General features: G+C 64.3%; 92 protein-coding genes and 2 pseudogenes. 45 read left to right on the top strand and 49 right to left on the bottom strand.

Going from position 1 to position 90,659, the window contains the following annotated elements:
- The 3 genes and pseudogenes from AB0305_RS06275 to AB0305_RS06265 form a co-directional block, all read right to left on the bottom strand.
- Positions 1-979 (bottom strand): annotated as a pseudogene (locus AB0305_RS06275) (hypothetical protein); the annotation flags it as partial.
- 30 nt (positions 980-1,009) lie between these two features.
- Positions 1,010-1,348 carry a P-II family nitrogen regulator gene (locus AB0305_RS06270; RefSeq protein WP_021196337.1) on the bottom strand — a complete coding sequence of 113 codons (339 nt, stop codon included), beginning with the start codon at positions 1,346-1,348 and terminating at the stop codon, positions 1,010-1,012.
- Between the two features lie 66 nt (positions 1,349-1,414).
- Entirely contained in the window at positions 1,415-2,224 is an 810-nt protein-coding gene (locus tag AB0305_RS06265) for a TorF family putative porin (protein ID WP_366172196.1), read from the bottom strand.
- Positions 2,225-2,755: 531 nt separating this feature from the next.
- Here AB0305_RS06265 and AB0305_RS06260 point away from each other — a divergent pair.
- The 3 genes from AB0305_RS06260 (at position 2,756) to AB0305_RS06250 (ending at position 5,442) form a co-directional block, all read left to right on the top strand.
- Entirely contained in the window at positions 2,756-3,013 is a 258-nt protein-coding gene (locus AB0305_RS06260; protein WP_366172194.1) for an accessory factor UbiK family protein, read from the top strand.
- 180 nt (positions 3,014-3,193) lie between these two features.
- The gene (locus AB0305_RS06255) at positions 3,194-3,706 is read left to right on the top strand and encodes a hypothetical protein (RefSeq protein ID WP_366172192.1); all 513 of its coding nucleotides are present in this window, start codon (positions 3,194-3,196) and stop codon (positions 3,704-3,706) included.
- 203 nt (positions 3,707-3,909) lie between these two features.
- Positions 3,910-5,442 carry a YifB family Mg chelatase-like AAA ATPase gene (locus AB0305_RS06250; RefSeq protein ID WP_366172190.1) on the top strand — a complete coding sequence of 511 codons (1,533 nt, stop codon included), beginning with the start codon at positions 3,910-3,912 and terminating at the stop codon, positions 5,440-5,442.
- Positions 5,443-5,466: 24 nt separating this feature from the next.
- Here AB0305_RS06250 and AB0305_RS06245 read toward each other — a convergent pair whose 3' ends face one another.
- Positions 5,467-6,108: a LysE family transporter gene (locus tag AB0305_RS06245; protein ID WP_366172188.1), complete on the bottom strand. Its 642-nt coding sequence runs from the start codon at positions 6,106-6,108 to the stop codon at positions 5,467-5,469.
- Between the two features lie 269 nt (positions 6,109-6,377).
- Positions 6,378-7,316 (bottom strand): LysR family transcriptional regulator, encoded by a 939-nt coding sequence (locus tag AB0305_RS06240; RefSeq protein WP_366172186.1) that lies wholly within the window; start codon positions 7,314-7,316, stop codon positions 6,378-6,380.
- A 134-nt stretch (positions 7,317-7,450) separates the two neighbouring features.
- Here AB0305_RS06240 and AB0305_RS06235 point away from each other — a divergent pair, with 134 nt between their 5' ends.
- Positions 7,451-8,689 (top strand): MFS transporter, encoded by a 1,239-nt coding sequence (locus AB0305_RS06235; protein WP_366172184.1) that lies wholly within the window; start codon positions 7,451-7,453, stop codon positions 8,687-8,689.
- Positions 8,686-9,015 (top strand): hypothetical protein, encoded by a 330-nt coding sequence (locus AB0305_RS06230; RefSeq protein ID WP_366172182.1) that lies wholly within the window; start codon positions 8,686-8,688, stop codon positions 9,013-9,015. Before AB0305_RS06235 ends, AB0305_RS06230 begins: the two co-directional genes overlap by 4 nt.
- A 187-nt stretch (positions 9,016-9,202) precedes the next feature.
- On the opposite strand, the gene AB0305_RS06225 is transcribed toward AB0305_RS06230, so the two are convergent.
- Positions 9,203-9,577, bottom strand: coding sequence for a heavy metal-responsive transcriptional regulator (locus AB0305_RS06225; RefSeq protein WP_366172180.1), 375 nt, complete (start codon positions 9,575-9,577; stop codon positions 9,203-9,205).
- A 99-nt stretch (positions 9,578-9,676) separates the two neighbouring features.
- Between AB0305_RS06225 and AB0305_RS06220 the strand changes: the two genes are divergently transcribed.
- Positions 9,677-10,504 (top strand): SDR family oxidoreductase, encoded by an 828-nt coding sequence (locus tag AB0305_RS06220; RefSeq protein WP_366172178.1) that lies wholly within the window; start codon positions 9,677-9,679, stop codon positions 10,502-10,504.
- A gap of 44 nt (positions 10,505-10,548) precedes the next feature.
- On the opposite strand, the gene AB0305_RS06215 is transcribed toward AB0305_RS06220, so the two are convergent.
- Complete coding sequence (locus AB0305_RS06215; RefSeq protein WP_366172177.1) at positions 10,549-11,112, bottom strand: hypothetical protein; 564 nt, start codon at positions 11,110-11,112, stop codon at positions 10,549-10,551.
- Between the two features lie 90 nt (positions 11,113-11,202).
- Between AB0305_RS06215 and AB0305_RS06210 the strand changes: the two genes are divergently transcribed.
- Together AB0305_RS06210 and AB0305_RS06205 are read left to right on the top strand one after the other, a co-directional pair.
- Entirely contained in the window at positions 11,203-11,718 is a 516-nt protein-coding gene (locus tag AB0305_RS06210) for an O-acetyl-ADP-ribose deacetylase (protein WP_366172176.1), read from the top strand.
- Between the two features lie 111 nt (positions 11,719-11,829).
- The gene (locus tag AB0305_RS06205) at positions 11,830-12,372 is read left to right on the top strand and encodes a TlpA disulfide reductase family protein (RefSeq protein ID WP_366172174.1); all 543 of its coding nucleotides are present in this window, start codon (positions 11,830-11,832) and stop codon (positions 12,370-12,372) included.
- A gap of 69 nt (positions 12,373-12,441) precedes the next feature.
- Here AB0305_RS06205 and AB0305_RS06200 read toward each other — a convergent pair whose 3' ends face one another.
- From AB0305_RS06200 to AB0305_RS06190, 3 genes are all read right to left on the bottom strand, one after another.
- Entirely contained in the window at positions 12,442-13,758 is a 1,317-nt protein-coding gene (locus tag AB0305_RS06200) for a sigma-54 dependent transcriptional regulator (protein ID WP_366172172.1), read from the bottom strand.
- 22 nt (positions 13,759-13,780) lie between these two features.
- The gene (locus AB0305_RS06195) at positions 13,781-15,700 is read right to left on the bottom strand and encodes a sensor histidine kinase (RefSeq protein ID WP_366172170.1); all 1,920 of its coding nucleotides are present in this window, start codon (positions 15,698-15,700) and stop codon (positions 13,781-13,783) included.
- A gap of 310 nt (positions 15,701-16,010) precedes the next feature.
- On the bottom strand, positions 16,011-17,300 hold the full coding sequence (locus AB0305_RS06190; protein ID WP_366172168.1) for a dicarboxylate/amino acid:cation symporter: 1,290 nt from the start codon (positions 17,298-17,300) through the stop codon (positions 16,011-16,013).
- A gap of 450 nt (positions 17,301-17,750) precedes the next feature.
- On the opposite strand from AB0305_RS06190, the gene AB0305_RS06185 reads away from it, so the two are divergent.
- The 4 genes from AB0305_RS06185 (at position 17,751) to AB0305_RS06170 (ending at position 20,370) form a co-directional block, all read left to right on the top strand.
- Positions 17,751-18,074, top strand: coding sequence for a ferredoxin (locus AB0305_RS06185; RefSeq protein WP_366172166.1), 324 nt, complete (start codon positions 17,751-17,753; stop codon positions 18,072-18,074).
- A gap of 32 nt (positions 18,075-18,106) precedes the next feature.
- On the top strand, positions 18,107-18,754 hold the full coding sequence (locus tag AB0305_RS06180; protein WP_366172164.1) for an alpha/beta hydrolase: 648 nt from the start codon (positions 18,107-18,109) through the stop codon (positions 18,752-18,754).
- A 93-nt stretch (positions 18,755-18,847) separates the two neighbouring features.
- On the top strand, positions 18,848-20,050 hold the full coding sequence (locus tag AB0305_RS06175) for a D-alanyl-D-alanine carboxypeptidase family protein (protein ID WP_366172162.1): 1,203 nt from the start codon (positions 18,848-18,850) through the stop codon (positions 20,048-20,050).
- 20 nt (positions 20,051-20,070) lie between these two features.
- Positions 20,071-20,370, top strand: a complete 300-nt coding sequence (locus tag AB0305_RS06170; RefSeq protein WP_366172160.1) for a YbeD family protein — start codon at positions 20,071-20,073, stop codon at positions 20,368-20,370.
- A 69-nt stretch (positions 20,371-20,439) separates the two neighbouring features.
- On the opposite strand, the gene AB0305_RS06165 is transcribed toward AB0305_RS06170, so the two are convergent.
- Positions 20,440-21,402, bottom strand: coding sequence for a transcriptional regulator GcvA (locus AB0305_RS06165; protein ID WP_366172158.1), 963 nt, complete (start codon positions 21,400-21,402; stop codon positions 20,440-20,442).
- 141 nt (positions 21,403-21,543) lie between these two features.
- Here AB0305_RS06165 and AB0305_RS06160 point away from each other — a divergent pair, with 141 nt between their 5' ends.
- The 3 genes from AB0305_RS06160 to lipA all read left to right on the top strand — a co-directional run bounded on the left by AB0305_RS06160 (position 21,544) and on the right by lipA (position 23,837).
- On the top strand, positions 21,544-21,903 hold the full coding sequence (locus AB0305_RS06160; protein WP_366172156.1) for a DUF2917 domain-containing protein: 360 nt from the start codon (positions 21,544-21,546) through the stop codon (positions 21,901-21,903).
- Between the two features lie 185 nt (positions 21,904-22,088).
- Entirely contained in the window at positions 22,089-22,790 is a 702-nt protein-coding gene (lipB, locus tag AB0305_RS06155) for a lipoyl(octanoyl) transferase LipB (RefSeq protein WP_366172154.1), read from the top strand.
- Between the two features lie 54 nt (positions 22,791-22,844).
- Positions 22,845-23,837 (top strand): lipoyl synthase, encoded by a 993-nt coding sequence (gene lipA / locus AB0305_RS06150; RefSeq protein WP_366172152.1) that lies wholly within the window; start codon positions 22,845-22,847, stop codon positions 23,835-23,837.
- Between the two features lie 75 nt (positions 23,838-23,912).
- Here lipA and AB0305_RS06145 read toward each other — a convergent pair whose 3' ends face one another.
- From AB0305_RS06145 to AB0305_RS06125, 5 genes are all read right to left on the bottom strand, one after another.
- Positions 23,913-24,314, bottom strand: a complete 402-nt coding sequence (locus tag AB0305_RS06145; RefSeq protein ID WP_366172150.1) for a hypothetical protein — start codon at positions 24,312-24,314, stop codon at positions 23,913-23,915.
- A gap of 256 nt (positions 24,315-24,570) precedes the next feature.
- Positions 24,571-24,873, bottom strand: coding sequence for a hypothetical protein (locus AB0305_RS06140; protein WP_366172148.1), 303 nt, complete (start codon positions 24,871-24,873; stop codon positions 24,571-24,573).
- A 67-nt stretch (positions 24,874-24,940) separates the two neighbouring features.
- A complete protein-coding gene (locus AB0305_RS06135) occupies positions 24,941-25,750 on the bottom strand; it encodes a TorF family putative porin (protein WP_366172146.1) in 810 nt (269 codons plus the stop codon).
- Complete coding sequence (gene betA / locus AB0305_RS06130) at positions 25,750-27,471, bottom strand: choline dehydrogenase (RefSeq protein WP_366172144.1); 1,722 nt, start codon at positions 27,469-27,471, stop codon at positions 25,750-25,752. The genes AB0305_RS06135 and betA overlap by 1 nt, the downstream gene beginning before the upstream one ends.
- Positions 27,472-27,488: 17 nt before the next feature.
- On the bottom strand, positions 27,489-29,012 hold the full coding sequence (locus AB0305_RS06125) for an aldehyde dehydrogenase family protein (protein WP_366172142.1): 1,524 nt from the start codon (positions 29,010-29,012) through the stop codon (positions 27,489-27,491).
- A 268-nt stretch (positions 29,013-29,280) separates the two neighbouring features.
- Here AB0305_RS06125 and AB0305_RS06120 point away from each other — a divergent pair, with 268 nt between their 5' ends.
- The 3 genes from AB0305_RS06120 (at position 29,281) to AB0305_RS06110 (ending at position 32,255) form a co-directional block, all read left to right on the top strand.
- Positions 29,281-30,726, top strand: a complete 1,446-nt coding sequence (locus AB0305_RS06120; RefSeq protein WP_366172140.1) for a PAS domain-containing protein — start codon at positions 29,281-29,283, stop codon at positions 30,724-30,726.
- Between the two features lie 183 nt (positions 30,727-30,909).
- Positions 30,910-31,983 carry a DMT family transporter gene (locus AB0305_RS06115; RefSeq protein ID WP_366172138.1) on the top strand — a complete coding sequence of 358 codons (1,074 nt, stop codon included), beginning with the start codon at positions 30,910-30,912 and terminating at the stop codon, positions 31,981-31,983.
- The gene (locus tag AB0305_RS06110; protein WP_366172136.1) at positions 31,980-32,255 is read left to right on the top strand and encodes a hypothetical protein; all 276 of its coding nucleotides are present in this window, start codon (positions 31,980-31,982) and stop codon (positions 32,253-32,255) included. Before AB0305_RS06115 ends, AB0305_RS06110 begins: the two co-directional genes overlap by 4 nt.
- Positions 32,256-32,479: 224 nt before the next feature.
- Here the strand turns inward: AB0305_RS06110 and AB0305_RS06105 are convergent, their stop codons facing one another.
- Positions 32,480-34,582, bottom strand: a complete 2,103-nt coding sequence (locus AB0305_RS06105) for a phosphocholine-specific phospholipase C (RefSeq protein WP_366172134.1) — start codon at positions 34,580-34,582, stop codon at positions 32,480-32,482.
- A gap of 322 nt (positions 34,583-34,904) precedes the next feature.
- On the opposite strand from AB0305_RS06105, the gene AB0305_RS06100 reads away from it, so the two are divergent.
- Complete coding sequence (locus tag AB0305_RS06100; protein ID WP_366172132.1) at positions 34,905-36,863, top strand: NRPS-independent rhizoferrin synthetase; 1,959 nt, start codon at positions 34,905-34,907, stop codon at positions 36,861-36,863.
- A complete protein-coding gene (locus tag AB0305_RS06095) occupies positions 36,860-38,104 on the top strand; it encodes a rhizoferrin export MFS transporter (RefSeq protein WP_366172130.1) in 1,245 nt (414 codons plus the stop codon). The genes AB0305_RS06100 and AB0305_RS06095 overlap by 4 nt, the downstream gene beginning before the upstream one ends.
- Here the strand turns inward: AB0305_RS06095 and AB0305_RS06090 are convergent.
- From AB0305_RS06090 to AB0305_RS06070, 5 genes are all read right to left on the bottom strand, one after another.
- On the bottom strand, positions 38,092-39,201 hold the full coding sequence (locus AB0305_RS06090) for a VanZ family protein (protein ID WP_366172128.1): 1,110 nt from the start codon (positions 39,199-39,201) through the stop codon (positions 38,092-38,094). The two genes, AB0305_RS06095 and AB0305_RS06090, sit on opposite strands and share 13 nt — an antisense overlap.
- 195 nt (positions 39,202-39,396) lie before the next feature.
- The gene (locus AB0305_RS06085) at positions 39,397-40,047 is read right to left on the bottom strand and encodes an ABC-type transport auxiliary lipoprotein family protein (protein ID WP_366172126.1); all 651 of its coding nucleotides are present in this window, start codon (positions 40,045-40,047) and stop codon (positions 39,397-39,399) included.
- Between the two features lie 9 nt (positions 40,048-40,056).
- Positions 40,057-41,037, bottom strand: coding sequence for an MlaD family protein (locus AB0305_RS06080; RefSeq protein ID WP_366172124.1), 981 nt, complete (start codon positions 41,035-41,037; stop codon positions 40,057-40,059).
- Positions 41,037-41,915 (bottom strand): ABC transporter ATP-binding protein, encoded by an 879-nt coding sequence (locus tag AB0305_RS06075; RefSeq protein WP_366172122.1) that lies wholly within the window; start codon positions 41,913-41,915, stop codon positions 41,037-41,039. Before AB0305_RS06075 ends, AB0305_RS06080 begins: the two co-directional genes overlap by 1 nt.
- Positions 41,912-43,036 (bottom strand): ABC transporter permease, encoded by a 1,125-nt coding sequence (locus tag AB0305_RS06070; RefSeq protein WP_366172120.1) that lies wholly within the window; start codon positions 43,034-43,036, stop codon positions 41,912-41,914. Before AB0305_RS06070 ends, AB0305_RS06075 begins: the two co-directional genes overlap by 4 nt.
- A 175-nt stretch (positions 43,037-43,211) precedes the next feature.
- Between AB0305_RS06070 and AB0305_RS06065 the strand changes: the two genes are divergently transcribed.
- The 3 genes from AB0305_RS06065 to AB0305_RS06055 are packed head-to-tail and all read left to right on the top strand — an operon-like array spanning position 43,212 to position 45,799.
- Positions 43,212-44,084, top strand: a complete 873-nt coding sequence (locus AB0305_RS06065; RefSeq protein ID WP_366172118.1) for a biotin--[acetyl-CoA-carboxylase] ligase — start codon at positions 43,212-43,214, stop codon at positions 44,082-44,084.
- Positions 44,081-44,944 (top strand): type III pantothenate kinase, encoded by an 864-nt coding sequence (locus tag AB0305_RS06060; RefSeq protein ID WP_366172116.1) that lies wholly within the window; start codon positions 44,081-44,083, stop codon positions 44,942-44,944. The genes AB0305_RS06065 and AB0305_RS06060 overlap by 4 nt, the downstream gene beginning before the upstream one ends.
- A 48-nt stretch (positions 44,945-44,992) precedes the next feature.
- Entirely contained in the window at positions 44,993-45,799 is an 807-nt protein-coding gene (locus tag AB0305_RS06055; protein ID WP_366172114.1) for an SPOR domain-containing protein, read from the top strand.
- A 31-nt stretch (positions 45,800-45,830) separates the two neighbouring features.
- Here the strand turns inward: AB0305_RS06055 and rfaE2 are convergent, their stop codons facing one another.
- Together rfaE2 and AB0305_RS06045 are read right to left on the bottom strand one after the other, a co-directional pair.
- Positions 45,831-46,388, bottom strand: coding sequence for a D-glycero-beta-D-manno-heptose 1-phosphate adenylyltransferase (gene rfaE2, locus AB0305_RS06050; protein WP_366172112.1), 558 nt, complete (start codon positions 46,386-46,388; stop codon positions 45,831-45,833).
- 23 nt (positions 46,389-46,411) lie between these two features.
- Complete coding sequence (locus AB0305_RS06045) at positions 46,412-47,272, bottom strand: hypothetical protein (RefSeq protein WP_366172110.1); 861 nt, start codon at positions 47,270-47,272, stop codon at positions 46,412-46,414.
- Between the two features lie 398 nt (positions 47,273-47,670).
- Here AB0305_RS06045 and AB0305_RS06040 point away from each other — a divergent pair, with 398 nt between their 5' ends.
- Positions 47,671-48,351 carry a glutathione peroxidase gene (locus tag AB0305_RS06040; protein WP_366172108.1) on the top strand — a complete coding sequence of 227 codons (681 nt, stop codon included), beginning with the start codon at positions 47,671-47,673 and terminating at the stop codon, positions 48,349-48,351.
- 12 nt (positions 48,352-48,363) lie between these two features.
- Here the strand turns inward: AB0305_RS06040 and AB0305_RS06035 are convergent, their stop codons facing one another.
- The 4 genes from AB0305_RS06035 to AB0305_RS06020 form a co-directional block, all read right to left on the bottom strand.
- On the bottom strand, positions 48,364-49,548 hold the full coding sequence (locus tag AB0305_RS06035; protein ID WP_366172106.1) for a patatin-like phospholipase family protein: 1,185 nt from the start codon (positions 49,546-49,548) through the stop codon (positions 48,364-48,366).
- 3 nt (positions 49,549-49,551) lie between these two features.
- Positions 49,552-50,445, bottom strand: coding sequence for a PhaM family polyhydroxyalkanoate granule multifunctional regulatory protein (locus AB0305_RS06030; RefSeq protein WP_366172104.1), 894 nt, complete (start codon positions 50,443-50,445; stop codon positions 49,552-49,554).
- A gap of 37 nt (positions 50,446-50,482) precedes the next feature.
- Positions 50,483-51,301 (bottom strand): enoyl-CoA hydratase/isomerase family protein, encoded by an 819-nt coding sequence (locus AB0305_RS06025; RefSeq protein ID WP_366172102.1) that lies wholly within the window; start codon positions 51,299-51,301, stop codon positions 50,483-50,485.
- Between the two features lie 191 nt (positions 51,302-51,492).
- Complete coding sequence (locus tag AB0305_RS06020) at positions 51,493-52,155, bottom strand: hypothetical protein (protein WP_366172100.1); 663 nt, start codon at positions 52,153-52,155, stop codon at positions 51,493-51,495.
- 103 nt (positions 52,156-52,258) lie between these two features.
- Here AB0305_RS06020 and AB0305_RS06015 point away from each other — a divergent pair, with 103 nt between their 5' ends.
- A complete protein-coding gene (locus tag AB0305_RS06015) occupies positions 52,259-53,155 on the top strand; it encodes an IclR family transcriptional regulator (protein ID WP_366172098.1) in 897 nt (298 codons plus the stop codon).
- A gap of 16 nt (positions 53,156-53,171) precedes the next feature.
- Here AB0305_RS06015 and AB0305_RS06010 read toward each other — a convergent pair whose 3' ends face one another.
- Positions 53,172-54,164 carry a fumarylacetoacetate hydrolase family protein gene (locus AB0305_RS06010; protein ID WP_366172096.1) on the bottom strand — a complete coding sequence of 331 codons (993 nt, stop codon included), beginning with the start codon at positions 54,162-54,164 and terminating at the stop codon, positions 53,172-53,174.
- Between the two features lie 106 nt (positions 54,165-54,270).
- Between AB0305_RS06010 and AB0305_RS06005 the strand changes: the two genes are divergently transcribed.
- From AB0305_RS06005 to AB0305_RS05990, 4 genes are all read left to right on the top strand, one after another.
- Positions 54,271-55,143: an IclR family transcriptional regulator gene (locus AB0305_RS06005; protein WP_366172094.1), complete on the top strand. Its 873-nt coding sequence runs from the start codon at positions 54,271-54,273 to the stop codon at positions 55,141-55,143.
- 4 nt (positions 55,144-55,147) lie between these two features.
- Positions 55,148-56,245: a DUF3108 domain-containing protein gene (locus tag AB0305_RS06000; RefSeq protein WP_366172092.1), complete on the top strand. Its 1,098-nt coding sequence runs from the start codon at positions 55,148-55,150 to the stop codon at positions 56,243-56,245.
- A gap of 2 nt (positions 56,246-56,247) precedes the next feature.
- Positions 56,248-57,087: an alpha/beta fold hydrolase gene (locus tag AB0305_RS05995; protein ID WP_366172090.1), complete on the top strand. Its 840-nt coding sequence runs from the start codon at positions 56,248-56,250 to the stop codon at positions 57,085-57,087.
- A gap of 319 nt (positions 57,088-57,406) precedes the next feature.
- Positions 57,407-57,664 carry a DUF3567 domain-containing protein gene (locus AB0305_RS05990; protein WP_012760982.1) on the top strand — a complete coding sequence of 86 codons (258 nt, stop codon included), beginning with the start codon at positions 57,407-57,409 and terminating at the stop codon, positions 57,662-57,664.
- A gap of 109 nt (positions 57,665-57,773) precedes the next feature.
- Here the strand turns inward: AB0305_RS05990 and AB0305_RS05985 are convergent, their stop codons facing one another.
- Positions 57,774-58,166: a rhodanese-like domain-containing protein gene (locus tag AB0305_RS05985; protein ID WP_366172087.1), complete on the bottom strand. Its 393-nt coding sequence runs from the start codon at positions 58,164-58,166 to the stop codon at positions 57,774-57,776.
- A gap of 8 nt (positions 58,167-58,174) precedes the next feature.
- Complete coding sequence (locus tag AB0305_RS05980; RefSeq protein ID WP_366172085.1) at positions 58,175-58,318, bottom strand: hypothetical protein; 144 nt, start codon at positions 58,316-58,318, stop codon at positions 58,175-58,177.
- On the opposite strand from AB0305_RS05980, the pseudogene metH reads away from it, so the two are divergent.
- The 5 genes and pseudogenes from metH (at position 58,317) to AB0305_RS05955 (ending at position 64,487) form a co-directional block, all read left to right on the top strand.
- A pseudogene (gene metH / locus AB0305_RS05975) lies at positions 58,317-62,125 on the top strand (methionine synthase). The gene AB0305_RS05980 and the pseudogene metH overlap by 2 nt on opposite strands.
- Before the next feature lie 239 nt (positions 62,126-62,364).
- The gene (locus AB0305_RS05970; RefSeq protein ID WP_366172083.1) at positions 62,365-62,793 is read left to right on the top strand and encodes a hypothetical protein; all 429 of its coding nucleotides are present in this window, start codon (positions 62,365-62,367) and stop codon (positions 62,791-62,793) included.
- A gap of 293 nt (positions 62,794-63,086) precedes the next feature.
- Positions 63,087-63,719 (top strand): response regulator transcription factor, encoded by a 633-nt coding sequence (locus AB0305_RS05965; RefSeq protein ID WP_366172081.1) that lies wholly within the window; start codon positions 63,087-63,089, stop codon positions 63,717-63,719.
- A 111-nt stretch (positions 63,720-63,830) separates the two neighbouring features.
- Positions 63,831-64,271: a response regulator gene (locus tag AB0305_RS05960; RefSeq protein ID WP_366172079.1), complete on the top strand. Its 441-nt coding sequence runs from the start codon at positions 63,831-63,833 to the stop codon at positions 64,269-64,271.
- 75 nt (positions 64,272-64,346) lie between these two features.
- Positions 64,347-64,487: an entericidin A/B family lipoprotein gene (locus AB0305_RS05955; RefSeq protein ID WP_366172077.1), complete on the top strand. Its 141-nt coding sequence runs from the start codon at positions 64,347-64,349 to the stop codon at positions 64,485-64,487.
- A 93-nt stretch (positions 64,488-64,580) separates the two neighbouring features.
- Here the strand turns inward: AB0305_RS05955 and AB0305_RS05950 are convergent, their stop codons facing one another.
- Positions 64,581-66,020: a CHASE3 domain-containing protein gene (locus AB0305_RS05950; protein ID WP_366172075.1), complete on the bottom strand. Its 1,440-nt coding sequence runs from the start codon at positions 66,018-66,020 to the stop codon at positions 64,581-64,583.
- Between the two features lie 217 nt (positions 66,021-66,237).
- Between AB0305_RS05950 and AB0305_RS05945 the strand changes: the two genes are divergently transcribed.
- From AB0305_RS05945 to AB0305_RS05935, 3 genes are all read left to right on the top strand, one after another.
- Positions 66,238-66,411, top strand: a complete 174-nt coding sequence (locus AB0305_RS05945) for a DUF1328 domain-containing protein (protein ID WP_366172073.1) — start codon at positions 66,238-66,240, stop codon at positions 66,409-66,411.
- Between the two features lie 143 nt (positions 66,412-66,554).
- On the top strand, positions 66,555-66,980 hold the full coding sequence (locus AB0305_RS05940; RefSeq protein ID WP_366172071.1) for a hypothetical protein: 426 nt from the start codon (positions 66,555-66,557) through the stop codon (positions 66,978-66,980).
- Positions 66,981-67,018: 38 nt separating this feature from the next.
- A complete protein-coding gene (locus tag AB0305_RS05935; protein ID WP_366172069.1) occupies positions 67,019-67,570 on the top strand; it encodes a ferritin-like domain-containing protein in 552 nt (183 codons plus the stop codon).
- Between the two features lie 131 nt (positions 67,571-67,701).
- Here the strand turns inward: AB0305_RS05935 and AB0305_RS05930 are convergent, their stop codons facing one another.
- Positions 67,702-68,022, bottom strand: coding sequence for a DUF1840 domain-containing protein (locus AB0305_RS05930; protein WP_366172067.1), 321 nt, complete (start codon positions 68,020-68,022; stop codon positions 67,702-67,704).
- Positions 68,023-68,194: 172 nt separating this feature from the next.
- On the opposite strand from AB0305_RS05930, the gene argS reads away from it, so the two are divergent.
- The 5 genes from argS (at position 68,195) to AB0305_RS05905 (ending at position 73,320) form a co-directional block, all read left to right on the top strand.
- Positions 68,195-69,985: an arginine--tRNA ligase gene (gene argS / locus AB0305_RS05925; RefSeq protein WP_366172065.1), complete on the top strand. Its 1,791-nt coding sequence runs from the start codon at positions 68,195-68,197 to the stop codon at positions 69,983-69,985.
- Between the two features lie 60 nt (positions 69,986-70,045).
- Positions 70,046-70,753, top strand: a complete 708-nt coding sequence (locus AB0305_RS05920; protein ID WP_366172063.1) for an SPOR domain-containing protein — start codon at positions 70,046-70,048, stop codon at positions 70,751-70,753.
- A gap of 98 nt (positions 70,754-70,851) precedes the next feature.
- The gene (locus AB0305_RS05915) at positions 70,852-71,538 is read left to right on the top strand and encodes a thiol:disulfide interchange protein DsbA/DsbL (RefSeq protein ID WP_366172061.1); all 687 of its coding nucleotides are present in this window, start codon (positions 70,852-70,854) and stop codon (positions 71,536-71,538) included.
- Between the two features lie 82 nt (positions 71,539-71,620).
- Positions 71,621-72,478, top strand: a complete 858-nt coding sequence (locus AB0305_RS05910; protein ID WP_366172059.1) for an SDR family oxidoreductase — start codon at positions 71,621-71,623, stop codon at positions 72,476-72,478.
- Complete coding sequence (locus AB0305_RS05905; RefSeq protein WP_366172057.1) at positions 72,475-73,320, top strand: helical backbone metal receptor; 846 nt, start codon at positions 72,475-72,477, stop codon at positions 73,318-73,320. Before AB0305_RS05910 ends, AB0305_RS05905 begins: the two co-directional genes overlap by 4 nt.
- A 64-nt stretch (positions 73,321-73,384) precedes the next feature.
- Here AB0305_RS05905 and AB0305_RS05900 read toward each other — a convergent pair whose 3' ends face one another.
- The 16 genes from AB0305_RS05900 to AB0305_RS05825 all read right to left on the bottom strand — a co-directional run bounded on the left by AB0305_RS05900 (position 73,385) and on the right by AB0305_RS05825 (position 87,454).
- On the bottom strand, positions 73,385-74,080 hold the full coding sequence (locus AB0305_RS05900; RefSeq protein ID WP_366172055.1) for a DUF1120 domain-containing protein: 696 nt from the start codon (positions 74,078-74,080) through the stop codon (positions 73,385-73,387).
- Between the two features lie 43 nt (positions 74,081-74,123).
- Positions 74,124-74,831 (bottom strand): DUF1120 domain-containing protein, encoded by a 708-nt coding sequence (locus AB0305_RS05895; protein WP_366172053.1) that lies wholly within the window; start codon positions 74,829-74,831, stop codon positions 74,124-74,126.
- A 40-nt stretch (positions 74,832-74,871) separates the two neighbouring features.
- Positions 74,872-75,570 (bottom strand): DUF1120 domain-containing protein, encoded by a 699-nt coding sequence (locus tag AB0305_RS05890; protein WP_366172051.1) that lies wholly within the window; start codon positions 75,568-75,570, stop codon positions 74,872-74,874.
- 31 nt (positions 75,571-75,601) lie between these two features.
- Positions 75,602-76,309 carry a DUF1120 domain-containing protein gene (locus AB0305_RS05885; RefSeq protein WP_366172049.1) on the bottom strand — a complete coding sequence of 236 codons (708 nt, stop codon included), beginning with the start codon at positions 76,307-76,309 and terminating at the stop codon, positions 75,602-75,604.
- A gap of 41 nt (positions 76,310-76,350) precedes the next feature.
- Positions 76,351-77,076 carry a DUF1120 domain-containing protein gene (locus AB0305_RS05880; RefSeq protein ID WP_366172047.1) on the bottom strand — a complete coding sequence of 242 codons (726 nt, stop codon included), beginning with the start codon at positions 77,074-77,076 and terminating at the stop codon, positions 76,351-76,353.
- 18 nt (positions 77,077-77,094) lie between these two features.
- A complete protein-coding gene (locus tag AB0305_RS05875; protein ID WP_366172045.1) occupies positions 77,095-77,796 on the bottom strand; it encodes a DUF1120 domain-containing protein in 702 nt (233 codons plus the stop codon).
- Positions 77,797-77,826: 30 nt separating this feature from the next.
- Positions 77,827-78,519 (bottom strand): DUF1120 domain-containing protein, encoded by a 693-nt coding sequence (locus tag AB0305_RS05870; RefSeq protein WP_366172043.1) that lies wholly within the window; start codon positions 78,517-78,519, stop codon positions 77,827-77,829.
- Between the two features lie 27 nt (positions 78,520-78,546).
- Positions 78,547-79,320 carry a DUF1120 domain-containing protein gene (locus tag AB0305_RS05865; protein WP_366172041.1) on the bottom strand — a complete coding sequence of 258 codons (774 nt, stop codon included), beginning with the start codon at positions 79,318-79,320 and terminating at the stop codon, positions 78,547-78,549.
- The gene (locus AB0305_RS05860; protein ID WP_366172039.1) at positions 79,286-79,990 is read right to left on the bottom strand and encodes a DUF1120 domain-containing protein; all 705 of its coding nucleotides are present in this window, start codon (positions 79,988-79,990) and stop codon (positions 79,286-79,288) included. The genes AB0305_RS05865 and AB0305_RS05860 overlap by 35 nt, the downstream gene beginning before the upstream one ends.
- A 175-nt stretch (positions 79,991-80,165) precedes the next feature.
- Positions 80,166-80,882 carry a DUF1120 domain-containing protein gene (locus AB0305_RS05855; protein WP_366172037.1) on the bottom strand — a complete coding sequence of 239 codons (717 nt, stop codon included), beginning with the start codon at positions 80,880-80,882 and terminating at the stop codon, positions 80,166-80,168.
- 40 nt (positions 80,883-80,922) lie between these two features.
- Entirely contained in the window at positions 80,923-81,720 is a 798-nt protein-coding gene (locus AB0305_RS05850) for a DUF1120 domain-containing protein (RefSeq protein ID WP_366172035.1), read from the bottom strand.
- 171 nt (positions 81,721-81,891) lie between these two features.
- Entirely contained in the window at positions 81,892-82,629 is a 738-nt protein-coding gene (locus tag AB0305_RS05845) for a fimbria/pilus chaperone family protein (RefSeq protein ID WP_366172033.1), read from the bottom strand.
- Between the two features lie 144 nt (positions 82,630-82,773).
- Positions 82,774-83,334, bottom strand: a complete 561-nt coding sequence (locus AB0305_RS05840; RefSeq protein ID WP_366172031.1) for a hypothetical protein — start codon at positions 83,332-83,334, stop codon at positions 82,774-82,776.
- A 15-nt stretch (positions 83,335-83,349) separates the two neighbouring features.
- Positions 83,350-85,860 (bottom strand): fimbria/pilus outer membrane usher protein, encoded by a 2,511-nt coding sequence (locus AB0305_RS05835; RefSeq protein WP_366172029.1) that lies wholly within the window; start codon positions 85,858-85,860, stop codon positions 83,350-83,352.
- Between the two features lie 107 nt (positions 85,861-85,967).
- Positions 85,968-86,354 (bottom strand): antibiotic biosynthesis monooxygenase, encoded by a 387-nt coding sequence (locus AB0305_RS05830; RefSeq protein ID WP_366172027.1) that lies wholly within the window; start codon positions 86,352-86,354, stop codon positions 85,968-85,970.
- A gap of 20 nt (positions 86,355-86,374) precedes the next feature.
- Positions 86,375-87,454, bottom strand: a complete 1,080-nt coding sequence (locus tag AB0305_RS05825) for an MBL fold metallo-hydrolase (RefSeq protein ID WP_366172025.1) — start codon at positions 87,452-87,454, stop codon at positions 86,375-86,377.
- A gap of 160 nt (positions 87,455-87,614) precedes the next feature.
- Between AB0305_RS05825 and AB0305_RS05820 the strand changes: the two genes are divergently transcribed.
- From AB0305_RS05820 to AB0305_RS05810, 3 genes are all read left to right on the top strand, one after another.
- Positions 87,615-88,109 carry a MerR family DNA-binding transcriptional regulator gene (locus AB0305_RS05820; protein ID WP_366172023.1) on the top strand — a complete coding sequence of 165 codons (495 nt, stop codon included), beginning with the start codon at positions 87,615-87,617 and terminating at the stop codon, positions 88,107-88,109.
- Positions 88,110-88,288: 179 nt separating this feature from the next.
- Positions 88,289-89,467 carry an isovaleryl-CoA dehydrogenase gene (locus AB0305_RS05815; protein WP_366172198.1) on the top strand — a complete coding sequence of 393 codons (1,179 nt, stop codon included), beginning with the start codon at positions 88,289-88,291 and terminating at the stop codon, positions 89,465-89,467.
- A 155-nt stretch (positions 89,468-89,622) separates the two neighbouring features.
- Positions 89,623-90,609: an isocitrate dehydrogenase kinase/phosphatase AceK regulatory subunit gene (locus tag AB0305_RS05810; RefSeq protein ID WP_366172021.1), complete on the top strand. Its 987-nt coding sequence runs from the start codon at positions 89,623-89,625 to the stop codon at positions 90,607-90,609.
- Positions 90,610-90,659 lie beyond the last annotated feature (50 nt).

Here is a 90,659-nt window from a genome sequence, read left to right as displayed (position 1 = left end):
GCGCGGCGGAGCCGTTGGCTTCCAGGGCCGAACCGGCGTTGAAGCCGAACCAGCCGAACCACAGCAGCGAGGCACCGACCATCGTCAGCGTCAGGCTATGCGGCTTGAGCGCTTCGCGACCGAAGCCGATGCGCTTGCCGAACAGGAAGGCGCCCACCAAACCTGCCACGGCGGCGTTGATGTGCACCACGGTGCCGCCCGCGAAGTCCAGCGCGCCCTTCTGGAACAGCCAACCCGACTTGGACGTCATCACCTCAGCCGCCTTGGCGTCGGTAAAGCCATCCGGACCCGGCCAGAACCAGACCATGTGGGCGATCGGCAGGTAGCTGAAGGTGAACCACAGCACCACGAACAGCAACACGGCCGAGAACTTCGCGCGCTCCGCAAAGGCGCCGATGATCAGCGCGCAGGTGATCGCCGCAAACGCGCCCTGGAAGGCGAAGTACGCGTATTCCGGCACCACCACGCCCTTGCTGAAGGTGGCGGCCACCGAATCCGGCGTCAGGCCCTTCAGGAACAGGCGATCAAGCCCGCCGAAGAAGGCGTTGCCTTCGGTGAACGCGAAGCTGTAGCCGTAGATGGCCCACAGGATGATGATGAGCGAGAAGATGCCGGTACATTGCATCAGCACCGACAGCATGTTCTTCTTGCGCACCAGGCCGCCGTAGAACAGCGCGAGGCCCGGCAGCGTCATCAGAATGACGAAGGCGGTTGAGACCAGCAGCCATGCCGTATCGCCCTTATTGGGGACGGGGGCTGCAGCGGCGGGTGCCGAGGCGGCCGCCGGCGCAGCAGCAGCGGCTGCCGCCGGTGCGGCTGCGGCATCGGATGCCGGCGCCGCTGCAGCGGTGGCAGCAGCGGGTGCCGAAGCCTCGGCGGCGGGCTTGTCCTGTGCGACGGCGGGTGCCGACATCACGGCGCCCGCAAGCACCGCAACAACGGCCCCTGCGGTCAGGAATCGTGTGAACCAGGTTTTCATGTTTTGACCTCTTCCTTGGCAGATTGGGGCTTATAGAGCGTCGCCGCCGGTCTCGCCGGTGCGGATGCGGATGACTTGTTCAACGTCGGCCACGAAGATCTTGCCGTCGCCGATCTTGCCGGTGCGCGCAGACTTTTCGATGGCCTCGACAGCGCGCTCGAGCACGTCGTCGGGCACGGCCACCTCGATCTTCACTTTAGGCAGGAAGTCGACGATGTACTCGGCGCCGCGATACAGCTCGGTGTGGCCCTTCTGGCGACCAAAGCCCTTGACCTCGGTCACGGTAATGCCCGACACGCCCACCTCAGACAACGCCTCGCGGACCTCGTCGAGCTTGAACGGCTTGATGACAGCCATGATGAGTTTCATGCTGGATTCCTCCTCGATTGACGGCGCCCGACTCGTCAATGGGCGCCGCTTCGCCTCGTTAGCTGGTTAGAAAGTCTTGGTGACCGACAGTAGCGCCGTCGCCTTGCCCATGTAGCTGTTGCGCGTGTTGGTGTAGAACGCGCGCGAAGCATTGGTGTCGATGTACGCCAGCGATGCCGTCCAGCCGCTGCCGAAGTCCTTCGTCACGCCGACCTTCCAATCGGCATACGAGGCACGCACGGCTTGGTGCGGGATCTGCTGATAGCCGACGTGCAGGTTCAGCGTCAGGCCCCAGAAGCCGGTGTCGAAGTTGCCCGACAGGTCAAAGTACTGGCTGTGGTGCGAATCGGGCGTGCCGAACAGATTCGAGAACGCGTGCGAATACTTGAACGTAACCGGGCCGTAGCCGATCTGCGCGTAGCCTTCCGTGGTGTGCGGACGCGTGAAGCCGTCGGGGTAGCTACCCGGGTAGTAGTACTGCAGCACGCCCACGTCGATGGGCACGTCCTTGATGATTTCCGTCTTGTAGCCGCCGTAGAAGTCCATCTCGATCGGCGCGGAGACGTTCGAGTTCGAATCGCTCAGCCAGCTGATCGACGAGTTCCAGTTGCCGATGTAGAAGCCTTCGGGCAGCACGCCGCCCGGGATTGCGTAGTCAAACCCGCCCTGGATAGCCGGCTTGTTGTTGGTCTGCATAATGCCGCGATAGCGGTACTGGCTGGCCAGCGTGACGTTGGCTGTGAGTGCCGGTGCCGGTGCCGGCGCAGCGGCCGGTGCATCGGCAGCAGGCGCGGTCTGGGCGACAGCGGATTGGCACACACCGGCAACGGCACCGGTCAGCAGCAGCGCCGTGGCTGCGTACGCAAACTTCTTCATAACGGCTCCCCCCTTTAGAAGACGTGCAGAACGTGAGAAAAAAGTCGCATCGGTTCTGCAACTGTCATGCCATGTTGCGGCGACAGGATTGGAGGGGTGCCTCGGCTTGTGGACGACGATTGGGTGGTGGCACATCAATCTGGAAATTGGGGACGGATCCACTGACACGGCCTTTGCAGCCCGGAATGGGTTGCAACAGGCGGGGCTACCGATGGTCAAGACACGCCGCCCTCGCGCGATAAAAACCATGTGATAGAGTGAATTCAGCACTGAGCTGCAGCGTGTGGACGGCCCGTTTGCCCGCGTCGGCGCTTGATCTGTCCCCGTTTGATCGACGACGGCAATGCCGCATCGCAGCGAGAACTGCCGCATTTTGTGCCGTTGCAAGCGCTCAGCCGGTACCATCCAGCCCTGCGGCACCGAAACCACGCGCCCGGCGCTATGCCGCGCACCATGGCACAGCAGATTTCGCGCACAGATTCGGTGCATGCACCGGCTTGGCGCACCTCGTAAGACCCACGGAGCATTCCCATGAAACCCACCGATCTCTTTTCCGACTTTCAGAACCGCGTGTCCGAAGCGCTCCGCAACTCCCCCGCTGCGGACATCGAAAAGAACGTCCGCGCGATGATGACGCAGGGCTTTTCCAAGCTCGACTTGGTTACGCGTGAGGAATTCGACGTGCAGTCGCAGGTGCTGGCCCGCACGCGTGCAAGGCTCGAAGAGCTGGAAACGCGCGTGGCCGCGCTGGAAGCACAACTGAAGTCTGCCGTCCCGACCGACCAGTAACTTGGCCGCCCGGTGTTACGCCGGGCGCGCATCCGCGCTGCCCTCTGTGCTGGCCGCCGCACCCTTGCTGCGGCGCACAGCGAAAAAGATCAATTCGCCGCCTTGTTGCGGTTGACGAACTGATCTAGAACGTCCTTATGGCCTGTTGACCGATAAGGCGCACGCTTGAGGAGAGAGATCATGCAGCATCGCCTCTACTTTCTATTGCCGGACGTGGCCAGCGCCCGGCGCGTGATGAATGACCTGCTGCTGGCGCGCATCACCGAGCGCCACATCCACTTCGTCGCCCGCGAAGGCGCCGACCTCACCGGCCTGCACGAGGCCAACCTGCTGCAAACCTCCGACATCGTCCACGCCACCCAGAACGGGCTGGTGATTGGCGGTGGCGCGGGTGTGCTGGCAGGCGTGGTGGCGGCGCTGTTCCCGATCATTGGCGAAGGGCCGCAGTGGGGCATGGTCGGCATCACGACCGTGGTCGGCGCGCTATTTGGCGCGTGGGCCTCTAGCATGATCGGCAGTTCCGTGCCGAACAGCCGCCTCAAACCGTTCAGGCAGGCGGTGGAGGATGGGCAGATCCTGCTGATGGTGGACGTGCCGCGCTCGCGCATGGCTGAAGTGCGTGCGCTGCTGCAGAAGACGCATCCCGAAGGCCGCTTCAGCGGCGAAGATACGGCGATGCCCGCATTCCCCTGATCGATCTGCCGACAACGAAGCCGGAGTCGCGTGCTCCGGTTTTTTTTTGGACTCAGACAGCGCGTCAAATTTGAATGCAAGCGGAGTAGGCAGCACGGCGTCGCTGGCACAGTGGCGGGTTCCTCATCCGTTGCCCACTGACCTGCCATGTCCCCGTGTCTCGCCCGCCTCCCTGCCCGTCACGTCAATCGGAGGACGGCGCGATGAGCCTCGCCGTTCTGCGTTCACGCGCGCTGTCGGGCATCGATGCGCCTGCCGTATCGGTGGAGGTGCATCTGGCGAATGGCTTGCCGTCGTTCACCATCGTGGGGTTGCCCGACACGGAGGTGAAGGAAAGCAAGGACCGCGTACGCGCGGCCATCCAGAACAGTCACTTTGAGTTTCCCGCGCGGCGTATCACCGTCAACCTGGCACCGGCCGATCTGCCGAAGGAGTCGGGCCGCTTCGATTTGCCGATTGCGGTGGGCATTCTTGCTGCCAGCCGGCAAATCCCGCACACGCACCTGGATGCACACGAGTTTGCGGGCGAACTGTCGCTGTCCGGGGACTTGCGGCCAATTCGCGGCGCGCTGGCGATGGCGTATGCGCTATCGCGCAACCCGGCGCCTACGGATGGCGAGGCACCGCTCGCCCGCGCCTTCGTGCTGCCCGCAGAGAATGCGGCTGAAGCCGCGCTGGTCAGCGGCACCAAGGTCCTGCCTGCGCGCACGCTCATCGAGGTGTGCGATCACCTGAGTGCCCCGGACCGCAAACTATCGCCCGTGCGGCCGGCGCCCGTCGATACCGAGATCCGCTATCCGGACTTGGCCGACGTACGCGGCCAGCCGCAGGCGCGGCGGGCGTTGGAGGTGGCTGCCGCCGGCGGCCATTCGATGTTGATGATCGGCCCGCCCGGCACCGGCAAGTCGATGCTCGCACAGCGCTTTCCCGGTCTGCTCCCGGACATGAGCGACGACGAAGCGCTCTCCGCCGCGGCTGTCATGAGCCTGACCACGCGCGGCTTCGATGCGAAACGCTGGAAGGTGCGGCCGTTCCGCGCGCCGCATCACACCGCATCTGCCGTGGCGATGGTCGGTGGCGGCAACACGCCGCGTCCGGGTGAGATTTCGCTCGCGCACCAAGGGGTCTTGTTCCTCGATGAGCTCCCCGAGTTCGAACGCCGCGTACTCGAAGTCCTGCGCGAGCCGCTGGAGACTGGCCACATCACCATCTCGCGCGCCGCACATCAGACGGACTTCCCCGCCAGCTTCCAGCTCATCGCGGCGATGAACCCGTGCCCGTGCGGCTATCGGGGCCACCCGTTGCGCGCGTGCCGCTGCACGCCGGATCAGGTGGAGCGCTACCAATCGCGCATTTCCGGCCCGTTGCTCGATCGCATTGATGTGCAGATCGAGGTGCCCACGCCATCGCAGGAAGAACTGCTCGACGGGCCACCCGGCGAACCGACACTCAACGTGGCCGAGCGCGTATCCGCCGCGCACGAACGACAACTCGTGCGCCAAGGCAAACGCAACGCGCTGCTGGCCGGCCACGAGATCGACCTGTACTGCGCCCGCACCGATGCGGCCGACGGTCTGCTGCGCCATGCGATGACGCGCTTTTCATGGTCTGCTCGCGCCTATGCCCGGGTGCTCAAGCTCGCTCGCACCATTGCCGATCTGGCGGGCGACGAGCAGATCGACGCGGTGCACGTGGGCGAGGCGATCCAGTATCGGCGTGGGGTGAAGGCGGATTAGCGTCCACCCGCGCAAGCCGCTGGCTCACGCCGTCTGCCGCTTCACGAAGAACAACGCCGCGCCGATGCTCATCAGCATGCCGCCGAAAAACCGGCTCTGCCAGCGCAGTGCGCGCGGATTGCGGAACAGGCGTTGTGCGCGCGAGGCGAGCAGCGCGTAACCGTGCATCACGATCAGGTCCACAACCACCATCGTCACCGCCAGGATGGCCAACTGCGAAAGCAGCGGCTTGGCCGGATCGATGAATTGCGGCAGCACCGCCACCATGAAGAGGATGCCCTTGGGGTTCGTCAGGTTGGTCAGCAGCCCGACCAGGAAGCGACGGCGCGCACCGCTGCCCGACGCCTTGACGGCGTCACCCTCCGCTGGCTTGCTGATCTGAATCGGTGTGCGCCACTGCACGATGCCCAAGTAAATCAGGTACAGCGCGCCGACGATCTTGATGGCGGTAAAGGCATGCTCGGACGCAATCAGCAGCGCGCCCAGCCCGGCACCGGCAATGAACAGAACCACCACAATGCCCAGCTCCAGCCCAGCAATCGTGACCGACGTACGGCGCACGCCATGCGTCAGGCCGTGGCTCATGCAGAGGATGGCGCCCGACCCCGGCGAGATGGCGATGACCCAGGCGGCCAGAAAGAAGGCCAGCCAGACTTGCAACGTCATGATGGTTTCTCCGTGATGAGATGCGTTGAGGCAAAGCGGAAGACGACGATTGTGCACTGGCTGCCACCAAGGCGCTTGGGCAACCCATTGAGCGTCGGCCAACCCATCGAAGTCTGGGCCCGCGCCACTGACCTAGACTGGCGCGCTAAGGGGACCGACGTGATGTATCGCATCGGCACCCGCGGACCAGCCTCCCCCATCAGGTCATTTCCTTCTCGCCAACGCTGTTTGCCGGGATACACCCAAATCGCTGTCGACGGCGTCAAAGTTCAGCACCGTGCCTCGACAGAATCCTCAACGGCTCTCGGATTCATCATCGCTGGGATATGGGCGACGAGTGCGTCGATGGCAACCCGGGTCTTGCAACGCAGATGGCGCACCTGCGGCCACACTGCGTGGATTTCCTGAGAGCAGACACTGTAGTTCTCCAAGACGGGAACCAATTCTCCGCTTTGTACGTATCTGGCCAGCAACCAGCTCGGTAGCCAAGCCAGACCATAGCCGTCAACGGCGGCGGCGGCGATGGCCTGAACGTCATCCATACTGATCTGTGCCCGTATGCCCAGTCGCTGGATTTGGTCGCCGGCAGCCTGCGCACACCACGGCGCGAGGATACCTGTGCGAGACGGCGCTATCCCAGCGTGCCCATCCAGTTCTTCCAGACTGCTTGGTGTGCCGTTTTGCGATAGATAGGCGGGAGACGCGCCGATGCTGACGTGCTGTGTGCTCAAGTATCGGGCCGCCAGTGTGCCGCTGTCGCGCAGCGTACCGATCCGGACGGCAAGGTCAAAGCCTTCTTCGATCAAGTCCACATACCGATCACTGAACGACAGATCAACGTGCAGTTGCGGATAGCGACGCGTCAGTCCAAGCAGGATCGGCGCGACGCATCGATGCCCGAAGGCCTCGGGTACGCTCACCCGCAGTCGGCCACTGGGCGCCACGCGGCCGTTGTCCAGGTCGGCTTCCGCTGCGTCCAGTTCCGTCAGCGCACGCACGCAGCGCTCGTAGTATCCCTGCCCCTCTGCGGTCAGGACCTGCTTGCGTGTGTTGCGCTGGAGTAGTCGGACACCGAGCCGCGCCTCCAAACGGGCAATCGCCTTACCGACTGCCGAGCGCGTTAGACCAAGCCGCTGCGCAGCGAGCGCAAATCCGCCGGCTTCGACGACCTGCACGAACGTTGCCACCCCATCCAGTTTGTCTTGCATGACCACCTCGATTGGTTCTACTAGTGACCACTATATGGGAGTTTTTTACGCCAATACGGGAATTTCATTCCTCCTAAACTGTGCTGCGGTGTAGCAGGCCAGACACCGTCCCTAAATCCCGGAGTAAAACAACCATGCAGGTGCATGACATCGAGCAGCCGCCCCGGCCGCAGACAGACCATCTCTTTGCCGAGCGAAACACTGTGGCGCTACTGGCTGTGTGCCTGGCCGCCTTGATGTTCGGATTGGAAATTTCCAGCGTGCCGGTGATCCTGCCCACGTTGGAGGTGGCGCTGCACGGCGATTTCAGCGGCATCCAGTGGATCATGAATGCCTACACCATCGCCTGCACCGCGGTCTTGATGGCCACAGGAACGCTGGCGGACCGCTACGGCCGCAAGCGCGTCTTCCTCTACACAATCGCAACGTTTGGCGTCGCCTCGCTGCTGTGCGGCCTGGCGTGGAATACGCCCATCCTGATCGCCAGCCGTTTCTTGCAGGGCGCGAGCGGCGGCGCGATGCTCATTTGTCTCGTGGCGATACTCTCTCACCAGTTTCCCGAGGGCGCCGAGCGCGGCAGGGCGTTCGGCATCTGGGGCATCGTCTTCGGTATCGGGCTCGGGTTCGGACCGCTGATCGGGGGCCTGATCGTCGCCATGTCGAGTTGGAAGTGGGTCTTCTGGGTGCATGTCTTCATCGCAGCCTTGACGCTCGGCCTGGCTATCGTTGGTGTGCGCGAATCGCGTAACCCGCATGCAAGGTGCTTGGATTTGGCCGGCATCGTCACCCTATCCCTTGCGGTGCTCGGGCTGGCTTACTTTGTGACGCAAGGCGCCGACAAGGGGTTCGGCAGCGCTTCCGCCCTGAGCGTCATCGCTGCGAGTGCCGCCAGCTTCGCGCTGTTCCTCGTCGTGGAAACGCGTGCTGCGCATCCGATGTTCGACTTCTCGGTATTCCGGGTGCGCAATTTCTCGGGCGCGTTGCTCGGCTCAGTGGGTATGAACTTCAGCTTCTGGCCGTTCATCATCTATCTGCCGATTTACTTCCAGAGCGGACTGGGGCAAGGTGCGGCGGCCGCAGGCGTGTCGCTGCTGGCCTATACCTTGCCCACGCTGGTGTTCCCGCCCATCGGCGAGCGGCTGGCGCTACGCTACCGGCCCGGCATCGTCATTCCGGCCGGCTTGTTCACCATCGGGCTAGGGTTCTTTTTGATGCTCATCGGCAGCAGCATCGATCAGGCGAGTTGGTTGACCGTACTGCCAGGCTGCCTGCTGGCTGGCGCGGGCTTAGGCATCACCAATACGCCTGTGACCAACACCACCACGGGCTCGGTATCGCGCGAACGCGCCGGTATGGCGTCGGCATCGACATGAGCGCCCGCATGATCTCCCTGGCCATCAACATTGCCTTGATGGGATTTCTGCTGGTGCAAGGGGTGTTACAACATCTACAAATCGCGCTGGCCAAATCGGCCGACGAAGCATCCTGGCGCGCGCTGGCCAATCGTATTGCGTCCGGAAATTTGCATGCCGCTAACGCCGACGCATGGGTCCCCGTGCCCCCCGAGACGCTCGAGACGATCGGCCGCGCAGCGCTGGTGCACGGCTTCGGCTGGATCATGCTCTATAGCGGCATCGCTGCCTGGGTGCTCGCCGTTGCCAGCTTCCTGATCTTCTCCGGCAGAAAAACGCAGCGATGATCGGCTGCCACGCGGCGTCCTGCGAGGGCCGCCGTGGTTGCCAGCGGCGGCACCTTCGGGCTAGCCGCCTCTGACTGCGATGTGCCGGCAGTGCCCACAATAGCTTCTACGGCGCGGTGTCAGAGCCCGTGCTCGTCGCTGATATCCCTTGGGCCCTGCCTGGTGGCGTTCACCAACAGCGCCCTCACTACGCGCTTTGGCCATCGACACAACCGCCCTCGACCTTGGCCAGCGCATTCAGCAGCCCCGCGCGCAACGTGGTCAGTGCCTGGCTCTTTTCTTCCAGTTCTGCGAGCTTCGCTTCGAGACACGCCACCTTCTGCGCAACAGCAAACGTCGAGCTGTCCCAGACATGGATGACGTCGTTGATTTCCGCGAGCGTGAACCCCAGCGCCTTCGCGTGAACGATCAGCCGAATCCGCTGCAACGAGACCTCGGAATAGCGCTTGTACGTGTTGGTCGCGTGCGGCTGTGCTGCCTTGTCCAGCAGCCCCATGCGCTCGTAGTAACGCACGGTATCTCGCGAAACGCCCGCTCGCTTGCTCAGTTCGCCGATGCGCATGCTGCCTCTACCGAATGTGGTGGACCGTTATTAGGGCTTGACCGTGGTCTTTAGTCAACGGTTTACAGTCCGCCCCACTTTCCACTTCATCAGCAGGCCATGAAGCATTCCTTCGATTTTCGCGGAAAAACGGCACTCATCACGGGGGCATCGTCGGGTATCGGGCTGGAGTTCGCCTATGCGCTAGCCAAGCGTGGCGCAAAACTTCTGCTCGTCGCTCGCTCGCGTGACAAGCTGCGCGACCTGACCGCCAAATTGCGACACGACTACGCCTGCGACGCAGACTTCCTGACGGTTGACCTGAGCACACCGGACGCCGTCCCGACGTTGGCGGATCATCTGAAAGCGACCGGCACGGTGGTCGATGTCTTGATCAACAACGCGGGCTTTGCGGCTTACGGGCGCTTCGAAACGATTCCGTGGACCTGCCAACGCGATGAAGTGCTGGTCAACTGCATGGCCGCGGTCGAGCTGACGCATCTTCTGTTGCCGGGAATGCAGGCGCGATCCGGCGGCGCCGTCATCAACGTCGCATCAACAGCCGCATTCCAGCCTGACCCTTATATGGCGATCTACGGCGCAACCAAGGCCTTTCTGCTGTCATTTTCAGAAGCCGTTTGGGCCGAGAACCGGCGTCGCGGCATTCGGGTCCTGGCGCTATGTCCCGGCGCGACGCAAACCGGCTTTTTTGATGTCGTTGGCGCCGAAGAAGCGGCGGTCGGTACCCCGATGCCCGTCTCGCGCGTGGTGCAAGACGCGTTGGGGGCGCTCGATCGCAATCGGAGCTATCGGATTGTCGGGACGCAGAATCGGCTGCTTGCCAATTTGCAAAGGCTATTGAGCCGCGAAATGTCGGCGCGCCTGGTTGAGAAAATCCTTCGGCCGAGAAACGCTGGGATGCCGGCAACGGGAGACGCCAACGCGTAGGCTGCGGATGCGTGGCCGGCCCTCTCAATCTCTGAGACGCAACGCTAGTCGGGGTGGAAGCTGGTGAGGAACTGGTCGACCTGCTCTTGCTGGCGCCCATCGCGCGCGGCATCGCCCGATTCGAGCACAACGGCCTGGTAGGCGCGTTTGCCGACGGCAACTACGCGGGCGGTCAAGCGGCGCGGCGTGGGGTCGTTGCCGCCCGTGCCCTGCGCAATCAACTCCACGGCCGGCACAGATCGCGGCGGCTGGGCGGCGGTTTTCACGGCGATGTCCTTGGCGAGCACCTGCCCCTTCAGGTTGGCGGACAGGCCCGTACGCAACGCCGCCACGGCTTGCTCACGCCAGACTGGGTCGTCGGCCGGCAATTCCACCACGCCGATGGCGAACAGCGTGCCGTCGATGCTGGCGGCCTGCATGGTCATTGGCAGGCGCTGGCCATTGATGGTGATGGGGCGCGCATCGGCGGTGGGCTTGGCGGGGTATTCCACGACGTACGCACCTTCGTTGGACCGGACGGTGCGCCAGTCGTACTTGGGCGAGCAGGCCATCAACAGCGCACATACCGCCGCGCCCACGCTCCACTGCCAGCCCCCTGCTTTTGCCATGCGTGCCACGTCGTCTCCTGAGTTGTTCTGCCGGTTTCGCGCCGCCTATTATCGAGCAGAGCCACCCGCGAGACCCTCAAGGACTGCGCCATGCCGAGCCCGAGCCTCCTCCTGCGTGCCCTGCACGCCGACATCACCACGTTGGACTGCGACGCCATCGTCAACGCTGCCAACAGCTCGCTGCTGGGCGGGGGCGGCGTGGACGGCGCCATCCACCGCGCTGCCGGGCCTGCGCTGCGGGAAGCCTGTCGCGCCCTCAATGGCTGCCGCACTGGCGAGGCCAAGCTCACACCGGGCTTCCGACTGCCGGCGCGCTACGTCATCCACACCGTTGGGCCCATCTGGCGTGGGGGCAGGCAAGATGAAGCGACCCTGCTGGCTGCCTGCTACCGCAACAGCCTGGAACTTGCCCGGCAGCACGACCTGCGCACCCTCGCCTTTCCGTGCATCAGCACCGGCGTCTATGGCTTTCCGGCGCACCTGGCCACGCCGATCGCGCTGCGCACGGTCCGGGAGCACGGCGCGGGCTTCGATGAAATTACCTTCTGCTGCTTTTCCACCGCCGACCTGAGGCTCTATGAAGCCGCGCTTGCCGGCACAAAGTGATGCGCGCATCGCAATAGACAGAATGTCGCAGTCGACCGGCGGGCTCGCTCGGGCGGGCCTACAATAGGCGTTTCGTTACCCCTCCAGACCGTTGCCGCCATGGCCTCGACCGTGACCCCTTCCGCTGCCGCCACACCCGCCAAATCCAGCGGCCGCCGCTGGCTGTTGCCCATGATCGTGCTGGCGCTGGCTGTGGCGGGCTGGTTTGGCTGGCGCGCATTCTCGCCATCGCAACAGGTACCCGCCGCCACCTTCACGTTGCTCGATGGGCAGAAACTGTCCACGCAAGACCTGAAGGGCAAGGTCTACCTGGTCAACTTCTGGGCGACGAGCTGCACTACCTGCATCAAGGAAATGCCCAACATGGTCCAGACGTACAACAAGTACAAGGGCGAGGGCCTTGAGTACGTGGCCGTGGCGATGAGCTACGACGCGCCGATGTACGTCATGAACTTCAGCCAGACGCGCCAATTGCCTTTCAAAGTGGCGATGGATGCCGACGGTTCTGCCGCCAAGGCCTTCGGCGATGTGCAACTCACGCCCACCACCTTCCTGGTCGACCGCGATGGGCGCATCCTCAAGCGCTACGTGGGCGAGCCGGAGTGGTCGTCGTTCGACGCGCTGCTCAAGCAGACGCTGGGCAAGCAGGCCTGAGCTGCCAGTTCCCCATCCACGCGAAACGCCCGGTCGATGCCGGGCGTTTTTGTGTGCACGAGCGATGCGTCAAAGGCCGTAGCGCTTGATCTTGTCGTACAGCGTTGCACGGCCGACTTGCAGGATATCCGCCGCCTGGTGCACCGAGCCGCCCGTGCGCGCCAGCGTCTCGGCAATCACCGTGCGCTCGTAGCGTTCGACACGCTCCTTGAGCGGCATACCGTCTTCCGACGCATCCGGCACGACCGGCGTGCGGCCAACACCGAGTACCAGACGGTCCGCCGCGTTGCGTAGTTCGCGCACATTGCCGGGCCAGTTGGATTGCATCAGCTCATGGCGCTGGCGCTCGGCCAGCATCGGCAGCGGGCGCTGGTAGCGCACGGCGGCTTCCAGCAGGAAGTGCTCGAACAGCGGGATGATGTCTTCGCGGCGCTCGCGCAGTGGCGGCAGATCGATGGCGACCACGTTCAGGCGGTAGTACAGATCGCGCCGGAAACCGCCCGCGTCGATCAGCGCTTCCATGTCGCCCTTGGCGGCCGCAACGATGCGCACGTCGATGCGTACCGACGCGTTGGAGCCCAGGCGCTCCAGCGCGCCTTCCTGCAGCACTCGCAGCAGCTTCACCTGCAGCGCGATCGGCATGCTCTCGATCTCGTCGAGGAACAGCGTGCCGCCCGAGGCGTGCTCCAGCTTGCCGATGCGCCGCTTGCCTGCGCCCGTGAAGGCGCCCGCCTCGTGGCCGAACATCTCGCTCTCGAAAATCGCCTCGGGCACCGCGCCGCAATTCAGCGCGATGAACGGCTTATCGTGACGCGGCGACAGCATATGGAGGCTGCGTGCGACCAGTTCCTTGCCCGTGCCCGTCTCGCCGTTAATCAGCACTGGCGCATCGGTGGTCGCCACGTTCTCGATCAGCGCACGGACAGCGCCCATGGCCGGCGAGCGGCCGATGATGCGTGTGCCCGCAGCCGGCCCGGCCAGTTCACGGCGCAGCGCGCGGTTTTCCAGCTCCAGCGCGCGCCGCTCCATGGCGCGGCGTACGGTTTCGGTCAGGCGCTCGGCAGGAAACGGCTTTTCGATGAAGTCGAACGCGCCTTCGCGCATCGCCTGTACGGCCATGGTGATGTCGCCGTGGCCGGTAACGAGCACCACGGGAATCCCCGTGCCGAACGACTGGCAGTGCGTGAGCACATCCAGGCCGCTCGCGCCCGGCAGGCGCAGATCGCTCACCACCACACCGGGGAAGTTCGCGTCGATCTTGCCGACGGCTTCCTCGGCGCTGCCGAATGCCTGCACGTTGAAGCCGGCCAGCTCCAGGCTCTGCGCGGTGGCCTGGCGCACAGGCGGGTCGTCTTCGATAAAGAGAACGGTCAAGCCTTCGGACATGGGTGGTCTGCGTAAAAAAGAATCAGGTGGATGCCGCGGAGGTGACCTCGGCGCGTACCAGTGTCAGCGTAAATTGCGCCCCGCCGCCCGGCACGTTCGCGGCGGACAGCGATCCGCCGAAGTCGCGCGCGATACTGGTGGAGATCGCCAACCCAAGGCCCAGCCCCTGGCCGATCTCCTTGGTGGTGAAAAACGGCTCGAACAGGTGCGGCATGGCGTCGGGCGGAATGCCGGGGCCGTTGTCGCGTACGGCAATGCTCAGTTGCAACGGCACGCCCTCTGCCGGACCAATGTCGATGTCGATGCGCCCCTCGCGGGCGGGTTCATTGGTGTTGAGGGCATCGAGCGCATTGCCAACCAGGTTGATCAGCACCTGCTCCAGCTTCAGCTCATCCGCGCGGACGACGGCTTCGGCTTCGGGAATGCGCCAGTGCAATTCGAGTTGCACGTCGCCCAGGCGGGGGCGTAGCAGTGCCAGCGTGTGGTCGAGGGCCACGCGCACCTGCACGTCGCTGTGCTTGCGGCGCGAGCGGCCCGCGAACAGCTTGAGCTGCGCGGTGATCTTGCCCATGCGTTCGGTCAGATCGGCGATCGCCTGCAGGTTGTCGGTGGCGGCGCCGTGCTGGCCGCGCTCGAGCAGGATGCGCGTGTTGTCGGAGAAGGTGCGCAACGCGGCCAGCGGCTGGTTCAGCTCGTGCGTGATACCGGCGGCCATCTGCCCCAGCGCGGCGAGCTTGCTGGCCTGCACGAGTTCATCCTGCGTGGCGCGCAACTCGGCTTCAGCGCGGGTGCGATCGACGATCTCATGCTGAAGCTGTTCGTTGGTGGCCATCAGGTCCGCGGTGCGGTCTTCGACGCGGCGTTCCAATTGGTCATAGGCAGCTTCGAGCAGGCGTCGGCTGCGCAGCATTTCCATCATGCGAAGCCTGCGCTGACGCCAATAGAAGAGCAGCAGGCACGCAAACGCAAAGGCAAACGCGGCGGCCACGGTGGCGCTGCGCGCGGCGCTCATCACGGGGTCCACGGGCGTGAGGTACATCAGCGTCCAATCGGGTTCGACCAGGTCGCGCGAGACCTGCAGGTAGCGCGTGGCATTCGCCCGTTCGCCGACGCGGATGAGTTCAGCCCCTTCTGGCAAGCGCCCCGTCAATCGCAAAAAGCCCGGCGCCTCGGGCTGCAACGGCAGCGGCTTGATCTCTTTGCGGTAGTACTGGCGCGTGGCTTCAAATTGCGCCTGCAGCGTGGGCGTGAGCGGTTCAACGGTGTGGTACTGCCACGCCGGCACGGACGACAGGAAGATCACGCCGTTCTCGTCAGCCACCATCACCGGTTCGGACGCATCGTGGCTGGCACGGCCGAACCATTCGAGGTTGAGCTTGACCACCGTCACGCCGATCACGCGGCCGTCCTGCATGACGGGCTGCGAGATGTAATAGCCAGGCTCTTCACGCGTGATGCCGATGCCGTAAAAACGCCCGACATGGCCCGCCGCCGCCTGCTGGAAATATGGCCGGAACCGGTATTCCGCGCCGACAAAGCTATCGGGCTGACTGTAGTTGGATGCCGCCAGCGCCAGCCCGCTGGGGGCGATCACGTAGGTGGCGGTAGCGTGCGCGCGGTCGTTGACCTCTCGCAGGTAGCGGTTGGCACGCTCGACGTTGGCGGGCGTCGGGTTAGCCAGCAGATCGTGGATGAACGGATGCAGCGCCACCAGCGCCGGCAGGTATTCGTAGCGGTCGAGCGTGCTTTTGAGGTTGGCGGCATAGCGGTCGACACGGCCACCGGCAGCCAGCTGCGCCTGGGTCAAGCCGCGGTTCCACGTCACCACGAAGGTGGCGGTGCACACCAGCGTCATCAGCGCCACGAGCCCCGCCGCAACCAGCCACCAGAACCCGCGGCGCGAGCCGGAAGCACTGGTAAAAGAGAAATCGGGATCGGACATCGGTGGGACTTGGGCAGCGGCGAAGTTTGCCGTGCCTTCCTGGTCCGTGCTGGCTGTCGGCACGTTTGAGCCGAGACGCTTCACGAGAGGGGATTCCCGAAGAAGAACCTGTTCATGATCCGTAGCGAGCGGCCCGAGGTTGGTCCGAGAAGCGCAACCGTACTCATGTACGGTGAGCATCGCAGGGCCAAGATCGGGCCGCGCAGTAGGATCGTGAGCAGGTTCTAAGCGGGGCCGTCTGGAAGGACAGGCCCCGCAATCATACGCTGTCAGCCGGTGGCGCCTGCAGGCGCCTGCCAAGGCTGGTGAATCAGGCTGCCGGGGTGGCCGGCACGCCTTCGTCGCTGCGGTTGCCCGACAGCACGCGGGTCAGCTTGGCGCGATCCAGCTCGCGTTCCCACGCCGAGATCACCACGCAGGCCACACCGTTGCCGGTGATGTTGGTCAGCGCACGGCACTCGCTCATGAAGCGGTCGATCCCCAGGATCAGCACCATGCCCGCCACGGGAATGTCCGGCACCACGGCCAGCGTTGCGGCAAGCGTGATGAAGCCCGCACCAGTGATGCCCGATGCGCCCTTCGAGGTCAGCATCGCAACCGCCAGGATGGTCAGTTGCTGTGTCCAGGTCAGCTCAATGTTCAGCGCCTGCGAGATGAAGATCACCGCCATCGTCATGTAGATGTTGGTGCCGTCCAGGTTGAACGAGTAACCGGTCGGAACCACCAGGCCCACCACAGACTTCGAGCAGCCCAGCTTCTCCATCTTTTCCATCAGGTGCGGCAGCGCGGATTCCGACGAGCTCGTGCCCAGCACGATCAGCAACTCTTCCTTGATGTACGCGACAAAGCGGAAGATGTTGAAGCCCGTCAGCTTGGCAATCGTGCCCAGCACCACCACCACAAAGATGATGGCCGTCAGGTAGAACGTGCCGATCAGCTTGAGCAGCGGCACCAGCGACACCACGCCGTACTTGCCGATGGTGAAGGCCATGGCGCCGAACGCGCCGAGCGGTGCCACGCGCGTGATGACGTGCACGATGCGGAAGAACACGTGCGCGATCTGGTCGATGAAGTCCGTCACCATCTGCGCGCGCTCGCCCATTGCGGAGAGCGCACCGCCAAACAGCAGCGCGATCAGCAGGATCTGCAGGATGTCGCCCTTGGCGAAGGCATCCACCACCGTGCTCGGGATGATGTTCAGCAGGAAGTCGACCGTGCTGGCCGATTGCGCCTTGGCGGCGTACTGCGCCACGGCCTTGGCATCGATGGTGTGCACATCGACGTTGAAGCCCGCACCCGGGTTGAAGATATGGCCGGCAGCCAGACCAATCACCAGCGCGAAGGTCGAGACAATCTCAAAGTAGATCAGCGCCTTGCCGCCCACACGGCCCACCTTCTTCATGTCGCGCATGCCGGCAATGCCGGAAACGACCGTACAGAAGATGATCGGCCCGATCACCATCTTGATCAGTTGGATGAAGCCATCGCCCAGCGGCTTCATCTTGACCGCCAGTTCGGGCGAGTAATGGCCCAGCAGAACGCCGATGACGATAGCCGCCAGCACCTGTACGTACAGGATTTTGTAGAACGGTTTTTTCATGTCTTCCTCGAGTGTCACAGACCGGCCGTGCGCTCGATTGCTCGCCCGGTCCGACCCGCCCTGATGTGGTCTCTCTCCTGCCTCGATACGCCGGCTTGTACCGACTCTTCCAGCGTTTCCCGCAGCAGGTCGCCCTATATTGCAAGGGGCATGCCAATGTGAAATTTCCGTGTCAGCGTCCCGCCAGCCCTTGTGCCAGCTTGGTGTGACTACGATGGCACCCGCTCCACCCGTCGTCAATCCCGGAATCCGCTCACAGACCCCGTCCGGACATCCGGAATACGTGTTGCAGCGCAGCAGCGCGCGGCTTGGTCGCGGAGGACGCCCACGTTTAGGGCCGTATAATGCCGGCTCGTTACGCAAATCCACATGTGCGCGCGACGCCAGGAAGCCCTTCACGTCCTGCACCGCCCGCCGCCCTCGCCCTCCCAGTTTTCTCTCGGTCCGCCCATGAGCAGCCATTACCAGCACCACGTTTTCTTCTGCCTGAACGAACGCGAGGACGGCTCGCGCTGCTGTGCCGACTTTGGCGCCAAGGCCATGCAGGAATACGCCAAGAAGCGCTGCAAGGAACTCGGCATCAACGGCGAAGGCCGCGTGCGCATCAACAAGGCCGGATGCCTGGACCGCTGCGAACTCGGTCCGGTGCTGGTGGTCTACCCCGAGGCCGTCTGGTACACCTTCGTCGACCAGGAAGACATCGACGAAATCATCCAGAGCCATCTGATTGAGGGCAAACCGGTCGAACGGCTGATGGTCGATCGCCCCGCCTGAGCCCGCTTGAGTTTTTCCCGACTCGCTTTTCCATGAATGTGCATACGCAAGAACGCCTGATCGCTGGCCCGGTCGGGCAGATCGATCTGTCCATCGACCAACCGGATGGCGCACCGCGCGGCTTGGCGCTGATCGGCCATCCGCACCCGCTGTTTGGCGGCACCAAGGACAACAAGGTCGCGCAGACCTTGGCACGCACCTTCGTCGGCCTCGGCTACGTGACGGTGCGCCTGAACTTCCGCGGCGTGGGCAAGACCGAAGGCACGCACGACAACGGCATCGGCGAGCAGGACGACATGCTGGCCGTGCTCGACTGGATGCGCGCGCAAACCGAATGGTCGGCCGACGTGGCCACGCTGCCGCTGGCACTCGGCGGTTTCTCGTTTGGCAGCTTTGTCGTCTCGCAGGTGGCACGCCGCCTGGCGGAAGCCGGCACGCCGGCAGAGCGTCTGGCGCTGGTCGGCACCGCCACTTCGCGCTGGGATGTCGCGCCGGTGCCGGCGGACACCATCATCATCCACGGCGAGCAGGACGACACCGTGCCGCTCATCGACGTATTGAACTGGGCGCGCCCCCAGGAGTTGCCGGTCATCGTCATTCCGGGCGCCGATCATTTCTTCCATCGCAAGCTGCATTTGATCCGGCAGCTCATTACCGGCGCCTGGGCGCCACGCCCGTAACCTTCACCCGTTGATTTCCCGTGCGCCGCGCCTTCCCCCTTTTTTTCCTGGCAGGCGACGTTATTGAACTCCAAGCAGACCGCAGGACCCGACATGCAGAACCGCTTTGCCCATTTCACGCCTTCCGCCCTCCATTCCGTCGCCGCTGCCGCTGTGGCGGCTGCCGTGCTGGTCACCGCGCTGCCTGCCGCGGCACAGCCCGTGCCCGCACCGCAAGTCGCGGCCCGCTCGTGGATGCTGACCGACGTCACCAGCGGCCAGGTGCTGGGCGGCGCCAACATGGACGAGCGCATCGAGCCGGCCTCGCTCACCAAGCTGATGACGGCCTACTTGGTGTTTGAAGCCGTGCGCGACGGCAAGCTCAAGTACGACCAGATGATCACGCCCACCGAGACCGTGCGCACCGTCAAGACGGATGAATCGCGCATGTTCCTGCAGCCGGGCAAACCCGCCTCGGTGCGTGAGCTGACGCAGGGTCTGATCATCCAGTCCGGCAACGATGCAGCGCTCGTGCTGGCCGAGGCCGTGGGCGGCACCGAGACCAACTTCGTGATGCTGATGAACCGCGAAGCCGAACGCCTAGGCATGAAGAACACGCACTTCGCCAATGCCGCCGGCCTGCCCGACCCGAACCACTACAGCACGGCACGTGATCTTTCGATCCTGACGTCGGCGCTGATCAAGAACTTCCCGCAGGACTACAAGTTCTACTCGCAGAAGGATTTCACCTATAACAACATCAAGCAGCCCAACCGCAACCGCCTGCTATGGCTGGACCCGACCGTTGATGGCGGCAAGACGGGCCACACCAAGTCGGCCGGTTACTGTCTCGTCACGTCGGCCAACCGTCCGCTGGCGGAGGTGCCGGGCGCCAGCCGCCGTCTGCTGTCGGTCATCATCGGCACCAAGAGCGACCAAGTCCGCACACAGGAAAGCCTGAAGGTCCTGAACTACGGTTACCAGTTCTTCGACACGGTGCGCCTGTACCAAGCCAAGGAAGCGCTGCAGACGCTCGACGTGTACAAGGGCCAGGCCAAGACCGTGAAGCTGGGCGTGGCCGAAGACAAGTGGATCACCGTGCCCAAGGGCGCGGGCGCGCGCCTCAAGCCGTTGTTGGAGCACAAGGACCCGCTGCTCGCCCCGATCACGCAAGGCCAGCAGCTGGGCACCGTCAAGGTGATGGACGGCTCGACCGTGGTGTCGGAGTTCCCGGTGGTGGCGCTCGAGGCCGTGCCTGAGGCCGGCTTCATCGGCCGCACGATCGACGCGGTCAAGTTGTGGTTTAAAAAGAAGTAATCGACCCCACTTACTTCGACATGACCGCCTCTCACACACCCCCGCCGGGCCATATCCCGCCCGAACAGTCGCTCATCGAGTATCCGAGCGATTTTCCCATCAAGGTGATGGGACCGATGCACGACGACTTTGCCAAGACCATCGTCGAGGTGGTCCGCCAGCACGACCCCGAGTTCCACGAGGGGCGCCTGGAAAAGCGCCCGTCTTCCAGTGGCAACTATCTGGGCCTGACGGTGATCGTGCGTGCGACCAGCCGCGAGCAGCTCGATGCGCTGTACCAGGCGCTGACGAGCCATCCGATGGTCAAGATCGTGCTGTAACGCATCGCGCACGCAACGCAAAACGCCCCGGCATATCCGGGGCGTTTTCTTGGGTACGCAGAGACGGCATCACCCCTTGGCGACATGCCCCAGGCAGACCGTGTTGTCGCGCATCAAGCGCTCCAGCTTGAGCTTGAACGCCGCGATCTCCGGCAGCAGCCACGCGCGAAACGCCTGCATCTTGGGCGTCTGCAGCGCGCTATGGGGGCAGACGAAGTAGTAATTCCACGGGCACGGGATCGTCGTCTCGAACAGGCGCACCACGCGGCCGGTCATCAGATCGTTGAAGGCCAGGGTCGGGCGGATCAGCGCAATGCCTTGCCCAGCCGCCGCCGCCTGCAACAGCAGCGACGAATCCTGGAACATCAACCCGCCGCGCTGTTCTACAAACCCAGGGAGGCCGGCCGCCTCGAACCAGGGCGTCCAATCCTCGCCCTCGCTGCGCAGCAGGGTCATGGTCGCCATCTCGGCCACCGTGCGCGGCAGGCGCCCACCGTTGAACGACGGGCTGCAAATCGGAAAGAACACGTCGTCGAGCAGCTTTTCCACATACAGGCCCGGATAGTTGCCCGACCCCATGCGCAGCGCCACGTCCACCTCTTCACGCGCGAAGTCGACCAGCGCGGGGCTGGAGAACAGCTCCACCTCCAGCTCCGGATGGCGCTCGATAAAGGTGCCGATATGCGGCGTCAGCCAGCGCGCGGCAAACGACGGCATCGTGCTGATGGCCAAGCGGTTGTCGCGATTACCGGCGCGCAGTTGGTGCGTGGCCTGAGCGATCTGGTCGAGCGCCTCGCGCACGCGTTCGGCATAGGTGCGGCCCGCGTGCGTCAGCACGACACGCTTACCGCGCCGCTCGAACAGCGGCACGCCCAGCTCCTCTTCCAGGGTGCGCATCTGATGGCTGACGGCGCCGTGCGTGACAAACAACTCCGTCGCCGCGCGCGAAAAACTCTCATAGCGGGCCGCCGCCTCGAAGACCCGCAGTGCGCCAAGTGAAGGCAGGCGCATCGGTTCGCGGATTTCCGTCATGTTTCCCTCCGTGTTTTCGTAGTGCCTTATGTGAGCAGCACTATCAAGAACACCAATATATATCGTTTGGTACTAGGCAACCAAGCGCCTAGACTTCCTTCAACGGCAAGGCCCCATCCCACTGCCGTGAAGGAGCCGATCATGAAAGCTGTACTAACAAAAATTGTATTCACTCTTCAGCCCGGCGAAGTGGTGGCATTGCGCATGCCGGCCAACCAGAATCTGCGCGTCGAAGAAGCCCACGGGCGCGACGTCTGGGTCACCCACGAGAACAAGGCCGGCGATGAATGGCTGCACGCGGGCGGCAGCGTTGCCGTGAAGCGCGGCGAGGAAATCGTCGTCTCGGTCGACCCGAAAGCGATGGGCCCGGTCGCCCTGGCCGTGGAAGCCACCGATGGCCACATGCCGCGCAAGCCGTGGCACGTGGCCGACGGCTGGCGCCATACGCTCGCCGCGCTCGGCTGGAACGAACATGCCGAGACGCCCATCGTGGCCGCCTGAATTGGCGACCTGAGCGCTCAACCTGTTCCGGCCTCCTTTTGCGGCGCCGGATGACGGCGCGCGCAAAAGCCCGCTGCCGGCGCGATGCCTTCCATCGTGCCGGCATCGTTTTTTGCGCAACCCTGCGAGCGAAGCGGGCAAAGGCGCCGAGGCGATGTCGGCAGCCCTGCGCTACACTCGCGGGCATGATTCCGATTGACATCGTCGAACGCGGTTTGCAGGACTACGCCGCGTGCTTCGACGAAATGCAGACCTTCACCGCCAACCGCAACAAACCCGGCGGTCCCGACACCCCCGACACGATCTGGCTGGTCGAACACCCGCCGGTGTTCACGCTTGGGTTGGCGGGCGATCCGGCACATCTGTTGGCCCCCGGCAACATCCCGTTGGTGAAAGTCGACCGTGGCGGGCAGATCACTTACCACGGCCCCGGCCAAGTCGTCGCGTACCTTTTGCTGGATCTGCGCCGCCGTGGGCTGTTCGTGAAGGCGCTGGTCGACGCGATCGAAGCGGCCGTCATCGAGACACTCGCCACGTATAATGTCGCCTCCGAACGCAAGGCTGGTGCCCCCGGCATCTACCTGTCGAACGGGCCGCACCAAGGCGCCAAGATTGCCGCGCTGGGGCTGAAGATCCGCAACGGCTGCAGCTACCACGGCGTGAGCCTGAACCTGGCGATGGACCTCTCGCCCTTCACGCAGATCAACCCGTGTGGCTATGCCGGCCTGGAAACCGTCGATATGGTGACCGCGGGTGCCCACGATGCGTCCGGGCGCGCGGTCGATGCATCCGACTGGCAACCCGTTTCCCGCGTACTGGCCAATGCGCTGGTCGCCCAATTGCAGCAACGCGCGCAAGCGCAAGCCGCCGAGACCGCTACCGCCTAGTGTCCGGCAAGCAGCAGACCCAAGCGTGTGTCACAAGCGCACGCGGAGAACACGATGACCGATTCCGCCACCGGCGCCACTGTGACCGCCACTCCGTCGAACGAACCGTACGACGCCACCCGCAAGCAGAAGTCGCTCGACAAGACGGCACGCATCCCCATCAAGATCGTGCCGGCCGAGAAGCTGAAGAAGCCGGATTGGATTCGCGTGCGCGCCGCCACCGGCAACTCGCGCTTCTACGAGATCAAAGACATCCTGCGCGCCAACAACCTCGTGACGGTGTGTGAAGAGGCCAGCTGCCCGAACATCGGCGAGTGCTTCGGCAAGGGCACGGCCACGTTCATGATCATGGGCGACAAGTGCACGCGCCGCTGCCCGTTCTGCGATGTCGGCCACGGCCGCCCGGACCCGCTCGATGTGAACGAGCCGGAAAACCTGGCCAAGACCATTGCCGAGCTCAAGCTCAATTACGTCGTCATCACCAGCGTCGACCGCGACGACTTGCGTGATGGCGGCGCGCAGCATTACGTCGATTGCATCTCGCGTACGCGCGCGCTGTCGCCTGCCACGCGTATCGAAGTGCTGGTGCCCGACTTCCGCGGCCGCCTGGAAAAGGCGCTGGACATCCTCCAGGCATGCCCGCCGGACGTGATGAACCACAATCTCGAAACGGTGCCGCGCCTGTACAAGCAGGCCCGCCCGGGTGCGGACTACGCGCACTCGCTCAAGCTGCTGAAGGACTTCAAGGCCCGCAACCCGAACGTGCCGACCAAGTCCGGCCTGATGGTCGGCCTGGGCGAAACCGATGAGGAAATCCTGGAAGTCATGCGCGACATGCGCGAGCACGACATCGACATGCTGACCATCGGCCAATACCTGGCGCCGTCGGGCCATCACCTGCCGGTGCTGCGCTACGTGCACCCGGATACCTTCAAGATGTTCGAAGAGAAAGCCTACGAGATGGGCTTCACGCACGCCGCCGTGGGCGCGATGGTGCGCAGCTCGTATCACGCCGATCAGCAGGCACACGAAGCCGGCGTGGTCTGATCGCGGCAAAGCTCGGTACAAACAAAAAGGGCCTTGGGTTGAACCCCAAGGCCCTTTTGCTTTGGTGCGCCTCGATCAGGCGCGCGAAGCTGCGTCCTTCGGATACGAGGTGTCGCCGCTCCACGACAGGTAACCGTAGGTATCGGCCTGGCGGTCAGCGCCTTGGGTGTACGGGTCACGCGGGTAGGTCTTGTCACCGTTCCACGACAGGTAGCCATAGGTGTCGGCTTGGCGGTCGGCGCCCTGGGTGTACGGGTCGAACTTGGCTGCGGCGCCGTCCGTGTACGGGTCAGCCTTGGCTGCGCCATCGGTATAAGGGTCGGCCTTGGCGACAGCACCTTGCGTGTACGGATCGGCGTTGCCTTGCACGGCAGCCATTGCAGGGTGGGCCGACAGCAGTGCAGCGGAGGCGGAAACCATGGCCACCAAGGCCAGCAGGCTGCGACGGGAGAAAGCGGATGCGAGACGGGTGTTCATGATGGGCTCCTTGTGGCCTAGATGTTCGGTTGCGCTCAGTTCGTTGCGCTTGAGATCAGAATAGATCGTTGCATTACATGGATAAATGACCATTACACGAAAAAACTGTTCCCAAATTATCAACAATTGACCGCCAGACGATCTTTTCCCCTTGGAATGTGCGACAACCACCACGCAAAGCCTTTGCGAGGCAGCACGGTCGTGCAAAAAAAAAACCGCGCTCATAGGCGCGGTCTTGAGTTGGCAAACCCCAAGGTTAGGGTTGCACCGGCTGCCCCGGACGCGGCGCACTGGCAGGTTCCGCCACCGGACGCCCTGCCTGCTTGTTCCGCCACCAGCCCATCAGCGTCAGTGCCAGCCAAAAGAATTGCGTGAGGAACGACGCAAGGTTGAACGAGCCCATCAGCGAAATCAGGATGCAGGCAGGTCCAAGCAGGTTGAGGCGAACGGCAAATGCGCCGGTCGGCGGCTTGTGCAGGACCTGCACACCAAAGTGTGCTGAGACGTATGCGGCGACGCCGACCAGACCGACAACGTCGGTAAAACCCAGGGAGGCCATGGTGTGTTGCTCTCGGAGCGAAGGTTGTGGAGAAAGGGGTTGCAGGAAGGACGCTGTCGTTTGCCGCTCAGTACGTCGCCGTCAGCTTGAGCGCGATCGTGCGCCGACCGAGCGTCATGCGATCGGTGCCGTTGCGCGCCGAAAGCTGATGCGCATAGGCTGGCGCATCCGCACCCGTGAAGGCGGCGGACAGTGTCAGAAATTTGTTGATGGGCCGCGAGACTTCGATGCGGTAGTCGGTGAAGCCGAACGCGCTGTGGTTGCGCACGTGTTCGTGCCCGACGTGCAGGCCGAGCGTGAAATCGTTGGGCAATGGCACGGCCCAGTTGGCCTCGGCATACGTCGACCCACGGCTGCCTTTGTCGATACCGTCGGCCAGCGCATTGCCGTCAAAGCCGAAATAGTTCGACAGCGTGGTCCACAGCCTGACTGAGACGCCGCGCCAGCCGGCACCGACCATCCATTCCGTGTAGTCATAACCGGTGGCGGGGCCGCCGCCGACGGCCTTGTCGTAGCGCGCGCCGGGATACCAGTAGCGGTAGAGCCCTGTGGTCAACTCGATGTCATGCACGACGGTGGTGGCATAGCCGAGGTAGGTGTCGATCTCGGCATGACCGCCTGCAATGACGTGGTCGCTCACCTGCGAACCCCACACGCCGGCGTAGAAGCCGCTCGGCGCCGTGTAATCCGCGCCGGCTTGCAACGCAGGCTTGCCCCATGTCTGGCGCAAGCCGCGCGACACGTATTGCGAGACGACGGAGGCGTTGGCCGACCAGCGCTTCTCATCGCCGGCCGCTGCCTCGTCGGCATGCACAGGCAGCGCGGCAGCGCACGCCGCCGCCCCGCCCAGCATCGTCGCGACCTTGCGCCAGCGCATTACACCGTCACCAGTTCGCTGGCGACCAACGGCTTGGCCGGCGCCTGCAGCGGCGATTTGCCATGCACATAGAACGCTGCATCCGAACGCGCGAGCGGTGCCACGCCGCGAATCCGGTCGGCGATCTTCTCGGCCATCATGATGGTCGGCGCGTTCAGGTTGCCAGTGACGATGCGCGGCATGATCGACGCATCCACCACGCGCAAGCCGTCGAGCCCGTGCACGCGGCCTTCGTTATCGACCACAGCCATCGGGTCATCGGCCGTGCCCATCTTGCAGGTGCAGGACGGGTGCAGCGCGGTTTCGGCGTGATGGCGCACGAAAGCATCGATCTCGGCATCCGTCTGCACGCTCGGGCCGGGGCTGATCTCGCGACCGCGGTACTGATCGAACGCACGTTGCGCGATGATGTCACGCGTGATGCGCACGCCAGCACGGAACTCGCGCCAGTCCACATCGTGTGCCATGTAGTTGAACAGGATGCGCGGCTTGTCACGCGGGTCGCGCGAGGCAAGCTTCACGTACCCCGTGGACGGCGAACGCATCGAACCCACGTGGCATTGGAAGCCATGCATCTTCACCGGGTTGCTGCCGTCGTAATTCACGGCCAGCGGCAGGAAGTGGTACTGGATGTTCGGCCACTCGAAGCTGTCGTCGCTGCGGATGAAGCCGCCCGCCTCGAAGTGGTTGCTGGCGCCGGGGCCGGTGCCGTTCATGTACCACTCCAGGCCAACCTTCGGCTTGTTGTACCAGAGCGTCGATTCATAGATCGACACCGGGCGCAGGCATTCATACTGGATGTACATCTCCAGATGGTCCTGCAGGTTCTCGCCCACGCCGGGCAGATGCGCGACCGAGTGGATGCCCATCGCGCGCAGCTCGTCCGCATTGCCCACACCCGAGCGTTGCAGCAACTGCGGCGAGGCGATGGCGCCACTGGTGACGATCACCTCACGGCGTGCGCGCCACGTTTCGCGGTGGCCATCCATCAGCGCTTCCACGCCCACGGCACGCTTGCCTTCGAAGATCACGCGATCGGCCAGCACGCGCGGCAGCACCGTCAGCGTGGAACGCTTGCGCGCGGTATCCAGATAGCAGAGCGACGTGCTGGCGCGGCGGCCCTTGGCTGTCACGGTGCGGTCCATCGGTCCCAAGCCTTCCTGGCGATAGCCGTTCAGGTCATCGGTGGCCGGAATGCCGGCCTGCTCACCGGCTTCGATGAAGGCGTGGAACAGCAGGCTGTTGTCCTGCTTGGGCGTGGTGACCTGCAACGGGCCGGAATCGCCGTGCCAGTCGTTGGCACCCTTGTCGTACGTTTCCGATTTGCGGAAGTACGGCAGGCAGTCGGCGTAGGTCCAGTCCTCGAGCTGGAAGTCGCTCGCCCAACGCTCATAGTCCATTGCGTTGCCGCGAATGAAACACATGCCGTTGATGAGCGACGAGCCACCCAGCCCCTTGCCGCGCCCCTGCGCCATGCGGCGGTTGTTCATGTGCGGCTCGGGCTCGGTTTCGTAGGCCCAGTTGTACGTCGTGCCCTGCAGCGGATAGGCCAGTGCGGCCGGCATCTGCGTGCGGAAGTCCCAGCGGTGGTCTGGGCCGCCGGCTTCGAGCAGCAGCACGGTCACATCGGGGTCTTCGGTCAGGCGCGCGGCCAGCACACAGCCAGCCGAGCCCGCGCCCACGATGATGTAGTCGTATTCCTGTACGGTGTTCGTCGTCAAAACATGCCCTCCCGTTCTTACTTAGCGTCGGCGCCAAACCAGTTCAGCGGGGCCGGTGCGAGGTTGATGTAGCTGTGCTTGAGTTCGGTGTACTCGTCCAGGCCGCCGCGGCCGAGTTCGCGGCCGATGCCGCTGGCCTTGTAGCCGCCCCACGGTGCCTCGGGGAAGTATGGGTGATAGTCGTTGGCCCACACCGTGCCAAAGCGCAGTGCGCGCGAAACGCGGTTGGCGCGGTCCAGATCGCGCGTCCACACAGCGCCGGCCAGGCCGAACGGCGTGTTGTTGGCGCGGCGCACGGCTTCTTCTTCGGTGGAGAAGCGCTCAATGGTGAGTGCCGGGCCGAAGATTTCTTCGGTGGCGATCTTCATGTCGTCGCGCACGTTGGCCAGCACGGTTGGCTCCAGCCAGAAGCCGCGCTCGAATTGCTTGCCTTCCGGCGCCTTGCCGCCACAGCGCAGCACCGCGCCTTCGGCCACACCGGCTTGCACCATGTTGATGATCTTCTGGCGCTGGAAAGCCGATTGCACGGGGCCCATCTGCGTGCCCTCTTCAAACCCGTTGCCCAAGCGGATGCGCTTCACACGCTCGACCAGCGCATCGACAAAGCGGTCGTGGATGCCGTCTTGCAGCATCAGGCGCGAACCCGCCGAGCACACCTGCCCGGCGTGGAAAAACGCAGCGTTCACTGCTTGATCGACAGCGGCGTCGAAATCCGCATCGTCGAAGATGATGTTCGGGTTCTTGCCGCCCAGTTCCAGGCCGATCTTCTTGAAGTTGCCGATGGCCGCGTTCATGACGGCCGCGCCGGCAACGGCACCGCCCGTGAACGAGACGAGATCCACATCCAGATTGCGCGACAGCTCGGCACCGGCTTCGCCCGCGCCCATGACGAGGTTGAACACGCCCGGCGGCACGCCGACTTCAATCAGCAGCTCGGTAAAGCGGTGCGTGGTCAGCGGCGTCAGGTTGCTCGGCTTGATGATGACGGTGTTGCCCGCGCCCAGCGCCGGCGCGATCTTCCACGCGGCTTGCAGCAGCGGGTAGTTCCACGGCGTGATCAGGCCGCACACGCCCACCGGCTCGCGCAGCGTGCGGCTGATGACATGCGACGGCGCCTCGTTGACGAGGCCAGACTCAGTGGCAACCAGCCCTGCAAAGTAACGGAACGTGGCGGCAATGCCGTCCATGTCCCAGCGGCTTTCAATGATGGTCTTGCCGGTGTTCAGCGATTCGAGCGTGGCGAGGTTCTCGGCGTCGGCGTCGATCGCGTCGGCAATGCGGTTGAGCAGGCGGGCGCGCTCGCGCGTGCCGGTCTGGCGCCACGGGCCGTCTTCAAATGCGCGGCGGGCAGCGGCAATGGCGCGCTGCGCATCGGCCACGGAGGCGTCGGCGGCCTGCGTCAGGACGTTTTCGGTGGCGGGATCGACGATGTCGCGGTACACGCCGCCTTCGGGCTGCACCCACTGGCCGTCGATATAGAGATCAAGACGGGGAGCCAGCGTGGTGGAACGGAAATCGGTGGAAAGGGAAGCTTGCGTCATATCCAGTACCCCTGTGGATGGCTGGCGCTCAAAGAAGACGGCGCCCGAAATACCGACACCGTAGCGCCTTGGCAGGCGTCATTCGGTGCGGCGACCCATAAATTCACTGTTGGTGTTTTTATTTACCTTTAGAGAATTATGGACTAGTCTAGGAAAAATTAGTTGCCTCAGGCCAATCGTTAAGACCTAACAATCAGAGTATTCGATAAATTTTTGCTATTTTTGGCGCGCTATACTGTCGCGAATCACTTCCAGTCAATTCCGCTCCATGACCGCTGCAGCACTTCCGCCGCCCGACGGCGCGCTCGATGACGACAGCTTTGCCGGCCGCCTCAAGAGCGTGCTGACGCGCGGCCGCATCCAGCTCAAGCAGGTGGCAGCGGCGCTGGGCGTGTCGCCCTCGGCGGTGCATAAGTGGACGCGCGGCGGCGAGATCGAGTACGCCAATCTGCTTGCGTTGGCGCGCTTTCTGAACGTGAACTGGCTCTGGCTACGCTATGGCGACCGCGCCCTGGCCGACCTGGAAGCCAACCTGAGCACCGACACTCGCGCCCGCGAAGGCCGCCAGAAGCACCTGGCCGCCATCATGGAAAGCGAGGCGCGCATGACCTTCGCGCAGGAGATCTCCGGCGTGGTCACGTGGGAGTGGAACCTGCTGACCGATGCAGTGGCGTATTCGCCGAATGCCGCGCGCCTGTTCGGCCGGCCGATCCGTACCCTGGAAGATTTCTGGCAGTGCGTGCTGCCCGAAGACGTGCCCGGCGTGCAGGCAGCCATTGCGCAAAACCTGGCGACAGGCGGCGTCTACGCGCATGAATTTCGCATTGCGGTGGCGCCGGATGCGGTGCGCTGGATCGTCTCGCGCGCCACGCTCGTGCGCGACGCGCAAGATCGGCCGGTCAAGATGATCGGCCTGAGCCTGGATACCACCGAGCGCCACACGGCCGAAGCCGCGCTGCGCGATTCGGAGGCGCTGCTTGCCAAGGCGCAGCAGATCGCCCACCTGGGCAGTTGGATCTGGGAACCCGGTAGCGATGCCTGCCGCTGGACGGACGAGGCCTACCGCATCTTCGGCTGGGCGCCGCAGTCCACGCCGGTGACGATGGCGCGCTATCTCGACGCCATCGTGCCCGCCGATCGCGCCCGCGTGCAGGCCGTACTGGACCAGGCCGTCGCCACGCGCCAACCGTATCGCATGGAATACACCATCACCCTGCCTGACGGCACGCGTCGCCATCTTCGTGAGGAAGGCGAGGTGCAGGACCCGACAGCGGCCACGCCCACAATGATTGGCGCGGCGCAGGACATCACCGCCGAGGTGGAAGCGCAAGCCGCTTTCCGCGACAGCGAAGCCAAGCTGCGCACGTTGTTCGAACAGGCGCCGGTCGGCATCGCGCAGGTCAGCCTGGAGGGTCGCTGCCTGCGCGCCAACCCGTGGCTCTGCCGACTGCTGGGGCAGCCGGAAACAGCGCTGCAGCAACGCACGCTGCTCGACCTCACGCACCGCGATGACCTCGCCCGCCACCTGCGCCAATACGGCGAATTGCTCGCTGGAACGATGCCCGCGTATGCGCTCACGCTGCAATTGGTACGCGGCGATGGATCGGCGGTGCCGGTGCGCGTCACCACCTCCTTGGCGCGCGATCCTGCCACCGAAGCGCCGCTGCATCTGATTACCGTGGTCGACACGGTGCCCGAAACGGGCGCGTCCTAGTCGCCACCGTTACCTGACGTCACAGACGTCAACTTCTGACAATCCCGTCAATCGTTGCGACTTTTTCCGGCACGTCTGGAGGGCCGGCATAGACTCCGAAGAACTGTTAGTTAATTTATACACCTCCAGTAACTTAAACGTCACCAGGCTTTCGCCTGCGGCGCACAGAACAAGGAGATCGGTTTGGCTTCATCCTCCGCCGCTCGCGCGGCACATCACAAACACACACTCCAGTGGGGCTACCGCTGGGCACTGTGGGCGGCCATCCTGTGGGGCGCCTGGTACGTGCCGGGCACCGCCGTCTGGCACGAGTCGCCATTCGCCTCGCTCGATCTGTCCGATCCGCATGTGTTCCTGGTTTGTGCAGCCGTCATTACGGCGTTCAACAGCGCGCTGGTGATGCTGTTCCAGTGGGTATGGCTGGCTGCGCTCGGCAAACTGGGCGACTACTTCCGCACCATGGGGCAGTTCCGCAAGATTTCGCGCTGGTACTTCATTGCCGCGATTGCCGGCGGGCTGATGGCCAACTTCGGCTCGTATCTGGCCATGGGCTACGTGGGCGCGGTGTTCGCGGCAGTCGCGGGCCTGCTGTATCCGGTGGTGGGCGCCACGGTGGCCAAGCTTTGGTACAACGAGCGCATCAGTGCGCGGGCGGCGGTAGGCATTCTCATCATCATTGGCGGCGGCGTGGCGATCTACGCACCGGCACTGATGACGGAATCGCACACCAGCAGCCACCAGTGGATCGGCTACCTGGGCGGCGCCATGGCGGCCATCGGCTGGGGGCTGGAAGGCGCCATCGTCGGCCGCGCCATGGACGTGACCGACCCCGATTGCGGTGTGTCGATCCGCTATACGGCCGAGGCCATCTTCTGGGTCATCTTCGTGCTGCCGGCCATCGCGCTGTTTGCGCACGTGCCGGTGCCGGTGATGGACATCGTCTCCGGCATCGCGCACAGCAAGGCGCTGCTGTGGCTGGCAGCAGGCGGCCTCACCTTCGCGTTCTGCGCGGTGGCCTGGTACAAGTCGTTCCCGCTGATCGGCGTGGGGCGCGGACAGGCGCTGGGCGCGTTCTATGCGATGTTCGCCACCCTCTTCACGGCCCTCTTCACGTTGCAGTTTCCGCAGTGGTACTTCCTCATCGGGCTGGCGCTGGTGATCTTTGGCGGCTTCGTGATGGTGTCGGAAAGCTCGGAAAACATGGAAGTGATTCGCGGTGCAGCACCTGCTGCCACAACCACGGAGACCCCCGCATGAACCTGCACATGAAGGGCTTCATCCTGCAACTGCTCGCCAACGGCGATGCCCTGTGGGACAGCGAGATCGCCCACCGCACCTGCATCGCTTACAACAAACCCGAAAGCGATTACTGGATGGGCAGCATCCGCGCCACCCTTGCCGACCTGTACTCAGGCGGCCTCGTGCAAGCGCCCGAAGACACGCTCGACGACGCCACCGGCAAGGTGCACTTCCGCTACGTCCTCACCGATTTCGGCCGTCAGCGGATGGCTGAAACCGGGTTGATCTAACCCACCACCGAAGGAGAGCAAGCAATGAGCAGCTTCTGGGGCTATCCGTATGCAGACGTGCTGGCGACGGTGATGATCGTTGCATTGAGCGCGCTGGCGTTGTATCAGGCGCGCACCTACGTGCGGCACATCTGACGCCGCATCGGCATCATCGATAAAAAACGGCCCGCTGACGTTGCAGTCAGCGGGCCGTTCTGCTTGGTGCCGCGTCGGGGGTCTGTCGTTTACGCGCCGAGCGCCGGGTCGGACGCGCTGGCGCGGCCGGTCTCCACATGGCCGGCCAAGCGACGCTCGAAACCGGCATCGGTGCTGGCCGTGACGGTCAGGTCGTACCAGGCGTGCTGGGCACGCAGGTCCAGGTACACCGAGGCATCGTCACCGCCGCGCACTTCGCGCTGCACGCTCTCGCCGGTGTAGGCGCTCTTGATGGTGAAGACAGTGGACGCGCGGCCGTGGTTGATCAGGCGCAGTTGCAGGTTGCCGTTGGCGACGTCATAGCCCTCCTTCACCTCCAGCGCGCGGCCATGCGGACGCAGCAGGCCCGACAGCGTGAGCTTGCCGACAAAGCGGCGCAGGAAGCCGTTCGGGCCGTGCACGGTAAAGTCGTACGCGCCACCGGCGTTCACGGCCAGCTTGTCCGACAGGCGCTTGCCCGCCTCCACCGTGTAGGTGCGCGGTGCATCCGTGCTGCCAGCCGTGTAGACGATAAAGGCAGCGCCCACATCCCCGGTGTTCACAAAGTCGAGCTGGAACTTGCCGGCGGCTTCGTCCTGGCGACCGCGCACGAACAGTTCGTACGGCAGCGCGCGCGACGGGCGCACGCCGGCTTCCTGCTTCGGTACCGCCTGCACCAGCGGGGGCAACGGCACGTAGTCGGCGTGGCGAAGCTTGTCTTTCGGCACGTAGGCGGCGGTGCTCGGCAGCGTGGGCACCACCTCGTTGGGCGTGACGAAGTTGAACGCGGATGTCAGATCACCACACACCGCGCGGCGCCACTTCGAAATGTTCGGCGACTTGACGTGATGCGTGCGCTTAAAGCGCTGCTCGATAAAGCGGATGATCGACGTGTGGTCGAACGTTTCCGAGCACACGAAGCCGCCCTTGGACCACGGCGACACCACCAGCATCGGCACGCGCTGGCCTAGGCCGTAGCTACCGGCGCCGTACTTGCTGTTGCCCGGAAAATATTCGCCCGTGGTGTCCACCGTCGACAGGCCATTGCTGCCCGACGAAGCAAACGGCGGCACGAGGTGGTCGAAGAAGCCGTCGTTCTCGTCGTAGGTGATGAACACCGCCGTCTTGCTCCACACCTCGGGGTTGGAGGTGAGGATCTGCAGGACCTGGTCGATGTACCAGGCGCCGTAGTTGGCCGGCCAGTTCGGGTGCTCGGAGAAGGCTTCCGGCGCGGCAATCCACGAGACCTGCGGCAGCGTGCCGTTCTGCACGTCGCGCTTGAGGACATCGAAGTAACCGTCGCCGGCCGACACGTTGGTACCGGTGCGCGCCTTGTCGTACAGCGGAGTGCCGGGCTGTGCGTTCTGATATTGCTTGAAGTACAGCAGCGCGTTGTCGCCGTAGTTGCCGATGTAGGCGTCGCTCGTCCAGCCCCAGGAGCCGGCGGCGTCCAGGCCGGTGCCGATGTCCTGGTAGATCTTCCACGAGATGCCGGCGGCTTCGAGCACTTCCGGATACGTCGACCAGCCGTAGCCGGCTTCCGCGTTGTCGATCACCGGGCCGCCGCCGACGTTGTCGTTGCCGACGTAGCCCGTCCACATGTAGTAGCGGTTCGGATCGGTGGAGGTGGGCGTGGAGCAATGGTAGGCGTCGCAGATGGTGAAAGCGTCGGCCAGCGCGTAGTGGAACGGGATGTCCTGGCGCGTCAGGTAGGCCATCGTCGTAGTGCCCTTGTGCGGGACCCAGCCGTCGTAGCGGCCATCGTTGACGGCGAGGTGCGTATCGTTCCAGCCGTGCGGCAGGTCTTGCAGGAACTGGAGGCCAAGATCCGGTGCGCTTGGACGGAACGGCAGCACCTCGCCCACGCCACCGGCCAGCGGCTGGTGCCACACGCTCTTGCCGGTGGGCAGCGTGACGGTGCGCGTATCGCCATACCCGCGCACGCCCTTGAGCGTGCCGAAGTAGTGGTCGAACGAGCGGTTCTCTTGCATGAGGATGACGATGTGCTGCACGTCTTCGATACTGCGGTGCGCGTTATGGGCGGGAATCGCCAGCGCCTGGCGAATGCCTTCGGGCACCGCGCCCATGGCCGCAGACGCGGCAGCCAGTTGGGCGGCGGAACGGAGAAAACCACGGCGGCTCTTGGAGGTCATCTTCTCTACCTGTTGAGGGTGTTGGGGGGCGGGGTCAGGCGCTAAGGTAGAAAGGATTCATGTCGGTTGCGTGAAGACGGCGCCTGTCGGCCGTGTCACGCAACCCCTCCCGTTTGATGGAGTATTGTTGCAAATGAGAGGAATTCTCATCTACACTGCATCGCAACAAATCGCGGATAGCCGCCGGCATGGCGTGCTCCACCGCATCCGTGCCTAGCACATCGCCCGACTGCCCTGTCGAGCGGCCCCTACATCAGATCCCTGTGCCGCAGGAGCGAGCCCCCGCTCGCCTGCCCATGCTGATCCCCGTAGGAGCCCTCTCATGCAACGTCAAGCTGACCCCGTCGCTCATCCGCCCATCGCCGCCGCGGCCGGCAACCCTGTTTTTGAATCGATTCCGGCCCTGCAGAGCGCTGGCGTACGCGCGACCCACTGGTCTGCCGCGCAGCAGTTGGCACGGCGCCGCGTGCTGTCGCGCTTGCTGCAAGCCTTGTTTCGTGAAGCACTGCTCAGCCCCGGCCAGTTGATCCCCGATACCCGCGCCGATGTCACGCTATTGCCCATCTGGCAGCAGCGCGTGCTCTTGCGCTTTACGGGCTTGCGTGCGGGTGCACTCGGCAGCTGGACGCTGACAGGCGACGTGGCGGTGCTCGCGCACGATCGGCCACCGGCGTCCATCGATCGGCCTTCCACCTTGCTCCATTGGCTGTCGCCAATGCTGGAGACCGGCGACGCGACAGACGTCTCGCGCCTGACCGCCATTGCGCGGTTGTCGGCCGAGTTGGACAACAGCCAGGACAACGACACGCTATGCCAGGCCTATCGACTGGCCTGGGGTGAGCAACTGGCCGCAGAACATGGCGCGTCGGTGGCGCAAGACGCGCTGGCCCTGCTCACCGGCGATGGCACACCACACGCCCTGGCCCGCACCGAGCAATGGGGCACCGGCGGCCACCCCTGGCACCCGGCCTACAAGACACGGATGGGACTGTCACCCGATCAGGTGATTGCGCTGTCGCCGGAGTTTGAGGCGCAGGTGCCCATCGGACTGGTGGCCGTGGCTGCGCATCGCCTGCAAGTGACCACGATGGCGGGCGTGCAACCCTACGCTGCCTGGTTTGCATCCACCTTCCCCGACGCCATGCGGGCGTTCCGCAAGGCCTTGCTGGCACGTCAGCTGGCGCCCGAAGCGTGGCTGCCGCTGCCCGTCCACCCGTGGCAGCGCGACACGACACTGGGCGAGACCTTCGCCGATGAATTGAAGGCAGGCGAACTGATTCTGCTGCCCGAGATCACCATCCCCGCACGGCCGACCATGTCGTTCCGCACCGTGGCGGCGACCGACGCGCCGGGCGGCCCAATGCTGAAGTTGCCTGTGAGCATGCGGCTCACCAGCGTGGAGCGCACCGTGTCGCCCAAATCCGCTGTGATGGGCCCACGCGTGAGCGCGCTGCTTGAGGGCATCCTCGCGGCCGACACTGCGCTGGCGGCGGTGCTGTCGATCGTGCCGGAGCGCCACGGCATCCACTTGGCGGGCACTGAAGACGAGCGAGCGCGCCACCTGTCGATGATCGTGCGCGACAACCCCACCACCCGCATCGCCGGCAAGCAGCGGTTGCTGCCCGTGGGTGCGCTGTTCACGCCGGATTTCACCACCGACATGACGCAACCTGCCGCGCCCATGCTGCTCGACACCGTGCTTGCGCGCCAGGCTGGCGGCACCCGCGCGGAACGTGCCTCGCGCTTCTTTGCAGCGTACCTGCGCGTTGCCATTCCGGCCGTCGTCGGGTTGTATCTGCGCTATGGCATTGCGTTGGAGGCGCATCAGCAGAACACCTTCGTCGTCATCGATGAAGCCGGCATGCCGGTGCGGCTGGTGGTGCGCGACTTTGGCGACGTGAAGATCGCCTTGCCGGCGTTGCAAGCGCAAGGCTTCTCCATCGACCCATTCCGCGCCGGACACACCACGTACCCGGACCGCGACATCCCGCGCAAGAAGCTGATTCACGCGTTCCTGCTGTGCCATATCGGCGAGCTGGCGTTGGCACTCTTCCCGGACCACGGCAGCACAGCGGGCCTGCGCCAGTGGCATGACGCCATGCACGCTGCGTTCGACGCCAGCCGCACCGTCATGGATGCCGACACGTGGGCGCACGAGCGTCACGCGCTGCTCGAAGCGCCGTGGACGTTCAAGACCTTCGTGCGCATGCGCCTGCGCGACCAGTCCGACGACATGCATGCCGCGTTGCCGAATCCATTGGCTGCGGTGGCCACGGCATGAGCTCAGCCACGCGTGCCGACTCGTGGCGTAGCGCCATTCGCTGGCTGCTCATCATTCAGGCACTGTCGATGGGCGCAATGGAGATGACCGGCCCGTTCTGGCCGCTCTTCCTGCGCGAATTGACGCCGGTGCCGCATGTGCCGTTCGCGTGGGTGGCCAGCGCGGCCTACTTTGCGCCGATGGCCGCCACACTGCTGACGGCGCCCTGGTGGGGACGACTGGCTGACCGCGTGGGCGCCAAGCCGATGATCCTGCGGGCGTTGGTGGCGTTGGCGGCGTCCCAGTTGTGGTCGGTCTATGCGGATTCCGCCGCCAGCGTGCTGCTGGCGCGCACGGTGCAAGGCGGGCTGGCCGGCTTCCTGGCCGCCGCGCAGATCTATGCCATGCGCGTGGCGCCGGCCGACATGCGCCGACGCGTCTTCGCCGACCTGCAAACCGTCACGGCCTGCGGCAGCTTCATGGCACCGCCGGTGGGTGCGTGGCTCGTTGCGTGGATGGGCTTTCGGATGGCCAACACGGCGGGTGCCGTCCTCATCCTGGCGTGCATTCCGCTGGCGATGCTGTGTTTGCCTTCGGTGCCACCCCGCCCACGAGAGACACCCGACCCGACGGCGGACGCATCCGTCACGCAGCACGCGCCGCTGGGCGGGCTCGTCATCGGCCTGCTGCTGGGCACCGTGGCCGTGCAGGCGGCGCGCGTCATGCCGCAGGGTTTTCTCGCGCCATACATCACCGAGACGCTCCATGGCTCGGTCATGCTGGCAGGCCTCGCCTATAGCGCCACGGCGGCCACGCTGGCGTTGTCGGCGCGCTGGTGGGCGAAGCGCTTCGCGGGGTTGCCGGTGCATGCCACGCTCGGCCGTGTGGGCATGCTGACGGCCGTGTGCGGGGTGACCGCACTGTGGCAAGGTTTTGCGCAGGGCGAGGTCGGCTTCATTGCGGCACGCCTGGCTTGGGGCGTCTGCCTGGGCGGCTTGCTGCCGGTCATGAACAGCCTTGTCGCCGAAACCAGCCCCCCAGAACGCCAAGGTTTCGCCCTGGGGCTGTGCAGCAGTGCAGCCAAGGGCGGCGCGCTCATTGGGCTGGGCGTGGCAGCTGCCTCCACCGGGCTCTTCGGCTGGCGCTCGGGTTTTTTCGCCATGGCGGCGATGTACATTGCAGCACTGGCCGCCGTGCTGATCGTGCGCCGCGTGGCGTCACCGCAAGCGGTGCCTCCGGTGGTACAGACTCAGCGCGCCTGACGTCCGGCGCGCCGCTGCAGATGCGTCTGCTCGGCGCGCCAGACAAGGTAGCCCAGACCCAGGAACGGCCACAGCCAGCCGATCCACTGCGACAGGCTGTTGAAATGCACGAAGCGCCCCAGCCGCCAGGCTTGCGCCGACACCCAAGAATACGGGCTCGGCGGCAGCACGTTAGAGAGCACGATCAGCGCGATCAGCAGCGTCATCGCCAGCCCGCCTCGCAGCCAGCGCGGCAGGCGCACCAGCAACACCAGGACGAGCGAGCCGACCACGAGCCCAAAGCGCGCGCCGGACGAGAGCCAATCCCACGCCCCCGCCAACGGAAACTGCAGCAGCGTCGCGCCGGCCTTCAGCAGCAGCGTGCTGGTCAATAGCGCGGCCAGCAGCGGCAACATAGGCGCCCCACGGCGCATGGTCACCGTGGCCAGCAGTGCCGTGCCGACCCAGCTGCAGGCGGTGATGAGGGCTTCCAGCAACTCCTGCCGCTGCAGCGCCTCGGGGTGCGCTTGCAACTGATCGTGCCAGTCGAACAGATCGGGAAACCAGTTGTGGATCACGCCGGTCAGGAACGCATCCGGCGACGGATCCAGCAGCATGCTGCGCACCACCCCGCCCATGCTGAAGAGGAACTCCTGCGGAAACGTCTGCGCGAACGGCCACAGCAGCAGCAACAGAATCGCAAACGTGGCATGCGGCTCGAACCAGTGCTTGCGTACACGCCGCAGGCCACCGCGATCGATCAGCCGCCCGGCAAACGGCGCCATGACAATCCCGCCCAACAGCGCACCGATCGTGTTCGTCGCGAGATCCACGTTGGAAGAAATACGTGTGGGCAGGTAGGTCTGAATCGCTTCCATGGCGCCCGAGAGCAGCAACCCGGCGAGCAGCGCCAGCAGCACCGCGCGCCAGCCCGTGATGCGCGGATGCACCGCCAGCACCGTCAGCATGCCCAGCGGCATGTAGCCCCACACGTTGGTCATCAGGTCGAAGCCGGTGTTGTAGCGGGGCAGCGGCGCGGTCAGGAAGGCAAATGGCGACACGCCTGTGTCCGTCCACCCGGCAAACGGATACAGGCTGGCGTAGATGACCAGCAGCACGAACCACCCCAGCCCGACGCGAGCAAGCGGCGAGTGGCGATGCGGGGCAGGTACGGCGGGTTGCGAGTGGAGGTCCGTCACCGGAGGGCGCTGCGAGTCGTCTGGAAGGAGGAACGGACGGGTTCAGAAGAAGCGCGCCCATGATAGCGTCCGATGCCGCACATCACGGTTGGTTCCCCCATCCGACGGAGGGCGTTAGCGTCGGTGCGCGCCGGATTGCACCGCCGCACCCAGCGGCAAGCCCGCCACCCAGTCGAGCACCTCGCCGATGGCCTTGTCAGACGCCTGCGTGAGCGCAACCACCCCGCCGGCGGCGTCCGTACTGGGCGCAGGCGCATCGGCTTGCACCACACGCTGGTCGATCACCCCACGCGATTGGAACACCGTTGCCCGCAGGCGCACCACACCCCGGCTCGCATCCGGCCGGTCGAACACCTGGGAGAAATCCACCAGTTCGACCCGCAGGGACGGCACGTCCGGTGCGGCATAGCTGACCACCTGCCCGCGCGCGGCCGCCGCATTACGCAGGCGTGCATCGAACAGGTTCACGGGCGACTCGACCCAGCGGCTGTTGGCGTACGCATTGGTACGCTGGCCTTGCGCATAGGCCAGGCGGTAGAAGATGGCGTTACCGTCCATCCACCCCGGGCCGGCCACCTCCGTCACACGCAAGGCAGTAGGCAGGCGCGCGCCGCCGCTGGTGGCGGACGCAAGGCCAAAATCGTAAAGCGCGGTCGGGGCGACTGGCGCGCTGGAACACGCCGCCAGCGCAATCAACGCGGACACCCCGGACAGTGCCAGCGTGCAGCGGCGTGTGCGACGCAGGACAACAGACAACATCGGCATGGAATCTCCTCAGGGCTGGGCCGAAGCCCGTGCAGCGGGCGCGGTAAAGCCGGTCTCACCGGGGCCCGGCACACCAGGCGCGGGGCCGAACAGCACGCTCTGCGGCCGCGCGTTGAAATCGGCGACCGCGTGGTCAAAGCCGCGCACCGCCTGGCGGGCCTCGCGCGCAAAGCCGTTGAGCTGCGGCAGCGTCTCGTAAGTCAGCACATTGGCGGCGGATTGCATCGACTGTGTCGCGGCCGTCAGATCGGTGCCCGCGCCGGAAAGCGTCGACATCAGCGGCCCCTTCGGATCAGACAGCGATTGCGTCAGCTTGCGGGTGGACACCAGCGTCGCGTCAAGGTTGTCGGCGATCTGGGGCAGCTTGCGCAGCGTCGGCTCCGCATGCTGGGCGAGCGCGTTGTAGGTGTCCATCGTCTGCCGGAACGACTGCAGCGAATCGCTGATCTGCTGGCGATGCGTGTCGTCAAACATGATCGACAGCGAGTTCAGCGTTTGGTCGAGCTTTGACAACATCTGGTCGCCGCGCTTGTCGAGTTCATCGAGGAAACCGGCTTCCATGCGGATACGCGCCGGGTTCCTGTCGGACGTGGCCAGGCGCGTGGGGTTGGGGGCGCGCCGGCCACCCTCGTTGCCTTGGTCGAAGCCGCGGTCGTCGAGCTGCACATAGGCCAGGCCCGTCACACCCTGATAAGCCAACCGGCCGTACGTGGTAGTGGTGATGGGCGCATCCTTGTCGACCAGCACGCGCACCACGATCTGCCCCGGCACCTTGTCGTCAAAGCGGATGCTGTCGACCTTGCCGACATCCAGGCCGCGATACTTCACGGCGGCCTGCGGGTTCAGCCCATTGACGGTGGAACGTGTGACCACCTCGTACGGCACGCGTACGGTCTGGTCGCGGTTGAACCACATCACCGCCAGCGCAACAAAGATCGCCAGCCCGATCGTGAACAGCCCGGCCAGAAATGCGTGGGCTTTGTTTTCCATCAATCCTCCTGCACTGCAAGCGTGGCGGCCGCCACCACTTCCGTTATCTGCGGGCCCAATGCCATCAGGGCCCGCTGCCCTCGCTCGCCCAGGAAGTATTCCTTGATGAACGGATGGTCGATCTGAATGATCTGCTCGATCGGCGCGGCGGCCAGCACCTTGCGATCGGCCAGCACGGCGATGCGGTCGGACAGCGCCACCAGCGTGTCCAGATCGTGCGTGACCATCACCACCGTCAAACCCAGCTCCTGGCGCAGCTCGCGGATGAGCGCGACGTAGTCGTCCGACGCGCGCGGGTCCAGCCCGGCGGTCGGCTCGTCCAGGAACACCAGCTCGGGCTCCAGCGACAACGCCCGCGCCAGCGCCACGCGCTTGATCATGCCGCCCGACAGGTCCGACGGCATCTTGTCGGCGTCGGTGGATTTGAGCCCCACCATCTGCAGCTTGAGCATCGCCACCCGCTGCACGAACGCATCGGGCAGCGTGCGCAGCTCACGCATTGGCAGCGCAACGTTGTCGATCACCGACAGCGCCGAGAACAACGCGCCGTGCTGGAACTGCATGCCCCACCGGTTGCGCATCGACTGCAAATCGTTGCCGACCTGGCATGTCAGCTCTTCGCCAAAGATATGGATCGTGCCCGAGGTGGGCTTCTCCAGCCCCACCACTTGGCGCAGCAGCGTGGTCTTGCCGCTGCCCGAACCGCCGACGATGGAGAGCACCTCGCCGCGAAATACGTCCAGACTGATGTTGTCGAGCACCGTCACCTTGTCGTAGCGCTTGGTGACGTTGCGCACCTCAATCACACGCTCGCGCGCTGGCGTGATGGCCGGTGCGGCTTGCGTGTGCTCGACGTGCGGATGGCGGGGTCGCGTCATATGCCGACGTCCTTGAAGAGGATGGCAAACACCGCGTCCGCCAGGATGACGATGGTGATCGACACCACCACCGAGGTGGTCGTACCCTCACCCAGGCTCTGCGTGTTGGGCTGGATGCGCAGGCCAAAGTGGCATGCCACCAGCGCGATCAGCATGCCGAACACCACGCCCTTGCCAATGCCGAGCCACAGGTTGGCCACCGGCACCGCGTCGGGTAGCGAGGTGATGAAGTACGTCGGGCTGATGTCGAGCTGGAACTTGGCCGCCAGGATGCCGCCGCCCAGCGCAAGCAGGTCCGTCCACGCCACCAGCAACGGCATCGCAATCGCCAGCGCAATGACCTTGGGCAGGATGAGGCGGAACCCGTGCGAGATGCCCATCACGCGCATCGCATCCAGCTCTTCCGTCACCCGCATCACCCCGATCTGCGCGGTGATGGCCGAGCCCGAGCGCCCCGCCACCAGAATCGCCGCCAGCACCGGCCCCAGCTCCCGGATGATGGCCATCCCCAAAATGTTGACGATGAAGATGCTGGCCCCGAACACGCGCAACTGGTTGGCCGACAGGTAGCTCAGCACGATGCCGATCAGAAAGCCCACCAGCGCCGTGATGCCCAGCGCCTTGTAGCCGGTGCTGTAGATATTGGCCGAGATCTCGCGCCACGGCCCGCGATGCGGCGCGCGCAGAAAGCGCCCGAAGTCGAACATCAACTGCCCGATCATGGCGATGCCGTCGCGGGCGTGGTCGAAGAATTCGAGCATGCCCCGGCCAAGGATCGCCACGGGGTTGATGCGCGGCGCCAGGCGCTGTTTCCAGCCGCCGGGGTCGAGCTTGGCCACGCGGTCGATCATGCGGCGCTGGTCTGGCCGGGCGTCGAGGTGTTCGGGCCACTTGTTGCCCCAGGCACGCCAGAGCAGTTGCGCGCCAAAGTGGTCGATACGGCCGACTTCGGTCAGGCACCAGGCGTTGGCGTTGTCCAGTCCGGCGCGGATTTGCGCCCGCGCGCCGCGCACCCCAGCCCGCTCGGCCAGCGCAAGCGTGGTCCAGTCGCCGGAGAGAAAGGCGACGGAGCGTCCGTCGACAAGGCGGACTTCAAGCTGGGGGGTACGGCAGGTGATCAAACGGGGCTCCGTGGTCGGTGATGCCGGATATCGGTCGAATTGTAGCCAAGGCGCTGCCCGACGCTGTCACACTGTGGGCCTGATGCGCCGCTTGCCGCAAGCATCGTGCCTCGGTTTGGAGGCCGCGCTCGTACAATGCGCCCATCTGTTGCGCGAACCCTGATCGCTCGCTTTTATGTCTCTCGCAGAACCCTCCGCCCGCTGGCGCCTGTCACGCGAACGTATCCAACCCAGCGGCCCCGCTGCCGGCTGGCCGGTCGCCGTGGTGGAAGCCACCGGCTCGACCAACGCCGATCTGATGGCCGCCGTGCGCGACGCCGCCTGGCCTGCCGACGCTGCCGGCCCAGGCGTGGCACCCTTGCTTGCCGCCCGCGTGCTCGCAGCGCAGCACCAGACCGCCGGACGCGGCCGCCAAGGCCGTCCATGGAGCGGAGACCACGGCCTGACCTTTTCCGTCGCCTGCGCCTTTGCCGGCGAGCCCGCACAGCTGGGCGGCCTGAGCCTGGCCGTCGGTGTGGCCGTGGCCGATGCCGTGGCAGCCTACGCAGAAAGCCACGGCGGCAGCGCACACGCCCTGTCGCTCAAGTGGCCCAACGACGTGCTGATCGCCGGGCGCAAGCTCGCCGGCATCCTGGTCGAAACCGTGCGTGCAGCGCCCGGACAGACCTGGGCCGTCACCGGCATCGGCCTGAACCTGGAGCGCCCGCGCATGCTGGAAGACACGCTGGGGCGCGAACTGTCGGGCATCGAAGAACTCGTGGACACGCCGGAGCCGAACGCGGTGTTCTCGGCGCTGCTCACGTCGCTGGGCGAACATCTGCAGCGCTTTGGCGCGCAGGGCCTGGCGCCGTTCGTCGCGCCGTTTGCCGCGCGCGATGCGTTTGCCGGCGAACGCGTGCGCCTGTGGCAAGACGGCACCGTGGTGCTCGAAGGCGTGGCGCACGGCATCGATGCGCATGGCCGGCTGGCCATCGAATCGGGCGGCCGCGTGCAGTGGATTCACAGCGGCGAGGTATCGCTGCGCAGTGCAGACGCGGAGCAGCCATGACGCGCCTCAAGGCCCCCGCTGTGCCCACTCGCCCGCTGCTGCTGATCGACGCCGGCAACACACGCATCAAATGGGCGTGGATCGCCAGCGGTGTCGATGCACTGCCGGAAGCGCCCGACGCCGCGCCCTGGCAACACGCTGGCGCGCGCACGCACGACCAACTCGCCGAGCTGGTGGAAGACTGGCGCGACTGCCATGTCACGGGCGTCGCACCGCCCGAAGTGTGGATCAGCGCCGTGGCCGGCCCCGCGCTGCGCGATGCGCTAACGGCACGCATCGCCCGCGTGTTCGACGGCGCGCGCGTGCGCATCGCCGCATCGGAAGCCGCCACCGCCGGGCTGCGCAATGGCTATCGCGAACCTGGCCAACTGGGCACGGACCGATGGGTCGGCGCGGTCGGTGCGCGCCATGTGTGGCCCGACACGGCACTGCTGCTCGTCACAGCCGGCACGGCCACCACGCTCGACGTCATCACGCCCGACGGCCTGTTCGCCGGCGGGCTGATCCTCCCGGGCATTACGCTGATGATGCGTGCGCTCTCCCGCAACACCGCGCAGTTGCCCGAAGTGGACATCGCCTACCTCAGCACACGCGACGTGGTCGTACCGCCATGGGCAGACAACACGCAAGACGCCATCGCGCTCGGTTGCATCACCGCGCAGGCGGGCGCCATTGCGCAGACGTGGCAGATGCTGCAGGCCCAATACCCCGGCCCGGCACGCTGCGTGCTGAGCGGCGGCGCCCGGACCGCGCTGGCCCCGCATCTGCGCATGCCGTTCCAGATGCACGATAATCTCGTGCTGCTGGGCCTGCAGGTGCTGGCGCGCGCGCGCCGTGAAGACGCCGCGCCGCCCGGCTGAAGGCCACCGCTGTTCTCGTCCTCCTGTTGTTGCTGTTTTGCTGTCGCCGTGTTCCTGCATTCCGAATCACCGTCCGAATCCACGCCTGTTCGCACCATGACGCTTCGCCTCGCCCTGCTGCTTCTGCTGCTCGTCAACGGCGTTCTGCTGGCGGCCAACGTGGGCGTGTTCGGCCCCGATGTGCCCAGCGCCTGGTTTGAAAGCGAGCGCGAACCCGAGCGCATGCGCCGTCAGATTCGCACCGAAAACATTCGCATTCTGGAGCCCGCTCCGGCCCCCGGCGCAGCAGCGCCCGCGGCTGCGCCGGCCTCCACGCCGGCGGCCTCCGCAACGCAGACTTCCATCGAGCGCGCCGCCCTCTCCACGGCCAACACTGCCGGCACGTGTACCGAACTCGGCGGGCTGACCGATGCCCAGGCCACGCGTGGCGTCGATCAGCTCAAGCCGCTGGCTGGCGTTGAAGTGGAGCGCATTACGCGCCAGGAAGACAGCCGCTGGTGGGTCCACATGCCCGCTCGCGACACCCGCGAAGACGCCGAGCGCAAGGTTGGTGAACTCAAGCGCCGCAATGTGGGCGACTCGGCCATCGTGCAGGAAGGGAATGGGTTCGTGGTGTCGCTGGGGTTGTTCCGCGACAAGGAGCGCGCGCAGCAGCGGCTCGATGATCTGCGCGCCAAGGATGTGCGCACGGCTGTGCTGACCGAAACCCGCCGCAGCGCCGCGCGCACATGGCTGCGCGTGACCGCCAGCGCCGACGCGGCATCCACTGTCGCGACCCAACTGGCCTCGCTCAAGAAGAGCCTCGGCGCAGACGACTTGCGCGCCTGCACCGCCTCCGTCACCGCATCGCGCTAACCGCCTTAACCGCGTTAACCGCGTTAACCGCTCAGGAGCTTGCGCGCACGCGCTTGAGCAGCGCCGTGGTCGAGCGATCGTGCTCGAATGGAATCGCCAGCGCCGTGCCGCCCCAGCTACGCACCACGCGCGTTTCCTCCAGCGCATCGATGTCGTAATCGCCGCCCTTGACGTAGATGTCGGGGCGCACGCGCTGGATGAGTTCGACTGGCGTGCGCTCGGCAAACAGCACCACTAAGCTCACCGATTCGAGCGCAGCCAGTACGGCCAGGCGATCATCCTGCGTATTGAGCGGGCGATCATCGCCCTTGCCCAGCATGCGCACCGAAGCATCGGTGTTCACGCCCACCACCAGCGAAGCACCCAGCGCACGCGCCTGCGCCAGATACGTTGCATGGCCGCGATGCAGGATGTCGAACACGCCATTGGTGAAGACCAACGGGCGCGGCAGGGCGCGCACGCGGGCTTCCACATCAGCGGAGTCGCAGATCTTCTGTTCGAAGGCGGGTGCGGGCTGGCGAACGGTCATGGCGAAAGCAAAATCGGAGTGGAAAACAAAACGGCCCATCGAATCGATGGGCCGCCGCATTTGGCACAGGCCAGTGGCAAGGATCAGGCCGCTTGTTCAGCGCCGGCCGAGCCGAGCAGACGTGCGTTGAGTTCCTTGCGGTAGCGGTTCAGGTCTTGCACGGTTTCAAAGGTGCGCTCGAACAGCAAGCCCATGTTGTGCAGGATGCGCTCAATGACCTTCTTTTCCCAACCGGCGTCGAACTTGATCTGCTCGTCCAGCCAGTGCTCAAGCCAATCCGGGTTCGGCAGACGCGACTGCACCGTATCTTGCGGGAACAGGGCCTTGTTCACGTGCAGGTTGGTCGGGTGCAGCGGCTTTTCCGTGCGGCGAGCCGAGGCCATCAGGACGCCAATCTTGGCGAATGCGCTGCGGGCGTTGTCGCCGAACTGGCCGAGGTACTTCTTCATGTAGCGCAGGTAGGCGCCACCATGGCGGGCTTCGTCCTGCGACAGATGCTTGTAGATCGACTTGATGACCGGCTCGGTGTGCCATTCGGAGGCACGGCGGTACCAGTGGTTCAGACGGATCTCGCCGCAGAAGTGCAGCATCAGCGTTTCCAGCGGCGGGGCGGGATCGAATTCGAAGCGCACGTTGTGCAGCTCTTCTTCGGTCGGCACGAGATCCGGGCGGAAGCGGCGCAGATACTCCATCAGCACCAGCGAGTGCTTCTGTTCTTCAAAGAACCACACGCTCATGAACGCCGAAAAATCGGAGTCGTGACGATTGTCACGCAGGAACATCTCGGTGGCCGGCAGGGCGGACCACTCGGTGATGGCATTCATCTTGATGGTCTGCGCTTGTGCGTCGGTCAGCAGCGACGCGTCAAACGTGTCCCACGGAATATCCTTTTCCATATTCCAGCGGACCGCTTCCAACGACTTGAACAATTCGGGATAGAGCATGGTAAGCCTTTGAATTTGCAGGCGGATTCTAGCAGACCTGCTTGACCGGCCCCGGTTTTTCGGCTTGCCGGGGCAAAGTTCTGTGTCTGCCCGTTTCCTCGTCACAACAGGCCTGCCGGTGCCGCGCAATACAACGCGGGTTGGGCGACCCCCTTGGTGCGCCGGGCGCTGGCGCGTTGCCTCGCGGTGGTCCGCGATGTGATCGACGGGTTGGCCGTCGTCTTGTGGGGAGCGAGCCCCTCGATGGCCAGCGCGCCCTCCAGTATAGGAAGCGCGGCGCGTACAAGCGGCGTCCGGCGTGTCGCGCGCAAAGCACTTCCGGTGTCGCAGCCCGGGCCCCGCGGCGTTATACCCTAGACTCAAAGGATCGACACACTGCTAGCTTTCGGAGGCCTGACATGTTGTTTTCCGCCATCGTCCCTGTGCGCCGCAGGTCCTTGCCACGGCATACGTCGGGCGTACTGCGCCGGCACCATCTGCTGGTGATCGCCATTGCGATTGCCATTGCCATCATCGCCCTGCTGCTGCCGCGCACGGGTCACGCCGCTGCGCCCGCAGCACAACCCGCGGCACCGGCCGGCAGTGGCACGTGCCCGGCCAGCCTGAATTTCCGCGTCAAACGTCTGCAGGACGACGCGCCGCAAGACCTTTGCCAGTACGCCGGCCGCGTGGTGCTGGTGGTCAACACGGCCAGCTATTGCGGCTACACCTATCAGTACGAAGGCCTGGAAGCGCTCTACGCAAAATACCGCGACAAGGGCCTGACGGTGCTCGGCTTTCCATCCAACGATTTCGAGCAGGAACCCGGCAATAGCAAGCAGATCGCCGCGTTTTGCTACAACACGTATGGCGTGAAATTCCCAATGTTCTCGAAGACGGCGGTGGTGGGCCCGAGTGCCTCGCCGCTGTACGCCTGGCTCGCCGCGCAGACCGGGCAGGCGCCGAAGTGGAATTTCCACAAGTACCTGCTGGACCGCAACGGCCGCGTGGTGGCGGTGTATCCGAGCAAAGTCGAGCCGGGCGATCCGGCACTGGCCAAGCGCATTGATGCGCTGCTGGCCGAGCCGGCGCCGCGTTGATCGACGCGCCGATCAGGCCGCGCGCATGGTGTCCGGTACCACGCCGTACAGGAACGCGGCCAACTCGTCGCGCCGGGCCTGCACATCGCGCTCACCCAGATCGATCAGTTCCTGCGTGAACTCGGGCTCGAACAGCAGATAGCTGGCGAATGCAGCGCCGCGCGCCTCGGTGCCGCCCAGCGGTTTGAGCAGCGCACGCACTGTGCTCGGCAAGCGCTGTACGTGGCGCGAGGCGATCAACTCAATGCGCTCGGACGGCGCCACCACCATCACTTCGATCTTGCGCCAGCCGTCGCGCGCATCGGCAATCTCGGGCGTGCGGGCGACCATCGCGTTGATGTGCTGCAGCCGTTCGATGTCGGTCGACAAGCCATCCAGGAAGATACTGGCCAGCGCCTGCCCGGCAATCTGCGCCAAGGACGGATAGCCCGACGCGGGCACCGTGTCATACCACCCGGGTTGCGAGCGCGACGCTGCGCCCACCACCAGAATGCGATTCGCACCCAGATGAATGGCCGGGCTGAGCGGCGACATCTGGCGCATCGTTCCATCGCCAAACCACTCGTCATTACCCTCAAGCGGCACCGGCTCGGCCGGAAATACGAATGGGATGCTGGAAGACGCCAGCAAGTGCGACACGCCAATCTCATCCGCCACGGCAATCCGCTGCGAACGCCGCCAAGGCAGCACCACATGCGGTGACTGGTAGAACGTGACGTGGCGCCCGGTGGTGTATGACAGCGCGGTAATCGCCAGCGCGCGCAGTGCGCCGGCTTCGAACGCGGCCTGCACTTGGCGGCCATCGTGATGGGCCTGCAGCATCTCGCGCAGCGGGGTGTTGTCGAACAGGGCTCGGGGCGTGCGGCCCGTCATCCAACCGAACGCCAGCGCAGTCAGCCAGCGCGCGCCGCTGGCGCTCATACGGCCCACATCAGTGCGATAGACACGGTCTGCGTGCAGGCTGCCCCAGAGCTGCGTGAGCGCCTCGGTGGCTTGCGTGAAGTCCTGCGCGCCGCGCGCGAGGCCCACGCTGTTGATGGCCCCAGCCGATGTGCCGCAGATCACGTCGAACGGTGTGCGCGCCACGCTGGGCACCGTGTCGCGTGCGAGCCGCGCGATGCCACGCAGCACGCCGACCTGATAGGCGGCGCGTGCGCCACCGCCCATCATCAAGAGCGCGGTGCAGTCGGTCGACATCGATCAGGCGGTGTCGTCGTTGGCCAGTTTAGGCGGTGCCGCCTTGGCGGGAGCCTTCTTGGCTGCGGTCTTCTTGGGGGCCGGCTTCGCTGTCTTACCGGCAGGCGCCTTGGCGGCTGGCTTTGGCGCCGGCTTCGGTGCTGACTTGGCGGCCGCACGTTTCGGCTTGGCCGGTGCGATTTTCTCTTCGATCTCCTCCGGCGCGGTATCAAGCCCCTCCGCCCCGGGTGCGCCCATGCCCCCCGCAGCACCGCCAAACCCCGGGAAGCCCGGCATCAGGTTCTGCGGCATCGGCATCGCAGCGGCCGCCGAACTGGCGATCTGGTTGAACTGCTGCTGCAACATGTTCCACCACGGCGACGGGTCCAGCGCTGCCGCAGCGGCATGCGCGGCGGCGGCCTGCGCTTGAGCGGCCTGGGACGCTTCAGCGCGAGCTTCGGCCGCGTCGTCATCGGTATCTTCCGACGCGACGTCCTCCTCATCTTCCGGCGAAGGCTCTTCGGCTTTGGCGGATTGGGCGGTCGATGTGTGCGGCCAGGCCGGCTTGCTGTCGGAGGCTTCGTCGGCGGTCTCGCCCTTGCCGGCAAAGCCATCGAACGCGGACTTCATCGCCTCGGGTGACAGCGCCGAGCCAAACGTCTGCAGCGCCACCAGCGTGGCGCGCTGTACCTCCAGCCCCTGGATGGCCGTGCGCAACAGGCTTGCGTTCAGTTGCAACCAGCTTTCCACCGCGCGCAGGTCGTGGATGCGCTTGTCGAGTTCTTCGAGATCCATCGGCGGCGCGGCAAAGCTCGCCATGTTGGGCATGCCGCTGGCCATGCCGGCAAAGCCGCCGCCCCATAGCTTGCGCAGGAACTCGAAGCCGCCTTCAGCGAAATTGGGCATCTGGGTGAACATGGTGTCTCCTACAAATCGGTCTTGGGTCGATGGCGGTTCAGGTGCCATCGAATGTGGGCGGCCGCTTCTGGCGCAAGCTGGCAATGCCCTCGCGCACATCGGGGCCGGCAAACCCCATGAATTCGAGCGCCAGCGAGGTATCAAAACTCGGGCCCGCCAGGCGCAGCCAGTTGTTCAACGCGTACTTGGTCCAGCGGATGGCCGTCTGCGAACCCGCCGCCAAGCGTTCGGCAACCTCGAAAGCGCGATTGACGAGCTCCGATTCCGGCACAGCCAACGACACCAGCCCGATGCGCTCCGCCTCATCACCGGTCATGGACTCGCACAGCAGCAGGTAGTACTTGGCCTTGGCCATACCGCACAGCAGCGGCCAGACGATCGCGGCATGGTCACCCGCCGCCACGCCCAAGCGCGTGTGCCCATCGACGATGCGTGCATCCTTGGCGGCGATGGAAATATCGGCCAGCAGACCGGCGACCAGCCCCGCACCCACGGCCGGGCCGTGCATGGCGCTGACGATGGGCTTGTCGCAGTTGATGAGGTTGTAGACGAGGTCCCGCGCCTCGTGCCAGACGCGCGTGCGCACGTCAAAGTCTTCGGCCATCTGTTCGACGAGGTGCAGATCGCCGCCAGCCGAGAAGCCCAGACCCTCGCCGCGAATGAGCGCCACGCGCACCGAGGGCTCGGCAGACACATCGCGCCAGATCTCGGCCAACTCGCGGTGCAGGCCCGCATCGGCGGTGGACAGCTTGCGATTGGCCGACTGCGCCGCACCCATCACGATCTCGAGGATGGGGCCGTGCTGGACGAGCGTCAGCACCTGATAGCGGGCGAAGCGGGGAGCAAGCGAAGTCATGATCAGTCGGAATGTGAATCAAGCATAGCGGATGAGGCCGCGCGTGCAACGCGGCAGACGCGTCGTGATGGCCCGATCGTGGGCGCGCTGCTCCGCGTGCGGCATGCGGTTTCCTCCCGTCATTGGGGGAAAAGCCTAGCGGTTTTGCAGCGGTTTGGCGATGCGGGGCTGCCCGGGCACCCGTTGCTGGTTCAAACCGGGCCAGTCTGATTCGGCACATGGTCACCCAACTGACGTAGGCCATGGACATAGGTATCGCTGTCCATTTCCGCAGTCGACTTGGCCAGGTAGTAGGCGAGGCCCAGGCGCCTGGAGGTGCTGGTGAAGACCTGATAGAAGTCGCCGAGGTCGTGCAGGCGCTCGACTTTCCGCCACGGGATCACAGCGGTCCTGTCCGAGGGCCCTCGCACTGACAACGCGGCGGACGTCAACGTCCACACATGCAAGCCTTCCAGCCGCGCCACGCTGCGCCGGACGGAACGCTCGATGATCGCCGCAATGAGGGGTTGGGTCCGTCGCTCGATCTTCGCCGTGAACCCTCGGCGCGCACGCAGCAGATGAGCGATCCCTGGTTTGTGGAAACGCCACCAGAGCCCGCCGTAGATCAGCGCGGCCACCACGAAAGGCAGCACCGCTTCGATCGGGCTGCGATGCGAGGCGCCATCCAGCCTGATCAGCCCGACAACCAAGAGCGGAACGATCAGAAAGACCGGCGGTAGCCAGCGCTGCATGACAGACTCCATGCGCATCTGCATGGCGGCCCGCCTGTTCGCAAGCCTGGCGATGCGTGCGGCCATCATGCGGTCGGCCAACGACTGGCATTGCGCGGCGCTGATGCGAAAACGTAACTCCATAGCCCGTCCTGAGTTGAAGTCCAACGTGATTCTAGGGCCACAAGCGCCGGTTGTATCTTTTTGCGTAACGCGTATCTTGTAGAGCGACACTCAAGACTTCAAGATGCCCATCGACAACCTCCTGCCCCCGGACGAACCGCCCGCGGAAGACACCCCCGCCGAGCGCACGAGCGCCGGCATCCAATCCGCCGAAATTGCGCTGACCGTGCTCTCGGCGATGGCGCGCACGGGTGGCGCGCACGCCGTCTCTGAATTAGGGCGGCAGCTCGGCATGCCCCGCGCGAAGGTGCACCGCTACCTCGTCTCGCTGGAGCGCATGGGCTTTGTCGAGCAGGACCCGGCTTCGGCGCGATACCGGCTCGGCACGCAGGCGCTGCAGGTTGGGTTGTCAGCGTTGTCGGACGTGGATTTCGTGCGCGAAGGGACCAACATGCTGCCCAAGCTGGCGGAGCGGCTCAACGAGAGCGTGTTCCTGTCGGTGTGGAGCAACCGCGGCCCGGTCATCGTGCGATGGGAAGACGGTGGCCGGCCGGTGGCGGTGAACGTGCGCGTGGGTTCCGTCATGCCGCTGCTGAACTCGGCCACGGGTCACGCGTGCGCGGCCTGGATGCCCGAAATCCAGATCGTGCCGCTGATCGACCGGGAACTGCGCGGCCCCGGTGCCGGCAAGGCTGGCCTGACCGATTGGCTGAACTGCCGGGCGCGCTGGCAGATCGTGCGACACGAGGGGGTGGCGCGCATCACGGGCTCGCTGGTGCACGGCATTGATTCAGTGGCCGTGCCGGTGCTCGATGCGCAGGGCAAGCTGGCGGGGGCGATTACGGCGCTGGGGCTGTCCAGCGCGTTTGACTCCAGCCTGGAGGGGCCCGTCTCGCAGACGCTGCGCGAGGCGGGGCGGTCGCTGTCGCTGCGCCTGGGGTATCACGGCCAGGCGCTGACCGCCGGGGCGGCGCCGATCAAACGCGGGCGGCGTCCGAAGGCTGCGTCCGAATCGGCATAAAGACACCGCGTAAGGCTTATGCCTGCGTGCCCGGCGCGACCACTTCCTGATCAATCGCCCCGAAGACCGACACGCCATTCGCATCGAACATCTCGATCTTTACGGTGTCGCCATAACGCATGAACTCGGTCACCGGCGCGCCGGATTCGATGGTCTCCAGCATGCGTTTCTCGGCGATACAGGCGTACCCCTTGCTGCGGTCAACGTTGGAAATCGTGCCCGAGCCGACGATGCTGCCCGCACGCACATTGCGCGTCTTGCAGATATGCGCGATCAACTGGCCGAAATCGAACACCATGTCGGTGCCGCAGTCGGGCTGGCCGACCTTCTTGTTGTTCCAGCGCACCGTCATCGGCAGATGCACCTTGCGTTCGCGCCAGGCGTCACCCAGTTCGTCGGGCGTGACGGCCACGGGCGAAAACGCCGTCGCCGGCTTGCTCTGGAAGAAGCCGAAACCCTTGGCCAGTTCGGCGGGAATCAGATTGCGCAGCGACACATCGTTGGCCAGCACGATCAGGCGGATACCTTCGGCAGCAGCAGCGGCGTCAGTGCCCATCGGTACGTCACCGGTGATGACGGCCACCTCGGCCTCGAAGTCGATGCCGAAGGCCTCGCTGCGGCAGACGATGGGGTCGTGCGCGCCGGCAAGGTCATCGGAGCCGCCCTGGTACATCAGCGGGTCGGTCCAGAACTCGGGGGGCATCTCGGCGCCACGCGCCTTGCGCACCAGTTCGACGTGGTTTACGTAGGCGGAACCGTCGGCCCACTGGTACGCGCGCGGCAGCGGTGCCATGCAGTTGGCCGCGTCAAAGGCAAACGGATGACGCGCGCGACCCGCGTTGAGTTGCTCGTACAGCTCCTGCAGTTGCGGGGCGTGGAAGGCCCAGTCGTCCAGCGCGCGCTGCAGTGTCCCGGCGATGTGCGTGGCAAAGTGAGCGGTCTTCAGGTCGCGCGAAACCACGGCCAACTGGCCGTCGCGCGAGCCATCCTTGAGGGTGGCGAGTTTCATGGGCGTCGTGTGCGGATCTTGTGCAGGAAAAAGCTGCGCGGATGGTACACCTTGCATCGGCTAAACTGGCCCGAACCCTGTTTCTGCCTGTTCCCGCCCCTCTACCATGTCCACGCTGCCCGCTGACACCGATCTCGACCTGGCGCCCGCAATTGACGGCGATGGCGATGGCGAGCTGGATGCCCCGACGCGCTCGGGCATCCAGTCCATCGAAGTCGGCTTCCGGCTGCTGGAGGTGCTCACGCACACCAATGGCCCCATGATGCTGCGTGATCTGGCGCGCGCCGCGCCGATGAACCCCGCCAAGGCACACCGCTATCTGGTGAGCTTCGCGCGCCTGGGGCTCGTCACGCAAACGCCCGAAGGCCGTTACGACCTCGGCCCCTTTGCGCTGGAGATGGGCCTGGTGAGCCTGAACCGGCAAGACCCGATGCGCCGCGCCCGCCCCGCCGCCGCCGCGCTGCGCGACGAGATCGATCACACCATCGGCCTGGCCGTGTGGGGCAACCAGGGCCCGGCCATCGTCCACTGGGAAGAGGCCAGCCACCCTGTGACGGTCAGCCTGCGCCTCGGCGATGTGATGCCGATGCTAAACTCGGCCACCGGCCGCGTGTTCGGCGCCTATTTGCCGCGCGCCCAGACGCTGTCGTTCATCCAGCGCGAGCTCGACCGGTCTGCCGCGCGCGCCGAAGACAACTCCGAACTGCCCAGCACGCTGGACGCCTATGACGCCATTTGCGCCGACGTGCGCGCGCACGGCGCCTCACGCATCCACGGGGGCGTGCTGCCGGGCATCAATGCCATGTCGCTACCGGTGTTCGACGCCAACGGCCAGTTATGCCTGGTACTGATCGCCCTGGGCGCACAAAGCACCTTCGACACCACCTGGAGCGGCCCGCTGGAGCGGCGCTTGCGGCAGGCCGCACAACAGCTTTCCGCCGATCTTGGATACGTTGCACCCAACGCCCCGCAACCGTGACGATGTGAGTACCGGCCGCGGGCGCCGCCTTAGTCGCTTTGGCCGCCTGCGCCGCGTCGGGCTGATCGTGTTGGCAGTACTGCTGTTGCACGTCATCGCTGTCGTCTGGATTGCGCGCAACCATCAGGTCATGTGGCCGCCCGAGCCGGAGCAGATCGTTCCGGCGCTGCTGTTGCGCCCGGAGCCCGTGCAGCCGCCAGCGCCACCCGCTCCAAAGGTGGCGCCCACGACCAAACCCCGCCCCACCGCGCCACGTCCGCAGGCTACACCGACACCTGCGCCAACACCGGTACCGGCGGCGCCGAACATCGCCAACATGGACCCGGAGGACTTCAGCGGCGCCAGCGCCCAAGCCTCGGCCAACTCTGGCGTGGTCTCCGACCCGGGCGCGCAAGGCCCGGGCACCGCCCCATCCGGCGCCAACTTTTCGCTGCCGCCGTCGGCCACCCTGCACTACGCCACCTACGTCAACGGCGTGCGCAATGAAGATGGGGTGATCCGCTGGGCCACCGATGGCAAAACTTACACGCTGGCCGTCGAAATTCCGCTGCCGCTGTTTTTCGGCACGCTTGCGTTCCGTAGCGCGGGCAACGTGGGCACCTATGGCTTGGCGCCCGCCCGCTACGAAGAAGTGCGCGGGCGCCGACAAGCCGACGTCACCACCTTCCACTACGCTGCCGAAGCCACGCCAGCATCCGGCGCGCAGAGCGCCTCCACCGTCACGTTCACCCGCACACCTGCTGTGCTATCGCTGCCCGAGGGCACGCAAGACCGCTTCAGCGTGTTTCTGCAATTGACGGGATTGGCGCGTGGCAAGCCCGAGCGCATCGCCAGCCCGGGGCTCACGCTGGAGATCCCCATCGCCGATACCGACAGCGTGGAAGTCGCCCGCGTGCAGCACATCGGGGAAGAGACCATCGATACCCCGAACGGCACGATTCGTGCGCAGCACTTCATACGGCTACCGCGCCGCGCAGACGACAAACGGCGCGTGGAGATCTGGCTGTCCGCCGAGCGCGGCTGGCTGCCAGTGCGCCTGCGCCAGACCGAACCCAACGGCATGCAGTTCGATCTGGTCTACCAGTCCCAGGAAGGAGGCTGATCGTGAACGGCAACGCCCACTCCCAATCCGGCACGGTGCGCGCCAACGGCATCGACATCCATTTCCGCATCGACGGCGCGGACGGCGCGTGGGTGGTGCTTGCCCACGCGCTGGGCGTAGACCATCAACTGTGGGACGGCATCGCCCAGCGCCTTGCCACCCGCCACCGCGTGCTGCGCTACGACGCACGCGGCCACGGCAAGACCAGCGCCCCGCATGGGCCGTACACGCTGTTCCAGATGGCCGACGACGTGGCGGGTCTGCTCGACGCGCTGTCGATCGAACAGACGCATTTCGTCGGGCTGTCGATGGGCGGCATGGTGGGGCAAATCCTCGGTGTGCGTCACGCGCAGCGGCTGCTGTCGCTCACGCTATGTGACACCGTCTGCTACACGCCCGTGACTGCGCACGCCATGTGGGACGAACGGATCGGCCAGGTGGAAGCGCACGGCATGAGCGGCATCATCGAACCCACGCTGCAGCGCTGGCTGACCACCCCATTCCGCGAAACGCACCCCGAAGAGGCCGAGCGCATCCGCAACCTGCTGCGCGCAACGCCACCGCATGGCTACGTCGGGGCGTGCCTCGCCATCAAGGCGCTCGACACGCGCAGCGGGCTGGCGCGCATCACCTGCCCCACACTCGTCATGACCGGCGAAGAAGACGCCGGCGCGCCCGTGGAAGTGGCGCGCGAGATTGCCTCGCGCATTCCCAACGCGCGCTTGAAAGTGATGCCGCGCGCAGCCCATCTTGCCCCTATCGAACAGGACGACACCTTCCTCCGCGATCTGGATGAATTTCTCGGGCACGCAGGATGCGGGAGCCAATGCGACACGCCTTGAAGCGTCGCTGCCTCGCCGATAGTTGCAGGCGCCATACACACGGCCCGTCGTCTACCCATCAAATGGCCGACAGCCGTTTGCACCTTTTGATGCAGACACGGAAAGGTCTTGTTACGCGACCACAACGCCCGTCACACATTTGGCCTCGCATTTGAGAACTTTGTGGTCAATGATTAAGCCCAAGGAACAGATGGGGCAAAGCGGTCATGCGGCGGGAGTTGATCGGCCCTTGAAGTCATGACTGGGGGCCCCATCTACCCGGTGCAGCAGTAGAGCAGTCCCCACAACAGCAAGACGATTGACGCCTCGGAGGTGCACCATGCAAATGATCTACAACAGCGACAACTACTGCGTTGTCGAGTTCGGTGTCGACGGCCAGCACGCCATGCTTGCCGCGGGCGGCTACGAGATCGTCGATAAAAACCTCAAGCGCGAGATCTTCCTCGGCGGCGAGCTGGCCGAGCACTTCCGCGAGGACGTCAAAAAGCTGATCGCCAGCGAACCCACGGTCGAAGAAGTCGACGACTTCCTCGGTAAGTTCGACACGGTGATGACGCAGCCCGTCACGATGCACTGACGTGGCGCGGGCCAACTGCCCGCCAGACGGATCAATAAAAACGCCCGGAGCTTGGCGCTTCCGGGCGTTTTTTCATGTGTGCATCGACTATCGCACCGATAGTTTCTGCCTAGCACTGTTCCCAGGGTAAGCCGGCGTGGCGCCAGCCATTGAGTGTGTTGCGATGGCGCGTGCCATCCAGGTCGCCCTCAAAGCCGTGGCGGACGACGTAGACGTCGCGGAAACCGGCTTCTTCCAATGCATGCGCGGCGGCGGCGGAGCGATTGCCGCTGCGGCAGATCAGCACGATCGGCCGCTCGATGCCGTGGCCTGTCAGCTTGTGCACGGTGGGCACGAACTCCGGGTTCACCTCCCAGTGCGGGCCGTCGTTCCAGGAAACGTGGTGTGCGCCAGCCGGGTGGCCAACAAACAGGTGCTCCATTTCACTGCGGCAATCGATGAACAGCGCAGCTGGCGTGCGTTGCAGGAAGGCGTGGGCGTCGGTCGGGTCGAGCAGTTGCATGGCGGCAGTCAAGGCGAGACAAATGGCGTGATGTTGATTATAGGAGCGTGATTGCTCGCAGCAGCGGCAAGTCCTTGATGCGACTGGTAAAATTGCGCTTTGGCCGCAATTTTTGCCGATTTGACCGGCCGCTGCACCTCGGAGTCCTCCATGACCGCGCCCCTGCCCTACACCCGTGCCGCCAACCTGCCCGCGTTGCTGCGCGAGCGCATCCTGATCCTGGACGGCGCGATGGGCACCATGATCCAGCGCTACAAGCTGAACGAGGCGCAATACCGCGGCGAGCGCTTTGCCGACCACCCAATCGACGTGAAGGGCAACAACGAACTGCTGCTGCTCACGCGTCCCGAAGTCATCCGCGAGATTCACGAGCAGTACCTGGCGGCCGGTGCGGACCTGATCGAAACCAACACCTTCGGCGCCACGACCATCGCGCAGGAAGACTACAAGATGGCGGACCTGGCCTACGAGATGAACGTGGTGGCTGCTCGCCTGGCGCGCGAAGCCTGCGACAAGTACAGCACGCCCGAGCGCCCGCGCTTTGTGGCCGGCGCCTTCGGCCCGACGCCCAAGACCGCCAGCATCTCGCCCGACGTGAACGACCCGGGCGCGCGCAACGTCAGCTTCGACCAGTTGCGCGACGCGTACTACGAACAGGGCAAAGCGCTACTCGAAGGTGGTGCGGACGTCTTCCTGGTTGAGACCATCTTCGACACGCTCAACGCCAAGGCCGCGCTGTTCGCCATCGACCAGCTCTTTGAAGACACCGGTGAGCGCGTACCCGTGATGATCTCCGGCACCGTGACCGACGCCTCCGGCCGCATCCTCTCGGGCCAGACCGTCGAGGCATTCTGGAACAGCCTGCGCCACGCCAAGCCGATCACCTTCGGCCTGAACTGCGCACTGGGCGCCGCGCTCATGCGCCCCTACATTGCGGAGCTGGCGAAGATCTGCGACACCGCCGTGTCGTGCTACCCGAACGCCGGCCTGCCCAACCCGATGAGCGACACGGGCTTTGATGAAACGCCCGACGTGACGTCCAGCCTGGTCGACGAATTTGCGGCGGCCGGCCTCGTGAACCTGGTGGGCGGCTGCTGCGGCACCACGCCCGAGCACATCAAGGCGATTGCCGACCGCGTCGCCAACCGCAAGCCGCGTGGCTGGCCGGGCCAGTACAAAGAAGCCGCCTGAGCCCTGACATCACGCTTGCACACTGCCGTCCCCCTTTGCATCAGAAGATCATGACCGACCACCCCATGCGCCTCTCCGGCCTCGAACCGTTCAACATTGGTGAGAGCACGCTGTTCGTCAACGTCGGCGAGCGCACCAACGTCACCGGATCCAAGGCGTTCGCGCGCATGATCCTGAACAGCCAGTTCGACGAGGCGCTGGCCGTGGCGCGCCAGCAGGTCGAGAACGGCGCGCAGGTCATCGACATCAACATGGACGAGGCGATGCTCGATTCCAAGGCAGCGATGGTTCGCTTCCTGAATCTGATCGCCTCCGAACCGGACATCGCGCGTGTGCCGATCATGATCGACTCGTCCAAGTGGGACGTGATCGAGGCCGGCCTGAAGTGCGTGCAGGGCAAGGCGATCGTGAATTCGATCTCGCTCAAGGAAGGCGAAGAGCAGTTCGCCCACCACGCCAAGCTCATCAAGCGCTACGGTGCGGCCGCCGTGGTGATGGCCTTCGACGAGCAAGGCCAGGCCGATACGTACGCGCGCAAGACCGAGATCTGCAAGCGCAGCTACGACTTCCTCGTCAACAAGGTCGGCTTTGCGCCGGAAGACATCATCTTCGATCCGAACATCTTTGCGGTGGCCACCGGCATCGAGGAGCACAACAACTATGCGGTCGACTTCATCAACGCGACGCGCTGGATCAAAGAGAATCTGCCGTACGCCAAGGTGAGCGGCGGCGTGTCGAACGTGTCGTTTTCGTTCCGCGGCAACGACGTGGTGCGCGAGGCGATCCACACCGTGTTCCTGTACTACGCGATTCAAGCGGGCATGGACATGGGCATCGTCAACGCGGGCCAGTTGGGCGTGTACGAGAACCTCGACCCCGAACTGCGCGAGCGCGTGGAAGACGTGGTGCTCAACCGCCGCCCCGATGCGACCGACCGCCTGCTGGAAATTGCCGACCGCTACAAGGGCGGTGGTACCAAGCGCGAAGAAAACCTCGCCTGGCGCCAGGAACCGGTGGAAAAGCGCCTGGCCCACGCGCTCGTGCACGGCATCAACGACTACGTGGTCGAAGACACCGAAGAGGTGCGCCAGAAAATTGCCGCTGCGGGCGGGCGCCCGATCCAGGTGATCGAAGGCCCGCTGATGGACGGCATGAACATCGTGGGCGACCTCTTTGGCGCCGGCAAGATGTTCCTGCCACAGGTGGTCAAGAGCGCCCGCGTGATGAAGCAGGCGGTGGCCCACCTGATCCCATTCATCGAAGAAGAGAAGCGCCAGATAGCAGCCGCCGGCGGCGACGTGCGCTCGCGCGGCAAGATCGTCATCGCCACGGTCAAGGGCGATGTGCACGACATCGGCAAGAACATCGTCACGGTCGTGCTCCAGTGCAACAACTTCGAAGTCGTGAACATGGGCGTGATGGTCCCGTGCAACGACATCCTGGCGAAGGCGAAGGTCGAGGGCGCGGACATCATCGGCCTGTCGGGCCTGATCACGCCGTCGTTGGAAGAGATGGCCTACGTGGCCTCGGAAATGCAGCGCGATGACTACTTCCGCGTGAAGAAGATTCCGCTGCTGATCGGCGGTGCCACCACCAGCCGCGTGCACACCGCCGTAAAGATCGCGCCGAATTACGAAGGCCCTGTGGTCTACGTGCCGGACGCCTCGCGCTCGGTGAGCGTGGCGTCGAGCCTGCTGTCGGACGAAGGTGCTGCGCGCTACGTCGAAGAGCTGCACGCGGATTACGACCGTATCCGCACCCAGCACGCCAACAAGAAGGCCACGCCGATGGTGTCGCTGGCCGCCGCGCGCGCCAACAAGACCAGGATCGACTGGTCCAACTACACGCCGCCCAAGCCGAAGTTCATCGGCCGCCGCGTGTTCCGCAACTACGACCTGAACGAACTCGCGCAGTACATCGACTGGGGCCCGTTCTTCCAGACGTGGGACTTGGCCGGCAAATTCCCCGACATCCTCAACGACGAGATCGTCGGTGAGTCGGCCCGCAAGGTGTTCTCGGATGGCAAGAGCATGCTCGCGCGCCTGATCGCCGGGCGCTGGCTCACGGCCAACGGCGTGATCGCGCTGCTGCCGGCCAACACCGTCAACGACGACGACATCGAGATCTACACCGACGAATCCCGCTCGGAAGTCGCGCTGACCTGGCGCAACATCCGCCAGCAGAGCGAGCGCCCGATCATCGACGGCGTGATGCGCCCGAACCGTTGCCTGGCAGACTTCATCGCACCCAAGAGCACCGGCATTGCGGACTACATCGGCCTGTTCGCCGTCACGGGCGGCATCGGGGTGGAAAAGCGCGAGAAGCAGTTCGAGGCCGATAACGACGACTACAGCGCGATCATGCTCAAGGCGTTGGCAGACCGCTTTGCCGAAGCCTTCGCCGAATGCCTGCATGCCCGCGTGCGCCGCGACCTGTGGGGCTACGCCGCCGATGAAACGCTCGACAACGACGCGCTCATCCGCGAGGAATACAAGGGCATCCGCCCCGCGCCCGGCTACCCGGCCTGCCCGGAGCACACCGTCAAGCGCGACATGTTCCGCGTGCTCGACGCCAAGGAGATCGGTATGGACCTGACCGAAGCGCTGGCGATGACGCCGGCAGCCTCCGTGTCGGGCTTCTACCTGTCACACCCGGAGAGCACGTACTTCACGCTGGGCAAGATCGGCCAGGATCAAGTGGACGATATGGTCGCCCGCAGCGGTGAAAGCCGCCTGTTCGTGGAGCGCGCCCTCGCCCCGAATCTCTGATTCTGTGACAAGACGTTTAGAACATGGCGAATCGTTCGCCATGTCTTACGACTGTGAAGCCTTGCTGGCATTGGCTTTGCCGGCATTTCAAGAGGGGTGATGCTGACATTACAAAGGCTTACACCCCCTAACAGTCGTAACCGGAAGGGCTCCATAGACTGAACCCATTCGCTCAACACACAGAGCGATGCCGCGACGAATCCCTCGCGTGGCCGTTCAGAACGAAAGGAGTCTCTTCCATGAACAAGCTGCTGATCTCCCTGTCCGCCATCGCCATCGCTGCTGCCTCGGCTTACGCCAACGCGCAAACCCCGTCGGCCAACGCCGGCGTGCAAGCCAACGGCACGGCAGCTGTCGCACCGGCACCGGCCAATACGGCGAACGTCGGCACCGGTCTGAAGGCTGACACCGGCGCAAAGCTCGACACCGAGTCGGCCAAGAGCCAACTGAACACCAAGGCCGAGCACGGCACCAAGGCCGCCCACGAGCACAAGGCCAAGGCGGAAGCCGGCATGGACAAGACCGCCGACAAGGTTGGCAAATCGGTCAGCAAGACTGAGAAGTCCGCAGGCAAAACCGCCAAGGCTGCCAAGGCAGACGTCGCCAACGCCGCGGGTACCACCGGCGCCGACGCCAGCGTGAACGCCAGCGCCACGACCCAAAAGTAAGCCAGCCTGACCGGGCGCAGCCCGGCACCTGTGGCCATGACGGGGCGGATACCACCGCTCCGTTTTCTTTTTTGGCGCGCAGGCACGTGGATTGCTCCATTTACACGCGCAAGCATGTTGCGATGCAGGCACTTCCGAGGGCGCTCATGGAAACCCACCCCACCACTCCGGACCCGGCCGTTTCAGGCGGTGCCGGTTTCACGCTACAGTCCGATACAATTGCTGTCGTATCGAACCAACAAGCGCAGCGCGCAGGTGGAGTCAACCCGCCCAGCGCGCCCATAAGGAGCAGCATGATTCGCGTCCTGATTGCGGACGACCACGAGATCGTCCGCGCCGGCCTTCGGCAGTTCCTGTCCGAAGAGCGGGACATCGAAGTCGCGGGGGAAGCGGCAAGTGGGGAAGAGGTGATGGAGCAACTCCGCACCAACGCCTTCGACGTAGTCGTGCTCGACATTTCCATGCCCGACCGCAACGGCATTGACACGCTCAAGCTCGCCCGCCAGCGCCATCCGGATCTGCCCGTGCTGATCCTGTCCACCTTTCCGGAAGACCAGTACGCCATCAACCTCATTCGGGCCGGCGCCTCGGGGTATCTCACCAAGGAAAGCGCACCGGAAGAGCTCGTCAAGGCCATCCGCACCGTGTCGCAAGGCCGTCGCTATGTGAGCCCCACAGTGGCTGAACTGTTGATCGGCGGCCTGGAGAAGCCGACCGACCAGCCGTTGCACCAGACGCTGTCCAAGCGCGAATTCCAGATTTTCTGCAAGCTCGCGCGCGGCCAATCGGTGTCGATCATTGCCGACGAGTTGTTCTTAAGCGTCAAGACGGTCAGCACCTATCGCACCCGGATTCTGGAAAAGATGGGCATGAAATCCAATGCCGATCTGACGTACTACGCCATCAAAAACGGCTTGGTGGAGTGACGCCACCCCTGGCGCAAACCCCACCGCAATACGCCTAGCCGCCCCCACCCCTGTTGGCATGTAGGACAACGCCTGATACCACCTAGGCAACCCGGTGGCTACCATCAACGCATGCTGCATCAAGCCGTCACCCTCTCCACCCGTGGCCTGCGCGTCCTCCTGATCGAGGACTCCCCGGTGCTTCGCGGAATGGTGCTGGAATACCTCAAGGCCTCCGCCTTCGTGGCGACGGTCGAGTGGGCCGACACCGAAGACTTGGCCCTGACCCTCCTCGCGCAGGGCCACTACGATGTGATCATCGTGGATTTGCAGTTGCGCCAGGGGAACGGCTTCAAGGTGCTGCAAACCTTGCGCGATCAAGCCTCACCCAGCGTGCGCATTGTCTATACCAATCACGCTCAGGTGCCGACCTATCGGCAACGCTGCTTTGAGGCCGGCGCCAACTACTTCTTCGACAAATCGCTTGAGCTCGACAAGGTGTTTGAGGTGATCGAAGAACGCGCCGGCATGTCGCGTCCGCGCCCGCAGGCCGCTCACCATCCGCACGCCTGAAACGTCTGCGCGTCTGCTGCGCCATGACCCGGCATGGCGGTAGCCCCATCCGGTTTCTGACCCAAGGAGCATTCGATGAAGACCCTGTGTGCCGCCCTCGCGTTGATGTGTGTTTTCCTGGCAGGCTGCAACACCATGGCCGGTGCCGGCAAGGACATCCAGACCGGAGGCCAGAAGCTCGAAAACGCTGCCGACAACACCAAGCAGAAAATGTAAGCCGGCAAGCTGTAAGCCGGCAAGCGCCCAATGAAAAAAAGCCCCGACATGGGGCTTTTTGCTTTTGGTGTGTCGCACGAATCGCTGCGGCGCTCAGACCGCGGCACCGCCCGGTAACGCCGTCTGCGGGGCAGCAACGTGCTCCGCGTGGTCTGCACGTTCGAACACCGCATCCGTCGGCGGCAGCTCGACGATGATGGTCACGCCGCCACCCGGCATCGAGTCAATCGTGAGCGTGCCGCCCAGCGCAATGGCGCGCTGTTCCATCCCCAACAGCCCGTGATGACCGACCATGCGGCGGCGCTCGATATCGGCGGGAAAGCCTCGGCCGTTGTCACGCACGCGCAGGCGCACGCCCTCGTCTTCGTTCACATCCAGCGCCACCGATACTGACGTTGCATGCGCGTACTTCGATGCGTTCGTCAGCGATTCCTGCACGATGCGGTACAGCGCGATGGCCGCATCATCGGTCAGCTTGGGCATGTCGTCGGGCAGGCTGACCTCGGTATGCCAGCCGTTACGCACGCCCACGTCTTCGGTCAGTTGCGAGAGTGCTTCGACCAAGCCCAGGTTGAGCAGGATGGTCGGGCGCAGGTCTTCGATCAGACGGCGTTTAATCTGGATACCCTGATCGACGTGGGCCATCACGCGGGTGATTTTTTCGCTCACGGCCGGCTCGTTGGCTTGCATGCGCGAGCGCAGCCAGTGCAGATCCATCTTGGTGGCAGTGAGGATGGCGCCCAGCTCGTCGTGCAGTTCGCGCGCAAGGCGCGTCTTCTCGTCTTCGGTCACGCGTTGCAAGTGGGCAGCCAAATCGGAGAGCTGGCGCGTGCGTTCGCGCACCATGCGATCAAGCTTCAGGCTTTCTTCTTCCGCCTTGTCGCGCGCCTGTTCCGTCACCGCCAGACGCTTGGCGTGCTGCATGCCCAGCACGACCAGCAAGATGATGTTGACCGCGGTAATGAGCGCAATGCCATAACGCGAGAGCGCCAGATCGCGCTCGGCGTGTTCGAGGCTGCGGGCCACGGTGGCAATCTCGCGCTGGCGCAGGCGGTCCAGCCCCTGCCGCACCGCCTCCATCGAAGCCTTGCCGAAATCGGTACGAACCAGGTCAAGCGCCACTTCCAGATCGCGCTTGCCGTAGATGAGCGTGAGCTCCATTTCGGTGAGCTTGCGACTGACCTGCAGCGCGGTCTCCGAAAACAGCTTGAGCGCATCCGGATCGTTGGCGTAGTGGTCGCGGATCTCCGCCATCAACGCGTGGATGTGCGGGATGGCCTTGTTGTATGGGTCGAGGTATTCGTCCTTACCCGTGAGCAGGAAGCCGCGCTGGCCCGCCTCGGCGTTGACCAGTTCAGCGAGCAGTTCGTTGATGGCAGTTTCGGCTTGCTGCGATTGAATCACCTGCCGATAACCCTGGCTCAGGCGGACATTGCCCGTCTCCGAAGCAATCAGCACCCCGAGCGTCAGCAGAATGCCGACGGCGAGCAGCAGGGTGGAGCGCAAGGATGACCGCATGGCATGCAGACCCATGTGAAACGCGTCAAACCGCCCGGCGCGGCACGCGTTGCGTGTGTGTTTTTAGTAGGGGGCATGATACTCCGTGGCCGCCCGAGACGACACCTCGGGCGCACCCGGGCAGGCACGCTGCGTGCGTCACAGTACGCCGGCAGGGCGACGGGGCGACAGCGGCGCCACGATGCAGCGCAACAGCCCTGCCTCCCTACCATCCCGATCCGGAGGCAACAACATGCTGAAATGGGCACTGATCTTCGCCATCATTTCCGTAGTGGCGGGCGTGCTGGGCTTTACCGGCATTGCCACAGGCGCGGCGAGCATCGCCAAGATCCTGTTCTTCATCTTCGTGGTGCTGTTCGTGCTGTTTCTCATCCTGGGGGTCACCGTGTTCAAGGCGGTGGATTAGCGCCATCCCCTGAGCCGGTCGGGTCCGTGTCTTGCTAAACCAGTTGGGCACACGGCCCACCTCTTGGTGTGGGCCGGACCCGCAACCCACCACCCGCGCCGCCGGTGCGTGCTTCCCGCGGCGCCACGATGAGGAACCCCATCATGTCTCTCTTTGCCAGCCAACGCGTGCGCAGCCGCGTCGATGACATCAACGACCGCGCGCACCGCGCCATGAACAGCGCCAGCGATGCCGTCGATCACGCGCGCTACGCCGCACGTCCCGCTGTGGAAGATATCCAGAGCCTCCTGCATTCGCTCGAAAACGCCATCCATACCTTGACCGATGAAGGCAGCACCGAAGCCAGCCGGGCACGCCGCGCGCTGCGTGCCCGTGCAGACCAACTGCGCCGCGCCGCCAACGACCGTGCCCACCAGGCCCGGGAACGCGTGGACTGGGCGCTCGACCGCACGGAAGAAACCATTACGGGCGCGCCGTTCAAGTCGGTGGGCGTGGCGGTGGCGATCGGGGCGGCCATCGGCCTGGCGTTCGCCTTGGCAGGCAGCAGCCGGCGCGGCGAGCGCGAGTAACCCGGCGCCACGCCAATCTCACATTGAAGGAGCCCTGCATGACCCAGACCAACGCGGCCCCGGAAAGCCGCTTCCTTACCGATATCAAGACGCTGCGTGAACGCGCCCGCAAGCATATCGAGGAAGGCGCGGTGACCGACGACTACCAGGCTGATCGCGACACCGTGCTGCGCCTGTTGAACGAGGCCCTGGCAACGGAGTTGATCTGCGTGCTGCGCTACCGGCGACACCACTTCATGGCCAAGGGCATCAACGCCGACCCGATCGCCGAAGAATTCATGGTGCACGCCACCGAAGAGCAGCAGCACGCCGACAAGATCGCGGCGCGCATCGTGCAACTGGGCGGCGCGCCCAACTTCAACCCGGAAGGCTTATCGACGCGCAGTCATTCGGAATATGTGGAAGCCGACGGCCTGGTCGACATGATCAAGGAGAACCTGGTGGCCGAACGCATCGCCATCGACAGCTATCTGGAGATGATCCGCTATATCGGAGACCGGGACCCCACCACGCGGCGCGTGCTGGAAGAGATTCTCGCCGTAGAAGAGGAACACGCGGACGAACTGTCCGACATGCTTCACGACCAATAACGCCAACGCGGCAAGACGAGATACCGGCACGACATACCAACGTCAGCGCCAACCCCCTCCCCCGCTCCCGGCCCGACTGGCCGGATGCCCGGTCCACCCTTGCGGCGGCCGGGCATTTTTTTACTGAACGCTCAAACGCCCCACATCACGTTGGCGTTTTTCGGCAGCGACTCCTCCAGCATGTGCAGCAGCGGGTAAGCGCGCTGACCGAGGTGCGGCGGCTCTTCCTCGCCTTCATCGTCGTCCTTGGCCGTCAGTTCGGCCACCTTGATATGGGCCTGATGGGTATCGTCCTTGATGGCGCGCTTGAGGCGGTCGATGGCGTGCGGCATCTCTTCGGGGGTGATGACGCCGCGCTCGCCCAGCGTTTTACCGATCACGCCCAGCAACACCATGGCGAGATCCTTCTGCATGGAGAAACTTTGCGACTCGTGCGAAGTAAAGGTAATCATGATTCTTGGTTCCCTTGGTTGGGTGGGGGCGCAGATTGCCACGGCGGGGGTCTTCAACCGTCCAGACCGTGGCTCACCTGATAAAATTTCGTACTTTTCCCCGAACAACGCAACTGGCCGCGCCGGAACTGGATTTCAACCGGTTTCAGCACTGCCGGCGTCATGGTTTCTTATGCTGCCCTCCCACAAACAGACGATCGCCCAATTGTTGTCCGACGCCGTCGGCACCCTGCTGCCCGAGGGCCACGCCCGACCGGAGATCGTCCTGGAGCGCCCCAAGCAAGCCGCGCACGGCGACATCGCCTGTAACGTAGCGCTACAACTGGCCAAGCCGCTGGGCAAGAACCCGCGCGAACTCGCCGGCAGCATTGCCGACGCCATCCGCGCCGATGCCCGCGGCCAGCGCCTGGTTTCCGCCGTGGAAATCGCCGGCCCCGGCTTCATCAACCTGCGCCTGTCGGCGGCTGCGCGTGCCGACGTGATTGCCGCCGTGTTTGCCGAGGGCGACCGGTTTGGCGCCGCCAACACGCATGATGGCGCACCGGTGCTGGTGGAATTCGTCTCGGCCAACCCCACCGGCCCGCTGCACGTTGGCCACGGCCGCCAGGCTGCGCTGGGCGATGCACTGGCGAGCCTGCTCGACTGGCAGGGCCACAAGGTCCACCGCGAGTTCTACTACAACGACGCCGGCGTGCAGATCCAGAACCTGGCCGTCTCCGTCCAGGCCCGTGCGCGCGGCTTCAAGCCCGGCGACGCCAACTGGCCAGAAGCCGCCTACAACGGCGACTACATTGCCGACATCGCCGCCGACTACCTCGCCGGCAAGACCGTACGCGCCTCCGATGGCGAACCCGTGACAGGCGCCGGCGACGTCGAGAACATCGAAGCCATCCGCCGCTTTGCCGTCACGTACCTGCGCAACGAGCAGGACATCGACCTGCAGGCCTTTGGCGTGAAGTTCGACCGCTATTACCTTGAATCGTCGCTCTATACCGAGGGCAAGGTGCAGCAGACGGTGGATGCGCTCGTCGCCGCCGGCAAGACGTACGAGCAGGAAGGCGCGCTGTGGCTGCGCACGACGGACGACGGCGACGACAAGGACCGCGTCATGCGCAAGTCCGACGGCGCCTACACCTATTTCGTGCCCGACGTCGCCTACCACACCACCAAGTGGGGCCGCGGCTTCACGCAGGTCATCAACGTGCAGGGCAGCGACCACCACGGCACCATCGCTCGCGTGCGCGCCGGCCTCCAGGGCCTGAACATCGGCATCCCCAAGGGCTACCCCGACTACGTCCTGCACAAGATGGTCACGGTGATGAAGGACGGCGCCGAGGTGAAGATCTCCAAGCGCGCCGGCTCGTACGTGACGGTGCGCGACCTGATCGAATGGTCCAACGGCGATGCGGAGAGCGAATCCGGCATCGACACCATTCGCGCCTGCGTGGAAGCCGGCGAGCCGAACTGGCCGGCGCGCTTTACGCGCGGCCGCGATGCCGTGCGCTTCTTCCTGCTGTCGCGCAAGGCTGATACGGAGTTCGTCTTCGACGTCGACCTGGCGCTCAAGCAGAGCGATGAGAACCCGGTGTACTACGTGCAGTACGCCCACGCGCGTATTTGCTCGGTGTTCGAGCGCGCCGGCGTTGACGCGACCTCGCTCACCAGCGCGGATCTGGCTGCCGTGACCGGCCCGGACGTCAGCCCACAGGCAACGGCCCTGGTGCAGCGTCTGGCAGCCTTCCCAGACATGCTGGCCGACGCCGCACGCGAGCTGGCCCCGCATGCCGTGGCCTTCTACCTGCGCGACCTGGCGGGCGACTTCCACGCGTTCTACAACGCCGATCGCGTGCTGGTCGACGACGAGGCCGTCAAGCGCGCCCGCCTGGCGCTGCTGGCCGCCACGCGCCAGGTGCTACGCAACGGGCTGGCGGTGATCGGCGTATCGGCCCCGCAAAAGATGTAAAGGCGCACGATTTGGCATCACACGGCGCTCTTATAATCGGGCGCTTCTAGAAGGATCGACATGGCACGCAATACGCAATCTTCCCGTGTCCGCTCGCAATGGGGCGGCACGTTTCTGGGTCTGGTGCTCGGGCTGATCGTCGGTTTGGCGATCGCCGTGGTGGTGGCGGTGTACATCACCAAGGCGCCGGTGCCGTTCGTGGCGCGCGGCGGCGCCCAGCCCAAGTCGACCGAAGCCGGCAACGTGGTCAACACGCTGCCGACGCCGGCGCAAACCGCTCCGCAAGCCAGCGCACCGCAGGCGGCAGACCCGAACGCACCGCTGTGGAGCCGCGTACCGCCCAAGCCAGTCGATCAGCCGGATGCCAACAACCCGCCGCCGGGCATCACCATCCACCCCGCGCAGCCGGGCTCGGCACCGCAGGTTGCTAGCGCACCGGCCGCCAAGCCGCCAAAGCCGCCGGTGACCGCCGCCAACGAGAAACCGGTCACCGACCCGATCGCCGAGATCGCCCGCCAGGATGCCGCCAAGACGGGCTACTTCCTGCAAGTCGGCGCTTACAAATCGGCTGAAGACGCCGAGCGCCAGAAGGGCAACCTGGCCATGCAGGGCTTTGAAGCCAAGGTGACGCAGCGTGAAGTGAACGGCGCCACCATGTACCGCGTGCGTCTGGGGCCGTACAACTCGCTCGACGATATGACCGCCGCACGCAGCCGCCTGCAGTCTTCAGGCGTGGAATCGTCGGTCATCCGCTTTGCCCGCCAGTGACGTGAAAAACCGTCGGCGCCAGAACCCGCAGGGCTGGCGCCGGTCAGAAGCCTGAAGATCGGGTTGCCGATCGTCCTTCGCCCTACATCCAACTCACCATGAAAAAACTCGCTGCCCTCCTGATTGCTCTCGCCGCCGGTGCCGGCCTGCTGATGACCGCGCCGGCCCAGGCCCAGACCGCCCCCGTGGCTGGCCGGGACTACAAAGTGCTGCAACCCGCACAACCGGTGGCAGCCGGCAAGATCGAGGTCACTGAGTTCTTCGGCTACTGGTGCCCGCACTGCAACCACTTCGAGAGCACCTGGGAAGCCTGGGGCGCCAAGCAAGGCAAGGACGTGGTCATCAAGCACGTGCCGGTTGCTTTCCAGAACGACGCCCGCCTGGTGCCGTATTCGCGCATCTACTACACGCTCGAAGCCCTGGGCAAACTCAACGCCAAGAGCAGCAAGGGCATCTCGATGCACGCCCGCATCTTCGACGCCATCCACGGAGCAGACCGCTTGAACGTCGGCCGTGACAAGGCCCAGCAGGAACAGATCATTGGCGACTTTGTGACCAAGGAAGGCCTCGACCGCAAGGCGTTCATGGACACCTACAACTCGTTCGCCGTGAACTCCAACGTGATGCGCGCCAACCAACTGACCGAGCAATACCGCATTGACGGCGTGCCGACCGTGGTGGTGCAGGGCAAGTATGTGATCTCGCCCGACGAAGCCGGCGGTTACGTCAAGACGATGCAGACGCTCGACTACCTGGTCCAGCAAGTCCGGGCCGGCAAGATGTAAGGAAGGCCGGCCGCGCGGCGGTTCTACCCCGCGTTACCGCCTTGCCAACGCCCGCCATCGTGCGGGCGTTTTCATATGCGGCATGTGTGATCAGTTGCCCATTTCTCCACGCCAGACGACACCCGACATCGACATCCCTATGAGCCAAATCGTTTTCATCACCGGCGCCTCCAGCGGCATCGGCCAGGCGCTGGCGCGGCAGTATGCAGCGCAGGGCGCCACGCTCGGGCTGGTCGCGCGGCGTGTGGAGGTGCTGCACGATTTCGTACAGACACTACCATCCGGTATCCAGGGGAGCTGCCATTGCTATGCCGCCGACGTGCGCAGCGCGGAGTCGATGCGCGAGGCAGCCAGCGCCTTCATCGCCACGGCGGGCGTACCGGACGTGGTGATCGCCAACGCCGGCATTTCAGAGGGCACCGACCTATGCGAGCCCGGTGATCTGGCGGCCTTTGCCCGCGTCATGGACACCAACTGGATGGGCACGCTCAACACCTTCCAACCCTTCGTCGCGCCCATGCTGGCGCGCGCCAAACCGGGGCAACCTGGCGGCACACTCGTCGGCATTGCCAGCGTGGCGGGTGTGCGCGGCCTGCCGGGCGCAGCGGCATATAGCGCTTCCAAATCGGCGGTGATCAAGCTGATGGAAAGCCTGCGGGTGGAATTCGGCCCCCGTGGGTTGCGCATCGTCACCATCGCCCCGGGCTACATCCGCACGCCCATGACGGACCATAACCCCTATCCGATGCCCTTCCTGATGCCGGTGGACCAGTTCGCGCAGAAGGCTGTGCATGCGATCCACCGTGGTGTGCGCTTTACCGTGCTGCCGTGGCAGATGGGCGTGGTTGCCAAGCTGCTGCACGTGCTGCCGCGCTGGCTGTATGACTTCGCCTTTGCGCGCGCACCGCGCAAACCCCGTAAGCCTGAGAATTCGCAATGATCTTGACCGACGCGCTCGGCAACGCGCACACCCCCGTCGACACCACGCCGCGCATCGCCAGCCTGGTGCCTTCGATTACCGACCTGCTGTTCTCGCTCGACCTGGGCGACCAGCTCGTCGCCCGCACCGGCTTCTGCATCCACCCGCGCGAGGCGGTGCGCAACGTGCCCAAGGTGGGCGGCACCAAGACCGTCAAGCTCGACCGCCTGCGCGAGCTGGCGCCCACGCACATCATCGTCAACATCGACGAGAACACGCGCCCGACCGTCGACAAGCTGCGTGAGTTCGTCCCCAACATCATCGTCACGCATCCGTGCGCGCCGGAAGACAACCTCGGGCTATATCAACTGCTGGGCGGCATTTTCCGCCGCGAGGCGCAAGCGCGAACATTGTCTGAAGCGCTGACGCACGAGCTGGATGCCCTGCGTGGCCGCCACTTCCTGCCGCGCCGCGTGCTCTACGCCATCTGGCAAGACCCGTGGATGACGGTGTCGCGCGATACGTATATCTCCCGTATGCTCAAGCTCGTCAATTTCCACACGTGGCCGGAAGACCCAGCGCCCGTGCAATGCGGGGTGGAAAAAAGCGGCGACTGCGCCCGCCCGAATCGCCCGGACACACGCTACCCCACCTTCCGCTGGAGCAGCGACGTGGTGCGTAACATTGACTGCGTGCTGCTTTCCACCGAGCCCTACAGCTTTACCGAAGAGCACGTCGATGCGCTGGAGAAGCAGATCGGCAAGCCGGTCTACCTGGTGGATGGCGAAATGGTGTCGTGGTACGGCAGCCGCGCCATCGAAGGCGTGCGCTATCTGGGGCAACTGGCGCGGGAGTTGCGGTAGCCAAAGAAAAAGCCGTCTGATGTCGAGACGGCTTTTTGCTGGGCGGTAAAACAGCCTTGGCTGCTTACTGGTAGCTGATGGTGAACGTGCTCTGCCCGTTGAGCGGCGTATCTTGGGACGCTTGCATGCGGGAGCCATAGTTCAGTGCCGCACGAATCGTCATCGGGAAGACAAAGTTCTTCCCGAGCACCGGGGTCATTCCATTACCTGCCGTCACGAGCGCGCCACCAGTGAAGTACATCGGGCCCGCACCCGCGTTCCAACGTAGCCCGTTATCGGTCGAATAGATTGCAGCCTTGGGTGAGCCATCCACCGTCGGTGCGGACACGACCAGCGAATACCCCCCCATCTCCGTGATGGTGCCGCTCATGTCCCCCTTTCCCAATCCGAAGATCTGCCCGTCGACACCGACGCCCACCGCGTTTCGCATCTCGGCGCCGACCATCCGGCTATCCGCTTGCATGTCCTGCACCTGGAACGCCACGCGCTTGTCTGCGGAGCACGTGACGTTAAGCGATGCTGTCTTGGAGACCATCTGGTAATACGCATTGGCCGGCAAATCCACCAGCTTGATCCTGCCGAAGTCAACGATGCCGCCGCCATCAAAGCTGGCAGAACACGCCGCCGGCACGATTGTGCCCGTGACGGTCATGTCCGCCGTTTGCGGGGTCATTTGCGCAAAAGCCGACGACGCACCCATCGAGAAGAAGCCAGCCACTATGACAGCAATCGTGGTCTTGTGCAGGTGTTGACGTTGCATGGTGTTTCCTTTCGTATCTTGAGCGATCGCGGGCTTGTGCCGCTTACTGGTAGTTGATGGCAATCGTGGTCTGGCCGTTGAATGGCGTGTCTTGTGCAACTTGCAAGCGCGAGCCGTAATTCAGCGCCACCTGAACCGTTACCGGAAAGACGAAGCGCGTCCCCGTAATCGGCGTGGTTCCAGTGGCACCCGTCACGAACGCGCCGTCGTTGTAGGACATCAAGCCCAGACTCGCCCGCCAGCTTGCACCGTTGTCGATCGTATAAACCAACGCGCTGGAGGCCCCGTCGATCTTAGGGGCCGACACCGTCAGCGAATAGCTCCCCAGACTTGTAGACCCACTGCCCACCGTCGCCATGCCCAATCCGAAAATCTGGCCGTCGACACTGGCCCCTGTCGCAGTCCGCATCTCTGCGCCAACGATCCGGCTATCCGGCTGCATGTCCAACACCCTGACCATCACACGTTTCTTGCTGGCGCATGTCACGTTGAGCGACATGGTCTTGGTGCCCATCCGGTAGTGCGCATTGGCTGGCAAATCGATCAACCGGGCTCTACCGAAATCGAACACACCACCGCCTTCAAAATCAACCGAACACGCCGCCGGCACGATCGTGCCCGTGACGGTCATATCTGCCGACTGCGGCACCTGCTGAGCGAAAGCCGCTGACGTGCCCAGAGAAAACAGGCCCGCCGCCGCAACCGCAATCATGGCTTTGTGCATCGTGGGTGTTTGCATGGTGTGTTTCATATTGAATCTCGAATCCTGTGCGCCCACAGGCGCGCGCCGGTTATTGGTAGCTGATGGCGAACACTGCTTGGCCGTTGAGACGGGTGTCTTGCGCCACCTGCAGGCGCGAACCATAGTTCAGCGCGGCCCGGATGATCAGCGGAAACGTGAAACTGGTGCCGGTGACGGGCGCCGTCGCGGTGCTGCCAGCGGTATGCAGCCGCGCGCCATCTGCAGCAATCCAATCGCTCGGCCCTGTCCAGCTTGTACCGCCATTTGGCGAATAGATATTGATGCGCCTCGTCGTGTTGACGACAGGCGCGCCCAGTGCCACGACGTAGCTCCCCAATATCACGGGGGTTCCGCCCACCGTGCCGGCGCCCAACCCGAGGAGGGTGACATCCCAACTTGTCCCGAGCGCCGTTTGCATTTCAGTGCCTGTGATCCGGTTCGAGGCCTGCAAGTCCGTCACGGCAAAAGCCACGCGCTTGTTGGAGGTGCAGCTCACAGTCAGATCGACGTTCTTGGTACCCAACGGATAGAGTGCGCTGTTAGGCAGATCAATCAGCCTGATGGTCCCGAAATCGACCGTACCGCCGCCCGTGAAGCTGGCTGAACACGCTGCCGGCACGATGGTGCCCGTGACCGACATGTCCGCCGTCTGCGGCGTCATCTGCGCCGAGGCCGTGGCGGCACTCATGGCGAGCCAACCGCCAACAGCAGCGGCAATGAGCGGTTTGAAAGCAGAGTGCATTTGCATGGTGTTCCTCAAAGTCGTCGTATGTGTCGATTTATTGGTAGCGAATAGAGAACACCGCTTGACCATTCAGCGGCGTGTCTTGCGCCACTTGCAGGCGTGAACCGTAGTTCAGGGCAGCCGTGACCTTCAGCGGAAAGTTAAATTCCGCGCCTGCAACCGGCGTGGTCCCATTGCCTGCCGTAACAAGCACAGAGTCGTTAAAGGACAGATATGCCGCCCCCGCATTCCAGCTTGAACCGTTATTGAGCGAGTAAATTGCGGCTCTGCTCGCGTTATCCACCTTAAGAGCGGATACCGTCAGCGAATAGCCACCGATATTCACAGGGACGCTGTTCACGGTAGTCGCGCCCAATCCGAAGATGTACTGATCTGAATTCACACTCACTGCCGTTTGCATCGCGGTACCGACAATTCGACTGGCGGACTGCATATCCTGGACGGAAAAATTCACGCGCTTGTTTGCGTTGCATATTACGTTCAACGCAGTGTTCCGATCCCCAAGCGAGTAGTACGCATTGGCTGGCAGATCAATCAACCGGATGGTGCCGAAATCGACCGTACCGCCGCCCGTGAAGTTGGCTGAACACGCTGCCGGCACGATGGTGCCCGTGACCGACATGTCCGCCGTCTGCGGCGTCATCTGCGCCGAGGCCGTGGCGACACTCATGGCGAGCCAACCGCCAACAGCAGCGGCAACGAGCGGTTTGAAAGCAGAGTGCATTTGCATGGTGCGTTTCATATTGAATCTCGAAATCCCGTGCGCCCACAGGCGCGCGCTGGTTATTGGTAGTTGATGGCGAACACGGCCTGGCCGTTGAACGGGGTGTCTTGCGCCACCTGCAGGCGTGAGCCGTAATTCAACGCAGCCGTAATGCGCATTGGAAAGTAGAACGCGCGCCCCGCAGTTGCGCCCGCCGCTGCGCTCGTGCCTGCAGAGAAAATTTCACCGCTTGAGGTGTAGTGAGAAACCAATGGAGTCCATGCTGCCGTCCCTACGCGGGTGAGCACGGTTTTGCTAATGCCGTCAACCGTAGTCGGTGGGGACGTTCTGTATGCTATTGAGTAGCTGCCAAGCTTGACTGAAGCCCCACTCACCGAGGCTTCCCCCAATCCATAGACATACTGGGGAGCGGCACGGCCGCTTGTTCCTGTTGCCGCGTACATCGCCGTATCTGCAATCTTGGAAGCGATCTGCAAATCCTGCACAGTAAAAGTAACAGTCTTGTTTGCGGTGCAGTTCACGTTCAGCGCGACATCCCGGCTGCCCACGGCGTAATACGCGTTGGCCGGCAGATCGATCAGCCGAATGGTGCCGAAATCCACTACACCGCCGCCCTCAAAGTTGGCCGAGCACGCTGCCGGCACGATCGTGCCCGTGACCGACATATCGGCCGTCTGCGGCGTTTGCTGCGCGAAGGCCGCTGCTGCGCTCATGGCGATCCAGCCGCCAACAGCGGTCGCGATAAGAAGCCTGGAAATGCGGTGTCGTTGCATGATGTTCTTCAAATCAATGTGTGGTACCGGTTATTCGTAGCGGATGGAGAACACGAGCTGACCATTGAGCGGCGTATCTTGCGCCACTTGCAGGCGCGAGCCGCGGTCTAAGGCGGCGACAATACGCAGTGGGAAATTGAAGACCCGCCCTCGTGTGGGAGGCACAAGTACCCCGCCCATGCTGTACAGTACGCTCCCGTTTGCAAGCAGATGGTCTAAGCTTCCGCCCCCACCCCAAGTCGCACCATTGTCATTCGAGTAGACGATCATCGTGCTAGTCCCATCAATCGTCCCCCGCGGCATCTCCACCACGTAGCTACCCAAGTTGGTGGGCGTGCCATTCACGGCTCCGGTACCCAGTCCGTACAGAAATGTCGCTGCGCTGCCAAGTGCCGCTTGCATATCGGCACCCGTCACCTTGCTGGCAGACTGCAGGTCCACCGCAGAAAAATACACACGCTTGGTTGAGGCGCAGCTAACGATAAGCGCGGTATCGCGACCGCCGAGCCCGTAGGCGGCGTTGTCCGGCAAGTCCGCCACCTTGATGGTTCCAAAATCCACCACACCGCCCCCGGCAAAACTGGCTGAGCATGCCGCAGGCACGATCGTGCCCGTGACGGCCATATCGGCCGTCTGCGGGAGCATCTGCGCCGAGGCAGTGGCCGCGCCTAAAGTGAGCCAAGCGCCAACAGCAGCGGCAACGAGCGGTTTGAAAGCATGGTGCGGTTGCATGGTGTTCCTCTAGTCAATCGCATGAACGGGCTATTGGTAGCCGATCGCAAACACAGCCTGACCGTTGAGCTCGGTGTCGTCATCCACTTGCAGTGCCGTACCCGTGTTCAGTGCAGCGGTAATACGCAGCGGAAAACGAAAGCTCTTGCCTAGCGCTGGCGTTGCCCCATCACCCGCGGTAAAGAGCCGCGTCGTGTTATCCAGATACGCCAGGTTCATAGCCCAGGCCACGCCGCCGTTGTCCGAGTAGATAGCGCTGCGGACAGTGCCATCCACCGTGCGGTTGGTGCTTTGGAGTGTGTAGCTGCCCAAATTCACCACCTCGTCATCCACACTTGCCGTGCCGAGCCCAAACACATAGCGCGCATCAGACGGTGCGCCAAGCGTCGAGTACATCGCCGTGTTGGCAAGCGCGGTATCAGACTGCATATCCGAGACCGAAAGAAACACGCGCTTGCCCGATGAACAGATCACGTTGAGTGCGGTGTCCCGACTGCCCAGCAGGTGATAACCGTGCTCCGGTAGATCTACCCGTGCAATCGTGCCGAAATCCACCTCGGCACCGTTGGAGAAGTGCGCCGAACACGCCGGCGGAATAATCGTGCCCGTGACGGTGAGATCAACCATTTGCGGCGCCAGCTGTGCGGATGCACGGGTTGCGCCCAGAGCCATCCAGCTCACGAGGGCAACCGTCAGAATGTTGGCGACGTATGGCAAGGGCATGATGTTCTTTGGAGCCGACCCGTTGAGTTATTGGTAGTTGATGCTGAACACAGCCTGGCCGTTAAGCCTGGTGTCTTGTGCCACTTGCAGGCGCGAGCCGTAGTTCAGCGCCGCGCGGATCGTCAGCGGGAACTCGAAAGACGTGGCGCTTGTCCGTGCACCCGCACTACTAAATGCGGCGAACAGCCTTCCATCACTGGACAAGGTCAGAATGGCCGACGTCCAATCGGTTCTCCAGGTCGAGCCTGCGTTTGTCGAAAACCGGATCGGACCCGCCGTACCATTGGACCTCGGCTGCCCCGAGAGGATGGAATAACCGCCCAGGTTGACTGTCGTACTGTCGACGACACCGGTGCCCAACCCATACACAGTCGTCGGATCAGCGGACGTTGCCAGGGCTGTATACATGGCTGCGTCCGCGACTCTGGAGGCCGACTGCAAATCAGCCACACTGAATGTCACGTACTTGCTTGAACTGCAGTTCACACTCAGCGTGATGTCCTTGCTCCCAAGCGAGCTGTAAGCATTGGCGGGCAGATCGATCAACCGAATGGTGCCGAAATCCACTTCGCCGCCCCCGGTAAACGCAGCCGAGCATGCGGCGGGAACAATGGTGCCCGTGACCGACATGTCGGCGGTCTGCGGCGTGAGTTGCGCAAAGGCCGTCGATGCACTCGCCAGAATGGCGGCAGCTACCAGGGCTTTTGGCATGGCGTTGGCTAGATGCGTCATAAGGTTCTCGATCCCAAAAAAGGGTCGGTGCGGGCTATTGGTAATTAATGCTGAACTGGACTTGGCCATTGAGCCTGGTGTCATCGGCCACTTGTAGACGCGAGCCGTGGTTCAGTGCTGCGGTAATTTGCAATGGAAAGATGAACTCGCGGCCTGCTGCCGGGCGATTGCCGTTCCCAGCGGAATTGAGCCGATTCGTAGACACCGCAGAAATCATCGTCACCCCTGCCCAACTTGCGCCCGCATTGTCTGAGTAGATGTCGCCCACGACCGTGCCATTCACGCTTCGACCGGCACTTCGGATTGCGTAGCTGCCAAGATTCACAGTGCTACTGCCAACCGTCGCAGTACCCAGCCCGAACATGTGCGCATCGTTTGTGGCTTCGCCCGTATTGAGCAACGCATACATCTGCGCATCAGAAATCCGGCTGCCGCTCTGCAAATCCCTGACCTGGAAATTCACTTGCTTGTTCGTCGTGCAGCTCACGCGCAGCGCCGTGTTCCGGCTTCCCAGCGAGTGGTATGCATTCGGAGGCAGATCAATCAACCTGATCGTGCCGAAGTTCACTTCGCCACCCCCATCGAATGCAACCGAGCACGCTGGCGGCACGATCGTGCCCGTGACCGACATGTCGGCGGTCTGCGGGGCCATCTGCGCAAAGGCCACCGATACGCCGCCCGCAAACAGGCTGCCGATTGCGGCGGCAATCAAGGCGATAGAAAAGTGTTTGCGTTGCATACAGTTCCTCAAATCAATCCAATTGAAATGACCCAGCGACTGGCTTGATTTCATTGTGCGGGGACAGACAATCCATTCCGATGAGAATGGTCCGAATTTGTACAAATTGTTGCGAGGCTCAGAAAAAAGCCGCCTCTTGTGGAGGCGGCCTTGGCTGCTGGCCTAACCAGGGTGCTTAGTTGTACGACACCGTAAAGGTGGCCGAGCCGTCCAGCGCGATGTTTTCGTCCAGCGGCATATTGGTCGTGTTGTTCAACGCCGCCAGCACCGACAGCGGGAACGTGAAGGTGCGTGCCGACACCGGCGTCGGGCTCGCACCCGTCGGGCCTGCCGAGTAGAAGTTGGTGCCACCGGCGGCCATCGCCACCGGCGTGGCTGAGGCCGTCCAAGTCGCCTTGTCGGTGGAGCTCAGTACGGCGGGCTGCACGGAAGCGCTACCGCCATAGGTAGTCACCACCGAAGCGGGGCCGAGGCGCACTACATACGCACCAATGTTCGTCCCGCTGTGAGTGCCAAGGCCAAACACTTGCGTGTCGTCCATGCTGGCACTGCCCAGCGCGGTCTTCATGGCCGTGTCTTTGATGGCGCTGGTGCTACGGTTATCGATCACGCTCACGTAGGCCGGCGTGTTGGCACCGCACACCACTTGCAGGCTCTGGTCGCGCGAGGTCAGGGCAAGATATTCGGTGGCTTTCAGGTCCATACCGGCCAGGTTGCCGTATGCGACTGCGCCACCGCCGGTAAAGCTCACATTGCAAGCGCCCGGCGTCAGTACGCCCGTGACAGTCAGCGTGCTGTTGAAGGTGCCCGACGTTTGTGCAAAGGCCGGAGCAGTGAAGGCTGCGCCCAGCACAGCCAGGGCGGCGACTTTGGTAATCATGTTGCGAGTCATGGTGTCCTCTTATCCTGAGACGAGTAAAGGCTGATGCTGGTTACTGGTAGCTAATGGCGAAGATGGCTTGGCCGTTCAGCCTGGTGTTATCTGCCACCTGCAGGCGCGAGCCGTAGTTCAATGCTGCCGAGACGCGCAGGGGGAACTGGAAAACCGTGCCCGTAGTGATAACGGCTGTGGCGCTGGTGCCGGCGCTGTATGCCGGAAAACCGGTGACTGTCTTAGACACCCAGTTGGCAGCAGCCCAAGCTCCGCCATTGCTGGCTTGGGTGATTGCCGTTCGGACTGCACTGGTGCCACCAACAGTCGCGGTAGGCGCTTGCATCTGGATGGCGTAGCTGCCAAGGTTGACCGGAGTGCTGCCCACGGTGGCCGTACCCAGCCCAAACACGTAGTTCGCGTTAGCCGTAATGCCGCCAAGCGCTGTGTACATCGCCGTGTCTGCAATGGCATTGGCGGTCTGCGCGTCCGTCACTGCAAACATCACGCGCTTGCCAGCGTTGCAATTCACGTTGAGCGTGACGTCTTTCGTACCTGGGATGCGGTAGTACGCGCTGTCAGGCAGGTCAATCAGTCGGATCGTGCCGAAATCCACCTCACCACCGCCGGTGAAGTTGGCCGAGCACGATGCCGGCACGATCGTACCGGTGACGGTCATGTCCACCGACTGTGGCGCCATTTGCGCGAATGCAGTCGATGCGCCCACGGAAGCCAAGCCAGCAACAGCCGCTGTCACCAGGGTCTTGGACAAAGGATTGAATCGCATGGTGTTCCTCGAAACAAATTGAATGTGGCTGCCGTTGTAAGGGACCCCGGGCGCCTTGGGGGTGAGCTTCATTCTGTTGGACGGGCCGGCTTGGATAAATGAGAAAAGTCCTATTCGGCCGAGCCCTGTTGCGGCGCCGCCAAACGTGGCGGTGGTGCCCCAACATCCGAATCCATCAGGCGTAAAAAAGGCTGCGCTGCCGATGCAACGCAGCCCACGGAAACGTCGTGGAACGAGGGGGAATCAGTTCGTTGCCGTTGTTTCCACCGTTGCATTACCCAGTTGCACCGTGTATGGCTCCAGCGCGTAGCCATAGGCACTGAACGGCGTGATCTGCACTTGCTGCGCGTTCTTCAGCGCCGCGCCATCCTTGAGCTTGATCTCGACCTTGCTGCCCGGCACCACGTACGACTTGGGCATGGCGGCCTCGATATCGCCCGGCAGCAGCTTGACGCGCTGGTCCATGCGGACCACGTAGGCGCTGTCGTTTGCCACGGTGAGGGTGTCGCCGTTGAGCGACCACTTCAGATGCGTCCAGGGCGTCTTGTCTTCAGCCAGGGCCTTCGGGCGGATCACGATCGGCAAGTCTTGACGCACAGTCAGCGTCACCTTGTTCTTGCCGTCGTTCTTTTGCTCGGGAATGCCGTCAAAGGTGACGCGCGCATAGCGCTCCACGGCCAGCGGCTCTTTGTTGGTGAGCATGAAACGCACGGTCTGCTTCTTGCCCGGGTCTACGCGGGCCACCGGCGGGGTCAGCACGACGGGCGGGTTCGGGTCGTCCGACACGGCTTCGATCTTGGCGTACATCAGCGAAGGCGCTGCATCGGTGTTGGTCACCACCATGGAGCCTTCACCGTCGGCCTCTTGAATCAACACCACGGTCGATTCGGGTTGCATGCCGGCCGCGTGCGCGGTCAGGCCTGCCATTGCGAACAGCGCGCCAACCAGTGCACTGGCCATCTTCGGTTGCATCGTCTTCATTAAGCTCTCCTTGTCGTCCAATCTGAAATTCCAAAACGGCGGGCATCGCGTTCTTTGCAAGCCCCCCTTTGCAAACAAGTGTGGATGACGGAGCCTTGGAGATGAATGAGATTTGTCCGAAACGCAGACCGCCAAATGCGCGTGCTAGCGAGCTTCCAGCGTGAGTTGGCTTGCCGCGTTGAACGTCACTTGCTGTGCGATGCGCACGGCATCGGCCGGCACGCTGGCCGACACCTGGAGCGTGACATCGAGGCGCGCGCCACGCAGCAGTTCCTGACCGCTGACGGGCGCGATGATGTCGTTGGCCTTGAGCACCAGGTCACCGGTTGCAGCCTCACTGGGCGCCTGCCCCGCCGCCGACAGCCGCGCGAGCTGTACGGGCGTGCCATCCAGCCGCGCATCGAGAACGCGCACGCTGAAGGTGCCGGAGTCGCCAAATTTGAGGGTGTCGTCAGTGCCGGCAGGCGTGGCGCGAAACACCAGGTTCATCTGTGCGGGCGCCTTACACACGGCCGTGTAAAGGCGGCGCGTGGGGCTCGGGCGGATCTGGCCCGCATCTTTGCCGACACCGGGGCGCATGGCGCCGAAATCCACCGTGGCGTCAGAAAACTGCGTGGTGCAGTCGGCAGCCAGTGCGCTGGCGCCGCCGGTCAGGCATACCGCGCCGATCAGCCACGGCAGGAGGGGGCGTAGAACGTGCGTCATGTGGGTCTCGTCTCGTTAGGCTTTGCAAATACCATCCACCGCGTCGAACGGGCGGTTGGCGTCGGGTTTCTCGGGCAGGGTGTATTCGATGCGGCACAGGCTGCCATCGTCAAATTTGACCTGCAGGTCGGTCTTCGGAATGTTGTCCAGGAACACGATGCCCTCGCCGACCGACGTGGTGACGTACTGGCCATCGGTGCCCAGCACCGGCAACGCTGCCGGCAGTGCCGAGCCATTGCCCGACTTCACGCGCAGCAGCAGGCGCCGCACCTTGTTCACGCCAAACTCGACGAAGTTGACCGAGCCACGGCCGGCCTCGACGTATTCGATACCGTTGTTGATGTCGACGTTGCGCGGCAGGCTCTTGGTCAGCAGTTCCACACGCGACTGCTTGTAGGCCGACAGCGTCGGAATGACCGCGCGCCCGCCCCAGTCTGTCCACACCGTGCCCTGCGGCGTGCTGACACGCACGCCGCCAAGGTCGCCCGCCTGCACCACGCCAAACGTATCGCCGATGTGGTACGGCGACAGCGTGACGCCGGCGCGCGAGATCACGCCGCCGCCCTGCAACTGCCCTGAGTACGACGTGTTGTTCGCCCCCGCCTGCGAGTACGTCAGCATGGCCTGCGTATAACGCGGCGTGAGCGACACCGAACCGTTGACGTTCGGGCCGTTGCCGTTCGGGTTCGTTTCCGCGCGTGCGGTGTAGCTGAGTGCCTCGTTCACACTTTGGGAGACACCGGCGCCAAAGCGCGTGCTGCCGCCGGCATTGGTGGCAAAGCTCTGCACGGAGGCCTTGCCCAGCGGCATGCTCAGCATGGCGTAGAAGCGCACGCCGCCCGACTGGGCCGACAGCGCGGCCGGCCCGCTGACATTGCCCAGATCCTTCTCCAGGTTGACGGACAGCGTGGCGGTGCCGATCTTGCGGTTCCAGCTCACCGCGGCGTACTGCGTGGTCGGGCCATAGTAAGCGCTATTGCGCGAGTAGGACGCGCTGATGCCGCCGATGAACGCGTTCTGCCACGTCATCGATGCGGTGTACTGGTTGCGAAAGCGCGAGGAGAACGCCGATTGCGGCTCCGACAGCGTGTCGCCCATCGCGCGAAAGCCTTCGGTCTGCTGCGTGGCCGATACGCTGCCCGTCAGGCCTTCGGCCACACGCACACTCAGCGAGCCGCTGACACTGGCGCCGCGCACGCCCTCTTCCCGCGCATTCGATACCGTCGTTTGCAGATTGGCCGTGATGTTGTTGGTCAGCAGCGAATCCACGCTGGCCGCCGCCGATTGATAACCCGCGGCGGCCAGGCCAGCGGCGGTGACGTTGTACCGCGTGGCCAGGTTCCAGCCCTTGGTGGCCGTGATGACCAGCGGCGTATCGATGCCCGCGTTGCTGACGTCGCGCACCTTGCCCACCGCTACGGAAAGCCCTTGCGCCGGACGCGCACCCGGGCGCAGCGAGGCCGCCGGCACGGTGTAGCGGCGCTGGGTGCCGTCATTCTCGGTGAGTGTGACTTCCAGATCGGCCGAGCTGCTCACCATCGGCAACCCCGACAGCGTGAACGGCCCCGCCGGCACCACGGTCGACTGGATCAGCACGCCCATCTGGCGCACGTCCACGCGCGACTGGCTGTTGGCGATGCCCTCGAACGACGGCCCCCCCTGCTGCGGCACCAGCGCCATGTCCGGCACATACTGCACGCCCAGGATGGGCGGCACCGCGAGCAGGCTGCCCGTCACGTTGATCTGCCCCGCCTGCACCATCGACTTCTGCTCGGCAAAGGTCTTCTGGGCATACGTGTACAGGTGGTTGACGGCGCTCTTGCCATCTTGCGCGGTGTAGCTGTGGCGGCTGCGGACGATCCAGTCGCCAGCGTTCACGCCGACTTCACCGTCGCCAAAAAGGAAAGTGCTGCCAGAGCCACCGCCCTGGTTGCTCATGCCGAGCAGGCTGTAGTTGAACATGCCGGCCACGCCACCCGTGGCGTACGAGCCCGATGCCGTGCCCAGCGGTTTGAGCGCTTCCTGCGGCACCACCAGGCGCACGATGTTCTCGCCGGGCTCCAGCGTGATCTCAGCTTGCGGCACGTCCTTGCGGTAGTCGTAGCAGCCGGCAGGCATCTCGCCTTGCAGCGCTTCGGGCACCTGCAGGCCGCCGCGTTCGAGCAGCGCACGGTCAACACAAAGCTGGCCGTCGTTGTCGAATCGCGCCATGACGGCGCCGCGCGACTCCTCGTTGACGAACAGCTTGATGCGATGTGCGCCCGGCGTGAAACGGGCGGCTTGGCTGAAGTAGGCGGCAAGTGCGGGATCGATGCCGCGCGCACGCAAGGCGTCGGCATCGAAGGTGACAGCGTCACCGGAGCGTGCCGCGCTTTGCGGGGCAGCGGCATTCGGCTGATTGGCCGCCAGCGCGCCGGCCGGCGACATGGCCGCCAGCACTAGCAGAAAGATCGGGGAAAGACGGGACCGCGGCAACCGCGGCGAGAGAACCACCTGGCTGCAGCGCAGCCGGGTGGTTTGGGTCATCGGGCGCGCAACACTTTGTTAAAAGAGTTGCCCCGAGTATCTCGGGCAGGCGCGCGCCGATAAATGAGAAAAATCCGAAAGACTAGTCCTACTGAGTGCCGCGCACGTCAGCGCACAAACCCGTAGTCGTATTCCACCTTGGCAATGCGCAGGTGGTACGACGCATACCACTGCTCGCGCCCCATCTTCTGCGCAGCCAGGTGCTCGCTCTGGTTTTTCCACTCGCGAATGGCCTCCAGCGATGACCAGTACGACACCGTGATCCCCGGTCGCCCCTGCGCGCCCGCCAGTTCATCGCGTACAGATTCGATGCCGAGGAAGCCCGGCATGTCGCGCGCCAGTTCCACCATGCGATCGGCCATCGCACCGTAGCCGTTGTCGCCATCAGTGCGCGCGGAGGAGAAGATCACCGCGTAATACGGCGCCGGGGGCGTCTGCGCAGGAAACGGCATAACGGCGGCGCTGTCGTCGAGAACGTCGTGCTGGTCGGCCATGTTGGGCTCCGAATCTTGGGTCAGGTTGCTGCGTGAAAGCGGACGATACCGTCGGTGCCGGTCTCGCGCACCAGTTCGCCGCGATGCCACAGCGCGTGGAGGTGGGCGAGCGCCTCGCCCATCGCAAACGTCATCTGGTGCACATCGAACTGGCGCTTGAAGATGACGTTGACGATGTCGCGCGCGGATTGCGGCGCGGCCTTGCATGCGGCCAGCGTTTCGGCAAGGCGATCGGCGTGGTGGTCGCGCAGTTGGCGCAGTCGCGTGTGCAGGCCGCGGAACGGCCGGCCGTGCGACGGCAGGATCAGCACGTTTTCCGGCAGCGGCTCGTACTTGCCGAGGGAATCGAGATACAGCGTGAGCGGATCGGCCTCGGGCTCAAGGTCGAACACGCTCACGTTGGTGGAGATGCGCGGCAGGACCATGTCGCCGGAGATCAGCACGTTGGCATCTTCGCTGTAGAGCGCGACGTGCTCGGGGGCGTGGCCGAAGCCGGTGATGACGCGCCAGTTGTGCTGGCCGATGGTGACGACGTCGCCATCCATCAGGCGGCGATATTGGCCGGGCACACCGGGCACCAGCGTGCTGTAGTAATCCTTGCGGTTGCGGATGCGGTCGATTGCGTCTTGGTCCACCAAACCGTGGCGCTCGAAATGGCGAGCGGCAAATTCGCCGCCCGCGTTGGAAGCGCCCGTGCCGCCCACCAACATGCGTGCAAAGGCGTAGTCGCCCAGGCTCATCCACAGACGCACGTTCCAGCGTTTCTGGTCGCCGCCCTCGCACAGCCAACTCGACAGGCCAACGTGGTCCGGATGGCAATGCGTCACCAGAACGCGCAGCACCGGCAGGCCATCGAGGTGGTTCGCGAAAATGGTTTCCCAATACCCGCGAATGGCTTCGTGGTTGATGCCGCAGTCGATGATCGTCCAGCCGTCCTGCCCGTCTAAGTGATCGCGCAACAGCCAGAGGTTGATGTGGTCAAGCGCGAACGGCAGCGGCATGCGCAGCCAGTAGATGCCAGGGGCAACTTCAAACCGGGTGCCGCCTTCGGGAAGCGTGTCGCCAAAGGGATAGTCGAGTTGGTGTTCGAGCGCGTTCATGGGAATGTGGTCTCGGTCGCCGCTTGGCAGCGGTTTCTGCGATTGCGATTTTGGGCAATTGACGCTAACGTAAACGTCAATTCGCCGCCGGTCATCCATCTTAAGCGAAAACTTAATGGCACAGCCCGGCGTGCTTCTGCCATCACTGGATTCTCCGCGCATGTCCGCTTCCACTCCGTCTGCCGCTGCGCTGACCGCCGATCTCGAATCGGGCGACGCCTGCGAACAAGCTGACGCCAGCTACACCATCACCGACCTCGCACGTGAATTCGACATCACGCCGCGCGCCATCCGCTTCTACGAAGACCAGGGCCTGCTGGCGCCCGATCGCCAAGGCCCGGGCGGGCGCCGCCGCGTGTATTCCGCCGGTGAGCGTACGCGCCTGAAGCTGACTTTGCGCGGCAAGCGGCTCGGGCTGTCGCTGGGCGAGATCAAGGAGATCCTCGATCTGTATGAATCGCCGCGCGATACGGTGCCGCAGTTGGAGCGCTTCCTGGCCTCGCTGGCGCAGCACCGCGCCGTGCTCACGCAGCAGTTGGATGACCTCAACGCGCAACTAGCGGAAATCGACCAGCACGAGCGCCAATGCCGTCGCCTTCTTGAAGGCGCCCAGGCAGGCGCAGCCAAGCCGCCCAAGCGACGCAAGACCGCCTGATTCCGCTCCCTTACGTCGTTGACGATTATTGACGTTTACGTAAACGTCAATACAATACGCAACACCCTCCCGGCGCCGGTGCGCCCGTCACAAGCGGCGCGCACCTCACAACGCCGGATCCCATACCAAAACACAGCGGCCTGCTTTTTCCCTGCATGTGCCCAAGGAGACCCACCATGATTGACCTGCCCGGCTTGAAATTCGACTTGGGCGAAGACATCGAGATGCTGCGTTCGGCCGTGCGCAACTGGGCGCAGGGCGAGTTGGCACCGCGTGCCGGCGAGATCGACCGCACCGACCAGTTCCCGATGGACGCGTGGCGCAAGATGGGTGAACTGGGCGTGCTCGGCATCACGGTGGCCGAGGAGTACGGCGGCGCCAACATGGGCTACCTGGCGCACATGATCGCCATGGAAGAGATCAGCCGCGCGTCGGCGTCGGTCGGCCTGTCGTATGGCGCGCACTCCAACCTGTGCGTGAACCAGATCCACCGCAACGGCACGCCGGCACAGAAGGCCAAGTACTTGCCCAAGCTGGTGTCCGGCGAATGGGTGGGCGCCCTGGCGATGAGCGAGCCGAATGCCGGGTCGGACGTCGTCAGCATGAAGCTGCGCGCGGAGCTGAAAGGCGACCGCTACGTGCTCAACGGCACCAAGATGTGGATCACCAACGGGCCGGATTGCGACGTGCTCGTCGTCTACGCGAAGACCGAGCCCGAGCTGGGTGCGCGTGGCATGACGGCGTTCATCGTCGAGAAGGGCATGAAGGGCTTCTCGGTGGCGCAAAAGCTGGACAAGCTCGGCATGCGCGGCTCGCACACGGGCGAGCTGGTGTTCGACAACGTGGAAGTGCCGGTGGAGAACATCCTCGGCCAGGAAAACGGCGGCACCAAGGTGCTGATGAGCGGCCTGGATTACGAGCGCGCGGTGCTCTCCGGTGGCCCGATCGGCATCATGCAGGCGTGCATGGATGTGGTCACGCCGTACATCCACGACCGCAAGCAGTTCGGCCAGAGCATTGGTGAATTCCAGCTCATCCAGGGCAAGATGGCCGACATGTACACCACGCTGCAGGCGTGCCGCGCGTACCTGTACACGGTCGGCAAGAACCTCGACTCGCTGGGCCGCGACCACGTGCGCCAGGTGCGCAAGGACTGCGCCGGGGTGATTCTCTATACCGCCGAGAAGGCCACGTGGATGGCCGGCGAAGCCATCCAGATCCTGGGCGGCAACGGCTATATCAACGAATTCCCGGTCGGCCGCCTGTGGCGTGACGCCAAGCTGTACGAAATTGGCGCCGGCACATCGGAAATCCGCCGCATGCTGATCGGCCGGGAACTGTACGCAGAAACGATGTAAGGCGGGGGCCGGGTGGTCATCCCGGACGGGCCGATGGCATCGGGTCATCGGCCAAACGGATAAGGAGGCGGAACGGTTTCAGGACGTGAACACGCTAGCGTTGACCCTACAATCTAGGTCTTCCTGGTTTGCTGCTCCCTCCCCGCGCACACGCCATGTCCCATTTCCCCAAGCTCCTCTCGTCGCAAATCGCCTTTGACGTGGCGCGCACGATGCTCGACGGCTTCGACAAGCACTATCGCTTGTTTCGCGAGGTGTGCATCCAGGCCAAGGCTGCGTTCGAGCACGGAGACTGGGCGGCCATGCAGCAACTGCAGCGCGACCGCATTGCCTACTACGACGAGCGCGTGCGTGAAGCGTCGGTCATCCTCGAAGACGAATACGACGCCGAGAACATCGACGACGAGATCTGGCGCCAGATCAAGCTGCACTACATCGGCCTCTTGACCAACCATCACCAGCCGGAGCTGGCCGAGACGTTCTTCAACTCGGTGTGCACGCGCATCCTGCACCGCTCGTATTTCAGCAACGATTTCATCTTCGTGCGGCCGGCCATCTCGACGGAATACATCGAGAACGAAGAGTCGCCCACCAAGCCGACGTACCGCGCCTACTACCCTGGCACACGTGAAGGTCTGGGCAATTGCTTCGAGCGCATCGTGCACAACTTCCAGCTCGAAGCGCCCTTTGAAGACCTGCGCCGCGACATCGGCTACCTGATGCGCGCCGTGGAAGAGCACTTTGGCGACTACCGCATCGCGCCGAATTTCCAGATCCACGTGCTGTCGTCGCTGTTCTTCCGCAACACGGCGGCGTACATCATCGGGCGCGTGATCAACGGCGACAAAACGTATCCGCTGGCCGTGCCGATCATGCGCAATGCGAGCGGCCAGCTGCGGCTGGACACCGTACTGCTGCGCCCGGAACAGTTGCTGATCCTGTTCTCGTTCACGCACTCGTACTTCATGGTGGACATGGAGATTCCGTCCGCCTACGTGACCTTCCTGCGTGACCTGATGCCGCGCAAGCCGCGCGCCGAGATCTACACCTCGCTCGGCCTGCAGAAGCAGGGCAAGAATCTGTTCTACCGCGATTTCCTCCATCCTGCAGGGCCCGGTGGAAGTGCTGCTGAATCGACATGACATGGGGGCGGAAACGCTGCATCTGCGTCCGGGCCAAGTCCGGACCATCG

The organism is Arthrobacter sp. NPDC080086 (assembly GCF_040702285.1).
This window is presented reverse-complemented; position numbering and strand designations above follow the sequence as displayed.

Bases quoted from the DNA above. Each gene is read 5' to 3' on its own strand.
- AB0305_RS06270 (WP_021196337.1), bottom strand. From the start codon at position 1,348: ATGAAACTCATCATGGCTGTCATCAAGCCGTTCAAGCTCGACGAGGTC.
- AB0305_RS06265 (WP_366172196.1), bottom strand. From the start codon at position 2,224: ATGAAGAAGTTTGCGTACGCAGCCACGGCGCTGCTGCTGACCGGTGCC.
- AB0305_RS06260 (WP_366172194.1), top strand. From the start codon at position 2,756: ATGAAACCCACCGATCTCTTTTCCGACTTTCAGAACCGCGTGTCCGAA.
- AB0305_RS06255 (WP_366172192.1), top strand. From the start codon at position 3,194: ATGCAGCATCGCCTCTACTTTCTATTGCCGGACGTGGCCAGCGCCCGG.
- AB0305_RS06250 (WP_366172190.1), top strand. From the start codon at position 3,910: ATGAGCCTCGCCGTTCTGCGTTCACGCGCGCTGTCGGGCATCGATGCG.
- AB0305_RS06245 (WP_366172188.1), bottom strand. From the start codon at position 6,108: ATGACGTTGCAAGTCTGGCTGGCCTTCTTTCTGGCCGCCTGGGTCATC.
- AB0305_RS06240 (WP_366172186.1), bottom strand. From the start codon at position 7,316: ATGCAAGACAAACTGGATGGGGTGGCAACGTTCGTGCAGGTCGTCGAA.
- AB0305_RS06235 (WP_366172184.1), top strand. From the start codon at position 7,451: ATGCAGGTGCATGACATCGAGCAGCCGCCCCGGCCGCAGACAGACCAT.
- AB0305_RS06230 (WP_366172182.1), top strand. From the start codon at position 8,686: ATGAGCGCCCGCATGATCTCCCTGGCCATCAACATTGCCTTGATGGGA.
- AB0305_RS06225 (WP_366172180.1), bottom strand. From the start codon at position 9,577: ATGCGCATCGGCGAACTGAGCAAGCGAGCGGGCGTTTCGCGAGATACC.
- AB0305_RS06220 (WP_366172178.1), top strand. From the start codon at position 9,677: ATGAAGCATTCCTTCGATTTTCGCGGAAAAACGGCACTCATCACGGGG.
- AB0305_RS06215 (WP_366172177.1), bottom strand. From the start codon at position 11,112: ATGGCAAAAGCAGGGGGCTGGCAGTGGAGCGTGGGCGCGGCGGTATGT.
- AB0305_RS06210 (WP_366172176.1), top strand. From the start codon at position 11,203: ATGCCGAGCCCGAGCCTCCTCCTGCGTGCCCTGCACGCCGACATCACC.
- AB0305_RS06200 (WP_366172172.1), bottom strand. From the start codon at position 13,758: ATGTCCGAAGGCTTGACCGTTCTCTTTATCGAAGACGACCCGCCTGTG.
- AB0305_RS06195 (WP_366172170.1), bottom strand. From the start codon at position 15,700: ATGTCCGATCCCGATTTCTCTTTTACCAGTGCTTCCGGCTCGCGCCGC.
- AB0305_RS06190 (WP_366172168.1), bottom strand. From the start codon at position 17,300: ATGAAAAAACCGTTCTACAAAATCCTGTACGTACAGGTGCTGGCGGCT.
- AB0305_RS06185 (WP_366172166.1), top strand. From the start codon at position 17,751: ATGAGCAGCCATTACCAGCACCACGTTTTCTTCTGCCTGAACGAACGC.
- AB0305_RS06180 (WP_366172164.1), top strand. From the start codon at position 18,107: ATGAATGTGCATACGCAAGAACGCCTGATCGCTGGCCCGGTCGGGCAG.
- AB0305_RS06175 (WP_366172162.1), top strand. From the start codon at position 18,848: ATGCAGAACCGCTTTGCCCATTTCACGCCTTCCGCCCTCCATTCCGTC.
- AB0305_RS06170 (WP_366172160.1), top strand. From the start codon at position 20,071: ATGACCGCCTCTCACACACCCCCGCCGGGCCATATCCCGCCCGAACAG.
- AB0305_RS06165 (WP_366172158.1), bottom strand. From the start codon at position 21,402: ATGACGGAAATCCGCGAACCGATGCGCCTGCCTTCACTTGGCGCACTG.
- AB0305_RS06160 (WP_366172156.1), top strand. From the start codon at position 21,544: ATGAAAGCTGTACTAACAAAAATTGTATTCACTCTTCAGCCCGGCGAA.
- lipB (WP_366172154.1), top strand. From the start codon at position 22,089: ATGATTCCGATTGACATCGTCGAACGCGGTTTGCAGGACTACGCCGCG.
- lipA (WP_366172152.1), top strand. From the start codon at position 22,845: ATGACCGATTCCGCCACCGGCGCCACTGTGACCGCCACTCCGTCGAAC.
- AB0305_RS06145 (WP_366172150.1), bottom strand. From the start codon at position 24,314: ATGAACACCCGTCTCGCATCCGCTTTCTCCCGTCGCAGCCTGCTGGCC.
- AB0305_RS06140 (WP_366172148.1), bottom strand. From the start codon at position 24,873: ATGGCCTCCCTGGGTTTTACCGACGTTGTCGGTCTGGTCGGCGTCGCC.
- AB0305_RS06135 (WP_366172146.1), bottom strand. From the start codon at position 25,750: ATGCGCTGGCGCAAGGTCGCGACGATGCTGGGCGGGGCGGCGGCGTGC.
- AB0305_RS06125 (WP_366172142.1), bottom strand. From the start codon at position 29,012: ATGACGCAAGCTTCCCTTTCCACCGATTTCCGTTCCACCACGCTGGCT.
- AB0305_RS06120 (WP_366172140.1), top strand. From the start codon at position 29,281: ATGACCGCTGCAGCACTTCCGCCGCCCGACGGCGCGCTCGATGACGAC.
- AB0305_RS06110 (WP_366172136.1), top strand. From the start codon at position 31,980: ATGAACCTGCACATGAAGGGCTTCATCCTGCAACTGCTCGCCAACGGC.
- AB0305_RS06105 (WP_366172134.1), bottom strand. From the start codon at position 34,582: ATGACCTCCAAGAGCCGCCGTGGTTTTCTCCGTTCCGCCGCCCAACTG.
- AB0305_RS06100 (WP_366172132.1), top strand. From the start codon at position 34,905: ATGCAACGTCAAGCTGACCCCGTCGCTCATCCGCCCATCGCCGCCGCG.
- AB0305_RS06095 (WP_366172130.1), top strand. From the start codon at position 36,860: ATGAGCTCAGCCACGCGTGCCGACTCGTGGCGTAGCGCCATTCGCTGG.
- AB0305_RS06085 (WP_366172126.1), bottom strand. From the start codon at position 40,047: ATGCCGATGTTGTCTGTTGTCCTGCGTCGCACACGCCGCTGCACGCTG.
- AB0305_RS06080 (WP_366172124.1), bottom strand. From the start codon at position 41,037: ATGGAAAACAAAGCCCACGCATTTCTGGCCGGGCTGTTCACGATCGGG.
- AB0305_RS06075 (WP_366172122.1), bottom strand. From the start codon at position 41,915: ATGACGCGACCCCGCCATCCGCACGTCGAGCACACGCAAGCCGCACCG.
- AB0305_RS06065 (WP_366172118.1), top strand. From the start codon at position 43,212: ATGTCTCTCGCAGAACCCTCCGCCCGCTGGCGCCTGTCACGCGAACGT.
- AB0305_RS06060 (WP_366172116.1), top strand. From the start codon at position 44,081: ATGACGCGCCTCAAGGCCCCCGCTGTGCCCACTCGCCCGCTGCTGCTG.
- rfaE2 (WP_366172112.1), bottom strand. From the start codon at position 46,388: ATGCGGCGGCCCATCGATTCGATGGGCCGTTTTGTTTTCCACTCCGAT.
- AB0305_RS06045 (WP_366172110.1), bottom strand. From the start codon at position 47,272: ATGCTCTATCCCGAATTGTTCAAGTCGTTGGAAGCGGTCCGCTGGAAT.
- AB0305_RS06040 (WP_366172108.1), top strand. From the start codon at position 47,671: ATGTTGTTTTCCGCCATCGTCCCTGTGCGCCGCAGGTCCTTGCCACGG.
- AB0305_RS06035 (WP_366172106.1), bottom strand. From the start codon at position 49,548: ATGTCGACCGACTGCACCGCGCTCTTGATGATGGGCGGTGGCGCACGC.
- AB0305_RS06030 (WP_366172104.1), bottom strand. From the start codon at position 50,445: ATGTTCACCCAGATGCCCAATTTCGCTGAAGGCGGCTTCGAGTTCCTG.
- AB0305_RS06025 (WP_366172102.1), bottom strand. From the start codon at position 51,301: ATGACTTCGCTTGCTCCCCGCTTCGCCCGCTATCAGGTGCTGACGCTC.
- AB0305_RS06020 (WP_366172100.1), bottom strand. From the start codon at position 52,155: ATGGAGTTACGTTTTCGCATCAGCGCCGCGCAATGCCAGTCGTTGGCC.
- AB0305_RS06015 (WP_366172098.1), top strand. From the start codon at position 52,259: ATGCCCATCGACAACCTCCTGCCCCCGGACGAACCGCCCGCGGAAGAC.
- AB0305_RS06010 (WP_366172096.1), bottom strand. From the start codon at position 54,164: ATGAAACTCGCCACCCTCAAGGATGGCTCGCGCGACGGCCAGTTGGCC.
- AB0305_RS06005 (WP_366172094.1), top strand. From the start codon at position 54,271: ATGTCCACGCTGCCCGCTGACACCGATCTCGACCTGGCGCCCGCAATT.
- AB0305_RS05990 (WP_012760982.1), top strand. From the start codon at position 57,407: ATGCAAATGATCTACAACAGCGACAACTACTGCGTTGTCGAGTTCGGT.
- AB0305_RS05985 (WP_366172087.1), bottom strand. From the start codon at position 58,166: ATGCAACTGCTCGACCCGACCGACGCCCACGCCTTCCTGCAACGCACG.
- AB0305_RS05980 (WP_366172085.1), bottom strand. From the start codon at position 58,318: ATGGAGGACTCCGAGGTGCAGCGGCCGGTCAAATCGGCAAAAATTGCG.
- AB0305_RS05970 (WP_366172083.1), top strand. From the start codon at position 62,365: ATGAACAAGCTGCTGATCTCCCTGTCCGCCATCGCCATCGCTGCTGCC.
- AB0305_RS05965 (WP_366172081.1), top strand. From the start codon at position 63,087: ATGATTCGCGTCCTGATTGCGGACGACCACGAGATCGTCCGCGCCGGC.
- AB0305_RS05960 (WP_366172079.1), top strand. From the start codon at position 63,831: ATGCTGCATCAAGCCGTCACCCTCTCCACCCGTGGCCTGCGCGTCCTC.
- AB0305_RS05955 (WP_366172077.1), top strand. From the start codon at position 64,347: ATGAAGACCCTGTGTGCCGCCCTCGCGTTGATGTGTGTTTTCCTGGCA.
- AB0305_RS05950 (WP_366172075.1), bottom strand. From the start codon at position 66,020: ATGGGTCTGCATGCCATGCGGTCATCCTTGCGCTCCACCCTGCTGCTC.
- AB0305_RS05945 (WP_366172073.1), top strand. From the start codon at position 66,238: ATGCTGAAATGGGCACTGATCTTCGCCATCATTTCCGTAGTGGCGGGC.
- AB0305_RS05940 (WP_366172071.1), top strand. From the start codon at position 66,555: ATGTCTCTCTTTGCCAGCCAACGCGTGCGCAGCCGCGTCGATGACATC.
- AB0305_RS05935 (WP_366172069.1), top strand. From the start codon at position 67,019: ATGACCCAGACCAACGCGGCCCCGGAAAGCCGCTTCCTTACCGATATC.
- AB0305_RS05930 (WP_366172067.1), bottom strand. From the start codon at position 68,022: ATGATTACCTTTACTTCGCACGAGTCGCAAAGTTTCTCCATGCAGAAG.
- argS (WP_366172065.1), top strand. From the start codon at position 68,195: ATGCTGCCCTCCCACAAACAGACGATCGCCCAATTGTTGTCCGACGCC.
- AB0305_RS05920 (WP_366172063.1), top strand. From the start codon at position 70,046: ATGGCACGCAATACGCAATCTTCCCGTGTCCGCTCGCAATGGGGCGGC.
- AB0305_RS05915 (WP_366172061.1), top strand. From the start codon at position 70,852: ATGAAAAAACTCGCTGCCCTCCTGATTGCTCTCGCCGCCGGTGCCGGC.
- AB0305_RS05910 (WP_366172059.1), top strand. From the start codon at position 71,621: ATGTGTGATCAGTTGCCCATTTCTCCACGCCAGACGACACCCGACATC.
- AB0305_RS05905 (WP_366172057.1), top strand. From the start codon at position 72,475: ATGATCTTGACCGACGCGCTCGGCAACGCGCACACCCCCGTCGACACC.
- AB0305_RS05900 (WP_366172055.1), bottom strand. From the start codon at position 74,080: ATGCAACGTCAACACCTGCACAAGACCACGATTGCTGTCATAGTGGCT.
- AB0305_RS05895 (WP_366172053.1), bottom strand. From the start codon at position 74,831: ATGAAACACACCATGCAAACACCCACGATGCACAAAGCCATGATTGCG.
- AB0305_RS05890 (WP_366172051.1), bottom strand. From the start codon at position 75,570: ATGCAAATGCACTCTGCTTTCAAACCGCTCATTGCCGCTGCTGTTGGC.
- AB0305_RS05885 (WP_366172049.1), bottom strand. From the start codon at position 76,309: ATGAAACGCACCATGCAAATGCACTCTGCTTTCAAACCGCTCGTTGCC.
- AB0305_RS05875 (WP_366172045.1), bottom strand. From the start codon at position 77,796: ATGCAACCGCACCATGCTTTCAAACCGCTCGTTGCCGCTGCTGTTGGC.
- AB0305_RS05870 (WP_366172043.1), bottom strand. From the start codon at position 78,519: ATGCCCTTGCCATACGTCGCCAACATTCTGACGGTTGCCCTCGTGAGC.
- AB0305_RS05865 (WP_366172041.1), bottom strand. From the start codon at position 79,320: ATGGCCAAGTCCAGTTCAGCATTAATTACCAATAGCCCGCACCGACCC.
- AB0305_RS05860 (WP_366172039.1), bottom strand. From the start codon at position 79,990: ATGCAACGCAAACACTTTTCTATCGCCTTGATTGCCGCCGCAATCGGC.
- AB0305_RS05855 (WP_366172037.1), bottom strand. From the start codon at position 80,882: ATGACTCGCAACATGATTACCAAAGTCGCCGCCCTGGCTGTGCTGGGC.
- AB0305_RS05850 (WP_366172035.1), bottom strand. From the start codon at position 81,720: ATGAAGCTCACCCCCAAGGCGCCCGGGGTCCCTTACAACGGCAGCCAC.
- AB0305_RS05845 (WP_366172033.1), bottom strand. From the start codon at position 82,629: ATGAAGACGATGCAACCGAAGATGGCCAGTGCACTGGTTGGCGCGCTG.
- AB0305_RS05840 (WP_366172031.1), bottom strand. From the start codon at position 83,334: ATGACGCACGTTCTACGCCCCCTCCTGCCGTGGCTGATCGGCGCGGTA.
- AB0305_RS05835 (WP_366172029.1), bottom strand. From the start codon at position 85,860: ATGACCCAAACCACCCGGCTGCGCTGCAGCCAGGTGGTTCTCTCGCCG.
- AB0305_RS05830 (WP_366172027.1), bottom strand. From the start codon at position 86,354: ATGGCCGACCAGCACGACGTTCTCGACGACAGCGCCGCCGTTATGCCG.
- AB0305_RS05825 (WP_366172025.1), bottom strand. From the start codon at position 87,454: ATGAACGCGCTCGAACACCAACTCGACTATCCCTTTGGCGACACGCTT.
- AB0305_RS05820 (WP_366172023.1), top strand. From the start codon at position 87,615: ATGTCCGCTTCCACTCCGTCTGCCGCTGCGCTGACCGCCGATCTCGAA.
- AB0305_RS05810 (WP_366172021.1), top strand. From the start codon at position 89,623: ATGTCCCATTTCCCCAAGCTCCTCTCGTCGCAAATCGCCTTTGACGTG.